The following is a 115,343-nucleotide window of genomic DNA, read 5'->3' on the forward strand; positions in this document are numbered from 1 at the left end:
CTGAAGGTGAACAATTAACATATTTGCTGGAAAACCTTAAAAAAATAACGCATTTTTCAATTCGAAACACGGTAGCTCTAAGACAAGAGATTGCCTTTGCTATTTCCAAAGTGGGAAAATATATTGTCTAAATTGTTAAGAGGCTGCAAGTTTTGCAGCCTTAAATAATTGGAGATTTCATTACTATAAAGATTTTTTACATAATCGTAAAAGATTTTTACACTTTCAACGATGTTACAAGGACTTAAATTCTTAAATGGGGTTTACAAGAGGGTTTACGTAGGAAGCAAGGTTGGCATGCAAGTTGCAATAATAGTTTACAGAATAGTTAAAATATAATAATTAAATTGGAGGAAAGCGTCATGATTAAAAAGGTTGGGGTATTAGGTGCTGGGTCAATGGGGGGTGGAATAGCGCATTTAGCAGCTGCGAGAGGTTTTGAGGTTGTACTATGTGATGTTGAACAAAGATTCGTCGAAGGTGCAGTTAAAAGAATAGCTGGTTTCATGGACAAAAGCATACAAAAACAGAAAATGACCGTCGATGAAAAGGAAACGGCCCTGAAGAGGATTACCATAACAACAAATATGGAGGATCTTTCCTCAGTAGACCTGGTGATTGAGGCAATCTTCGAGGATATGGACGTCAAAAAGAAGGCTTTTGAAAAACTTGATGCAATTTGTGGCCCTGATACAATTTTTGGTTCTAATACTTCATCAATGTCGATTACTACCTTAGCTTCTGCCACCAAACGCCCGGATAAGGTGGTCGGTTTACACTTCTTTAATCCACCCTTGATTATGAGATTGGTAGAAGTGATTAGAGGGTATTACACCAGTGATGAAACTGTCAGATTAGCATCAGAGGTTTCTCAGGGAATGGGCAAGACTCCGGTGGTCGTTCAGAAGGATACTCCCGGCTTTATTGTAAATCGAATAATGATGCCTCAATTTCTTGAAGCAATTCGTATTGTGGAAGAAGGAATAGCAACTCCAGCCGATATTGATACAGCAGTTAAGTTGGGTTTGAATTATCCGATGGGTCCCTTCGAACTGATGGACTTTACTGGTGTAGAAATCTCAGTTCATGTTGCTGATTATTTATTTAATGAATCGAAGGACATGAAATGGAATCCTCCCCAGGCGATAAAGGCTATCGTTCGGGCAGGACGGCTTGGTAAAAAGACGGGGGCTGGCTGGTACGACTATAATAAATAACTTATGAACTCGTTTTGCCGAAATTAAACATATTTTCGAGGCCCACCCACTTATAGAGGTTGGATTCACCGTCAATTAATAGCTAATTTAGGGAGGTTTTAAAAAATGTATACTAAAGTGTTTATTCCTTATGGTGGTTACTACAGCACTCCATTCGTCCGTTGGCAGGGTAGCTTGCAGAATGAACATGCTGTTGAATTGGCAGCTGCGACAACTAAAAAATGGCTTGCATCACGAGAAATAGATCCCAAGATCTTTGAATATTTAGTTTTCGGCAAAACTATCGGCCAACTATATACCTTTTATGATGCTCCTTGGGCGGCCTATCTAATGGGAAATCCTGATATATCTGGAATGCACATTACCCAGGCCTGCTCTACGTCTACAACTGTTCTAAATCAAGCGTCTGCGGCTATCGAAACTGGGCTATACGAAACCTCATTTTGTATGCTCACTGATCGGTGTTCTAACGGACCCTTCACAGTTTGGCCCAATCCAAAGGGCCCCGGTGGTGAAATGATCGCAGAAAGTTGGATGATGGATAACTTTGATGGCGGCCCTTGGAGAGGTGTGCCCATGCTACAGACTGCTGAAAACGTCGTTAATAAAGCAGGAGGAATTACTAAGGAGGATGTAGATAAGGTTACTGCCAGACGATATGAACAATATCAAGATGCCTTAGTCAATGATCGTGCATTTCAAAAACGTTATATGATCCCTGTTGACTTTAAAATCAGTAAAAAGAAAATCGGAATTGTTGAAGCTGATGAAGGGGTAACTCCTACAACCTTGGAAGGGTTAACTGCTTTGAAATCCGTCATACCTGGCGGTGTCCACTCATTTGGAGCTCAAACTCACCCGGCAGATGGCAACTGCGGACTTATCGTTACCACAAGGGAAAAAGCCCGCGCCCTAAGTACGGATAAAAATATCGAAGTGCAGATCTTAGCTTATGGTTTTGCGCGAGCGGAAAAAGCTCACATGGCAATGGCAGTTGTGCCGGCAGCTAGAATGGCCTTAGAGAAAGCGGGAGTTAGTATTACAGACGTGAAAGCGATTAAAACTCACAATCCCTTCACAGCTAATGATTTATACATGGCCAATGAGATGGGTATCGACGTAATGACAATGAATAATTACGGATGCTCCCTGATTTATGGGCATCCTCAAGGACCTACTGCCGGTCGAGCTATTATAGAGATGATCGAGGAGCTGGCAATTTTAGGTGGAGGTTTTGGTTTGTTCACTGGGTGTGCAGCAGGAGATACGGGGGCAGCTTTAGTCATTAAGGTATCTTGATTTAATAGTCTCAAATTCTCTTTCAAGGCTGCAAAGTTTTTGCAGCCTTGAATCTAAATAACTTAGCTAGGGAGGGGAGTCGGATTAGTTTGACCCGCACAGAAATTTTACTTCTTCAGCGAGAGAAAGTTTTGATGAATTTAAGTGAGAACAAAGATAACCGTGCAAAGTGGTTAGCGGCATTAATTGACATTGATGATGAAATTGAAGAAATGAGGTTAGTCCAAGCCGGACATTATGGGCGCAAAACAGGGAAGGGTTTTTACTCGTATTTTTAATAATAAAGGAGGAACTGGGATGTCAGACAGTAAAGTCGTTGAACTTCAAATAATAGAAAGTGTGGGAGTCATTACAATCAATAACCCTCCGGTGAACGCACTTACCCTAGAGGTCAGAGAAGAGTTGAAAAAAATTTTGATGGAAATTAGGCAAGCGAAGGATCTTCGAGTATTAGTGATTACAGGGGCGGGATCAAAATGTTTTGTCGCAGGTGCAGATATCAAAGATTTTCCTAAGCAGATGGAATTTGGACCAAGAGAAAATGCCACAATTTATAAGGAAATGTTTGCTTACTTGGAGGAAGCACCCATACCAGTGATTGCAGCTCTAAATGGGTTAGCTCTTGGTGGGGGATGTGAGTTGGCATTAGCCTGTGATCTTAGAATCGCTGATGAAAAGGTGAAACTTGGTTTACCGGAAGTGACTTTAGGTCTAATTCCTGGACTAGGAGGTACACAAAGACTGGCCAGGTTAATTGGGCAATCTAAAGCCAAAGAGCTATTATTTACAGGCACTGTCATTACGGCAGAAGAAGCCTTGAAGATTGGACTTGTTAATCAGGTAGTACCTTTAGGGACTGCTTTAGAAGAAGCCCTTAAACTGGCTCATAAATTAGCTAAGGGTGCTGGAGTGGCTATGGCTTATGCTAAACAGCTTGTAAACAAGGGAACGGAGCTTCCATTACAGGAAGCCTTAGAAATGGAAATGCAGCATGTTGAAAAGATTTTCAGGACAGAAGATTTACAGGAAGGGCTTGATGCGTTCATCAATAAACGCCCTCCAGTATTTAAGAACCGATGAAATAGTTAATATCTGAAAATAAATCTTGTAGCCTTTTAGGGAAATAAGTTATTGACCTAGAAGGCTGTTTTAATCACACGTAGTGATGATTTAGTCGAAGAATGTATTTAAGGATAGAGAAGGAATCAGCTATAATATACAGAATATTCAATATACATTATTGTAGAGAGGTGGAGATAATAAGTGATTGTTGGTTCTGAACAAGAAAAGTCTCGGGCCAAGCAACAGGAATTTCTCTTAGGAAAACTAGAACCAACTCCAGGACAACAGTTTTTACAACAGATCATTGATAACTCATATGACTCAATCTTTGTTACTGATAAATACGGTAACGTTCTCTTAGCCAATTCAGGGACGGGAGTATTTATGGGTTATACTACGGAAGAATTAATCGGCAAAAACGTAGAGAATCTCGTCAAAAAGGGCGCCTACGATTGGTCACCAACCATGAAGGCCATTAAAACTCGCACCGTAGTTTCGGGCATCGTAAGAAATAAACATGGTATCCAGGAAATGGCGACAAGCAAACCTCTTCTGGATGAAAAAGGAGAGATTGTCATGGTAATCACCAATGCCCGAGATAAAGATTTAGTCGAAGAATATATAGCAGCTCTTGAAAAAGAACGATCAATTGTTCACAGATATAAGACAGCTGTAGAATACTTGAGTGAAGTGGATTCCGGAAACAAGGAAATAGTGGCTGAGAGCCCCCAGATGAAACAAATTATTAAAACAAGCAATGTCATTGCTAAAACTGACAGTACGGTTATGCTAATTGGAGAAACTGGAACCGGTAAGGAAGTTATGGCAAGACATATCCATAGAAATAGTTATCGATCCAAGGAGCCGTTTATTCCGGTTAACTGTGCTGCTATCCCTCATGATTTGCTGGAGTCTGAATTCTTTGGCTATGTAAGAGGTGCCTTTTCCGGAGCAAATCCCCAGGGAAAACCGGGATTGTTTGAGATAGCCGACAAAGGGACTTTGTTTTTAGACGAACTTGCTGAATTGCCTTTATCTATGCAGTCAAAACTCTTGCGAGTCTTAGAATCCAGCGAGATTAAAAGGCTAGGAGATACAAATATTCACAATATTAATGTTCGATTCATTGCAGCAACGAATAGAGATTTAAAAACAATGATTAATCAGAAGCAGTTTAGAAGTGATTTGTACTATAGACTTAATGTTATACCAATTAATTTACCGGCACTTAAAGATCGGCCGGAAGATATCCTGGCCTTTGCTCATAAATTCCTAGAAGAATTAAATAAAAAGTACTCCTTAAAGAAACAATTCTCTACCCAAGCAACGCAGCTATTGTTTAATTATAATTGGCCAGGAAATGTGCGTGAGTTACGAAATGTTATTGAGAGATTGGTCATTACTTCTTCCAGTGACATTCTGAATTTTGATGAGGATTCTCTCGTAAATAGAAAGCCTAGTTTAAAAAACGAGCAAAGATGTCAACAAATTAGTAGGGATTATCAAGGTACTCTAAAAAATGTCATAAAATCTGTTGAAGAAGAGTATATCAATCAAGTGCTCGCTGAATGCGGAGGGCGGATAAGGGAAGCAGCTCAAAGGTTAGGAATCCACCGGACCATGCTATATCGAAAGCTTAAAGACAATAAATAACTAGAATATTTGCAGAAAAATAGTTATTTCAATTAAAAAACGGTCTGCTTTCGCTGTAAAAGTGGAAGAGACCGTTTTCACTTTACGTTCATAGAAATGAAACTGAAGAATTGAGTGAATTTATAGTACGCTTGAAGGTAGATACCTTTTCATATATACTAGAATAGTCTATTAGGGCATTCAAATTAATCGAAAAGTCTAGACATCGCAAGGGTTTACGGGTAGTGTTTTAAATAAATGTGTGCATGGAAAACAGCCTTTGGCGTCACAAACCGTGCCCATGGAGTTAAAATCAAATGATGCACCGGTGCACCATTTGGCCGCGTTGTTCCTTAATAAATGGAATAGTCGTAATATTGTGGTTGCTTAAGAGGAAAATAAGTTAATGGAGGGTATTTATTTGCCTAACAGGGAGGATTTATGGAAAAAGTTATAAACAGACCGATTCCTAAGGATACACTTATGGAGGCTCTAGGAATCCAAATCGTAGAATTAAATGAACAACGAGTTGTTGCGGTAATGCCGATCTCCAGGGCAAATAGGCAGCCTTTCGGAATGCTGCACGGAGGAGCATCAGTTGCCTTAGCTGAAACAGTGGCTAGTGTGGGGACATATAACCTCATAAACCAAGATTCTCAGCAGGCAGTTGGCTTAGAGATTAACGCTAATCATATTCGTGCTAAGCGGGATGGAAGTGTTAAAGCAATTGCAACTCCTTTGCACAAAGGGAGGACGACCATGGTTTGGGATATTAAGATCACGGATGAGGACGAGCAGTTAATCTGTGTTTCAAGGTGTACGATGGCTGTAATTAATATAAAATAGGGGTTGCAATCTCTAATCTCTAACTATAACGCTTCTAGCCTTTAAGGGCCGGAGGCGTTTATTAAATTTGGGATTTCCATTTTTTCGCTTATTTTTGAAGGGATTCGATATATTGCGTAGAATAATTTAAAGACTAAGTATCACTTAGATTGAATATTGCCATAATCTTATTAGATGTTTTTATGAGGAGACGACAATAGGAAATGAACATACAAATATTCGGAGTCAAAAAATGTTTTGATACTAAAAAAGCAGAACGGTATTTTAAAGAACGAAAAATAAACTATCAATTTATTGACTTAGGGATAAAGGGCTTAAGTAAAGGTGAACTCCAAAGTGTAAAAACGGCAGTAGGCTTGAATAAATTGATTGATGTAAGCTCTAAAGATTATAAAAGATTAAATATGAATCAGATTATCTCTCCCAGCGGTAAAGAAGAGATGCTGCTAAATAACCCCAGTCTGTATAATACCCCTATTGTAAGAAATGGCAAGCAGGCTACCGTTGGTTATGAACCAACTATTTGGGAGTCCTGGCAAGAATAAGGAGGGAGAAGCTACGGAGATCAGTAATGGAAATAGGACTGTTTTAAAACAATCCAATAATATTTTTAAAGATATACTGTCTCCTTTGCAGGAAAGGGGTACTAAGTACGATGTATATTTTTATAGAATTATTGGATGCGATGACGAGACAGAGTATCTGACTCGAATTACAAGTTTACACCAAGAATTAAAACTTACGGATAACTATATTCTATTTGACAATTCCATTCCGGTAAGTACTGATTTGAGCGTTATTGAACGATTAAGGCAGTTATTTAAGCCTGTTCCCCTTAAAGACTTTAGCAATGGAGCCCTAGCAAATCTATTGGATTCTCAGGGTTATTTTTCTTTAAGCTCAAACAGCGAGTTGAATCGATGGATAAGAAATGCCTTTGATACAATTTTTAATCTCTACATAGCCAATGAATTTGAGATTAATTTAAGTATGGCTGTAAACTTCGGGACTAAGCTTTTGCTCTGGTTTGGAGATTACGGCAAAAAAATTCTTAAGAAGTCCCCCTATAATCCTAAGGTGATTTACTGGGGTAGCCCAAAGAAACATGAAGTATATTACCTTATTCTAATGTCCCTTATCGGCTGTGATGTACTTGTACTCAATACTACATTCAGAGACGAACTTGAATTCGTAGATAAGAACAATGAGTACTCGATGCTTATCAAATATTCCAAAGACCTACCAATACGTTCATTTCCTGAGAAAGCTAAGAAAGAAGTAAGGGAAAAGGACTTACCAAAGGCTATAAAGAAGGAACCTGAGTTGCCGGTAGACCAACAAAAGCCAAGAGATTTAATTAACCTAAATGATCCAATAGTTATCGTTAAATTGAAGAGAACTGAGACTATATTCCAAGAAATGCTTGTTCCTCTAAAAATGCGAAGTGGTTACATAGGGCATCCCTATCCCATACTGCCAACTTATTTTGTTCGTTACATTGGCATACCGGTCTCTTCCGATGATTGGGAGGCAGAGTATTATAATAGTCTCTATGACTTGGATCGATCTCTACAGTTACTGGGGAATTATCTGAAGTTTATTGATGGTATTCCGGCACCTAGTGCGGATGAGAATTCCTCCATTCCCTCTGGGTTTAGCAGTTATCCTTTTAAAGATAGATCAGAGGTCATTGAACAAATTTTAAGAGCAGAGATACTTCCGCAATTCAATAATGAGCTTTTCGATAACACAATTAAAAAGACGTTTGTTGAGATAGTTGATCTTTTTGCTGAGAAAATCAAAAATGCTAACTTATCGATAGTTTCAAATTTTTCATTGAAAATAGTCACTTGGTTGAACCGGTATGTGGTTCAATTATTTCCAAAAGCCTCCTTAAGCCAGAACCCGGATCATAATCCCAAAATATTGTTCCATGGTCAGATTAAAGCCCACGAAGTTTTTCTCTTATATGCCTTCCATAGGTTAGGGTGTGATGTCCTTTTTGTTCATTCGGAAAAAGAGGGGGACAAAACCTTTCAAATCTTTGATAAGGATAATGAGCTGACCCATCTGATTCAGAATTCCCATAATCTGGCCTTGGAATCCTTTCCGACTGAAGAAAGATACATTCGTAAAAGTACAATTGCTTACAATGCCTCTAAAGAAATTGAGGAAGTAATATATGGAGAAGATGTCGGGCTTTTCAAGCCATGGCAGTTCGAAAATTATGGAACTCAACCCATCACCCTTAAAACTACCTTTGATGAACTTAAGATATTATGGAGAGAACCTGCAAAACTGCGACCGGAGTTCAAAATTCAAAACAAAAAAGTTTATGTACCTAACTTATTTGCTAAAATTAACGGAGTTAGCGAAGACTTAAATTCTTATTGGCAGGACTTAAGAAACCTCTCATCAGCCCCAAATACTAAGCTTGTAAGTGGTCTGCCCTTCACAAACGTAAATTACACTAAACAGGAACTATATCAGGCGAGTTATTTATTAACCGACCAGGGGCTTTTGAATGAAGCAAAAGTAATAATGAGCAAGCATTATAAATTTAACCATCTTAGAGCACCCTTACAGCATTTTTTAATTGGAAAAATTAATGAACTAATTGGCTCTGACCTGTTTGTAACAGCTGTAGATGACAAATTTAAGCTAAAGATGATTATGACTATGTTAACGATGGACGATGAAATTCTAAAGCTGATCGAAGTCTTTGATTTTCCTCAAGAGATTCCCAAAATCGTGATTTATGATCATAAAAAACAATCCTTCAGTGAAAGCGATGGCATTATCCTTGCATATTTTAACCGTATTGGTCTAGATATCCTAGTTTTAACTCCAACGAGCTACAAAACCATTGATCAATACATTAAGCCATGTTTCTTTGATCTTTTTCAGCTTCCACAGGTCAAGTTCGATTTGGATATGCCCTCTTTAGCTGATATCCCAGGGGCTTCTTCCCAAAAACCAGGGCTATTATCACGTTTCTTTCATCTGCGATAGATTCGAGTTTACTGCAAAATTTACTTTAATAAAAAAAATTTGAGGAGGAACTTCGATGGAGATTCAAGGATTTACTACAACTTTGACGGAAGATAAAAGTCTAGTCCCAGCCCCAATTCCGGAGTTTGATATCGAAAAGCAGAAAAATGAAGTTAAGACTAAGGTCATGGAGAGTCAGGAAGTTCGCAGTATCGTACGACAAATTAATCTGGAAGATGTTAACTCGATAATGACATTTGGCAAAAACACAGCTGAAGAAGTTTCTAGGTTTTCTGATGCTATTTTGCATTCCATGCAGTCAACTAAAGTTGAAGATTCAGGCGAATTGCTAATTCAGCTTAATAAGATTATGGACAAGTTTGATATTAAGGATTTTGAGGACAAACCTCCCGGCTTTTTTGAAAAGATTTTTTCTAAAGCTAAAAACACTGTCGATGCTTTGTTTAAAAAATACAACTCCATGGGGGATGAAGTTGACAAGGTCTTTGTGACACTTAAGAAATATGAAGCCGAAATCGGTGCTGCTAACAAACATCTGGAAGACATGTTTAATAAAAACGTCGAGTATTATGAGCAGTTAGGACAATACATTTATGCCGGTCAAGTTGTTCTTGCCGAGCTTAAGAATAATATTGTTCCAGCAGCTCAAGCCAGAGCGAACGAGACAGGAAACCAAGTTGATCAAATGAACGTTAATAACTTGCTGCATGTTCAAGAAATAATGGAACAGAGAATTTATGATCTACAGCTGGCTGAAAACGTTGCCGTCCAGAGTATGCCCACCATCAAAGCTATAGAGTATGGTAACTATAACTTGGTTCGTAAGATTAACTCAGCATTCGTTATTACTATGCCTATCTTCAAACAGTGCTTGGTTCAGGCAATTATGCTAAAACGCCAATCAGTTCAGGCTAAAGCAATGAGCGCCTTAGATGAGAAAACAAATGAGCTGTTACTTAGAAACGCAGAAAACACTGCCCTTCAATCGAAAATGGTTGCCAAACTGGCCACGGGCAGTTCGGTAAATATTGAAACCTTAGAAAAATCATGGCAAACTATTGTAAAGGGTATCGAGGATACGAAGGCAATTCAAGAGGAAATGAGACAAAAACGGATTGATGGTACACGAAGGTTGGAGGTTCTCAAACAAGATTTTGTCAACCGTGGGATTGTCAGATAAGTAAAAGCCAAAAAAGATGATTTCTGCTAAACAGGAATCATCTTTTTTGGCTTTTACTTATTATTGAATAATTTGACCTAAATCTTTTAATTTGACATTTAGATAGTTTAGGAGTAATATCCTTCGTGTGCGAAATATTTCTATACGAAATGATTGTGATACCATTTCAAGTTAATGGAGGAGCTTATGGAAAACGAAAATAAAAGTGCAATGGTCGCAAGTCTTTTTCAGGAAGTAATGATGCTCTTTAGAAGCAGTATGAGTAAAGTGTTTGAAGACGTGGGCATAACTCCACCCCAAGGCATGGTTCTTGGGTTCTTAAGTAAAGAAAAAAAATTAAAAATCAATGAGCTGAGCAGCAAAATGAATCTGTCAAATAGTACCGTGTCAGGTATTGTTGACAGGCTTGAAAAACAGGGCATGGTAGAAAGATTAAGAAGTGAAACCGACCGGCGGGTGGTCTATGTGAGTATAACCCCAAATTTCAAGGACATGCATGAATGCTTTCACGTAAAATTTGAGAGAAAGATGGAAAACGTTTTGAGCAAAGGCAGCTCCAAAGACCTTGAAAAAGTATACGAGGGATTGAGTACCCTGAGAAATCTATTAAGAGAATATGATAAAGATTAATATCAACTGAGGTGAGATTTATGCTTAAGCTATTTAGATTGCTCAAACCTTATACAGCATATATCGCTGCTGTAGTAGTGCTGCTTTTTGTTCAAGTTATATCTGACCTTTATTTGCCAACCTTAATGGCTAACCTAGTTGATATAGGAATTGTGAGTAAAGACATTAATTATATCCTAAAGACCGGTGGTTTTATGCTGCTTATTGCCGCAGGAGGAACTATTTGTGCAATTATTGCTGCTTATCTGTCTGCTAGAACATCCATAGGCTTTGGGAAAATAATTCGCCAAAAGCTCTTTAGCAAAGTTGAAAGCTTTTCCTTGCATGAGTTTGATAAATTTGGCACAGCAACACTTATTACAAGAACAACTAATGATGTTAACCAAATGCAGCAAGTATCAGTTTTAATCCTTACGATGATGGTGACGGCCCCCCTTACAAGTATCGGTGGAGTTGTTATGGCCTTGCAACAAGATATATCCTTATCCTGGGTTTTAGTTGTTGTAATACCGGTATTGTTTGCAATTATTGGAGGAACGTTATTTAGAGCTTTGCCCCTTTTTAAATTAATGCAGGAAAAGCTTGATAAGTTAAATCTTGTTTTAAGAGAAAACCTGACCGGCATTAGGGTCATACGAGCATTTAATCGCATCGAGAAAGAAAAAGTTCGATTCGATGATGCTAATGCGGATTTAATGCAGAACGCCATTAAAATCAATCTAATTATGGCTGCCTTAATGCCTGCCATGATGTTGATTATGAATTTAACGACGGTAGCTCTTGTCTGGTTCGGAGCTATCAGAATTGACTCGGGAGCCATGCAGATCGGATCGCTTTTAGCGTTTATCCAATATGCAACCCAGATCCTATTCTCATTGTTAATGTTAGTGATGTTGTTTATCATGATTCCCCGTGCTCAGGTCTCTGCGGTCAGGATTAATGAAGTGCTCGAGACAGATTTAGATATCAAAGATCCTCATGAGCCGATAACAGTGACTCAAGGAAAAGGACTGGTTGAATTTAAAGATGTTTCCTTTAGGTATCCCGGTGCAGATCAGCCTGCTATTAGCAACCTCAATTTCGTTGCCAAGCCAGGTGAGGTGACGGCAATTATTGGAGGGACAGGATCAGGTAAATCGACCTTAATCAATTTGATCAGTCGTTTCTACGATGTAGAAAAGGGGAGTATTCTTATCGATGGAATCAATGTTAAGGATATGAGCCAGAAAGCATTAAGAGCAAAGATAGGCTTTGTCCCACAAAAGACTGTTCTTTTTTCAGGGACAATTGCCGAAAATATTCAATATGGAAAACAAGATGCTAGTTTAGAAGAAATGAAGCATGCAGCAGATGTGGCCCAAGCTACAGAATTTATTCTAAATATGGAAGCAGGTTTTAATCATGCCATTGCCCAAGGGGGAGCCAATATTTCTGGAGGCCAGAAACAACGGCTTTCTATTGCCCGTGCTCTCGTACGAAAACCGGAGATATACATTTTTGACGATAGCTTTTCAGCCTTGGATTTTAAAACTGATGCCAAACTACGCGCGGCGCTAAGACCAGAGATTGAAAAGGCAACAGTTTTCTTAATCGCTCAGAGCGTACCCACTGTGAGGGAAGCTGATAAAATTATTGTTTTAGATGAAGGAATTATTGCAGGTATTGGCACTCATGCGGAACTGTTGAACAATTGCAGAGTATATCGTGAACTTGTAGCTTCACAATTGTCTGAGGAGGAAGTAGGATGAGTCAAGACCGTAATACAAACAATGAAAAAGGACTTCCTGGGGGAAAACAGGGCGGGCCTATGGGGGCGCTAGGAAAACCCGTAGAAAAAGCCAAGAATTTTAAAGGAACTCTTAGGAGGTTGCTGCAATATTTAAAGCCCCAGAGAACAAAATTTTTGTTTGTTTTTATAACTGCCAGCCTTAGTACAATTTTTAGCATCCTTGGACCTAAGATCATGGGGAAAGGGGTTACGAAAATCGGCGAAGGTCTAGGTGCAAAAATGGTAGCAGCACAGACTGGGAAGTCTGTTCCTTCCTTGGATTTCACCTATATTGGTCAGATAGTGTTAATCCTGATTGGTTTGTATATTATCAGTGCTGCATTTAGCTACCTGCAGCAGTATATCATGGCCGGAGTTGCCCAGAGGACTGTTTACAAGCTGCGCAAGGAAGTAGATGAGAAGCTTTCCCGCCTTCCACTTAAGTTCTTTGATGCCCGGACTCATGGCGAGATTTTAAGTCGTGTTACCAATGATATTGACAATATTTCTACCACTCTGCAACAAAGCCTTACCCAACTGATAACCTCGCTGGTTACTATAATAGGGGTTATCGTAATGATGTTGTCGATAAGTCCATTACTAACTTTAATTGTGATTTTGACCTTGCCTCTTTATATGGTAGTTACGATTAAAATTGCAAAGCGTTCCCAGAAACACTTTTCTGCACAACAGAAGTCATTAGGTGAACTTAACGGACTTGTTGAAGAAGCCTATGCCGGACACAAAATTGTCAAAGCATTCGGGCACGAGGACGAGACCTTTGCAAGGTTTAAGGCAATTAATGAAAGACTCTACCAAGCAGGCTATAAAGCACAGTTTATTTCCGGGATCATAATGCCTCTTATGAGATTTGTAAGTAATCTCGGGTATGTGATGATTTGTGTTGTTGGTGGTGTTTTTGCAACAAGAAACATGATCAGCATCGGAGATATTTTAGCCTTTATTCAATATTCAAGACAGTTTACCCAACCCATTGTTCAGACGGCAAATATTGTGAATATTATTCAATCAACCATTGCATCGGCTGAACGTGTTTTTGAACTGCTTGATGAGACTGAAGAAGTCTCCGATGATATTGAGGCTAAGTTAGTTCCGTTCCCCAAAGGAAATGTGCGCTTTGAAAATGTGGATTTTAGCTATAAAGAAGAAGAAGAGCTCCTGAAAAAAATCAATGTTGATGTTAAACCAGGAAGTACGATTGCAATTGTAGGGCCAACAGGTGCAGGTAAAACAACACTAGTAAATTTGTTAATGCGCTTTTATGAGATCAGCAATGGCAAGATATCCATCGATGGAATTGATATCAGGGATATCAAACGCGGTTCTTTACGCAGTATGTTCGGTATGGTTCTTCAAGACACCTGGTTATTTAATGGCACAATCTATGAGAATATTGCTTACGGGCGTGAAGACGCTAGTGAAGAAGAGGTTATAAATGCGGCAAAAGCTGCTCACGCTCACCATTTTATCAAAACACTTCCGGAAGGTTATAACACAATCTTAAATGAAGAAGCTTCAAATATATCCCAGGGTCAAAAGCAGCTATTGACAATCGCCAGAGCTATCTTAGCCAACCCTGTCATCCTTATCCTGGATGAAGCTACAAGCAGCGTTGATTCACGAACAGAGGTTTATATCCAAAAGGCTATGACTGAACTGATGAAGGGCAGAACTAGCTTTGTCATTGCCCATAGGCTTTCTACAATCAGAGATGCAGAGCTAATTCTGGTTATGAATCAGGGGAGTATCATTGAGATGGGCAGTCATAAAGATCTGCTGGCTAGGAAAAGTTTCTACGCAGATCTTTACAATAGCCAGTTTACAGGAAGAAATATAGAAGTCGTGTAAAACAATCAGCAAGCGTTCTCCCTCCACGGTCTAATAGAGTGGAGGGAGAACGCTTTTTCCGCGGTTAAAGGAGCAGGATAGTTATTGTCAAAAAAGTCAAAATAGGTTATACTCTAGTTATAAAATTGTTGGTATACAAACAATTGGGCTACAATTAATTATTGTACAAACAGATTTTCAGAACCATTCTTAAGGAATGGATAATACTCACCTAAAATGAATGGTTAATGAGGTGAATAACACTTTGACAAATGAGAACAGCAGAAATCCATCAAGATATGTTTGCTACAAACTAAGCAGAGTAATGAGAAAGGTACATAGATATTATGAAGGAAACCTTTCCCAGTATGGAATAACTCCATCTCAATTTTATGTTTTGAGCGCGGTGTGGGAAAAAGACGGCCTTAAATTTAAGGAACTTGCCAAAAGTTTAGAAATGGATGGATCTACCCTTACCTCCATCTTGGATCGCTTGGAACGGCTTGACTTAGTGGAAAGAGGAAATGACCCGGAGGATAGACGATCCCTCCTGGTATTTTTAACGGAACAAGCTAAGGAGAACATCATCGAAATGGCCCATTTAGCTGAAAAGCTTGACCAAGAAATTAAAGAGCGCTTCACGGAAGAGGAGTTTGCCACCTTTGAGAGAGTTCTAGAAAAGCTTTCTTTGGATTAGGCATCAATCTTCAAATTATTATATTTATTGAAGGGGGAATGTTAAAAATTTTCCATAAAAATAACTGAATATTCAAACCTTATTGCCTGAAATGAGCTTGCTTGGGTTACTTAGAGGAAAATATTATGAGGAGGGTTCTTGATGTCAATTTTATTTTCACCAGCTCAAATTGGAAAACTTGAGCTGCGCAATCATTTGGTCATGACTCCAATGCATTTAGGTTATAGTCTAAATGGAGAGGTCAATGATCAACTGATTGAGTTTTATCGCGCACGAGCTAGAGGTGGAGTAGGTCTAATTATTATAGGTGGGTGTGGAATCGATCGGATTGGAAATGCCTTTGGAATGATTCAATTAGATGATGAAAGATATATTCCGGGCCTGCGTCAGTTAGTTGATGCTGTCCACGCGGGAGGGGCAAAGATTGTTCCCCAGCTTTATCAAGCAGGGAGATACGCCCATCCCGCTCTCACCGGTAAGCCTTCAGTAGCTCCTTCTCCAATTGCTTCCAAATTGACAGGGCAAACCCCGGAAGAACTTACCGAGGAAAAAATTCAGGAAATAATTGCTTCATTTGTCAAAGCTGCTATAATTGCGCAAAAAGCCGAATTCGATGGAGTTGAAATTATAGCTAGTGCTGGGTATCTAATATCCCAATTTCTTTCTCCGGTAACCAATCAGCGAAAAGATCGTTATGGTGGAGACCTAGAGGCCCGTATGACCTTTGGACTAGAAGTGGTAGAGGCGGTTCGCAAAGCAGTCGGACCGGACTATCCTATGATTGTACGAGTAGCCGGTAATGATTTCGTACCTGGCAGCAACACCAATTCAGAATCCCGAGCCTTCTGTCAAGCTCTGGAGAAAGCCGGGGTTAATGCCCTTAATGTAACTGGAGGATGGCATGAAACTCAAGTACCTCAGCTCACCATGAATGTGCCTCCCGGAACTTACACTTATCTTGCTTATGGCATTAAACAGGCGGTTTCTATTCCGGTTATTGCCTGTAATCGAATAAACTCTCCTGAACTAGCAGAGAGTATTTTAGAGGAGGGTTTGGCAGATTTTGTCGGTATGGCAAGACCACTGTTAGCTGATCCTGACTTGCCCAATAAAGGGAAAAGTGGACAATCAGATAGAATTCGTCCTTGTATAGGATGTAATCAAGGCTGCTTAGACAATATTTTCCGCCTTAAGCCGGTCAGCTGTTTGGTAAATGCTGAGGCTGGAAGAGAGTTTGAACATGGTTCTATCGGTCAATCTGTTGACAGACAGCAAATCCTTGTGGTTGGAGCCGGCTGTGCAGGAATGGAGTTTGCGAGAGTCGCTTCACTTCGTGGTCATAAGGTAACAATTTGGGAAGAGAGTGGGGAGGCCGGCGGACAATTGGCCTTAGCTGCAGCTCCTCCGGAACGACAAGACTTCCTATACTTTAGAAATTACTTGGTTAACGCCTGTAGGGAGCTTGGGGTAACAATTCACTATAATATAAAGGCTACACCAGAGACGATCTTGTCCGCAGTTCAGAATGGAGAGTTTGAGCGGGTAGTTATTGCCACCGGAGCGCGCCCTATTACACCATCCATAAAAATTACCGAAGGGGTAAAGGTACTGCAGGCCTGGGATGTATTATTAGGTCGTGAAAAGACAGGACGGAATGTAGTTATTGTCGGGGGTGGGGCTGTTGGGGTGGATACGGCTTTGCTTTTAGCGAAAGCAGGTACATTGAATAGCGATACCTTGCGGTTTCTGATGGAACAACAAGCCGAAACAGATCAAGAGCTTCATCAGTTGTTGACACGAGGAACGAAAAAGATTACTGTTTTAGAGATGGCCAAAGGAATTGGGAGAGATATCGGTGCCAGTACCCGTTGGTCAATGTTGGCAGATTTGAAGCGCCATAAAGTAAACTGCTTGGATAAACACACGGTGCTGGAAATTCATCCGGATGGAGTTTTAGTAGAGTGTTCCAATGACAATACTCAAAAGGTTATTCCTGCAGATACTGTTGTATTAGCTATAGGCTCCCGTTCAGAAAATGAACTCTATAACGCATTACAAGATAAGTTAGAGAAAATTAGTATTATTGGAGATGCTGCAAAGCCGCGCAAGGTTCTCGATGCAATTCATGAGGCTTATTCAGAGGGGATTAAATAATCGAAGCAAGAGTGTGAAGTTAGAGGTGCGAAAGACGTAAGGCTGGGGAAGTTCAAGTTGCGTTGTTATTTTCGTGTGTCTGGCTTCGAATCTCGCTTGAGGAGGGTAAATCAGCATGGGTCATATTATTAATTCTAAAGAAGAGATTTATAACGCGCTGGCTGAGCGCCTAAGCAAAACACCGGAAGGAGCGCCTATTAACGAACATCTGATGGCGATTCTTCATCGACTTTATACAGAAAATGAAGCTTTAGTAGGCAGCAAATTTTCTTCAATTCCTATGCCTTTAAAAAAGATTTCAGCTCTGACTGACATTGAAGAGTCAGAATTAAAAATTATATTAGACGGAATGTCAGACAAAGGCTTGGTACTGGATATACCGCGCAAAGATACCTTCTATTATATGTTAACACCCATGTTAGTCGGATTCTTTGAATATACCTTTATGCGCACTGGAAGTCAGCTTGATTTAAAAGAGTTGGCCGAGTTATTTGAAACGTATTTTCACAGCCCAGGTGTAATGAAAGAAATTGCCGGTATGGATACTAAAGTAATGCGGACTCTTATCTATGAAAATGTTATCCCCTTGGCAGTTGAAACTGAAGTATTAGACTATGAGAAGGCAACGGAAGTAATCAGGCAATCAGGCGGAGGTGCGATTACGACTTGCGCGTGTCGTCATGAGGCATCACATTTAGGTACAGCTTGTGATGCTCCGACGGAGGTATGCATCTCTCTAGGTGGGGCAGCGGAATGGATAGTCCGCAAAGGGCTAGGGAAGCCGGCAACGGTGGAGGACTTGTTAAATGTCCTTAAACAAACCCAGGAACTGGGGTTAGTCCATCTATGTGATAATGTCATGAATAAACCAACCTATATTTGTAATTGCTGTGGTTGTTGCTGCAAAGTATTGCGCGGTATCAATGAACAGCAAGTCTTCGCCACTCATCCCAGTAATTTCATCCCATCCCCGGATTTGGAAAGTTGTGTTGGCTGCGGTATTTGTGAGGAAAAATGTCACATTCATGCCATTACTATGACGAATCAAGAAGATGGTACAGTTATCCCAGTCATAAGCAATGAAGTTTGTATTGGTTGTGGAGTATGTTCACAAGCTTGCCCAAGCGAATCCTTAGTCATGTCTCGCCGATCAGAAATAGCTATACCTCCGGAAAACATTAAGGAAAAGTTTAGAAGAATGGCTGCTGAGAAAGGGAGATAATTGGCAAGAGGATAAGAAATAACCAGTCCGTATGATTGATTGGTTTCTGCAATAAACAAGCGACCACTCTCACAGTTTAGGTGAGGGGTCGCTTGTTTGCGATTTTTTACAAACTGACTATCTATTTTGCGAGGATTAAGGTAAATGATCAATTTCCATGGTTAGTGAACAAAGAGAGTGTTCAATTTCCGTGGCATAGTTCTTGTTGACTAAAGCAAAGATATGATCTCCGGCATAAATTCTTGTATCCCCTTGAGGTATGATCTCTTGATCTCCGCGTTTAATATTTACTAATAAGCAATGTTTGGGCCAGACAATAGTTTTGATAGTTTTACCACTAATTTCCGAACCTAAACAAACAATGGTTTCGATTAAGATCATTGTCTCGGCATTTTTAGGGAGAGGTTGTTTTTTGGCTAGGATTCGATCGTAGAGTGCTTCATATATTGGTTTTGTTTTTAAAAGATCACTTGCTAGGTAAGCGACGGTAGAAACTGTGATAAGCGCCCACAGATGACTAAAGGAGCCCGTCATTTCGGTAATAAGAATACTTCCGGTTATAGGCGCTTTAACAACCGCCGTAAAGTAGGCTGCCATTGCGAAAATTATAAAATTATTACTGTAGAGCGGGCTGATATGAAAAGTATTAACAATTAAATCGTGATAAATATTACCCGTAAGAGCGCCAATGACTAAGATCGGTAAGAATATGCCCCCAGGAACACCTGTCCCATAGCTGATTAAAGTAAAGAAAAATTTCACCAATACTAAGAGGATAAGAAAGCTCAATGAGAAATAGTGTTGGTTTAGAGAGTCTATTAATTGATTACCGCCACCGAGTACTTCGGGAAGAAGGTAACCTAAAACACCGGCAATCAGCAGTGGAATAGCAATAATTACTGTGTTCGGGAGACTACCTAATTTATCCTTTAGTTCCATGGTCTTTAATAATGAACGGTTAAAAAGGCCGCCAAAAAGGCCGATTATTAGACCTAATCCAATTAAGTGAATATAATAATTGACTGGCAGAATTGGTAGTTGTGGAAAATTGAAAGCCGAAGATGACCCATAAAATAGCTTAGTTACTAAATCTGCTGAGAGAGAGGCGGCAACTGTAGACATCAAAATAGCTGGAGAAAAGTTTTTGTTTAATTCTTCCACCGCAAAAATAACGCCAGATAGGGGTGCATTAAAGGCTGCTGCTAAACCTGCACTCGCCCCGCTGGTAATTAAGAATTTCTCTTCTATTTTTAAACGGCCTAACAGTCGGCTTACTCCTTGACCAACTGTGGCGCCTATTTGCACGGAAGGCCCTTCTCGCCCTAAGGATAAACCGGCGCCAATGGCCAGGATGCCTCCAAAGAATTTAAGTATGAGAACGGTTAACCACTTGATTTTTAGGTGCCCGGTTAAGATGCCTTTTACTTGTGGAATACCGCTCCCGCTTACTAAGGGCTCTTTTTTAACAATAAGATTCAGTGTGAAGGCTATGAATACAAGTCCAAGGGCTAAACTTATTATTTTATAGCTGGACCAACTTGTTGTATGGTAAATTAATTCCCTTAATGACTCTGCCTGTTCTAAACCATATCGGAAGGCAACAATAATTAAGCCGGAAAAAAGCCCTATGATAATTCCTTCAAAAAATACCTTAAGCTTAAAGTCTCGCCAGTGAATCAATCCATCAAATGTTTTACCAGTCAAAATATTACCTCCGTCAACGATTCTCGAAAGCAAAATATTATTTCACAGCAACTTTGCGTTCTTAAAAATTATAGTCTAATCTTTTCGAGAATGTAAAGTAGATTATTGGTATATTTACTAATAAGTGTGACCCTTTTCACAGCTTCCCTATCCGGATCCGGCTATAATAAGGTATCAATTAGGCTGGGAGTGAGTTGTGAATGCAGGAATTAAGGAAAACGGTAGCCCCTGTAGATTTCTTAAATAAGGGATATTTAGAATGCCTTGGAAAAATGGTTCGATTTTTACAGATAAACTATCTTTCCAAAATGAAAGGTGAAAAGAAAGGGCCTCCACTTCCTTATCCTTCACTGTTGGAATCGATTTTGACTTGGCTGGGCTCTTTTCTGGGAATAATAGCTATAACTCTATTTGCTCACACGCTAGAACTTCCTGTTGTAGCATCCTTTGGCGCTTCAGCAGTCCTGATATACGGTGTTCCGGATGCTCCTTTGTCTCAACCCCGTAATGTTGTTTTGGGACATACATTGTCTGCGGCGGTGGGAGTAGCGACAGTCATGGTGTTTGGGTTAACATGGTGGTCTCCTGCCTTGGGAACTGCTCTGGCATTAGTTGTTATGCTTCTCACTAAGTCAACTCATCCTCCCGGTGGGGCTACGGCCCTATTTGCTGTCTTGAGTCAAGCGGAACCCATCTATATCTTTACTCCAATTCTGGTTGGGGCCATAATCCTTGTGATAATCGGAGTTCTTGTCAATAACTTGTCACCAAAGAGACGTTACCCAAAGCATTGGTACTAAGTAAGCCGGAAGAACGGTGTAGAATTGATAAATTGGTGGTGCTAGTTTTAGCGGTATTTTAGTTATTATCTCATTAAAACCGCTAAAACTCAGCTTCTTGTAACTTCTTTTGTTATTAATAAGACAAGACATCTGGACAAAACGGTTAACTTGATGATATCGTACGTATTGTCTATTTTATTGTTATAAAGTGTTAGGAGTGAACTGTTCTTGTCAGCGAAGCAATATAACGCAGATTCTATTCAGGTCTTAGAAGGACTGGAAGCAGTACGTAAACGTCCTGGCATGTATATCGGCTCTACCGGAAGCAGAGGACTACATCATTTAGCCTATGAAATTATTGATAATGCTATTGATGAGGCAGGAGCTGGATTTTGTGATCAAATCTCAGTGATTATTAATAAAGATGGTTCGATAACTATTGAGGACAATGGACGCGGAATTCCGGTTGATATACACCCTTCCAAAAAAGTTCCCGCTGTGCGCTTGGCCTTTGAGACCTTGCACGCCGGAGGAAAATTTAGTGGAGAGACTTATAAAACTTCGGGCGGACTGCATGGTGTCGGAGCAAGTGTAGTCAATGCCTTGTGCGTTTATTTGACCGTTGATATTAAACGGAACGGCAAATTATATCGTGTTGAATACACAGATGGAGGGCAGCTTAAGTCCGATCTAGCTATTGTCAAGAAAAGCATTAAAGGCACAGGTACAATAGTTACCTTTAAACCCGATCCGCTAATATTTAAAGAAACCACGGTTTTTAAATATGACACTTTGAGAAGTCGACTTATGGAACTTTCTTTTCTGAATAGTGATTTGACAATTATTTTGACAGATACTCGAGGGGAATTAAAATCTGAAACATTTTCTTCAAAAAACGGAATTATTGGTTTTGTAGAGCATTTAATTAATGAATCAGGTTTTTCCCCAGTACATAAGAAAGCGATTTATTTTACAGGGGAAAAAGATGAAGTAGTTCTGGAATGTGCCATCCAGTACAATCATAGTGATGAAGAATCCCTGCATTCTTATGTCAATAATATCCCTACAGACGAGGGGGGAACTCATGAGTCGGGGTTCCGAACAGCTTTAACTAAAGCCTTCAACATCTATGGGAGAAAAAATAATATTTTCAAGAAAGAGGAAAACCTCATCGGGGATGACCTTAAGGATGGGTTAACCTGTGTACTCTCTCTAAAAATCAAGGATCCTCAATTTGAAGGTCAAACAAAAACGAAGCTTTCAAACATGGAAGTTGAAGGTGTCGTTCAATCAATAACCAATGAGGGGATTACCCAATTTTTTGAAAAAAACCCCTCAATAGCGAAGGACGTCATTAATAGAGCATTGACAACCTGCCTGATTAGACTTGCTGCGAAGAAGGCCAAAGAATTAAAAAAGAAAGCTCGAGATGCTGAGATAAAGGCTTTGAGCGGTAAACTTGCAGCTTGTAGCGGAAAAGATAAATCCCGCAATGAGCTTTTTCTTGTAGAGGGTGATAGTGCCGGCGGTTCGGCGAAAATGGGGCGTGATCGACGTTTTCAAGCAATTCTTCCTTTGAGAGGGAAAGTTATTAATACCTACCGCGCTAAGATTGATAAGGTCTTAGAAAATGAAGAAATTAGAAGTATCATTTCTGCCGTTGGTTCGGGAATTGGCAAGGAATTTGACATAGAAAAAGGTAATTATGCAAGGGTTTGTATTATGACTGATGCTGATATTGACGGAGCACATATTAGATGTCTCTTATTAACTTTTTTCTATAGGTACATGAAACCGCTGATTCTGAGTGGAAGAGTTTATATTGCTCAATCTCCTTTATATAAAATTGAGAAGGAGAGGGGTAAAATCATACGCTATGCTTTTGACGATGAAGAGTTAAGAAAAGAGCTCAAAGAACTAGGAAAAACGGCAAAAATATCTCGCTACAAAGGCCTTGGAGAGATGAATCCGGAACAACTTTGGGAAACTACCCTGAATCCGGTTAATAGGCGTATGATTCAGGTAACAATAGATGATACTCTTGAAGCTGAGCGAAAGCTGAGAATCTTAATGAGTGAGCAAGTTGAGCCAAGACGTGAGTTTATGATGGAGAATATCATCTTTACTGACAACGATATGTAGATTTTTTAGGGGGAGTTTATACCCGATGAGCATAACTGAAGACAACATTATCCAGCGTCCGCTGGAGGATGTTTTACCGGAGTCATTTTTAGGCTATTCTAAACATGTTATCTTACAACGAGCCGTTCCTGATGTTAGGGATGGGCTGAAACCAGTTCATCGCCGAATTTTGTTTTCTATGGACGAAATAGGAATGCATACTGATAAGCCCTATAGCAAGTCTGCTCGTTTAGTGGGGGACTGCATGGGTAAGTATCATCCCCATGGAGACTCCTCAATTTATGAATCAGCAGTGCGTATGGCCCAACCTTGGGCTACACGGTATCCAATGGTAGATGGACAGGGGAATTTTGGGTCCATTGACGGAGACAATGCAGCGGCAATGCGTTACACGGAAATGAGAATGACTCCCTTATCCCAGCTGATGACTCAAGATATCGAGAAAAACACCGTGCTATTTAAAGAAAACTATGACCAACGACTCAAAGAGCCGGTTGTTCTGCCGAGTCCTTTTCCTAACCTTTTAGTTAACGGGGGATCAGGAATTGCTGTTGGAATGATGTCTAATATACCTCCTCATAATTTGCGCGAAGTCATAGCTGGTGTAATACTTCAAATAGATCAGCCTCAGGTTTCGGTTGAGCAGCTTATGGAAAAGGTGAGCGGTCCAGACTTTCCCACCGGAGGACTGATCATTGGTAACGAAGGCATTATAAATGCTTACAAAACAGGACGCGGTAAAGTAACGATGCGGGGAAAAGCTTTAATAGAGCAAGGAAAAAACGGTAAAAGTCTCATAGTAATTACCGAAATCCCCTATCAAGTCAATAAATCAACACTGGCTGCCAAGATTGAGACGATGGCTGATTCAGGAAAAATTGAAGGGATTAGTGAAGTCAGAGATGAGTCTGATCGCGAGGGAATTAGGCTCGTTGTTGAATGCCGGAAAGAAGCTGATCCGCTGAATATTTTACGTCTTCTTTATAAACACACTCAATTGGAAGACACCTTTGGAATTATTAACTTAGTTATTACTGCCGAAGGTACTCCTAAGGTACTAGGGCTAAAGGAAATTAATGCAGCTTTTATCCAGCATCGAAAAATCGTCGTCACTAAACGTACAGAGTTCGACTTAGAAAAGGCTCGTTTAAAGGCTCATATTTTGGAAGGTTTAGTTATTGCCATTAATAATCTTGATGAAGTGATCGCTACTATTCGTTCCAGTAAAACCCCTTCAATTGCCAAGGCTTCCCTAATTACCCGTTTCGAATTATCTGAGATTCAAGCTCAAGCTATTTTGGACATGAAACTCCAACATTTAACGAACTTTGAACTTGAGGGTATTAAAAAAGAGCATGCCGATATTTTAAAGCTAATCAATGAGCTGGAAAGTATTTTGGCTGATATTAATAAGGTATATGACATTATAAAAAAAGAGCTTAAGGATATTGCAGATAAGCATGGGGATGACCGTCGTACTACTATTTTACCTGAGGAAATGCGGAATGAGATTGATCTAAGTGCCTTTGGAGAACCTGAGTGTATATTCCAAGTCGCCTTGACAGCAAATGGGTTTATCAAACGTCTTCCGCTTCAAGCAAAAAAGAAGGATAACGCCCTTGTTTGTTCCTTTAAGGATGGGGATACCTTACAGGAAAAGTTAATCTGCAGCAATAAGGATAGACTGTTTTTCTTTACTCGATCGGGAGAGTTTTACTCGATTAACTCTAAAACTATACCTGAAGGAAAAAATAGAGATAAAGGGGGGCCGCTTACTAATCTCTTTACCTTGCCTTCCGGAGAAAGTATAGCTTCTATTCTCGCCGTTAATGATGTGATAGAAGATCATTTCTTTGTTTTTGTTACAAAGAGTGGACAAGTTATGAGGAGCCCGGTAAGCGATTTTATTAATGCTCGTTCCTCAGAAGCGATAGGCCTGAAAAATAATGATAGTGTGGTTAAAGTTTTCCTTAGTGACGGGCAAGGAGAATTATTGCTTGCCACCAGCAGGGGTCAAGTGATTCGATTCCTGGTTATGGAAGTAAACCCTATGGGTCGTAAATCACGCGGTGTTAAAGGAATGACGATAGGTAATGAAGACTGGATTGTCGATGCCTTAATGTGTGTCAATGAAGGTAATCCTCTTTCAGACTTATTAACAATTACGCAACGAGGGTTCTTAAAAAGGACTGCTTTGGATGAATACAAACCTCAAGGCAGAGCTGGAAAAGGGATTGCCATTGGAAAGGTAGATTCTAATACTACCGGTTACCTTGTGGGGGTAATGCTGGTTAGGAATGAGGATGTAGTAAACGTTATACAGGATAGCGGGATTGTGACTAAAGTTGAGATGAAAGATGTTAAAATAGAATCAAGGACAAAAGCTGGAATACAACTAATTCCCGTTTTATTAGATGATTATACAATTAAGTTGATTTAGAAAGGTTAATATATTTTATTATTTATTATAAGTTTCTAATATAATCCCTCTTTTCTAAGCCAACCTGTATAGTGAAGCTAATGAAGCAACATAATAACAAGGTGAGTTTAGTAGGAGGGATTACAAGAATGGAGATTTCAGATATTATTGTTAACGGCTCAGGATTTGATAGGGAATACAATTTTAATAATTACGCCTTGACATTGGTTTTCAAGAATTATGAGACAGAAAAAACCGTGAGAGCAAATCTGCGGTATTATCCTGAAGAAAAGGAATGGGATTTGAATCCAATCTTTTATGAATACTCACAAGCGGAAAAGGAAGAGATGATTGAACAAATAATTAATGATGAAAGGTTTAAAGCTGAGTTTCAAGCAACTGATAATGGGTTGAAATTGTAGATTGACATGAGGGACTTTCCCGTAATAACTATGGTTAATTACCAAAATTACATCAATGAAATTCAGGGAAATTATATTGGGAAAAATTCTTGAAAACAGTTGACAGTAAAGAACGAAAATGGTATTATAACTGAGCGCCACAAAGATGCGCAGAGGTTAACAGGGAGAAGGTTAAGGCTCAAACCTAGTTAATCAAGCTAAATACAAAATTAGTTATTGACAACGAGAGTTGAAAATGCTAAGATGTGATTCCGGCCCAAACGGGTCAAACAAAATTCATGGTCTTTGAAAACTAAACAACAAGGACAGCCAATGAGAGAAACTCTTAGGGGTTTCAAAATAAATCATGAGTCAATCATCTTCTTCTAGAAGAAGTGAAATAACTTTTTTTGGAGAGTTTGATCCTGGCTCAGGACGAACGCTGGCGGCGTGCCTAACACATGCAAGTCGAACGGAGAATTTGATAAGCTTGCTTAGAAAAATTCTTAGTGGCGGACGGGTGAGTAACGCGTGGGTAACCTACCCATAAATCCGGGACAACCCTTGGAAACGAGGGCTAATACCGGATAATCTTAGAGCTTGGCATCAAGCGTTAAGGAAAGATGGCCTCTGAACATGCTATCGATTATGGATGGACCCGCGTCTGATTAGCTAGTTGGTGGGGTAAAGGCCTACCAAGGCGACGATCAGTAGCCGGCCTGAGAGGGTGAACGGCCACACTGGGACTGAGACACGGCCCAGACTCCTACGGGAGGCAGCAGTGGGGAATCTTCCGCAATGGACGAAAGTCTGACGGAGCAACGCCGCGTGTATGATGAAGGTCTTCGGATTGTAAAGTACTGTCTTTGGGGAAGAACGGTGGCTTTGAAAATATTGAGGCCACATGACGGTACCCAAGGAGGAAGCCCCGGCTAACTACGTGCCAGCAGCCGCGGTAATACGTAGGGGGCAAGCGTTGTCCGGAATTATTGGGCGTAAAGGGCGCGTAGGCGGATTGTTAAGTCCGGTGTGAAAGATCAGGGCTCAACCCTGAGAGTGCATCGGAAACTGGGAATCTTGAGGACAGGAGAGGAAAGTGGAATTCCACGTGTAGCGGTGAAATGCGTAGATATGTGGAGGAACACCGGTGGCGAAGGCGACTTTCTGGACTGTAACTGACGCTGAGGCGCGAAAGCGTGGGGAGCAAACAGGATTAGATACCCTGGTAGTCCACGCCGTAAACGATGAGTGCTAGGTGTAGAGGGTATCGACCCCTTCTGTGCCGCAGTTAACACAATAAGCACTCCGCCTGGGGAGTACGGCCGCAAGGTTGAAACTCAAAGGAATTGACGGGGGCCCGCACAAGCGGTGGAGCATGTGGTTTAATTCGACGCAACGCGAAGAACCTTACCAAGGCTTGACATCCTACGAATCTTTAGGAAACTAGAGAGTGCCCTTCGGGGAGCGTAGAGACAGGTGGTGCATGGTTGTCGTCAGCTCGTGTCGTGAGATGTTGGGTTAAGTCCCGCAACGAGCGCAACCCCTGTATTTAGTTGCTAACAAGTAAGGTTGAGCACTCTAGATAGACTGCCGGTGATAAACCGGAGGAAGGTGGGGATGACGTCAAATCATCATGCCCCTTATGTCTTGGGCTACACACGTGCTACAATGGCCGGTACAGACGGAAGCGAAGCCGCGAGGTGAAGCAAATCCGAGAAAGCCGGTCTCAGTTCGGATTGCAGGCTGCAACTCGCCTGCATGAAGTCGGAATCGCTAGTAATCGCAGGTCAGCATACTGCGGTGAATACGTTCCCGGGCCTTGTACACACCGCCCGTCACACCACGAAAGTCTGCAACACCCGAAGCCGGTGAGGTAACCCGAAAGGGAGCTAGCCGTCGAAGGTGGGGCCGATAATTGGGGTGAAGTCGTAACAAGGTAGCCGTATCGGAAGGTGCGGCTGGATCACCTCCTTTCTAAGGAGAACGGTTTAGAGCTTAGGCTTTAAACGAACATCCTAGTGGTCGATTCTCACGAAGAACATCGGTTGAAAAACTAAGTTCGACGAGAGATCAATAACGAGTCGCAAGACTCACGCCGAGGGATCGGCAACTCATTGGAAACAGCTGTTGTTTAGTTTTGAGAGACCATAGTAATGGAATCTCAAAAACGCGAATGCGAATATCGAAAATGGGCCTGTAGCTCAGTTGGTCAGAGCGCACGACTGATAATCGTGAGGTCGATGGTTCAAATCCATCTAGGCCCACCAAAATCGATATACAAATTCGGAATATTGAAATGGGGGTATAGCTCAGCTGGGAGAGCACCTGCCTTGCAAGCAGGGGGTCAGCGGTTCGATCCCGCTTACCTCCACCAAATTCACTGTTCTTTGAAAACTGCATAGAGAAAACTAGTAAAGTCGAACGAATTCACATCAATACGTAAGTATTGAGTAAACCTAAAAGTAGCGACCAATAGGTCAAGCTATTAAGGGCGTACGGTGGATGCCTAGGCGCTAAGAGTCGAAGAAGGGCGCGGTTAACAGCGAAATGCCATGGGGAGTCGTAAGCAGGCTTTGATCCATGGATACCCGAATGGGGCAACCCAACCGGAGTCATGTCCGGTTATCCTCAACTGAATACATAGGTTGAAGAAGACAACCCAGGGAACTGAAACATCTAAGTACCTGGAGGAAAAGAAAGAATCATCGATTCCCTGAGTAGCGGCGAGCGAAACGGGAAGAGCCCAAACCGAATCCTTCGGGGTTCGGGGTTGTAGGACCCTCTTTTAAGAATGGAATTCTAGTCGAACAGATCTGGAAAGGTCGAGCAAAGAAGGTAACACTCCTGTAGACGAAAGAAGGACATTCTGTGAGGGAATCCTGAGTACCGCGGGACACGTGAAACCCCGTGGGAAGCAGGGAGGACCACCTCCCAAGGCTAAATACTACTTAGCGACCGATAGCGAACCAGTACCGTGAGGGAAAGGTGAAAAGCACCTCGGAAGAGGAGTGAAAAAGAACCTGAAACCGTACGCTTACAAGCAGTTACAGTCCAATTATGGATGGTAGCGTGCCTTTTGTAGAATGAACCGGCGAGTTACGGTATGTAGCAAGGTTAAGGTGAGAAGCCGGAGCCGAAGCGAAAGCGAGTCTGAAGAGGGCGCAAGTTACATGCTGTAGACCCGAAACCGTGTGATCTACCCATGGCCAGGGTGAAGGTGGGGTAAAACCCACTGGAGGCCCGAACTCACTGTCGTTGAAAAGGCAGGGGATGAGCTGTGGGTAGGGGTGAAATGCCAATCGAACACGGAGATAGCTGGTTCTCCCCGAAATAGCTTTAGGGCTAGCCTCAATTGATGATCGATGGCGGTAGAGCACTGAATAGGCTAGGGGCCTTACCAGGTTACCGAACCTTATCAAACTCCGAATGCCATCAGATTTAGATTGGGAGTCAGACTGTGGGGGATAAGCTTCATAGTCGAAAGGGAAACAGCCCAGACCATCAGCTAAGGTCCCCAAGTATACACTAAGTGGGAAAGGATGTGGAATTGCACAGACAACCAGGATGTTGGCTCAGAAGCAGCCACCATTTAAAGAGTGCGTAATAGCTCACTGGTCGAGTGGTTCTGCGCCGAAAATGTAACGGGGCTCAAGTGTATCACCGAAGCTATGGCTTGCAGTTTTACTGCAGGGGTAGGGGAGCGTTCTATCAGCCGAGAAGTCAGACTGTAAGGTCTGGTGGAGTGGATAGAAGTGAGAATGCCGGTATGAGTATGCGAAAAGGAAGGTGAGAATCCTTCCCGCCGAAAATCTAAGGATTCCTGGGGAAGGCTCGTCCGCCCAGGGTAAGTCGGGACCTAAGCCGAGGCCGAAAGGCGTAGGTGATGGACAACTGGTTGAGATTCCAGTACCACCTAGAAATGTTTGAGCAATGGGGTGACACAGAAGGATAGGTTAAGCCAACCGTTGGTTGAGTTGGCCCAAGCGAGTAGGAGGTAGGGTAGGCAAATCCGCCCTGCGAGACTCTGAGACGTGACGGGGAGCGAAAATTAGTAGCGAAGTAACCGACTCCAAGCTGTCAAGAAAAACCTCTAGTGAGTGACTAGGTGCCCGTACCGTAAACCGACACAGGTAGATGGGGTGAGAATCCTAAGGCGCGCGAGAAAACCCTCGTTAAGGAACTCGGCAAAATAGCCCCGTAACTTCGGGAGAAGGGGCGCTCTTGGTAACAAGAGCCGCAGAGAAATGGTCCAGGCGACTGTTTAACAAAAACACAGGTCCCTGCTAATCCGAAAGGAGATGTATAGGGGCTGACACCTGCCCGGTGCTGGAAGGTTAAGAGGAGAGGTTAGGGGCAACCCGAAGCTTTGAATTGAAGCCCCAGTAAACGGCGGCCGTAACTATAACGGTCCTAAGGTAGCGAAATTCCTTGTCAGGTAAGTTCTGACCCGCACGAAAGGTGTAACGATCTGGACACTGTCTCAACGAGGGACTCGGCGAAATTGTAATACCCGTGAAGATGCGGGTTACCTGCGACAGGACAGAAAGACCCCATGGAGCTTTACTGTAGCTTGACATTGGATTTTGGTATAAAATGTACAGGATAGGTGGGAGACTAAGAAGCTAGGGCGCCAGCCTTGGTGGAGTCAACGGTGGGATACCACTCTTTTTGTACTGAAATTCTAACTAGGTCCCCTGAATCGGGGATTAGGACAGTATCAGGTGGGCAGTTTGACTGGGGCGGTCGCCTCCTAAAGAGTAACGGAGGCGCCCAAAGGTTCCCTCAGCGCGGTTGGAAATCGCGCGAAGAGTGTAAAGGCAAAAGGGAGCTTGACTGCGAGACCTACAAGTCGAGCAGGGACGAAAGTCGGGCTTAGTGATCCGGTGGTACCGAGTGGAAGGGCCATCGCTCAACGGATAAAAGCTACCCTGGGGATAACAGGCTTATCTCCCCCAAGAGTCCATATCGACGGGGAGGTTTGGCACCTCGATGTCGGCTCATCGCATCCTGGGGCTGTAGTAGGTCCCAAGGGTTGGGCTGTTCGCCCATTAAAGCGGTACGTGAGCTGGGTTCAGAACGTCGTGAGACAGTTCGGTCCCTATCCGTCGCAGGCGCAGGAAATTTGAGAGGATCTGTCCCTAGTACGAGAGGACCGGGATGGACGAATCCCTGGTGTACCAGTTGTCTCGCCAGAGGCATAGCTGGGTAGCTATATTCGGAGCGGATAAGCGCTGAAAGCATCTAAGCGCGAAACCGACCTCAAGATGAGATTTCCCACAGCGAAAGCTGGTAAGACCCCTGAAAGATGATCAGGTTGATAGGCCAGGTGTGGAAGCACGGTGACGTGTGGAGCTGACTGGTACTAATCGGTCGAGGGCTTGACCTAAATCGAGACTCTAAGGTGAGTGGCTCAAATTCTTAGACAATACTAGATAGACTCTGTGCAGTTTTGAGAGAACAGCCTTCGAAAGAAAGCGACTATCTCAGACATCTGGTGATTATGCCGGAGGGGTTCCACCCGTTCCCATACCGAACACGGAAGTTAAGACCTCCAGGGCCGATGATACTTGGGGCATAGCCCCTGGGAAAGTAGGTCATCGCCAGGTAAAACAAGCGAAAGACCATCTCGTTAGAGATGGTCTTTCTTTATGTTCATCCTTCCACCTCATCTGGGGTGTCTTAAATTCGCCCACGTGGGCGAATTTGGGGAGCCGGGGTTCTACCCGTTCCAATTTGCTATTGTACCTTCATCTTTAAGGAATACTTTTCAATTATGATAAAGGCAACTATGCTAGAAAAGTAAAGTATCATTGAGTAGAGGAGATTCCATCCGTCTTTTACAACAAGAATATTTAATTTCATAAGAATATATTGACCAAAAAATGCAATGCAGAATGGTATGAGTTTAAAATACCATTTTTTAAGGATACATACACAGATAACTAAAAATATGACCTCAAATAATTGATAAGTGAATATAAACATCGTACTCGATAAATATAAATTTTCTGCCCAATTAACGTTATAGTATTGTTTTCCTAACAGTAAAAGTACGGGAATGGGGTAATGTAGAAGTACAAACCCAACAAAGTAAAATGTAATATTCCTGATGAGTCTCGACTTAGTGGGATTGAGCATAGCAAAGTACTTTTTAGAAAATACTTGAAAGAAAAAAATCAAGAAACCTGTCATGTAATACTTCCACCAGTGATGTTCGTATATTCCTGATTTCAAACACAAATACTCAATTAGTAAATAGATAATAGTTATAAAAGAAATCCATCCATATCCCAGGCAATTAGCTGCAACTAATATAGCTGTTCCGGGATAGAAAGTGGAATTAAGTATTAGATGACCTAATATGTTTTGTGCCCAAGGATCAGAGAAAATGCCTGTTTTATAGGCGTAAGCATCAAGCAAGCCAAGGACGACAAATTCACCGATCCATGTGATACATGTTGTAAAGAGGTAGAAAACAAGAAAGGTAGAACGTTTGACAGTTTGCTTTTTATAGATGGAAAAAACGGTGGCTCCCAGCCCAATAATAGCGATAAGATAATACCAGTATATGTTGGCCATAATTAGCTCCTTGTAATTTATATCAGAAACATTTAGCCATTATGAAAGTGTATATATTACTGCTCAGTAAAGCCTCAGAAATGAATACACTATAGCTTTCCCGTAATTCATGCAGAAATCCAAGATAATTAGGGCTTTTAGCTATTAATCTTGGATTTCCTATTTGAGCCGAATCATTGCTAATGAGAAGTCCCGTTTATAACCGTAAAACTAATGAGGTTAAGAAGATAATTAAAATATGATATTGCAAAATCTAGCGAAAACCCTCAGTATTGTAAAGGGAAAAGCAAAGTTTTGTCGAATAAAACTAAGTTGAGTGATTTTATTGTGAGGGAATGGTGATTTTGGCTCGTATAGAAGATGAGCTTGTAAAAACAAGCTCAAAATATAGTAATCCTCTTAGTAGTATTCGCTACCTAGTTATGTGCTTAAAAACTCTGATCATATCCTGCCTAGAAGTTAAGGGTTTCGTTCTAGCGTTCACTACAGCAGCCATGCTACACAAGTCCATACTATTTATTGGCTTAATTAACAATGATAATGCAACTAAATATGACCATATAAAAGCTTTTTATAGCTTTAGTTCAGCTCCTCCTTTAGATGTTTACATTGCATTTATTCTGGTAGTCTTGAGTTTCTCCTATTTATTTAAGGGTAAAGCCCGTTTCTGGTGTCTAGTAGCCTGCAATAGTTTATTTTCACTTCTCCTAATTACTAATTTGATGTATTATCGTGGGTACAGTAGCTTTGTATCACCATATTTGCTTAGTCAAACCACAAATCTGGACAATCTTTTTAGTAGTATAATTTCAATGTTGCGTCCGGTTGATTTTTTCTTCGTTGTTGACTTGTTATTTTTGGCGGGACTGGGCTTAGTGTATAAAGCATTTTACAGCAGGGTTCAAAGAAGTGTTTATACATTTCTGATCCTCTCGGTGCTTTCAGTCTCGTATATATATTACCAGCATGTTCAAATGGATTTAAGTGGGAATGAAGATACTATGCTGTTCAGAGTTGCTTGGTCTCCGAATCAGACAATGTCAAACCTATCCCCCCTGGGCTACCATATGTTTGATACTTACAACTATTTTAAAGATCTTAAGGATTCCCAATTAACACCGGAAGAACAGAATGAAATTAAGAATTGGCTCGCTCAAAATCAAGAGAAATTACCGCCAAATGATTATAAGGGGATGTTCAAGGGGCAAAACCTGGTCATGATTCAAGTAGAGTCGCTTGAAAATTTTGTCATCAATCAACAAATTAATGGCCAAGAAATTACTCCAAATCTTAATAAACTTCTGGCTAATAGTTTATACTTTTCGAATTTCTATGAGCAAGTATACAATGGATCAAGCTCTGATGCTGACTTAATGGCGAACACCTCTGTTTATCCGATTCGTACTGGTTCTGCGTTTTTTCGGTTTCCTAACAATACCTATAATTCACTTCCTAAGATTTTGAATGAGGATGGATATAATACCTTAGCCATTCATCCGGATAAGGGCTCATATTGGAATTGGATGCCCGCCTTGACTGCTATTGGATTCGAAAAGACAATGGACGATTCGCGATTTAATACGGAAGAGAAAATTGGCTTAGGTCTTAGTGATGGCAGCTATTTTAAGCAAATAGCCCCGATTATTTCGGAACAAAAACAACCATTTTATGATTTTATGGTTACGTTAACAAGCCATAACCCTTTTGACTTACCTGAACAGTATCGATCCCTAAATCTAAGTGAAGATTTGAATAATTCAAAGTTAGGTGGATACTTTCAAAGTATTCGGTATACGGATGAACAAATTGGCCTGTTTTTGGAAAAGCTGGATCAAAGTGGGGTGTTGGATAATACCGTTGTTGTTATCTATGGAGATCATACCGGAGTTCATAAATACTATAACGATGAAGTGAAAAAGGTTGAGCCCCAGGAAAGCTGGTGGCTGGATGACAGTAAAAAGATACCTCTAATCATTTATCATAAGGGAATGAACGGGAAAGAGATTTTCACCATAGGTGGACAGGTGGATACTATGCCCACGATAGCTTATCTTTTAGGCATCGAAGAAGATCGTTACATTAGTACAGCTTTCGGACGAAACTTGTTAAACACTAATAAGAGTTTTGCGGTATTGGCCACCCGGCAATACATGGGGGAATCTGAAAATAGTGTTGAATATGAGAACCGTCTAAAAGGAATCGATATTTCGGACCTTGTCATACGGAAAAACTACTATAAAGAAGCCGGGTATAAATAAAAAGAAGGACTTTGATATTCTTCAACGAAATAATCAGTCTAACTTTTAGTTTAAGTGTTACAGAAAAGGTGGTGCTCATTTTGACTGAAAAACAGCGAGTGATTCAAGAATATGTACCTGGAAAACAAGTAACTATGGCCCATATTATACCGAACCCTCAAGGAGATATTCATGAAAGATTAGGAATTGTTACATCAGGTGCTATTGGGATTATGACGATTACCCCCAGTGAAGCGGCGATTATTGCTGCCGATGCTGCAAGTAAAGCAGGAGATATAGAACTTGGTTTTTTAGATCGCTTTACCGGATCTCTAGTCATTACAGGGGATGTATCCAGTGTAGAAGCAGCCATAAGAGCAGCTGTCAATACTCTAGTTGACATTTTAGGGTTTACAGCAGCTGAAGTGACAAGAAGTTAATGGGCAGGATTCTACTGATAGGAGGAATAGGTGCCGGCAAAACCTCCTTAAAACAGACCCTAATGAATGAGCAAGTTACCTATCAAAAAACTCAAATGCTTGATTTTTGCAATACCTTTATTGATTGTCCGGGGGAATATCTGGAAATTCCCCGTTTCTATCATGTTTTAATTGATGCAAGCCATCAGGTCTCAGAAATTTGGGCCCTTCAAGATGCAACCAAACAACGATCTTTTTATCCTCCGCAATTTTCTAAAGTTTTTCGCAAACCAATCATCGGAATCATAACGAAGGTCGACTTGCCTAAAGCCAATATCCAACAAGCAACAGCTTACTTAAATTATGCAGGAATTGAAGAACCCTTTTATCCAATATCCGTGATGAACGGGGAAAGTGTTGCTCCATTGCGTTTGCGATTGGAGGAGTTGAATGAACTGCGAAAATGTTAAAGGTTTATGTTTGAGGTATACGAATCTTACTGAAGAAGATATTAAGATTTTAGAATCAATGATTTTACAAATACCCAATACTGCTGAGTTAACAGGCACAGATATCTTTATTGATGCGCCAATTAGGGATGGCGTCGATGCTGTAGTATTAGCATGGGGTCGCCCTAAATGCCGATCCTTGTACAGAAATAGTGTCGTAGGAGAATTAGCCTTAGCAACCAGTGAACCAGCAGTTTATCGAACCTTAATAACTGGGGAAACATGCCGGGATGTTCGAGGAGTTAGCCAAGAGGGGATTCCAATTGCCCAAACTGTAGTAGCCATTCGTAATCCTGGCGATAAAATCATTGGTGTATTAATTATGGAAAGAGATATCTCTGAAGAATTGCGACAAGAAGAGCAATTTGAGTTTTTAACTCAGACAGCAGAGCGCTTAAGTAATACGCTGATGAATTTGTCAATGACCGGTTCTCAGTTTGAAAATTGGGTTGGAAACGGGATATTTGTCTTAAATAAGTATAGTAAGATTACCTATGTCAATAAAAAAGCTGCTAAGATCTATCAGGAGTATCACGGGTTTGAGGCACTTGGGCATGATTTTTTATTTGCTCTGTTCAATTGTTCCTGTTTAGAAGAACTTTTAGATGCTTTGAAAAGCCCTACCGAGTTTTGTATCATGGATAAGAGCTATCTTTTTGAGGCTTATCCTTTAGTCACCTATGGAGATCTAAGCGGTTGCGTAATATCCTTAAGAGATATCACAGATCTGCGTAAAAAAGAACGTGAGTTGAACGCTAAGAGTACAGTTATTCGTGAAATACACCACCGAGTTAAAAATAATCTTCAAAATGTTGCGGCCTTGCTTCGCTTACAAATGAGACGGTCAGATTTGGATACTGTCAAAGCTGAATTCGCAGCAAGCATCAATCGAATTATTTCAATCGCCATGGTGCATGATGTCTTTGCCTGTCAAAACTGTGATTCTGTCGATTTAAAGGATCTTTCTCAGCGTATTTTAAAGGCGCTTTTGGAAAGCTCGACTTCGACTGAGCAGAGCATCGAAGCCCATGTTATAGGACAGAATTTGCATCTGCCAAGTATAAAAGCTGTCCCGTTGGCTCTTGTGATTAATGAAATCCTGACAAACAGTTTTAAACACGGTGTTCGTCATTTAGATAGAGCAGTCATTACTCTTGAGATTATTGAGAAAAATGGAGAAATACTTCTGACGGTAAGAGACAATGGTCCTGAACCGGAAGTGCCTTTTGATAAGGTCAAGCAACGACGGTTAGGTTTGCAAATTGTCGATTCCTTAGTTGAAGATCAATTGGGTGGAGAGTTCGGAATGGAACGTATTAATGGAATGACAGTGGTAACAGTAAGCTTTCCAAAACATAACTCGGAGGGAAAGTTATGAGCGAACTATCCATTTTAATTGCAGATGATGAGGCTTTAATTCGGCTGGATATTAAAGAAATGCTGCAAGGGGCTGGGCATATAGTTTGTGCAGAAGCAAACAATGGCTTAAAGGCAGTTGAGTTAGCAAAATCCTTCGCTCCGGATTTAGCGATACTTGATGTTATGATGCCTAAATTAGATGGGCTGGAAGTAGCAAAGATATTACATACCATGAACATACCCGTTATATTGTTGACCGCCTATAGTCAAACAAAGTTTATTAATCGAGCCGAAAAAGTTAGTGTCTATGGATATCTGGTTAAACCAATAACCGAACGTGATCTCTTGCCGGCAATCCAAATCGCTTATGCCCGCTGGAGAGAGATGCAAGCTGTTCAGTCAAAATTAGAGACTACACAACAAGAGCTGCATAGTCAAAAACAAGTTTCTAGGGCAAAGGCAATTCTTGCTGCTCGTGAGGGAATTAGTGAGTATGAAGCTCATCAATTGTTAATCCATCAGGCCATGGATCAGAGAATTACTGTCGTAAAATTAGCTGATCAGATTATTAAAACTGCGGAATAAATTTAAGTATTTGGTTATAGTTAATAATTATATTGGTATTCAAGAATTTTGAAAAAAAATTCGTCAAAAAAAAGGAATATTGTGATAGATCGCGAATAATGTAGATTATAGATGGAGTCAACCGTTACCAACTAGTGAACTTCTCAACAAAGGAATAGCGGGCAATAATGCCCTTTATTACATCCGGAATTTTCGGGTGCAATAAAGGGCATTAATTTTTGTCCGAGAAAGGCGGGTGAAGACTAAAGTTATAGTTTAGTATGGTATCGGTTACATCTAATAAAAACAAAGGAGGTTTATATAGTGACAACAGAAACTAAAGTTGTGACCGCAGGGGCCGATGCAAATTTATCCAGAGTACTTAAACCTATTCACTTATGGGCTCTTGCTGTAGGATTAGTCATATCAGGAAACTATTTTGGCTGGAGTTATGGATTTGGTGCAGGCGGGCCGATGGGATTAGCCCTAGCCTTAATTCCAGTCACGATCTTTTATGTAACATTTATCTTATCTTATTCTGAGCTGGCAACAGCAATTCCCCATGCAGGTGGACCTTCGGCTTATGCTCGGAGAGCATTGGGGCCTTTTTGGGGATATATGAATGGTATTAGTTGTTTAATCGAGTTCATTTTTGCACCCCCTGCAATCGCTTTGGCTGTTGGTGGATATATTAACTTTCTCATTCCATCCATTCCAACTTTAACAGCATCAGTTGCAGCATTCCTTTTTTTCATTTTTGTTAACTATTTGGGAATGAAAACTTCTGCTACAGTAGAATTAGTAGTCACCATTATTGCCCTTGTCGGTTTGGTTATTTTCTGGGGAGCAGCAGCACCTCACTTTTCCATTCAACGGGTTATGGCTGAGCCTCTCCTTCCCTTCGGTATGAAAGGAGTCATGGCGGCTGTACCTTTCGCTATTTGGTTCTATCTGGCTATTGAAGGCGGAGCCATGGCGGCAGAAGAAATGGTAAATCCCCAGAAAGATATTCCTAAAGGTTTCTTAAGTGGTATGGGTACACTGATGATCATGGGCTTCCTGACCCTCTTTTTAACGGCTGGTATTGCAGACTATAATTTGGTTTCAGCTGTTGACTTCCCATTACCAATTGCCTTAGCTCAAGTCTTTGGCGAAAATGCCTTTATTGTTGTATTGGTCAATATCATTGGTTTATTCGGCTTAATTGCTTCCCTGCATGGAATTATCGTAGGTTACTCACGTCAAACTTACGCCATGGCTCGAACCGGATATTTGCCTAAGTTTTTAGCTTATGTGGACCCAAAACGTCATACTCCGGTATGGGCACTATTAGTTCCTGGACTTATTGGCTTAGGTGTCGTTCTCACTGGTCAGACAGCTGTCGTTATTACAATTGCAGTTATCGGTTCTTTAGCCCTTTACATGCTTAGCCTAATCAGTCTGTTTGTTCTGCGTGCCAAAGAACCCAGTCTCAAAAGACCCTTTAAAGTATCCTATCCAATTATCCCGGCTATTAGCTTTCTGACAGGTATTTTCTTGACTATAAGTGTAATTATTTCAAGTGTACCTGCCTTAAAAATGACAGCTATTGTCTATGCCATTGCAATCGTTTACTATTTTATCTGGGGAAATAAGAATATCAGACCTTTTGAAGAAGAGTTCGGCGTTTTAGACGAACTAGATGCTTAAACCCAAATACCTTTTTGTGGAGAGGAGCCATCGTAATTAGATGGCTTATGGAAACAACATGGCTAAAGAGATGACACTAGTCAGTGTGGGGATCGACATCGGAACAACAACGACTCAGTTGGTCATTTCGCGGCTGACTCTAGTGAACGTAATGCCCGGAAGTCAAGTCCCGAAGGTGGAAATTAGTCATAAAAGTATTGCCTATCTTGGGAAGGTTCACTTCACTCCTTTTGAAGACCGTCAGCATGTTGACGGTGCTGCCCTTCGTAAAATCATCGCAAAGGAATACGAGAAGGCTGGAGTGAGGCCCGAACAGATTGACACAGGGGCTATTATTATTACCGGAGAAACCGCTAAAAAGGAGAATGCCTCGGAGATCATTCATTCCTTGGCTGATTATGCCGGAGATTTTGTCGTAGCGACGGCTGGACCGGATCTCGAAAGTGTGATTGCCGGAAAAGGATCGGGAGCCGAGGCGCTCTCCAAGCGCTTACATGGCTGTATTGCCAATATTGATATCGGTGGAGGAACCACAAATATTGCCTATTTTGATCGAGGCAAGTGTATTGGTACAGCATGTATCAATGTTGGCGGCCGACTTTTTGAAGTTGATCCGATTAGTCACAATTTAACGTTTGTTTCCCCACCTGCCCAGAAGATATTGAGTCATTTTTATCCCGAAACTGTCCAGGCTCAAAGTGAGAAAGAATTAGTTATAATCAAGCACTGTTTGCGCAGTATGGTCGAATGTGTGGAACGGGTCATTTTTCAGGAACCCTTGCTTGCTCAGGACAGTTGTTTGGTAATGACCAATTTATTACCGAATGTTAAGATCGACGGTGTGGTCTTTTCAGGAGGGGTAGCAAGATATATTTATCTTCCTGGAATTAATGAGTGGTGGATACATGGGGATGTTGGCCCACTATTAGCTGAAGCATTTCGTGAAAGCCGGATTTATTCGTCCCTGCCCGTACATGAAGGCACGGAAACCATTCATGCTACTGTCCTGGGGGCGGGGGCTCATACTGTAAATGTATCCGGTTCAACAATTACTGTTAGTGAGCATACCCTTCCGCTGCGCAATGTGCCGGCGGTGTATCCGGAATTGAGTGCGTCGGGTGGCTTTACCTGGCTTAAACCCACTGAGAATTATACCGACGCTCTTTACCGCACAGTTGCCTTAATCGTACCACCTTTGCCTGACACGGACTTTACCACGATTCTTTCCTTAGCAGAAACTCTAGCCAGTGAATTACCTTCAATTAAAGGGGAGCCTAAAGTGGTTATTGCCCAACAAGATATTGCTAAGGTTCTTGGACAAACCCTGCAGAGGCTTCTCCCTAATATGCCAATAGTCTGTTTGGACGGTATTGAACTGGCCTTTGGCGATTTTTTAGATATTGCTAAACCCTTACCCCATCAAGATGCAGTGCCTGTTATTGTAAAAACCCTCGTATTCGCCCGTTAATACTAGCCAACAGAAGGGATGTGAAATCGTGAATCTAAAGACACGACTTTTTGGTCAAACCTTTACCTTCAAAGATGTAAAGGATGTTTTGGCTAAAGCAAACGAAATTAAATCAGGGGATATCCTTGCAGGAATCGCTGCCGCTGATGCAGCGGAACGGATCGCCGCTAAACGGGTCTTATCAGAATTAACTTTGGAAGATTTACGAAAGAATCCAGTCGTGCCCCTTGAGGACGACGAAGTATCCCGTGTTATTGACGCTGATGTCAATGAGCCCATTTACCATACGATTAAGAATTGGAGTGTTGCAGAGTTTCGAGAATACATTCTCCGAACCGAAACCAATGGTTCTGCTCTGAAAAGGATTAGTCGAGGTCTTACCTCAGAGATGGTCGCTGCAGTAGCTAAATTAATGAGCAATCTTGACCTGATCTTAGGGGCAGCTAAAATTCAAAATTTGGCTCATTGTAATACGACAATTGGTAATGCAGGGTGCTTAGCTTCTCGGCTTCAACCAAATCATCCTACGGATGGGGTCGATGGAATTTTAGCCAGCTTGCGTGAAGGTCTATCTTATGGGATAGGGGATGCAGTATTAGGATTGAATCCGGTTGATGATACCGTACCTGCTACCATACGCAGCCTGGAAACCCTCTATAACTTTGCTGAAGAATGGAAGATACCTACTCAGATTTGTGTTTTAGCCCATATTACCACTCAAATGAAGGCCTTAAGAAAAGGTGCCCCTGTGCACTTATTATTCCAATCTATTGCCGGTTCCCAGATTGGGAACGAAGCCTTTGGAGTCACTAAAGAAATTTTAGACGAGGCCTATGCTTTAGGATTGAAAGAAGGCCGTGCCACCGGTCCTAATATTATGTATTTTGAAACCGGGCAAGGCTCCGAGCTTTCTTCCGAGGCTCACCATGGTGCTGACCAAGTAACTATGGAAGCTCGGTGTTACGGTTTAGCTCGTCATTACAATCCCTTTTTAGTTAATACCGTTGTTGGATTTATCGGTCCGGAGTATCTTTATGATACTCGTCAAGTAACAAGAGCAGGTCTGGAAGACCATTTTATGGGTAAACTAACTGGTTTGCCAATGGGTGTGGACGCTTGCTACACCAACCATATGAAGGCAGACCAAAATGATATCGAGAATTTGGCAACTCTTCTCTCTGCGGCAGGGTGTACCTATTTCATGGGGATCCCTATGGGTGATGATGTAATGTTAAATTACCAATGCACGAGCTATCATGACATTGCAACCTTGAGAGAACTGTTTAACTTAAGACCGTTGCCGGAGTTTGAAGCTTGGGCAGAATCCATGGGAATCCTGGCAAAGGGCAAGCTTACAGCTCGTGCCGGTGATGCGACGATATTCACAAGGTAAGGGGGGAAAAGAAATGAGCTTAGAAGATAGTGTTCGTTTAATCGTTGAAGAATTGCTTAAAGGAATGGAACAACAGAAAAGCCAAAATTCGAGTAGTAATCTCCCTTTAGCAGAATCAGCAAAAATTAACGAATGTGAGATAAAAGATTTAGCAGAAATTGACTTACAACGATATCTGCAAGTACCTGATCCTGTCAACAAAGATCTTTATGAAGAGATGAAGCTTTCAACACCAGCCCGGATCGGAGTGTGGCGCAGCGGTCCCCGTCCATTGACAGATACTTTACTGCGTTTTAGAGCTGACCATGCCGTAGCCCAAGACTCTGTACTTGGAGTGGTACCGGAAGAATTTCCGGCAAAATATAATATGGTTTCTATCCAAACCCTCTGCAGCTCAAAAGATGAATATCTAACTAGACCGGACCTGGGCAGAAAACTGGATGATGAAAATTTAGGGATTCTGGCAAAGGGATGCCCTAAAGGCGCTATGGTTCAGATCATTGTATCTGACGGACTTTCCAGCAAAGCCGTTGAAGCAAATATTCCTAATCTTCTCCCTGCCTTGACTCAAGGGCTTGAAGGAATGGGTGTGAAGCTTGGAATTCCAATCTTTGTTCGCAATGGCCGAGTGGCCATTATGGATACCATTGGGGAAGAGTTGAAGCCTGAAGTTGCCGTAATTCTTATTGGAGAACGCCCGGGATTAGGAACGGCTGAGAGTATGAGTGCTTATATAGGATACAATCCGAGACTGGGTATGGTTGAGAGTGAAAGAACCGTAATCAGTAATATTCACAAGGGTGGGACTCCGGCTGCGGAAGCTGGAGCACATTTGGCCAGCTTAATCAAAAGAATACTGGATGCTAAAGCATCAGGTGTCAATCTTGAGTAGTAAGCCTTTAAGTAAGCAGCAATGGACGAACCTAGTATTAACCGATTATTCATAAGAACATTTCAATGTTAGAAAGTTGTATTGGTTTATTATAAGTTGTCCATATATAATGGGTTGTGAGAATTTAACGTTTATTTGATATATAAACGAGAGTGAGAGGAGCAAACACAAATGGCTATAAGAGAAGATCTCGTAGCACTAGGAATGGTAGAAACCCGTGGAATCGTAGGAGCCATAGAAGCGGCTGATGCCATGGTCAAAGCAGCCAATGTCACCCTAATCGGGAAAGTGAAAGTTGGAGGCGCCTTAGTGACGGTCATGGTTCGAGGAGATGTAGGAGCCGTAAAAGCTTCCGTTGATGCGGGAGCAGCCGCCGCTGAGCGAGTCGGAGAGCTTATCAGTTGTCATGTCATCCCCCGCCCACACCCTGAGTTGGAGGCTATCCTGCCTAAATTACCCGTCTTTGAAGAAAAGCCAAAATCCAAAAATGTTGAAAACAAATAAATCGTCGGATCTTAAGAAAAGCGTCCGGCAGGAATAGGGAGGATAACCATGATAGAGCCTCTAAAACCTAAAGTATTAGCCGTCCGATTAATCCCGAATGTAGCCCCGGATCTGGCCCAGCAGCTGGGCCTGACGGACTATCAGCGTTCCATCGGTATGATCACCGCCGACATTGATGATTCCACCTACGTAGCCTTAGATGAAGCCACTAAAAAAGCGGAAGTCGAAGTTGTCTATGCCAAAAGCTTCTATTGCGGAGCAGCCCGAGCCTCCGGCCCGCTATCCGGAGAAATCATTGGCATCTTAGCCGGCCCTAATCCGGCGGAAGTCCGGGCCGGAGTGGATGCCTGCATCGAACACCTGGAAAATGAATGCTGGTTCTACACCTGTGACGGCGGAAAAACAGCGTTCTTTCCTCACACTATCTCACGAACCGGAAGTTATCTTTCTAAAGTTGCCGGAATTGAAGAAGGCCAGGCTCTTTCTTACCTGATCGCCCCTCCGATTGAAGCCATGTTTGGCTTAGACGCCGCCTTAAAAGCCGCCGAAGTCAGCATGAAAGCCTTCTACGGCCCCCCCACGGAAACCAACTTTGGCGGCGGACTCTTAACCGGCTCGCAAAGCGCCTGCAAATCCGCCTGCGAAGCCTTCCAAAGAGCCGTCATCGACGTCTGTGAAAACGGATTAAAATTTTAGGAAAAGGGAGGAGGCAGCTTCGTAATGGAACTTGACCGCGATTTATGTTCCTTACAGGAAACCCGAAATTTAGTGCGAGCTGCGCGCAAAGCCCAAGAAGCCCTGAAAGACTTCACGCAAGAGCAAGTGGACCATATCATCGATATGATGCGGGAAGCCGGGGAAGCTAATGCAGCCAGACTAGCCATGATGGCCGTCTCCGAAACGGGGATGGGCAACTATAACGATAAATGCTTTAAGAACTATTTTGCCTCGCGAACTCTCTACGAGTTCATCAAACCCATGAAGACCGTGGGAATCATCCGAGAAGATCAGGAGCAAAAGCTTTGGGAAATCGCAGAACCCGTGGGTGTCATCGCCGGGATCGTCCCGACCACGAACCCTACCTCAACGGTGATCTACAAAGCCATGATCGCCCTGAAATCCCGGAACGCCATCGTTTTCTCCCCCCACCCCAGTGCCGTGCGCTGCACCCATGAAGCGGCAAAAATTATGCAGCAAGCCGCGGCCGCAGCGGGAGCGCCGGAAGGGGTTATCGGCTGCATCATGAATGTCTCCATGGGAGCCACCAACGAACTCATGAAACACCCCGATGTAGCCATGATCCTAGCCACAGGGGGAAGCGCCCTGGTTAAAGCCGCCTACAGCAGCGGAAAACCAGCCCTCGGTGTGGGCCCCGGAAACGTCCCGGCCTTCGTGGAACGCAGTGCCGACCTGGCTAAAGCCGCCGAGTACATTGTCATGGGTAAAACCTTTGACAACGGAACCATCTGTGCCTCCGAACAAGCCATTGTTGCCGAAGAATGTATCGCCGATGACCTCATTATCCAGCTCAAACAACAAGGTGCCCATTTCCTCGATCCCGAGGAGGTGGCCAAAGTCTCCAAGGTGGTTATGTTAGCGAACGGAGGGGTCAATCCGAAAGTCGTGGGCAAAGAACCTAAATTCATCGCCCAACTGGCCGGGATTTTAATCCCCGAGCAAACCAGATGCTTAGTCGCCCCCTTAGCAGGCGTCGGCCCCCAATGGCCCTTATCCTATGAAAAGCTGACCACCGTCTTAGGCTTTTACCGAGTGGCGGATTGGCATGAAGGGTGCGAGCGCTGCTTCCAGCTCTTAGAAGCCGGCGGAGTAGGACACAGCTTGGCCATGCACTGCAACAACCTAGAAGTGATCCGAGAGTTTGCCCTGAAGAAACCCGTCAACCGTTTACTGATCAACACCCCGGCAGCTATGGGCGGCGTAGGAGCCACCACGGGCTTAGCCCCCTCCTTCACCTTAGGCTGCGGCACCTGGGCCGGATCCAGTGTCTCCGAAAACGTGACCCCCTTACATCTGCTGAACATCAAGCGAGTCGCTTGGCATCTGGGCATCCCGGAGCGCAAACCCGTTGACCCCATGAATACCCAGGAAAGTAGTGGGAGAGCTCAAAGCCAACAACAAACCTCAGCAAATCCGCAAATCGATGCTGAGTTAGTGCAAGAAATTCTTAACAAAGTCATGCAGCATATAAACGGCATGAAATGCGGTAAATAATTCACCTCAACATTAACCAGTTAAACATTGAGGACTCATACAAGAATCCCCAGCCTCGAACCACGAACATCGAACCACGAACATCGAACCACGAATATCGAACCACGAATATCGAACCACGAATATCGAACCACGAAATTAGGGAGGGACTAAAATGGCACAAGATCGAAGTGTAATAGCACTTGGCATGATAGAAACCAAAGGATTAATCCCAGCGATCGAAGCAGCCGACCAAATGTTAAAAGCAGCCAATGTAGTACTCTGCGGCAAAGAACACGTCTCCGGCGGACTAGTCTCCGTCATGGTGCGAGGTGATGTCGGAGCGGTCAAAGCCGCCGTCGATGCAGGAGCCGCCGCCGCCCAGCGCGTGGGAGCACTCCTCAGCGTTCACGTCATTCCACGCCCCCATCACGATGTGGAATACATTCTGCCTGTCGGTGACAACAAAAGCTTTGGAGATAAATAAGTAAACGTCAAATGTTCGAGCCAGAGGTAAGGACAACTAACTATTAACTTCAATCTATCTAACGTAATTAGTATTGAAGCAAATGCACTAAACCCTTAACCGCTGGCTTCCGACCTCTGACTTCTGTAATGAGGTGAGGACTTGATCGTCACAGAATATGAATTGCGAGCCAATTGGCATAAAAACAAAGAAACACTGATCATCTTACCGCCAGGAAGTGTGATCACACCCTCAGCCAGAGACTTTATCCGCTCCAAGGGAATCGATGTCCAGATCGAAGGAAACGGACTGCAAGACCTTCATAAGACAACCTTTTCCTCAGCAGCCCAAAGCTTGAGCAGGGGGTATCAACCTAAGCCTACGGAAGAGTCCAAGAGTCATCAGGGTACCCAAGCCCAGACGACGGCTACGAATATGACCACGGGCACCAATGCATTGGCAAGGACAAAGACCATTGTGTCCACCACGCCGATGGCAGCCCCTCCAACCCCAGCAGGCGTCAAACCGGAACACATGACCCATCTGCGTGCGGGCGAGTTAGTCACCAAGACTCACCCGGTGATCGCCTACCGCGGACAACTCGACCTGTTTCAAGGTGACCTAGTTGAAGCTCAATGTTACTTTCAGCAAGCAGGGGAAGAGACGCTGATTCAGCACCTAGAAGAAATCTCCGCCCTCTGCCGCCAACTTATGGTGAGTGAAGTCAAACAAGAGCCCTTTCAATGGAGCACCTTGCTGGGACTAAGCCCAGAAGAACTGCGGGAAAGGTCCCATCATCCCAAAAAATATTTTGGGATTGATCACACCCCGCTAAGCTATACCCATGGCCCCATCGTGGCTAGACTTCACCGGCTAAGAGCTAAGTCGCGAGAAGTGGAACTCTATGCCAACCGAGCCTTTACTGATGAAAAGGGAGAATGCAGCCGAACCGACTTGATTCAGGCTCTGAATCGACTTTCCAGCGCCTTCTACATTCTAGCCTGCGAAGTAAGAAGCCGCATGACCCAGGAAGGTCAGAACCAAGCTAAGAAGGAAACTCAGAGGGAATCCCAGCAGGACAGCTTAAAGGAAGCCCCGGTAAAACGAGTTGCCGTTGGAATTTCCAATCGGCATATCCATCTCTCCAAAACCGACCTGGAAGCCCTCTTTGGAGCCAGCTATACCTTAACCGTCCAAAAAGAACTCTCTCAACCCGGACAATTTGCAGCCGAAGAAACCGTCAGCCTAATTGGGCCTAAAGGACGGCTGGAGAAGGTACGGGTCTTAGGCCCCGTGCGAAAAAACACCCAAGTAGAAATCAGCGTCACGGACTGCTTTAAACTGGGCGTCAAACCGGTGATCCGAGATTCCGGCCAGCATGAAGGCACCCCCGGACTAAAGATTGAGGGCCCAGCCGGAACCGTCGAACTAACCAGCGGCGTCATAGTGGCCAGCCGACACATCCATCTCCATCCTGAAGATGCCCGGGAATGGTGCTTAAAGGATGGGGACCGAATTTGCGTCAAAGTCGAAAGCCCCCGCCCCATCACCTATGAAGATGTCTTAATCCGTGTCAGTGACCAATACCAAAAAGAACTGCACCTGGATCTGGATGAAGCCAATGCGGCTCTCATAGAAGCCACGAGCCAGGGCATCCTCCTGGGGGTATGACATGAATGAAGAACTAATCCGCCAAATTGTCAGCCGTATCCTGTCGGATCCCAGCTTACAAGGACTCCTACAAGGAACAGGCCATCAAGCCCCTCCATCAAGGGTTAAATCCGAAGCCCTGGTTCTCTTAAACTATGTCTCGGATTTCCCGGGTGTCTTAGCCACCCTCCAAAAACGGTGGGGAGAGACCCATACCCTCCGCATCCTGCCCAGCGACCAAGCCTTTCAGGCGAAACCGGAACTGCCGGCAGGGATGAGCTGGATCAGCGGGGAAGAGGCCTTGGGAAAAGCAGACTGGCCCCAAGTAATCCTACCCACCTGTTCCGCCAATACCTTAGCCAAAGCCGCCTTAGGCATACGGGATAACCCCATCAGTGAACTGATCGGGCGAGGGATCAGCCAGGGCAGCTCCATCGAGCTCAACACCGAATATCTGGGTCTTACCAACCGGACCCCGGCAGCCTATCGGGAACTTTATGAAGGCTATCTGGAGAAACTAAAGTCCTATGGAGTTCAGATCCTTAGGCGTTTAAACCCAAGCTGTGCAGACGTTAAGTTCGGCTCACAGGAGGCAAACCTAATCCTCGATCAGAAATTCCTTAGTCAGCAACCTAACTTACTCGCCGATGAACAAAGGACAGTAAACCAGGCGTCAAAGGCTCAATCCAAGGAATCCCAACCTAATCAATACCCGGTCATCAATCAGCCGGTGCGTACAGTCTTTGCTGACGAACCTGACCACAAGCGCCAAGAAATCTACTACACCAAGAAATTCTTAGGGGATAAACAAGCCTACGGATTTCCGGAAGCCTCGAGAGTCTTGGTCAGCGAAGGAACCGTCATCTCTCCCTTAGCCCGAGACACCTTGAAACAACGGCGAATCGAGCTCTGTCTAGAGAGAGAAAAAGGGAGGGGACAAGGATGATCCTAGCCCGAGTCATCGGAAATGTCTGGTCGACCCGCAAAGAAGAATCCCTGCGCGGTCTAAAATTCCTGGTCGTCCAACCCGTGACCCTCTCTTACCAGGAGGACGGAACCCCTAAGCTCAGGGAGTTCGGGAATTCCCTCATTGCCGCCGACCAAATCGGAGCCGGCGAGGATGAAATCGTCATGATCGCCAGCGGATCCTCCGCCCGCCAAGGCTTAGCCAATAACAACATCCCTATCGATGCCACCATCGTCGGCATCATCGATAAAGAAACCTTTGAAGCGTAACGCTTAAGCAGGTGAAAAAATGAGTAAATTAACCCCTCAAGAAATCAGCGAGAAAGTTCGAGAGGCAGGGGTTGTGGGAGCAGGGGGCGCCGGATTTCCCACCCATGTCAAACTCTCGGCCCAGGCCGAAATAGTGATTGTCAATGCGGCGGAATGTGAGCCCTTACTGAAAACCGACCAACAACTGGCCGCCCGCTATCCCGAAGAACTCATTAAGGGTTTAACCTTAGCTATGGAATCGACGGGAGCCCCAAAAGGGATCATCGCTTTAAAAGCCAAATATAAAGAAGCCATCATCGCTTTAACCCCCTATGTTCAAACCCGAGATAACCTAGAGATCGTGATTATGCCGGATATCTATCCGGCGGGAGACGAAGTCATCACCATCTGGTTAACCACGGGACGGCGAGTACCACCGGGGGGAATCCCCTTAAACATCGGCGTTGTGGTCAACAACGTCCAGACCCTGATCAATGTGGCCAAAGCCGCCGAGGGAACCCCCGTCACCACCCGAACCCTCACCGTTACAGGGGCCGTAAAAAACCCGATTACCGTCACTGTGCCGATTGGAACCTCCATCCGAGACGTCCTGGAACTGGCGGGCGGAGAACAAGGAGACTTAGCCTATATTAATGGAGGGCCGATGATGGGCAGCCTCATCAGCGACCTCTCAGCCCCGGTCACTAAAACCACCGGCGGACTGATAGCCCTACCCAAGGGTCATATGCTCATCGAACGCAAAGGAATGACCGTGGACAGCATCTTGCGCATTGCCAAAACCGTCTGCGAACAGTGCAGCTTCTGTACGGATCTTTGCCCCAGACATCTGATCGGTCACGAACTCCCGCCTCATAAACTGATTCGGGCGGTAAACTACCAAAAGGTGGGAGACCCGAGCCTGGTCACCAGTGCGCTAACCTGCTCGGAATGCGGGGTTTGTGAAGCCTATGCCTGTCCGGTGGGAATCTCCCCCCTCAGAGTCAATATCGCCTTAAAAGCAGAGCTTAGAGCCCAGGGCATCAAGTATCAGGGAGAGCTGGGCAAAGTTGACCCCATGGCTCAACACCGCTTAGTGCCTTCCGCCCGCCTCATGGATCGCTTGAGACTAAGACCTTGGTACAAAGAAGCCCCCTTATCCTTAGATAAGTATGAACCGGCCGAAGTCAGCCTCAAACTGCAGCAGCATATCGGAGCCGCCGCCGTCCCGGTTGTCCAGGTCGGAGACAGAGTTCGAGTGGGACAGCTCATCGGTGACATTCCGGAAGGAGCCCTCGGTGCCAAGCTTCATGCCAGCCTTGAGGGAACCGTGACTCAAGTTACGCCCCAAGCCATAACGATAGGGAAAGGTGGTGCAGCCAAATGATCCATGCCATAGGGCTGGTGGAAACAACCAGTATAGCCCAAGGGATAGAGTGCGCCGATATCATGAGCAAAACAGCGGATGTAACTATTTTGGTCGCCAAAACCATCTGCCCTGGAAAATACATCGTCATGGTCAGCGGGGATGTCTCCGGAGTCCAGCAGTCCGTGAACGCCGGAGTCGACTTAGGAGCAGAGACCGTGGTGGATTCCTTTGTCATTCCCAATGTCCATCCCTCAATCCTGCCCGCCATCGGGAGAGCGAACGCTCTAAAGGATATTAAGGCCTTAGGCATCATAGAAACCTTTACCGTTGCCTCCCTCATCGAAGCGGCGGATGCGGCAGTTAAAGCCGGAGATGTGGAGCCGCTGCTCTTACATCTGGCTTTTGGAATCGGGGGTAAAAGCTACACCCTCCTCACCGGAGAAGTCGCTTCCGTTAAAGCCGCTGTGGAAGAAGGAAGCACCCTGGCCAGTGATAAAGGACTTCTCATCCGCCAAGTTGTGATCCCCAGACCCGCGAAGCAGCTTGTTGAAAGTCTGCTCTAAGGAGTTCGAAGCTGGCAGCACGAGGCACGAAGTCGGGATCACAAACTCGATGCTGGCTAAGTGAACGATTGATCATAGTTAGTACGAAGTACTAAGCGAGAAGACCCAAAAAACCATTGCAAAACCAAGTAGGGAAACGAGGCGCAAAGCTAAGGTTTACCCCTAAACGCTAGTATTGTAATTTTAACTCGAACCACGATAAGGAGGTGTACTATGGGACGATTTATCTCGGCAGCCGTTCTGCGGGATATGGCCAAATTAGGGAAAAATATCGTTTTAGAAGAAGACAGTGTCCTAACCCCATCCGCCAAGGATCTTGCTAAAGAACTGGGAATTACCATTAGCAAAGGCAGAGAAGAAATTATCGGCCACAATGTTGTAGGGCAAGCAGGAGTACAACTGATTAATTCTGAGTCCGGGGTTAAAGCGGTTAGTGTTTCCTCTGGCACAGAAGTAACAAACACCAAGGATACCGACCTAAAAAAAGCCGTCCAGAAGATTCTGGGAGAGGTTCTTAAACCCGCCTGTGCAAACCCGAAAGCGACCCATGTCAAAGGAGAAACGGTTGTGATTCAGCCATTTCCGGAAGCGCCTCCCGGACAAAAAGTAGGTCTGGTAGACGTGATTGATTCTCGGGTGGGCAATCTGGCCTCAGGGTTTATGACCTTTGATCATTCTAGGCTGCCATGGTTCTTAAACTATGATGAAGTTGATTACGTCATCGAAGGGGAGTTTGTCCTGGAAGTTGGAGGGCAAGTCTTCCGTGCTAAGGCTGGAGATGTGTTGTACATTCCTAAGGGAAGTCAGGTCGTCTTTTCCTCGCCAACGTTTTGTAAAGTTTTCTATTGTACCTATCCGGCTAACTGGGCTGAGTTTTGCGATTAAGAGCGTTTCCGAAGCGGGAGAAAGTCACAAAAAGAGGGATGCCATTGACATCCCTCTTTTTGTGCGTTCTTATGAACTTCTAAGTAATTAGATCCTGTTGCCGTTTTTAAGATGTTCCTCTGCAAATTGGATCATACGCTTAGTCATTTGACCGCCGACAGAGCCATTTTCACGGCTTGTTCGATCACCGCCTAATTGAAGACCCATTTCGCTGGCTACCTCATATTTGAATTGATCTAATTGCTGAGAAGCCCCTTGAGCTGCTGGTGTATTTGTACTTCTTTCTCCTGACATAGTAAATTCCTCCTTGTTTCTTTAGTTAAATTTAATTATTTTCCATTTTAGATGGCTGTATTATATTATCCAAATTACCGAGTTCAAACCTGGTAATTTCATTAATATTAAGGTTCATTTACCATGTATGGATCAATTTAGAACTTATGTATCCAAGGATAAACAACCAAAGAATATGAATAGACCACTATAAGAATGTCATCTAATTAGGAAATAAGACTTACATTTCTGAAAAGTCCTCTCAACTGTAAACAACCTAGGCCTAACAAAGAAAAATCTAACCAAATATCGAAAATGGAGGAATATTATCGATTATTGACGAATACAGAAAAACTATAACCCTCGATTTTTAGTATATTTAATTGACTACCTAATTAATAATTAGTATAATAATAAATAATATAAGAGTGAGTGGAGACATATATATAACGTAAATAGGTTAAGTGAAAATGAATACAAAAGGAGGAGAGAGGGAAGGGCCATCTTTAAAGCAGTTACTAGGGAATAATAAATGTGAGGCTGATATTAATTAACTAAGTGGAGGTGTGACGATGACTGAACTTATCTTATCTAGATTACAATTTGCCCTAACGACTTCTTATCATTTCTTGTTTGTTCCTCTGACTTTAGGACTAGGTGTCCTCGTTGCTATGATGGAAACATGGTATGTAAAAACCGGGAATGAAACCTACAAGAAAATGACTAAGTTTTGGGGCAAACTGTTTTTAATCAATTTTGCCATGGGTGTTGTAACCGGATTAACTCAAGAGTTCCAGTTTGGTATGAATTGGTCTGAGTATTCTCGTTTTGTAGGAGATATTTTTGGTGCTCCTTTAGCAGTTGAGGCCTTAGTAGCGTTTTTCTTAGAGTCTACATTTTTAGGATTATGGGTTTTTGGGTGGGATAAATTATCTAAGAAGGTTCATTTGATGGCTATTTGGATTGTAGCAATTGCTTCGAATCTCTCTGCATTCTTTATTTTAGTTGCAAATTCATTTATGCAAGAGCCACTTGGCTATGTTTTACGCAATGGCCGTGCAGAAATGACTGATTTTCTGGCATTAATCACGAATCCTCATGTGCTCTATCAATTCCCTCATACTGTTCTTAGCGGATTTGTAACCGCCGGTTTTTTTGTGATGGGGGTTAGTGCTTATCATTTGCTGAAAAAGAACCATTTGGAGGTCTTTCAGCGCTCATTTCAGATTGCCGTTGTTTTTGGACTAATAAGTACTTTAGGGGTTTCAGGAATTGGACACTTACAAGGAATGCACCTTGTGAAAACTCAACCCATGAAGATGGCTGCAGCTGAGGCACATTGGGAAACAGAAAATCCAGCAGGTTTATCCCTCTATGCCTCCATCGATGAGCAAGGTCAGAAAAACAATTTTGAGGTTAAAATCCCAGCCTTATTAAGTTTTCTTTCTTATAACAGCTTTACAGGTGAGGTCAAAGGGATTCATGAGCTGCAGGAAGCTGCTGTTAATGAATATGGGCCAGGTAACTATGTCCCGCCGGTAGCTTCTCTTTTTTGGAGTTTCCGTATCATGTTGACAGCAGGAATTTGGTTAGTCCTGATAGCTTTACTAGGCTTATACTTCAATAAGACAAAGGCTTATGAACAAAATCCCTGGTTTTTGAAACTAATGTTATGGACCATCCCAATCCCCTATATAGCAAATACAGCAGGCTGGTTCTTAGCAGAAGTTGGACGTCAACCTTGGATTGTTTACGGATTACAAAGAGTAGATCAGGGGGTATCCACCTCAGTATCCTTAGTTTCGATGATGATTGCTTCGATTGGCTTTTTGCTAATATATACAATTTTGGCAGTCGCCGATATTTATCTGATGGTTAAATATGTTAAGAAGGGGCCGGAAACGCCTGTAGTAGAAAGCCAGAAAACTGGAGTTAAGGGGGCGTCATTATGGACTTAAACATCCTTTGGTTCATACTCATAACCGTATTGTTCGTTGGGTTCTTTTTTCTCGAGGGGTTTGACTTTGGAGTGGGAATTTTACTTCCCTTCTTAGGCAAAAATGATCAAGAACGTCGAGTAGTTATTAATACAATCGGACCTCACTGGGATGGAAACGAAGTCTGGCTAATTACCGCCGGTGGAGCTATGTTCGCGGCATTTCCTAATTGGTATGCAACCTTATTTAGTGGATTTTTTCTGGCATTGTTTCTGGTTTTATTTTCCTTGATCATTCGAGGAGTAGCCTTTGAGTTCCGCAGTAGTGATCCAAGTCCACTCTGGCGAAACACCTGGGATTGGGTGATTTTCACGGGAAGTTTATTGTCAGCAATCCTTTGGGGAGTAGCAGTGACAAATCTGCTTAAAGGCGTGCCAATCAATGCAGAAATGCAATATGTTGGAACCTTCTTTGATCTTCTTTCTCCTTACACTATCATCGGTGGGTTAACCACATTATTAGTCTTTATGTTTCACGGTGCTCTATTCCTCAGCCTCAAGACAACGGGGGACATGGCTGAACGGTCATTAAAAATAGCTCAAAGAATTGCTTTAGTGGCTATTCCTGTTGTTTTACTGTTAGCAGGTTTAACCTATTATCAGACGGATCTTTTTGCAAGTCTTGGCGCAGGTATAACCTTAATAGGTTCCGGAGTGACGCTTATCCTGGCTGCTGTCTTCTTAAAGACTCGAAAAAATGGCTGGGCATTCGTAACTAACGGCGTAACAATTCTCCTGTTTACTGTATCCGTGTTCTGGGGACTTTTCCCTCGAGTAATGATTTCCAGCCTAAATGCAAACTGGAGTCTCACTATCTACAATGCATCATCCAGCCCATATACCCTCAAGATAATGACGATTGTAGCAATGATTATGGTGCCTATTGTGCTTATATATCAAGGGTGGACCTATTGGGTATTCCGTAACAGAGTCACCGAAAAGAATCTACACTATTAAGAATTTGATATATAATTAAGGGCAAGATATTTCTTGCCCTTAATTAATTTAGACGAGCGCCTAAGGACATGAATTAAGGGGACAGTGGCGAAGTGAAGCCATATGAGGAAACCCCTAACTTTGACGGCCCCAAAATCAAGACAGAAGAACCGTCTCCCTGTCTTGCCGAAGGAGATGATAATAAAATGTTTGATAAGCGGTTAATCAGAGAGGGGAGGTCTGTTTGGAGATTTCTTTTACTAACTATATGTCTTAGTATAGGGATCGCCTTATTAGCTGTTGCCCAGGCCTGGTTTTTCTCCGGCGTAGTCTCCAGAGTGTTCTTAGAAGGGGCTAACCTAAAGGAGACTTGGAATTTCCTCTTGATGATCCTGGCAATTATCATAACTCGGGCAATATTTCAATGGGGCAGTGAAGTATCTGCCTTTGAGGTGGCTTCCTATATAAAGCTAAATTTACGTGAACGATTGCTAAAGCATATTATGTCCTTGGGCCCCCTATATACGAGAGGGGAACGATCCGGGGAACTAATCTCTACGGTTATCGACGGAATTGAAGCACTGGAGGACTATTTTTCGAAATATCTGCCCCAACTATTATTGGCCGCGGGTATACCCTTGGTAATCCTTTGCTTTGTGTTTCCTCGGGATTGGAAGTCCGGAGTGATTCTTCTCGTGACCGGCCCGCTTATACCGATTTTCATGATGTTAATCGGGAAACTTGCTGAGAAAAAATCACTGCAGCAGTGGAAAGATTTAAGTTGGATGAGTGCCCATTTTTTAGATATTCTCCAGGGCTTGACGACTCTAAAAGTATTTGGGCAAGCCAAAAATCAAACCAGGGTTATAGAAAGAGTTAGCGAGTCTTTTCGAAGATCAACCCTGAGTGTGTTAAGAATTGCTTTTCTATCTGCTCTTATGCTGGAGTTTCTGGCAACAATCAGCACTGCTCTGGTAGCAGTGACTATAGGGTTAAGACTGGTTAATGGAACTCTTTCATATTCTTCCGGTTTGTTTCTTTTACTGCTGGCACCTGAATTTTATACTCCTTTAAGAACCTTAGGTTTAAACTTTCATGCAGGTTTGTCTGGGGTAAATGCCGCTGCCCGAATCTTTGAGATTTTGGATGCTCCTTTGCAGGATGAAGATAATGATGATCAGACAGAATTCAAGACAGATACCCCAGCATTGCCCGGTAATTTCCGGGTTACTTTTCAAGATGTTAGCCTTACCTATCAAGCTGGAGGGGCCCCGGTTCTAAAAGGAATCAATCTATCCATAAATTCAGGAGAACAAATTGCTATAGTCGGTCCAAGCGGAGGGGGTAAAACTTCGGTTGCCCAGCTTCTATTGGGTTTCATTAATCCTACATCGGGAAATATTCAGATCAATGGAGTTTACTTAGACAGGATTTCAAAAGAAAAATTGCTGAATGAGATTGCCTACGTTCCTCAAAACACATATCTATTTGCCGGAAGTGTAGCGGAAAATATTCGTTTAGGAAGACCTTCTGCCGGCTTTGAAGATCTTGTCAGGGCAGCCCAAGAGGCATCTGCTCACGAATTTATTATGAAACTTCCTAATGGATACGAAACTTATCTGGGAGAAGGGGGGGCCCGCTTAAGCGGCGGACAGGCACAACGAATTGCCTTGGCCAGGGCTTTCTTAAAAAATGCCCAGCTCTTAATCTTAGATGAAGCGACTTCCAGCTTAGATTTAGAGAGTGAAAAATATGTACAAGAAGCCTTAACACGTTTGTTGCAAGGCAGGACTGCCTTAATCATCGCTCACCGCCTGGATACTGTTTTCCAAGCAGACCGGATTCTGGTAATGGATCAGGGTCAGATTGTTGAAGCGGGAACCCATATGGAATTGGTGCGAGAACAGGGCCTTTATCATAGCTTCTTGAAGGAATACCGAGGTGAGATAGGATGAAGAAAACAACTTGGTTAATTCACATGTTATTACCCTATTGGAGGCGAATTATTCTTGCCTTGATCTTAAGTTCGCTGACTGTTACAAGTCACATTGGATTAATGGCAACTTCTTCGTATCTCCTAGCCCGTGCGGCTCTTCATCCTCCGGTACTTGACTTGATGGTGACCATTGTTGGGGTTCGTTTCTTTGGTATATCCCGTGCTGTCTTTCGTTACTTAGAGCGTTATGTTGCTCACGATGTGACCTTTCGGGTTTTAAGCCAAATACGGGTTAAGTTTTATCAAGCAATAGAACCCCTTGCCCCGGCTCGCCTATTGAATTTTCGAAGTGCAGACCTGCTTAGACGAATTGTTGCAGATGTGGAAATTCAACAAAATCTCTTTTTAAGAGTTATGTCTCCGCCCATCGTAGCTTTACTGGTTCTTAGCGGATACGGGTTTTTCCTGGCTCGCTATGATCTAAGGTTTACAGCAATTTTAGCAGCTGGTTTTTTAATGGCAGGACTATTTATTCCCTGGATCATCAAAAGTTTGAGTCGAGGGGTAGGGCTGAGTATTGTTGCTTTAAAGACAAAACTCAACACCCAGGTTGCTGACAGCCTTTTAGGAATGACTGAACTTGTCGCTTACGGCCAAGCTCAGTCGCAATTAATGAGTGTTCGACATACCAACGAAAGATTAACTGATCAGCAACGTCGGAATGCCTGGCAAACGGCCTTTTCCTCAGCTTTAACCTGGATGGTTGGAAATCTAAGTATGTGGTTTATCCTTATCTTAGGGATAATGCTTGTTGAACAAGGAAAGTTAAGTGGAGTTAATCTGGGAATGTTGGCCCTGGGGACATTGAGCAGTTTTGAAGCAATAGTTCCTTTAGCCCAGGTTCCTCATCATTTAGAACAAAATCAGGCTGCGGCAGAGCGTTTGCTTGAGCTAATCCAAGCCCAGCCTACGGTTAAAGATCATCAATCAATGGTTTCTCTACCTAAAGATATGAGTCTGGTCTTTAAGGAAGTCAGCTTTAAATATGGGGAGAGGGAGCCTTGGGCTTTACATCGGCTGTCCTTTAAAATCCCTGCAAAGGGTAGGGTAGCCATTGTTGGGGCGAGTGGTGCAGGCAAGACAAGCGTTGTAAATTTACTGCTCCGATTTTGGGAGTTCGATCAGGGCAGTATTGAGCTGGGGGGGCACTCACTCCGTGAATATTCTCAACAAGAGGCCAGAAACTACGTAGGTGTTGTAACGCAAAGAACTCATATTTTCAATGCCACAATTCACGAGAATCTTCTTCTGGCAAAACCTGAGGCCAGTGATGAAGAAGTGAAATCAGCCGCCCAAAAAGCAAAGCTCCATGATTTTATTCAATCATTGCCGAAGGGATATGACAGCTTTGTCGGGGAGGGTGGATTTAAGCTTTCAGGTGGGCAGAGGAAAAGATTGGCAATTGCCAGAGTACTACTAAAGAATGCTCCGATTCTGATCCTGGATGAAGCTATGGAAGGCCTTGATCCAATAACTGAACGTGACGTTTGGGAGGAAGTCTATAAACTTATGGAAGGGCGTACTACTTTAGTGATTACCCATCAATTAACGGGTTTAGAAAAGATGGATGAAATATTGGTACTCGACAAAGGTCAGGTGGTTGAGCGAGGTAAGCATGGTGAGCTTCTTAAGCAGAATGGGGGCTATCGGAGACTTTGGAATAGTAGGGTGGGGTAGCCTCGTTATATTAATCTTGTTCAGACTCCTGCTCCAGCATTACCTCCGCTTCGCCTGCAGGAAGAGTCTGAACATCCTTAAGCTTGCGAGCAATGGTGCGACTCTTTCTGGTTGCAGTATCAATGGTGTTGCTTGCTTCTTGGAGCTTTTTCTGAGTTTTTTCTAAGATGTCGACGAACTTACCGAACTCAGTTTTAACAGCACTGAGTAAATTCCATACTTCACTGGAGCGTTTCTCAATTGCCAAGGTTTTAAAGCCCATCTGAAGGCTGTTGAGGAGGGCTGCTAATGTAGTTGGTCCGGTTATGACGACTTTGTACTCTCTCTGAAGAAGTTCGCAAAGTCCGGGACGGCGAATTACTTCGGCGTACAGTCCCTCTACCGGCAGGAATAAGATTCCGAAATCTGTCGTACAGGGAGGATCAATATATTTATCTCTAATTGTTCTTCCCTCCAGCTTAATTCGATTTTCAAGGGACTTTCCCAATTCTTCTATGCGTGGGAGATTGGCTTGATCCTGTGCTTCAATTAACCGTTCATAATCTTCAATTGGAAATTTGGCATCGATTGGAAGCCAAATGATATTATTCTGCCCGTCTTTGGCAGGAAGTTTAATGGCAAATTCTACACGATCATTGCTTCCTGCCTTAGTTGCAACATTACAGGCATATTGTTCCGGGGTGAGGATTTGTTCTAACAGGTTTCCGAGCTGTATTTCGCCCCAGATTCCTCGGGTTTTAACATTAGTCAGGACTTTTTTTAAGTCTCCGACCCCTGAGGCTAAGGTTTGCATTTCTCCAAGCCCTTTGTGAACAGCCTCTAATCTGTCACTTACTAATTTAAAAGATTCACCTAAGCGCTGCTCAAGAGTAGCGCTTAGTTTTTCGTCGACAGTTGCCCGCATGAGGTCTAATTTCTGACTGTTATCCTGCTGAATCAGTAGCAGACGTTCTTCCATGGTTTTGCGCATTTGTTCTAGTTTTAGATCATTTGTTTTTGTAAGGGAATTCATCTGGTTAGAAAAAATGTCTAATTGATTACCTTGAAGGTTGGCTATTTCCGACATTCGAGATAGTACTGAATCATTAAAAGAGCGAACAGATTGATTTAATTCCTCGCGAATTTGCTTGGCGTTCAGGCTGGTTTCTTCACGATTTTTAGCGATTTCGCCATTCACGAGACGTTCGTTGCGCTCAAGGCTTTTTTCCATAAGGTTAAATTGATTCTCTAATTTTGCATAAGGATTGCGTGAACGAGTTAAAAGTATAATGATTAAGATAATGGCAATGCCGACCATAGCGATAAGAATAAGTTCGATCCAGAGAATATGTTCTGTCATTTGTAATTCCTCCTGATGCTGAGTTCGTTTATCCGATGACTACCAGCCGTAAACTCCTATCTTCTATGTGAGATAACGGCTGCTACGTCCCTGGATAAGTGATTCTTAGCTTCAGATGGAGTAAGTATTCCTCTTAGACAAACTCCATCTGAAGCTAAGAATCACTTGATATTACTTTATCACATTCGCAAGACAAACTAATGTTTCTTTTGAATATTTAATGCTATTTTTCTATTAATGAACAAAAAATACTTTTTTCTAGCAGAACAATGATTACATTTGTCGAAATATAGAATAAAAGATAATTATCGTAAAATATTATCGTCAAGTGACTTGGTTTTAGAGGGATTTTAGAACCTAAAGAGAATTCTATATAATTTAGGAGTAATATTGCTTTTTAAGGTGAAGATGGGAATCTTCATGGGAGGAAGAATGAAGAAGAAGAAGTTTAAGATACCTGTAACAGTTTTGATGATCATGGCCTTGACCTTCGGCTTGGGCGGATTATCCTTTTTAGCCATTTATAAGACAAGATCTGTCTTAATGAATAATTTGGAAGCTCATACTACATCCCTTACTCATTCTTTAAGTTCTAAAGTAAGTCTGTGGTTAAATGCCCATGAATCTAAACTGGAGATCATGGCTAATATCCCCCTAATGAAGAGTGGAGATAAGGACTTGATCTTATCCTATTTAAATGAAGAAGTTCAACGCAATCAAGGTTATGAAGAACTCTTCTACGCCGATAGGGAAGGTAACTATTTGCAGAATACCGGGCTCCAAGGAAGTCTAACAGAACGTGACTATTTTAATAAAGTAATGGCAACAGGGGATACAATCATATCTGATCCCTTGTATTCTAAGGGGAATGGCAGACACATTATTGTTGTCGCAGCTCCTATCAAGAATGGCAGTAAGGTCGTTGGTTTAATTGGTGGTTGTATTAACTTATCTGAATTAACTGAACTTATTTCAGCGAAGGATGGAGAAGTAAGTAAGGCATTTATTGTCCAAAAAGATGGACTGATGATAACTCATCCTAATGAGGAGTTCATTATGACCTACAATGGACGAATGTATAACCGGTCTTCTTTAGGTTATAAAGATACCATTAATAAAATGATTCAAGGAGAAAGTGGAATTACTAGGAATACCTTTGAAGATGGTGATAAATACTTGGCCTATGCTCCGGTAGTTGGCGTTAACTGGTCGTTAGGAGTTACAGTACCGGCCAGCTATGTCTTGAATCAGTTATATTATTTACCTGTCTATTTTGTAGTGGTAACAGTCTGTTTAGGTCTGGTTTTAGCTGTCCTAATGAGACGTTGGTTTGTTCGTCCTCTTACTAAGTTAGCTCGTTTTACTTCAGAACTCAACGAGAATATTTATGGACTAGAGAATAATTATTTGGTAGATAGCCCAGTTATCGAAGTAGAATCCCTTGCTACTAATTTTCGCCGGATGGCCGTGGAGCTGCAAGATAACTTTCGCAAGTTGGCAAATTCAGAAATAAGTCTAAAGGAAGAAATCTATAACAAGATGACAGTTCAGAAGGATCTGGAGAGTAGTTATGAAGAGCTTGAAGCAGTTGAAGAAGAACTAAGGTATAATTACGAAAAACTCCAGTCTAAGGAAAAAATGCTTCGAGAATCTGAACGTCGTCTACGCTCAATGCTGGAGAATGTTAAGCTCATTACCGGGATTATTGATATGGACGGGAACATTATCTTCTGTAATGACTTTATTCTGGGATTAACCGGGTACGAGAAAGACGAGGTTGTTGGGCATAATTTCTTTGATGTTTTCATTTCCCATGATTTTAGACGAAAAGCAAAGAGATGGTTAAAAGGGGTATTAGCCAGTAAGGATATTGTTGTACATAATATCTACCCTATCCGGACTAAAGCCGGAAATAACCGTTTTGTTCACTGGAATCATACCCTTTTGTTTGATGCAGATGGTAATGTATCGGGAATTGCCAGTATTGGAGAAGATATTACGGAACGAAAACAATTTCAAGAAAAGTTAGAGCATATTAGTTTTCATGATGCTATAACTGACCTCTATAATCGTACGTATTTTGAAGAGAAAATGCGTTCCTTACAAGGAAACGATAGCAATTCTCCTGTCGGAATAATTGTCTGTGATGTGGATGGCTTAAAACTCGTTAATGACACACTTGGTCACAGCACAGGGGATAAATTACTTTGGTTAACCGGGACCATCATTAAAAAGTGTTTTCGGGAAGAAGATCTAATCTTTAGGATCGGTGGGGACGAGTTTGCTGTTATTCTGCCCAAGAGCGACTTAACCGTCGTAGAAAAAGCCTGCTATAGAATTCGTAAGGGCGTTGAAAAGTATAATTTAGAAAACAAGGAGTTTCCCCTCAGCCTCTCGATGGGTTTTGCAGTAAGTGGAACCACTAATGTCAATCTTGATGAGGTGTTTAAGGAAGCTGATGACGGAATGTATCGAGAAAAACTTCATCGCAGTAAAAGTACTCGCAGCGCTATTGTCCAAGCTATGATGAAAGCACTTGAGGCTAGAGATTTTATTACAGAAGGGCATGCGGATCGTTTACAGGATTTGGTGATAATGCTTGGTGAAGCTATTACCTTATCGGAGCGGACTCTCTCAGACTTACGACTCTTGGCCCAATTCCATGATATCGGTAAAGTAGGTATACCGGATCGCATTCTCTTTAAAACAGGACGGCTGACTGAAGATGAGTTCAAAGAGATGCAGCGACATAGTGAAATCGGCCATCGGATTGCCCAATCAGCTCCGGATTTATTGCCAATATCTGACTTTATATTGAGACATCATGAGTGGTGGAATGGTAAGGGTTATCCGCTGGGACTCAAGGAAGAGGAAATTCCCCTGGAGTGTCGTATTTTAGCAATAGCTGATGCTTATGATGCTATGACAAGCAATCGTCCCTATCGGAAAGGTATGAGTCAAGAACAAGCCTTAAATGAATTAACTAAGAATCAAGGAATTCAGTTTGATCCCATCTTAGTGCCAATTTTTAATAGAATGATCAGGTCTGGTGCTTCAATGCGCCAAGTACGCTATATTAACTAAGAAATAGGTTATGTCCATTGACTTTATATCTTTTCCGTGTTAGTTTTATAACAAATAATACTATGGGCAGGGGTGCTGGAATTGGCCGGCTGAGATTTAGACCCAAAAGTCTAAGACCCTATTAACCTGATCTGGATAATGCCAGCGTAGGTAAGCAGTTCACTCTTTTATGACAATGAAAGAGCACAAATCTTATTCTGGAGATTTGTGCTCTTTTTAATCGTGGAGAATAATTAACAGGAGGTGCGGTATGAAAAAAGTACTGACTATAGCTGGCTCAGACAGCAGTGGAGGAGCGGGGATTCAGGCGGATCTTAAGACATTTTCTGCCCATGGGGTTTTTGGTATGAGCGTAATAACCGCGGTCACTGCTCAGAATACCCAAGGGGTCTTTGCCGTCCAAGATATCTCGAGAGAGGTAATCGCTAAACAAATCGAGGCAATTTTTGACGATATTGAAGTCGACGGAGTAAAAATCGGTATGGTGTCGCAAGTCGAGACAATCGAGGTAATTGCCGAAGAGTTGAGAAACTATGCTCCTCGGGTTATTGTTTTAGACCCGGTTATGGTCTCAAAAAGCGGCTACCATTTGTTGAATCCTGTGGCGGAAGCAACCCTAATTAAGGAGTTATTGCCCTTGGCGATGGTGGTTACACCGAATATTCCTGAGGCAGAGGTTATGACCAATAAGTCCATTCAAAATCTTAAGCAAATGGAAGAAGCCGCTAAGGAGATACATCAGATGGGGGCAAAAAATGTCTTGCTCAAAGGGGGACACTTAGAAGATGACTCTATCGATGTACTTTTCGACGGTGGAGAATTCAGTTACTTTTCCACAGCTAGAATTGCCACCAAGAACACTCATGGTACCGGATGCACACTTTCGTCGGCAATTACGGCAAACCTTTCTTTAGGGTATAGCTTAAATAAGGCCATATCCTTAGCTAAGGAGTATATAACCATAGCTATCCAAAATTCATTGTCCATTGGTAAGGGTGTAGGGCCTACCCATCACTTTTATACACTTTACAAAAAGGCGGGATTAATTGAGTGAGTTCATCAGTAAAAAATAATTTGAGTATGCTTAATTTTACCACTCTCTGGTTTGGTGCTTCTATATCCGTCGCGGAAATTATAACCGGAGGTCTGCTTGCCCCTTTGGGGTTTAAAATGGGACTTGTAGCAATTCTTCTCGGACACCTGGTAGGAACAACTATTTTGGTATTGGGAGGTATCATCGGAACCGAAGAGAGAATACCTGCCTTAGCATCTACCCGAATCTCCTTTGGAGAGTATGGTTCCTATATCTTCTCTATCCTGAACGTATTACAGTTACTGGGTTGGACGGCAGTCATGATCATCGTAGGGGCTCGGTCAGTAAATCAGATCACTAACACACTCTGGGGATTTGATCATCTGACAGTTTGGAGCTTAATTATCGGCGGCTTAATAATGCTTTGGCTCTGGCTTGGTAAGGATAGCGGCTGGAAAAAGGCCAACCACTTTGCTGTAATTTTACTATTTATTTTAACCTTAGTCTTAAGTGCCATCATTTTTCGCAATCACGAGCTTTTCACTAAACAGGGCATTGGTGAAATGTCCTTTGGCTCGGCTATGGAACTAGCTGTAATCATGCCTTTATCTTGGTTGCCGCTAATTTCTGACTATACTCGATTTGCCAAAACCAAGCGAGATGGTGCAGTGGGGAGCTGGCTCGGATACTTTATTGGGAGCAGCTGGATGTATATTATTGGTCTGGGTGCTGCTATTATCGCCAATGACCCTGATCCGGCTGCTATGTTGCTGGCTGCTAATCTGGGCATAGTCGCCCTCGGAATTATCGTCCTGGCAACTGTAACCACAACCTTCCTGGATGCATATTCCGCAGGGGTTTCCTGTCTTAATATCTTTCCACAGCTTAATGAGAAAACCGTAGCCCTAGTCATAACTGCGATAGGCACAGGCTTGGCCATAATTATTAATATCGAACAATACGAAAATTTCCTTTATGCAATAGGCTCCGTATTCGCCCCATTATTTTCAATCTTGTTGACGGATTACTTCCTCCTGAAGAATAAGCGAATTCAATCAGATCTATTAGTTAATTGGGGTACCTTAGCTTTATGTGCACTGGGTACTTGGTTATATCACCTGTTTATTGAGTTCGATTTCTTTTTGGGGGCTACAGTACCGGTTATGATCATAATTAGCATATTTCATATTATTACATGGAGGTTGACAGCAAAATGCAAATTCGTGAAAAACTGAGCGCGAATCTAAGTCTTGTTAAAGAAAAAAGTCCTTTGATCCACCATATTACTAACTATGTAACCGTTAATGATTGTGCGAATATTGTATTGGCTATCGGAGGTTCGCCCGTAATGGCGGATGATCTCGAAGAAGTAGAAGAAATGGTTGGTTTTGCCTCTGCTTTAGTTATAAATATCGGCACATTGAATTCCCGGACGATAGAAAGCATGCTTAGTGCGGGATTAAAAGCCAAAGAGCTGGGGGTTCCCGTTATTCTTGATCCTGTGGGAGTTGGGGCAACAAAACTTAGAACAAATACCGCCGCCAGGTTAATTCAGGCCCTTAAACCCGAGGTGATTCGAGGGAATATGTCTGAAATTAAAGTCTTAGCGGGTTTAGAAGTGGCAATTAAGGGAGTGGATTCCCTGGCCGATGAACAAGATGGCTCTGTTGTCGCTAAAACACTGGCTTCTGAATTAGATTCAATCATTGCTATAACTGGAAAAACGGATGTTGTTTCTGACGGAAAACAAGTTTGCCTGCTGGACAATGGTCATCAAATTTTAGCAGATGTCACAGGCACAGGATGTATGACCACTTCTTTGGTGGGTACTTATTGCGGGGTGACCAAAGATTATTTCAGTGCTGCTGTGGCAGGAATAACAAGCATGGGTTTAGCAGGGGAGATTGCTCACGCTGCCTTGCGTCATGGTGAAGGTATAGGAACCTTCAGAACAAGGCTATTTGACAGTATCTATAACTTAACCCCTGAATTATTAGCTAGAGAAGGTAAGATAAGGTATGAGTAAAAAACCCAAGATTGATTACAGTCTTTATTTAGTAACAGACCGAAAAACTCTTGGAACCAGAGATCTGGCTGTCTGTGTGGAGAAAGCTATACAAGGCGGAGTTACTTTGGTTCAGTTGAGAGAAAAATCTGTTTCCAGCAAAGAATTTCTAGAGTTAGCTCAGAGAGTAAAGGAAATAACTACACACTATGAGATTCCTCTGATTATCAATGACCGTTTGGACATTGCTTTAGCAGTTGATGCCGAAGGACTGCATATCGGTCAAGATGATTTGCCAATGATAAAAGCGAGAGAATTGTTTGGAAAGGACAAAATCATTGGGGTCTCGGCAAGTACGCTCGAAGAAGCTCTTCTTGCCCAACAACAAGGAGCGGACTATTTAGGAGTAGGGGCAATTTTTAACACCCCTACTAAAGCGGATGCCCCTGAAGTCAGTCTTGAGCAATTAAGTCAGATTAAGAATTCGGTTTCAATACCTATTGTAGCTATCGGTGGAATTAATTTAAGTAACTTAAAGCAAGTTATTGGAACCGGGATTGATGGAGTTTCAGTTGTCTCGGCAATTTTAGCTCAAGAGGATATCTTACTGGCCGCGAAACAGTTTAGAGAATTTATATAGACCTACAACTAACCCCCATTTATCGGAAATGGGGGTTAGTTCTGGTTCACAGAGTAGACCCCCATGCCGTTGCCCCCTCTTCGAAAATGAGTTAAGTTTTGCTGATAATTGACAGGATTGATTTATAAAATTTGGTAAAAATTTATATTAAGATTCTGTTAAATAATAATTTTTGCTCTTATTACCCGCTGATTTTTAGTATATAATGTTAAATTGGTGGTCAATTATCAACAAAATGGAGGAAAAAAGTGTCTCATACGATTAATGACCTTATAAAGCAAATCGAAAAATTGCGGGTAGATTTGATCAAGGTTAAAGAGGGGAGAGCTTACACTGATCCTGAAGTAATTGCGGTAAGTCAGGCATTAGATGAGGTGTTGGACGAATATCAGAAATTGATGCTTAAGAATAAAACTAAATAGATAGAATTGAATCCAGGTTATTGAGTAAGGTAATTTGACTGTTAAAGCAAGGGTTAATGTCTTATGTAGGACTGGTGAGTTACACTAGATGGCATTAGACTATACATAAAAACTAATTAGGGAGGATTGAGAAAATGAAAAATAAAACAGCTTTGATTACCGGAGGCGGAACTGGGATCGGCAGGGCTATTGCATTGTTATTAGCTAAGGAGGGAGTTAATATTGCTATTAATTACTCCCGTTCGGAAGAAGATGCCATAAAGACGTGTCAAGAGATAGAGAAGCTTGGGGTTCGCAGTTTGTACTATAAGGCTGACGTATCTAAGGATGAAGAAGTTCGGGCAATGGTTGATAAAGTAGTGACTGAATTCGGAACACTGGATATTCTGGTTAATAATGCCGGAATGACTCATTTTGTTGAACACTCTGACCTAGAAGGAATGAAGGACGAGTATTGGGATGATATTTTCGGAGTTAATGTTAAAGGGATGTTTTTTTGCTGTAGAGCAGCAGCCGCAGAGTTAAAGAAAAGTAAAGGGTGTGTTATTAATATAACTTCAATAGCTGGTCTGACCGGGTTAGGAAGTTCCATCGCCTATTCCGCTTCTAAGGCCGCAGCTACCAGTGTTACTAAATCCCTGGCCCGAGTTTTAGCACCTGAGGTAAGAGTTAATGCTGTAGCTCCAGGAATTGTTCAAACTCGTTGGGTTGAAGGTAAGGATGAGCACATCACTCGTCTTGCTGCGGGAACACCCCTGGGAAGAGTTGCCGAGCCGGAGGATATTGCAGAGGTAGTGTATGCATTAATCGCCCAGGCAGGGTTTGTGACTGGACAAACAATTGTGGTTGACGGAGGAAATTTCATCTAATAATTACCTTTGCAAGCTGACTCGATTTAAGCTGGCAGAGATCTCAAGTCCTGAAAGCATTATAATGTAGGGCGGCGATAGTGTTCTTAGACATTATCGCCTTAGAAAAATACAATCATTTTGATGATGTAATTTTCTTTTCGTTTACTCTTGACAACACATTAATTATGGGTATAATAAAGTCATAAGAACACAATAACAGTAATTCAGTTCCAAAAAGTTGTTGGTCGCGTGCTAGGCAAAAGTTTTCGATTCATCGAAAGTTGGCATTGCAATCAGTCTGAAAATGCTGAATTTCGAGAATTGAAACCACCTAGACAGGTGGTTTTCCTGTTTCTCAATAAAGAAAGCTTTCCCGCAAAGTTCCTCCTATCGATCAGTCAGTCAATCGATCAATAAAGAAACATTCAGCTAGGTAGTTAGTCGTTCAGTAGTAAGGTCGTTCAGTAGATAGTCGTTTAGTTGTAAGGTCGTTCAGTAGATAGTCGTTTAGTTAGTAGGTCGTTCAGTAGATAGTCGTTTAGTTGTAAGGTCGTTCTGTAGATAGTCGTTTAGTTAGTAAGGTCGTTCGGTAGATAGTCGTTTAGTTAGTAGGTCGTTCAGTAGATAGTCGTTTAGTTAGTAAGGTCGTTCGGTAGATAGTCGTTTAGTTAGTAGGTCGTTCGGTAGATAGTCGTTTAGTTAGTAGGTCGTTCAGTAGATAGTCGTTTAGTTAGTAGGTCGTTCAGTAGATAGTCGTTTAGTTAGTAAGGTCGTTCAGTAGATAATCGTTTAGTTAGTAGGTCGTTCAGTAGATAGTCGTTTAGTTAGTAAGGTCGTTCAGTAGATAATCGTTTAGTTAGTTAGTAGTTTAGTAGTTAGTAGTTTAGTAGTTAGTAGTTAAGGTAAATTGTCAGTGATCAATAAGAGTTAGATTTTTTCGGTGATCAGTAAAGAGAATTGGAAACGGAAACTGTATAGAATTCAGGTGATTTAAGACTTACCTTATCAATGGTGAATTATAAGATTGACCGCAGTAAGTAGATCAAAGTTAACAGATAGTGGAGGATTTGTCCAGATTAGTTTCCCATACGTTACCAAGAAATGTTTAGGTGGTTTGCTTTTTAGTAGGCAGTTTCTATCCTTAAAATGTTTGAGCCTTCAGAAATATGTTTGTAAAGAGTTTTGATTAAACCAACTGGTATTTGGTTTTGGTAAAGTTTAGTTGAAGATTAATCTTGAGCCGTGTATCCATTAGTTGTGAGGAACTTTGCGGGATTATTTTAAATTGGCCACTCAATGAGTGGCCTTTTATTTTTATTTATAGTTTTAGATATGGGTACCATGTTACCTGTAGAAATAATGAGAACCGGACAGCCCCTTTATACCTTGGGGGTAACGTGGTATTATGTAGTATAATAGAACATAAAGCAAAAAATTAAGAGTTCTCAGGAGGCAAAAAACTCATAATGAAATTTCAAAATTTTTTGGAAAGTAATTTGTTTAAAAAGGGGTTGTCCTTACTTCTTTTATTTGCAATCATCATAGGGGTTCGACCTATGATGAATTTACTTCTTCTGACCTTCATGTTTTCTTTCATTTTATACGGGATTCAGAACTACATCTTTTCAAAGATTGTTAAACTAATCCCTATAAATAGAACTTGGGTAACTGTCGTAGTCTTTTCTTTTGTAGCGTCATCAATTATCTTTGGAATATACAGATATATACCCATTCTAACTAAGCAGTTAATGTTCATTGGAGTTCAGCTAAGTAATTTTGATATCAATAATTATGAGGATGCGATCAATCCGCAGTTGCGAGAAGCTATTAGCACAAGCATCCAGTCCTATGTGGTCGAAGGAGGAACATTTTTAATCCATTCAGTAACAAATATCTGGAATTTTAGTTTGAATATTTTTATTGCCTTAATTTTGAGCCTGTTTCTGATACTTGAAAAAGATAAAACTATTAGGTTCTTAAATAAGTTTGAATCCAGTAAAGCAAGCTTCGTTTACATGTATTATAAAAAATTAGGCCAAAATTTTGTGAACTCCTTTGCCAAAGTAATGGAAACACAAATTTTGATTTCCTTTATAAATTCGATTTTATCGGCGATCTTTTTGAGTTTGTTAGGGTTTCATCAGGTTATAGGATTAGGATTTATGATTTTTATCTTAGGATTAATCCCTGTGGCTGGTGTAATAATTTCACTTATTCCCTTATCAATTATCGCATTTAAATTGGGTGGATTTTTAAAAATACTTTATGTAATTGGTATGATAGTATTATTGCATGCCATTGAAGCCTATTTTTTAAATCCAAAATTAATGTCCATAAAAACCAAGCTGCCAGTATTTTTCACCTTCGTAGTTTTATTGCTCTCTGAGCATTTTATGGGTGTATGGGGGCTATTGTTTGGAATTCCGCTATTTCTATTTATGCTTGATTTACTTGACGTAGAAGAATCAGATAATAGCTAATTATAAACAGTGTCTGAATTTAATAAGAAGATGTCTCAGCAGCTTGAGGCATCTTCTTATTAGTGTACTTAGTTTATAATATTAATTTTCCGGCTGAATGGAAGATAGTTTATGTGAGTCCAATTACCCTCCAGGACTATGGTCGCTATATTATCCTTAGAATCTACACTCTCAACTTCCTTTGTTTCAGGCAATTCAGCTAGTTCTTGGAAATCATTTGGTTTATCCAATTCATCAATTTCTGGGAATTCAACTAGCCTTACATCATCATTAACGTCATCATCGTTAAGAGCAGCATTTTCGGAGAGTTGGGGGATTATATCTTCTTCTCCTTCTTCGGCTTCGCTGTCAATTTCAAAAGTCTCCCCATTAGTGTATAGGATTATAACCTTTTCAATTTCAAGCTCATTTTGTAATGCATCATTAAGTACTTCTAAGATTTTAATTTTATTCATCTAAAGCATCCTTTCTAATCGAAAATAATCTGAAATGAATCTGAACAAAGTTCAGTTGCCAATTATATAAGTTATTATATGATCACTTCTTAAAATGTGTATTTGAATGTTAATAATATAAGCTCGGCGTGAAGAGAGTGGCCGTCTTAACTAACAAGCATATATTTGTATAATATTGAAAGGTGTTGCTGCATGGAAAGAATCAGTAAAACCATAACTGCCTATGACAACAACTGTGTTGCCTTCAATGACAAATTTATCGACTATCTACCTTACCAAAAAATGATTAGAGAGTTTATTAATTTACTTGAGCCAGGAATAAAAGTTTTGGATCTGGGGTGTGGACCAGGTAATGTCGCGAGACAGTTAATGTTAGCCGGTAAAAATTTTACGCTTAAAGGAATTGATCTTTCCGAGGAAATGATCAAACTAGCCCAAAAGAATGCTCCGGCAGGAGATTTTAGTTGTCAAGATATACGAGACATTAGTTTTAATGCCGAATCATTTGATGCGGTATTCTTATCATTTTGTATAGTTCATTTAAATCAAACAGAAGTGCTTTCCCTTCTGCAAAAGGTTTCGAACTATTTAAAGGGGGAAGGTAAACTATATTTAAGCTTTATGGAAGGGAAAAAGGATGGTTTTGAGAAAACCAGTTTTTCTAAGGAGGAAATATACTATTTTTATCATTCCGCCAAAAGTGTCAAGAAAATATTAGAAGATAATCACTTGTCTATCATTGAGATCAAAGAGCAAGACTATCCGGAGAACGATGGGTCAATCACTACAGACGTATTTATTTTTGCGAAAAAGCAATTTACTTCCAATGGTACTTGTACCTGAAATCTCGCGAAGAGACCTCTTACCCGTCTTTTAAAAATTGATTGGTTCTTCCCATTTTATAGGCAAGTTGAATCATCTCTTTTTCTTCTGTGGTTATTTTGCGGGCATACATTTTTTCAAATTGCTGAAGAAGTTTATCCGTGTCTATCACTCTTGATGGGCGTTTTGCTCTAATTGTCCTGTAGGATGGGTCATAGGGCTTGGGTTGAATTGAAGAATTGTATACTATTTTGAATATTTCAGCCGTATAAAAGGCATCATGAAGGGCATTGTGAAATGCATTTGTTATTGGAATATGGAGCAACTCTACTGCATGTTGAAGACGTAATAAGTTTTTTTGAGAAAGATTGAAATGCGTGGAGACATAGGGTTGTATGTTAATAACCCTTTGGGGTAAAAACCTGGGGCTTAATTGCTGGGCTTCGACATTTCTGAATAGTTCTGTTATATCAGACATGCCCCAAGTACAGAATATTGAATCCCTCTCCTTGGTAAACGCTGTATAAGCCTTATAAATCTCCGAAAAGGGTTCTTCAGTTAAAAGCTGCTCAGTGGTAATACCGGTTAAATCTGTGACAAATGGGTTAATTCTGGTGTAGAAGGTTGGCTTGACGTAACGGTTAAAAGTGCCTACAGTGTTAAGTTCCAAGTCTAATTTGATGGCACCAATTTGAATGATTTCAAAGGGATAGGGAGATCCTTTACCATCAAAGTTCTGTAAAGAAGCAACGTCTTGATTAAATTCTAAATCAAATATAATGAAATACATATTATAACTCCTCGTAATTCACCTGATTTCTTTATTTTTGGCTGGATATAAGGATGCTATCCGCACCTAAATAAAGGTTTTTTCGGTAAGTAATTTAATAAGAAAAAAACCAGTAGTAACCGGATTTTTATCCCGTAACTGCTGGTTATCTTTATTTGGTTCAGTACTTATCTAGCTAATTTAAGCGCGTTTTTAGTAATTGGTTGCATACCAATTAGTAAGCACTAAAGAGTAATCAGTATAATATAAGTTAATAGTTCATCCCGATCATTCTGCCGGCATTTGTGGTTAGTACTTCATCATTGGCAAGAACGATATGCCCATTAATTATTGTATAGTTGATACCGGTGGGATGCTGAGCAGGGTTGGTGTAGTCTTCCTGGGCTGCAATATTATGGGAATCAAAAATTACCAGATCGGCCATATAGCCTTTTTTGATAAATCCTCTGTCTCGCAAATTCAAACGTAGTGCCGGGTCTCCGGTAATTCTCTTAACCCCTTCAGCCCAGGTCATTGTGTTTTTATCCCGGACATACTCCCCTAAGAATTTAGGGTATGTGCCAAATAAACGAGGGTGGGGCTTACCGGTAGGAATACCGTCGGAGCCAATTTGACATAATGGATGCTTGAGTAGAGCAATAATATCCTCTTCAGAGAATAGGTTCTTCATGACCATAGAACAACGACATTCCTCGCTGATTAATAGGTCAGCAATAGAGTCAATGATTTGGCTGTTTAGTTGAGAATCCGGCAAGCTTTTTTGGGGGGCTAATTGATCTGCAGTTAAGCCCTCTGCCCATTTATTTTGGGGCTTACTGACAGAGCTGATCATAATATTTGACCAGCCAACCATACCGACAAAGTTATCCCAGCCGGAATAGTCGGGGCCTTGACCCTGGAGGTCATTCTTTAGTTTAGCCCTTAGTTGGGGGTCTTTTAAGCGACGAATGATTTCCGTGCTGCCGCCTTCTTTAGCCCAGGGAGGTAAGGTCTGAGATAAGAGGGTACTGCCGGCAGTATAAGGGTGTTCATCAAAGGTTACATCCACACCATCCATCCTGGCTTTTTCTACCATCTCAATCAATTCTTCGGCGGTTATGCCAAAATCTCGATTGGCATAGGAACGCATATGAGAAATCTGCAACTTAACTCCGGATTCCTTGGCGACAGAAATTGCTTCTGACATTCCTTCTCGAACCTGTCGAGAGTGACTGCGGATATGAATCATCATAATCCCCTGATAAGCTGCAACCACCGAACTCAGAGCAATTAGTTCTTCTTTAGGAGCAAACATCCCGGGGAGATATGCTAAGCCATAGGATATCCCTAAAGCTCCATGAGCCATTGCATCCTCAACAATCCCGCTCATGGCTTCGATTTCTTTTGTGGAAGGCTTCACATTATTTAAGCCAAGAATTTGAGCTCGAACTGCTCCGTGACCAATTAAGGCTGCGAAGTTGTTAAGTTTTTCTGCTTGATCAAGTTGCCTATAAAACATAGAAAAGTCTTGCCAATCCCAGGTTAGCGGTCCGGGGCCTAAGATTGGGATAAGATAATTGCGCCAATCCTCCATTCTTTGGAGGTGGGGGGCCGAGCCCAAGCCACATTGGCCGATAATCTCAGTGGTTACTCCTTGTCTGATTCTGCTCTCCCGAATTGAATCAGACATAAAGGGTACTAAGTCGCAATGACTATGAACGTCTATGAACCCCGGAGTTACTATTTTATTCGTCGCGTCAATAATCCTTGAGGCCTCTGCAGACAGGTCAGGGGCTATTTCTACAATCAGGCCATCCTGTATCCCCACATCACTTCGATAGGGGGGAGTACCTGTACCATCTACTATTAAACCACCGGTAATTACTGTATCAAACATTTTAAACAGACCTTTCTTAGTTTCAGGATTTACTTATTGTGATCATTTTACCAACAAATTAATTCTTTGCTAAAAACTATTTAGAAAAAGCGGCTTAGAAATAAATTTCCATGCACCCCTTTCTCTTGAATGTGAAAGCGGTACATGGATTAATCAATACTTATCCATCTTTGTTAGCTTAACAAATCTAGTTGAACAGGTAAAGTTTTTAAGGATTAAGCGTTAAACTTTTTTTCTCTTCTAGAGAGCTTAGATCATTAGCTTTTATTTTTCCTTTTGAGACGGTGTACAATGTATCTCCGATATAAAGAACTCGTTCAATTTCCTTAGTTCCATAATAATGCTGACCGGCTTTCAGTAAATCTGGCTTATCAAGATGAGTTGTTTTACCCCTTAGGGTGAAACCGCTATGCAAATCAAAATTATAGACATAGGCCCCCTGGAAGGCAAATGAGCCATATTGGGGAACCCCGGAAGGACTTTTGACAGGGTTTTTAACCTCCATCACCGTGACGGGGAAGGATAGTAGCTTTTTCTCTTGGTCGAAAAGCAAAGCTTTATGATTATGGAGTACTTCTGAATCAGTCCCACGGTCGCCGATTGTGGTTTTATACATTTCCACAGGCTTGGTTACATCGGTAACATCAAAGACAGCTAGTTTCATCCCTTGGTAGTAAGCATTGGAACCCACGGGGGAACCGGGAAGAATCCCTTGATTATTATTGGTGGGACTTAGCTCTATGGTTTCTTTACCAAAGCCTATAATATGATTCTCATCATAAGGATGGAGGTAATCACTGTAGCCCGGAATTTTTAAAGCACCTAAGATTTGGGGAGCGGAGGGATCCTTAAGATCCAGGACAAAAAAGGGATCAACATTCTTAAAGGTCACCATATAGCCGCGATCCCCCATAAAACGAACCGAGTAAATCCTTTCACCGGGAGCTATATCCTCAAGCTTACCCATTAATTGGAGGTCTGGGCCTAAGATATAAACATTGTTCTTTGAAGTGTTTTCATCGGAGCGCCAGGTCTCTCCTGTGGTAGTAGCAATCCTAAAGCAGTTATTGTATTCGTCCAGGGAAAATTGATTGAGAATGTTTCCGGGCACGGTTCCTTTAGCTTGCAAATCAATTCCGCCTTGATCGAGACTGAACCTGTACACAGCTGTAGCCATGCTATAGGGACTAGGGATTATTTGCTTCTTCGGAGTGGTTCCGGGGGTATCCTGTTCAGCCCGCTCATATTGAGTGACAGCGATATAGAGATTAGTGGGGGATGCATAGACATTCTGCCCGGAACCCAGGAAGGTTTGCACCTGCATTTCTTGCTGGGCTTGATCAAGATTAAGACTGGCGATCATAAGGTAGTTGGGTTCTATACAGTCTGGAAAGTAACGGATTTTGGCGTAATCCAGATTGATAAATTCATTTTTTAGAGCTGTATCACGATAACTGGGTAAAGTAGGTTCCATTTCTGAGTTCATGATTCGATATAAGTCTAGATACTTGTTAGCTATTAAGTATAAATTTGAACCGATCTTTCGAGAAGAGACATAATCACCGTCAAGCTCGACCTCCCGAAGTTTGGTTATATTAGCTTTATCGGCTAGGTTATAGATAATCACCTTAGTCGTAGATTTGTGGATTACCGGCGGATAGATCATAGCCTTGGATTGATCTTTTTCTGTAGCTGAGGGCTGGGTTTCCGGATAGATGGCATTGCCTAACACAACCAGATACTGATTGTCAACATATAATTCCTGGGGTGAAAATTCGTTTTCATCAAAACTGATTCGTTTTACAATGTGCATTTGATCGGAGGGGTCTGCCTGAATGACGAGAAGTTCCTGGTTGTTCACTTGGTAGAGATAGGTACCATCACTTTTGACAATATCAGCTTCATCAACCTCTGCTACTTGAAGGTTGGTCGAGGAGTAGTTTTTGCTTTCCTTAGATGTAATTCCTGAATTAGTCGGAGAAGCCTGATCTACTGGTGGAGCAGCAGCTGACTTCGTCATTCCATCAAGGGCAATTGCCCCCATCAGCACACCTTGTCCCCTTAATCCTCTGGAATTCTCGGCATCTTTCAGGATACTGCGTAGATTATCCAGGGAGCCAAGCACAGGTAGACTAAGGTGCTCGGGTTGGGCTTGCTCTGGTTCCTGGGCAATACTTTGCTTGGGCGGTTCATTTAGGCCAGTCATGATAATCATACCTGTGAAAACTGCCAGTACAGCAAGAGAGTACCATAGTTTTCTTTTCACGAATAAATCCCCCCAGTTATAGATTTGATATGTAGCCTTAATTAAATAGACGAATGAAGGACTATATATCTGACGAATAGTTGTTTAAGAACAAGTTGAATCTTATAAAACTATTTGTCATCCATGCTGGTGCGTTGTTTAACTTAAGACAGACAAGCCGGCGTTAGTCTCCTCCGCCACAACCTCCTGAATCGCACCCTCCGGAGTCACACCCATCTGAAGAATCACATCCGCCGTGGTCGCAGGAAGAATAATCAGAGTCATTGTAATCATGGCCATCAGAGAACGTGTGATAATTTGAATGAGAAATAGAGTTTGATCTGTGCTGAGAGGAGGAGGAGTGAGGAGCTCGAAATAGGGCAACAGCGATAAAGACAATAAAAATGGTCAGGAAAATTCCCAAAATACTTCACCTTCCTTATATAAAAAGAGACCGTCTAAACTTGACGGGCTCTTTTAAATCCTTCACTAGAAGGAATGGCTATTCAACCTTTTTAAAGATTGACCAAGGAGTATCAACTGCCAGGCCATCTTCTAACATCTTTTGTACGGTTCCCGGAATATAGAAACCAGCGGTTTCTGTTTTAAATAAGCACTCTTCTAAGGAGATTTCTTCCCATGTGTCTTCACCTTTTAGTTGTGTTACAAATTTCATATGACTAATCCTCCATCATCGAATTTTAAAGTCAAACTTATTATAGCAGGAAATAGAGCTCAAATAAATAATAAATCCTCATTTCTAACCTTTTTAAAAGGACAACTAGATAGAGAAGGATAAATGGCTTTACTCCAGGAATATTCAAGTATTAATTTTGTAAAATTACGGAAATAGTATTAGGTTTTGCAGGATATGAGTAATACATAGGGAACTCATTTATAGGTTTTTCTTTTGAGTATTGCATGGATATGCGATTGGATTTAAAGGAGAGTGTAAAATGACTAAGTTAAAAGTGACAATCTTAGTTGAAAACACTGTTGGGGTCCCCTTAGGGCTGTTAGGGGAATGGGGGTTGTCCATGCTCTTAGATTTTGGAGATGAGAAGATCCTGTTTGATGCGGGAGAGCAAGGGAACCTTGTTAACAATGCCCAAATTCTGGGCCATGATCTGCGCCAAGTTGATAAGGTAGTCTTAAGTCATGGACACTATGATCACACGGGAGGACTCTATAAGTTATTACAATATAAAGGGGCAACATCTGTCTACGCGCATCCGAATTTATTTGCAAGCCACTTAGCTAAAGTTTCCGATATTCAACCAAACCGCTATATCGGTGTTCCTTATTGTCAGCAGCAATTAGAAAGCTTAGGTGCCAGGTTTCACTGGCATAATGAACCCTTTGAATTGAGGCCGGGGCTGTGGTTAAGTGGGGAAATTCTGCGAGAATCATCCTTTGAGCACATAGATGAGCATTTGGTTGAATTGGCAGGGGAGCAGGTTGTTCAAGACAGCCTTAAAGATGATTTAAGCATGTTTTATATGACGGATCAAGGTTTAATCATCCTGCTGGGCTGTGCTCATTCCGGACTGGTTAACATTGTAGAGCAGGCCAGGCAGGTTACTAAAGAAAGTAAAGTGAGAGGGATTATTGGCGGAACTCATCTTGGACCAGCTTCCTCGGATCAACGGCAGCAAACCATTGACTATCTTAAAAGCCTTGATCTTGAGTGCCTGGCACCCAATCATTGTACAGGGTCTGCTATGTTGACTATGTTGGCTGCGGAGTTTCCAAAAGCCTTTAGATGGGCCATGGCTGGGTCTGCTTTAGAATTTTGATAACGGGGAGGATACCTGCGTGTCTATACCTACTTCGCGGACTAAAGAGTCAGCCGTTATTTTGATTGATGAACAACTGTGTATAGGCTGTGGTTTATGTGTTGAAGTATGCAAGGGATTTAATCTCTCTCTGCAAAAGGGTAAGGTTATCAGTATAAATTCAGTTTATGGATGTATTGCCTGCGGACATTGTATGGCAATTTGTCCTAAAGAAGCTATTAAAATTGATGGCCGCTGTTTGTCTTCCGAGGACTTATTCAGCCTGCCCCAAAAAACAAACTCCTCAGCCTATGAGGAAGTGTTAAACCTATTTCAGCGGCGACGAAGTATTCGTGAGTTTAAAGCTGTACCTGTAGAAAAAGAGATCCTGGAAAAAGTCATAGAAGCAGCTCAAACATGCCCGATGGGTCTACCTCCTTCGGATGTAAACCTAATAGTCTTCAATAGTCCGGCAAAGGTGCGTAAATTTGCTGAGGACTTTTGTGATTATTTAAAAGGAATAAAATGGCTGGTATCTGAATGGTTTTTAAGGCTGATGCGTCCGTTTTGGGGAAAGGCCAACGACGAATTATTCAAAGGATTTGTTCGACCTACCATTGACTTGTACTTAGACAATATGGAAAAGGGCATCAACCTGGTTAATTATGATGCCCCTGCTGCCCTCTACTTTTATGGCTCTCCTTATTCTGACCCCGCCGATCCCATAGTTGCAGCTACCTATGCTATGATTGCCGCTGAATCCCTAGGATTGGGGACATGTATGTTAGGAGCTGTTCATCCCTTAATTCAAAACGGTAAGGCTGCCCGAAAATTTAGAGAAAGCTATGGTATTCGCTATAAAAGCCGTGAAGGATTATTTGTCATCATAGGCTATCCGAAAGTTGAGTACCACAATGGAATTCGCCGGACCTTTGCTTCAATAGATGTCAGGTGATGAAGATTATCTTCAATCAACAAAAATTCCTTGTTCCGGGACGGCGATTTCCTCAAAGTGATGAGTCAGCATATCTAAATGCCGAGTCAACTCTGCACCCTTCATTGGCTGACCGTGGCTGGGAATAACTAAGGACGGCTTTAGGTCTCTTAATTTATCGACGGATGATTCCGCTGCTTTCCAGTCAGTGGTTAGATAAGCCGGTGGACCACTTATTTGTTCGCTTTGTGTCATTACAGACAACAGGGATTCTTGTTTTACTGTCGTAAGGGCATCTCCCGGTATAAGTATGCCATCTGTTTCGCGGAATAAAGCAATATGACCGTCAGTGTGGCCGGGGGTTAGTATCCATTTCCAACCGGGCATACCCGGGACGCTGTGGTCTGAGGGTAGGGGATTAGCTCGAAAGCCAATGTCTATACTGGTGTGTGGAAAGGTGGGAGACATTGCTGCCACCAGGCCGCCGCCTACGCTTGGATCGGCCAGGGGATAATCTTTTTCTCCGGTAATGTAAGGAAGTTCGAACTCATGGGCATAAACCGGAATATCCCAATGCTGAGAAAGCTTGCTTAGCGAGCCTACGTGGTCAAAATGTCCGTGAGTAAGAATAATGGCTTGAGGACGAGCCTCTTTCCCAAAACGTTCCTCTGCTGCTTGAATAATAAAGTCTGCTGAGTTTTCCAGACCTGCATCAACTAGAGTCCAGTCACTTTGGGTTGGTTTTCCCACCAGATAAGCATTGACTATCGTGAATTGTAGGATAAGAATATCAGAGGTTGCTTCCTTTGAAGAGGTTGTTAGCTTAGATAAGAACTCAACCAGCTTATTACCCAATTATAATCCCTCCAGATTCTGTTATTAAATAAAGTTAGCTCATTCATCTAAGTTCTTTTATATATTTTAGTATTCTCTGTCCTTGGTCGAGTATATATGCATAAACAATCAGGGGATGGGTCGCATGTAAAAATGTGTGATCTATCCTCTGACTGTTTTAATGAGATGAAAGTCATTCTTTTAGCTTACAAGCCACAAAGGCTAATGAACTTAGTAATGACATTCTAACTTTGAGAACTGCCATATGCTCAAGATCGGTATTTTAAAATAGAACCCTTAAAATTGCCATTTATATCCTGTGAATTTCATTGGAATTTAGGTTAATATGAAGATTATGAGATAACTAAGGAAAAGACTGACCTAGTGCGTCGAAGTAAGAATTTGTAAGGAGGGTTAGAAAATGCCCCTCGTAGCTCTAAATCAAAAGTCGTCCCAAAAACAAGAGCTAAAGGGACCTTTGGCCTTAAGATATTCACTGTTTGCGCTGCTTCTGGCAATTGTTCTTTTCGTGGTTACAATTACTAATCTCGGTGCGGGATTAAAGCTGTTCGCTGAAAGGTTTATTCTTAAACCGGGTGTTGTCGAGGCTATGGGGGTTAATCCTAATTTCGACACATTTCAAGGAAGCATCTTGCAGCAGGAAGCGGTTGATACCCCGGGAGTGATTCCCATGTATGGATCCTCTGAAATGTCCATGATCAACAATTATCACCCGGCTAAAGTGCTAACCCCTGAGACGGGAGTGACACCTTTTTTGATTGGTAGAGGCGGAACCCAAACGATTATTAATGTACTGAACTTAGCTTCCCTTGAGGACTTAAGAGGAAAGAAAATTGCTATCTTTATAACCCCCCAGTGGTTTGGTCCGGGAGGAATCTCGCAATCGACTTTTGAAGGGAATTTTTCAGCCCTTCATGCCTATAACATGTTTTTTAGCTCTGACATTTCTCCGAGTTTAAAGCGTCAAATTGCTGAACGGATTCTCAATTTTCCGGAAGCTTATAAAGAATATCCCTATCTTAAGAATATGTTAGAAAATGAAATCAACTCAAGTATTATGGCTAAAGTAAACAAAACTTTGGATTGGCTCCCTGCTCGCATGGAATATTCGGCCTTAGAGGTTCGAGATTTTTTCAAAGTGATATGGCAGGTTAAAGACCTGGCAGATAAGCAAGTGGCAAGGTATTCGGCTAAAGCAGCAAATCCGCCGGAAATGGAATGGAGTAGGCTGCGTGAAGAAGCGAAGGTCGATGCCATTAAATCCACGGACAATAATCCATTTAAGATGGATAATAAATTTTATCAAGAGTACCTGCTCCCAAAATTGAAAGAAAGTAAAGATAGCGATAAACACGATTTGAATTTATCTTCACCAGAATATAATGACTTAAAGCTACTAATGCAAGTGTTAAAGGAGAAAGGTGCCAAACCTCTATTTGTAATTATTCCCATGAACGGTCGCTGGTACGATTATGCCGGCTTGGACCGTTTGCAGAGAGAACAGTGTTATCAAAAGCTGGCAGCCCTTGTCCAAGCAGAAGGGTATCCTCTGGCTGATTTTTCCTCTCATGAATATGAGGATTATTATCTCAAGGATCTTTGGCACTTGGCCTGGATAGGCTGGGTCGATGTCGATCAGAAGCTCTATGAATTCTATAGGCAGTACTAGGAGACAGTTCTCCGATCTTCGCTAAACACAGCAATCGCAAAGTTGAATGGGTTACCGGAAACCGGGTACCTATACAGTTAAAATAATTCCTTCATAATCAGGAAGGCCCCTGGGTTATTATCCAGGGGCTTTCTGATCTGTCAGTTAGTTAAAAATAAAGCATGGTTATTCAGGGTTTCCGGAAAATACCTGAAATTAAGGCCTCCATAAGGAAAACTTAAGAAATTTATAAGTACTTATTTACTAAAGCCTATCCCGTTTTGGTAGAATGAAGTCAGTGAAATAGATTTTACTTCTCATCAATTTGAAATGTAATACAAAAAGTAAGGAGTTTTAGATGAAATGACAACCTGCAGTCAATCAACTGAAGACAATTCTAAAAAAAGAGCTAGAAGCGACTATATAGTAAAAATATTATCTAGAGGATTGCTAGCCGTATATTTAGTAATACTAATTTGGTTAGTGTTATTCAAATTACAATACAATATTTTGTCAGTATTTAATTATAACCATAGAAGTCTTAACTTGAATCCATTTGCTGCTCCTTTAAAGCTAAATGGAAGAATTAATTTCGGAGAAATGATAAATAATTTTATAATCTTTATTCCTTTTGGCATACTTTTGAATGTCAATTACAAAAGGTTTAGATTTTTGCCTAAGTTTACTTTGATTCTGGTTTTTAGCCTTACTGCTGAATTAATTCAATTTATCTTCGCTATTGGAGCGACAGACATAATTGATGTAATTACAAATACTGTTGGAGGCATTTTAGGACTGATATTATATCGTCTAAGCAATAAGTATATTAGTAGTAAAAAATTAGACTGGGTTATAATTGCTTTTGGTACACTTTTGCTTATGTTTTTGCTCTATTACCGTATCTTTATACTGAGACTAATTTATTAATTAATAAAACCTTAAGGTTTTCATAAGAAACTTATTATGATTTAAATTTTTTTTGCAGTACAATAAAAAATGAGTGCTTATCCAGGAAGAAGGGACAGAACTTATGAGCATCAATATTTTAATTGTAGACGATGAGAAGTCCATAGCGGACCTCATTGAAGTTTATTTAGGAAATGAAGGGTTTAGAATATATAAATTTTATACCGGTCAAGAGGCCTTACGGTGTGTTGAGTCGGAACCGTTAGAGCTGGCAATACTTGATGTTATGCTGCCGGATATTGATGGCTTTACTCTCTGCCAGAAAATTAGAGAAAAACATAACTTTCCGGTTATCATGCTGACAGCAAAAGAAGAAGAAATCGATAAGATCACGGGGCTGACATTAGGTGCAGACGACTATATCACTAAACCCTTTCGCCCCTTGGAACTCGTTGCCCGCGTGAAGGCACAACTCCGAAGATTTACCAAATATAATTCTGCGGTGCGAAACCAGGAAGAACACTTGATTGCCTTTTCCGGCTTGGTAATGGACATGAAGACCCATGAATGTACCCTAAATGAAAAAAGGCTACCTCTCACTCCTACAGAATTTTCTATTCTTTGGGTCCTTTGTTCCAATCGCGGACGAGTGGTCAGTTCGGAAGAATTGTATCATGAGGTATGGGGAGACAAGTATTTTACCAATAGCAATAATACGGTAATGGTTCATATCAGACATTTAAGGGAAAAGATGCATGACAGCGCGGAACATCCTAAATATATCAAAACGGTATGGGGGATTGGCTATAAAATTGAAAAGTAAGAGAGATAACAGAAGGAATGATTATACAAAATTAAAAAGAAAAGTATTTTTTCAAATGCTTCTGATTACAGTTGCCGCCGCTGTGACTGTTTCTCTATTGCGCTATATCCTGCGTGGACAGATCGGAAATCGTATCGTTCGATTTTTAATCAACACTTTTAATTTTGATAATTCGGAGGCACAGACAATCTATCAGTTGGTGATACGTAACAATATGGGCATGATCCTTTTTGTTGTAATCCTAGTATTTTTAGTTATATTTTTTCGATTTTTTATTTCTTGGTTCACAAAATATTTTGATGAAATCAGCGCTGGAATGAATAAACTTGCTGAGGAGTCAAATGATGAAATTACTTTATCATCGGAATTGGATTTCATGGAAAATAAGCTTAATCAGCTGAAAAACAACTTGGAAAAACAAAAGAAAGCTGCTCTTGATGCCGAACAGCGCAAAAATGATTTAGTAGTTTATTTAGCTCACGATATAAAGACACCTCTGACCTCCGTTATAGGATACTTAAGTCTTCTGGATGAAGCTCCTGATATGCCTCCTGAACAGAAGGCAAAATATGTCGGTATTACCTTGGAAAAAGCTTATCGATTAGAGCAGCTTATTAATGAGTTTTTCGAGATCACAAGATTTAATCTTCAAGCTATTGTTTTGAATAAAGAAAAAATCAATTTACTGTTCATGCTTCAGCAGATGACCGATGAATTCTATCCAATGCTCACGCCACAGGATAAGCAGGTGTCCATCAATGTGCCTGAGGGCTTCACTCTGTGGGGAGATGCAGACAAACTGGCTCGTGTGTTCAATAACATTCTGAAAAATGCCATAGCCTATAGCTATGAAAACAAGGTCATTGACATTTCTGCTAAACAGCAGGACAAAAATATGGTTATAACATTTACGAATCAGGGAAATCCAATCCCGCGGGAAAAGCTGGAAACTATTTTTGAAAAGTTTTACCGATTAGATTCTGCACGTTCCACAAACACCGGTGGAGCAGGACTGGGTTTGGCAATCGCTCAAGAAATTGTTAAGGCTCACGAGGGTACAATCTCAGTGGAAAGTAGTTTGAAAAATACAATATTTACGGTAAAGCTTCCGTTATAAGAAAATCTTAAGAAGTTCATAAGGTGAAATTCTAACATAGCTCCTTGCTTTGTGGTTGAATAATATCAGCACAGAATAAGGAGCTGTTTTAATTATGGTACGAAAAGTAAAAAACAAAAAGCCAGGAATAAGCCTATTTGTAACAATTCTGATGATAGGTGTTATTACTGCTTTTGTTTATCATTCCATTATTACTCTAGGAAACCAACAGACGTTTAAGGATGAATATGACAATAGAACAACATCGGTTCCTCCGGCTAAGATAGAATCCGCTTCCTCTGTTCCTATATCTCCCGATAAGCTGAACAGTCCTAATGCGATTCTGATTCGGTTAAAAGATCATACCATCCTGATGCAAAAAAACAGCGCAGAAAAAATCTATCCAGCTTCTTTGACTAAGATTATGACAGCTATTGTTGCGATAGAAAATTTACCTGACCTGAAGGAGAAAATCGTACTTACCAATTCTACGTTTCAGGGACTGTACGAAGCAGATGCCTCAATGGCCGGTTTCCAGCCGGGTGAGCAGGTCAGGGCAATCGATTTGTTATACGGAGTAATGCTGCCGAGCGGAGCGGAGTGCTGTGGCGGACTTGCTGATCAGATTGCAGGATCAGAGCAGAATTTCGTAAAATTAATGAATCAAAAGGCGGCAGGTCTGGGCATGAAAAATACGCATTTTGAAAATTCGACTGGACTTCATAATGCAAACCACTATACAACAGCCAAAGATCTGGCTATTCTTCTAAGCTATGCTTTGCAAAATAATACTTTCCGAGAGATTTTTAGTTCATCCCGTCATTCCACACAACCTAGTAATAAGCACCCTGGAGGGATAACCTTTTACAGTACCATGTTCGAAGACCTCAACAATCAAAATATTATTGGTGGGGAAATCTTAGGAGGGAAAACTGGATATACCGATGAGGCCGGTCTATGTCTTGCGAGTCTAGCCAGAGTGGGTAAGCAAGAATATATTCTGATTTCAGCTGGTGCAAAAGGAGATCATCAGTCGGAACAGTATAATATTACCGATGCATTAGCTGTATACAATGGTATTGGAAAACGATAAGCTTTTTGTTTTTGGAAAAGAGGGATTGCCGCTTATGTAAATGCCATTGCCATGGAAAACAAAAAAACAAAGGCACCATGATAGTAAACATGATGCCTTTGTTTTCGTGTTTTTGGAAAGTGATATCACAAGCAACTTCACTTGATTATTCCAACCGCAAGAGTTCCAAGTTTACCCAAGGTCAAATTTCTTTGAGGTTGAGTTAATGGACGGCCTGCTTTAATCAAGCTCGTCAAAACGCCGCATTGGGATATGTCCCCAACCAGGATAAATCCCTTTAACAGGTCCTCTTGCCAAATTAGTTTGCGATAGTTGGGCTTGTCTCCTACTATTTTCAGGTTTTCCTCTTCAGTCCAATTATCCGGCTTTTGGCTGTCAGAGAGCTTTGTAATTCCAACAGATACAGCTGAAAGACCAAAGAAATCGACAGAGTTCAGACCAAGAGACCCTGGGTAAACCTCTTCTTTCCCGCACATATTTGCCCCGGCGATTCTGCCTTGGGTCGCTGCATTGGGCCAAGTTGCATTCAATGTAAAGGTTTGTCGGACCAGGTCCCAAGTTTCTGCAAGATCCCCGGCAGCATAGATATTGGGAAGGTTGGTTTCTAATGAGGAATTTACCTGAAGTCCATACCCGATATTAAAGCCGAGATCACCTAAGTCCTGGATGTTTGGACGAACGCCCTTGCCTACAATCACTAAATCAGCAGCAAGTTCTGTTTCGGGTGAAACCAGTACACCTTGGACATGGTCTTTTCCCAGGATAGACAAGGCCTCGGTTCCTAATAGAACTTTAAGTCCATTAATTCTCAAGTGCTCTTGAATTAAGCCAGCTGCTTTCGTATCAAGCATTTGGGAAAGGATCTGCCCTGAGGAGACCGCAACAGTGACGTCAAGTCCCCTTTTTCTTAAGGCATAAGCACTTTTTAAACTAACTAACCCACCGCCGATGATGACAGCTCTTTGCACTCCTTGCTCTAAGAGCTTATTAATTGCCAAGGCATCATCCATAGTACGCAGGGTAAATACCTCTGGAAGCTTGGCCCCTGGAATCGCGAGTTTTTTCGCAGAAGATCCCATGGCCAGCAAAAGTTTGTCATAATGCCACTCTTGTCCATCAGCACTGCGTACAATTTGCTGTTGGGGATCGATCCCGCTAACCTTTACTCCGTAAAGGATTGTTAGATTCAGCCGTTCGGCAAAATCAGGCGTTCGCAAGTAAAGTTGGGAAACGGGAATATCTCCTGTTAAGAAATACGTAGTCAGGCAACGTGAATAACTAGGTTCCTGTTCCGCCGTGAGGACGATGAGTTCTGACTGAGAGTCATGCTTGCGGATTTCTTCAGCCGCAAACAACCCGGCCGCGCTATTGCCAACAACGATATATGTCATAAGTTTTCCCTTCCCTTAACACGGAAGTCCGAGCTTTTGGCGTTTAGAACGGATATCCTCCAGAAGTCCTTGAGCGGCTTTTAAGGGATCTGTTTCAACGTAGAATTTTCCCCCGATCACGTCACTGAGGCCGTTGGTAAGTAATTCAGTCACTGCTTTGCTCCCTAATACGGGTGGAACTACGCCAAGGTGCGTTGTTAGTCCCATAGTTACAGCCCAGGTTCCGATACTCAAGGCTTTTTCATGCTGAGGTTCGGGAGCACTGGCTGCCACAGGAAGGGAGGCGGAATCTACATTCAGATAGCCGGCCAGAGCTGTTACTAAATCTCCAATTCTTGAATTATCCACACAACTTCCCATGTGTAAGACAGGGGGGAGGGGAGTACCTAAACCGGCAGCTTGACCGATTGCAGTTAAAACGGCTTTCAGACCTTCTCCAGCGTAAGTTTCAGTCCCTTCAGAATTCATGAAACCAGCCTTGGCCAGGGCATGAGCTGAACATCCTGTAGCCACCACTAATACATTATTTCTCACAAGCTCTTTTACTAATTCTACATGAACGATATCCTGAGTTGCTTTGACATTGTTGCACCCAACGGTAGCTACGACTCCGAAAATATTGCCATTAACAATATTGTCAACCAAAGGTTTAAGGGGTTGGTTAGGATTCACAGCCGAGAGGGCACTGACAATTGCTTCTACACTAAATCCAGCTACGATTTTCTGTTTGTAATTAGGTATGTGTATCTTCTTACTGTTCCTGCGACCATAGGCAGTGATGGCTTTGCGAACAATTACCTGAGCCGTATCATCAGCACCTTCTAAAGTAAAGGGAACATGAGTGGCTCCAGGTATTTTGACAATGGGCATGGTTGTGATAAGCTCTGTATGATAACAAGAGGCTACTTTTGCTAAGGAAGGCATAATACACTGTACATCAACGACCATTGCGTCAATTGCACCCGTTATTATGGCCAGTTCTTGAGCTAAATAGTTAGCAGCGAGAGGGATCCTGTTGCGCATTAAGACTTCATTGCCTGAACAGCATACCCCTGAGACTTGAATACCTTTCGCTCCGGCAAGGATTGCTTCTTCTTGTAGTTTTCCAGCCCAAAAGACGATTTTTTCCGAAAGCAAGGGGACATGGCCATGGACGATGAGATTGACGCAGTCTTCCTTGAGAACCCCTAAATTGGCTTCTGTCACGACAGGAGTCGGTGTTCCGAATAGGATATCTTGCATATCTGTGGCCAGTTTTAGACCGGAATAGCCGTCCACCAACCCTTGTTTGGCGGTTGATAGGACAAGATTTACGGGGTCGGCATCCATACCCATGGTTGTTTGATGCATTGCTTCGCGAATTTCCCGATCCGGATTGCGGGGAAGAATCCCTAAACTCTGCCAGACGGCAATTCTTTCTTTGGGTGCATTGACCATCAGCCATTGCACGGGTTTACTGCCATGATTAGCTAAATCGGCATAAGCGGCTTCTACAACCTCCAAGGCTAGATCTGCTTTGTTTTTATCAGAGACCTCCAAACCTAATCCACGGGCAATTTGCTGCAATTTGGTCTCATCAGCTATGCTATAATTGATATTCCCCTTAGCCGCCAGCTCTAAAGCCTCAACGGCCTCATAGGCATGATCAACATGGGCTGCGGCTCCGCCGGCTACTTGTCTTAGTAAATTACGAGTTACGATGACATCGGCACTTGCTCCGCAGATACCCGCTTTCGGGCCATTGCCAAAGGGATCAATTCGACAAGGTCCCTGAACACAATGCCGGCAGCAAACTCCTAAGCTGCCAAACCCGCATTGAGGTTGTTGAGCTTCATAGCGATCCCAAACGGTCTCTACTCCATCTAAGGCGGCCTTAGGCAGCAATTCTAAGGCAGCAGGATCAATTGATTTTTGAGATTTCATTGATTAATTGACTCCCTTCATTTGGTCTAAGAAGGTTTTACGTCCCCTCTGGGCAAACGTTTCAACCTCCACAAATTCCAAAGCCTTGGTTGGACAGGCTGAGACACAAGCCGGATCGTAATATAATTCCCGGCAGCGGTCGCACTTGGTGACTCTACGGGTAGCAGTAATTTCGGTAATAGCTCCAAAGGGGCAGACCATTACACACATCATGCACCCTACACACCGTTGGTCATCGACTTGAATTAATCCGGTTGTTAAATCAAACTGCATAGCCCCGCTCATACAGGCGTCAACACAAGGAGCATCGATACACTGCCGACATTGCAATGGGAGATTTATTTCTCCATTGCACTCTACGAAGATTCTCTTTTGTGGGGGGGGAAGCTCACTAATTGCCTGGAACAAGGTCTTACTGGCGGAGTGGGCAACGGCACAAGCTAGTTCACAGCTTTTGCAACCGAGGCAATGTTCACTTTTGGCCAGAATCTGTCTCACATTTTATCCCTCCTTAATGCTATTTTTTAAATCCCTAAGATTTAGACATATGGTTTTAACCCTTATATTTTATCAGGTTATTCATTCATTTTATGTCGTTTTTTGGTAATACCGGTATTAGGTAATTAGGAGTGATGCAAAATTTAAACCACCGAGATCAAGCTTAAATTGATTCGGTGGTGTTATTTTGCATGTTTTCAACTAACTATTGAGTTTTTGCCATAGATAGGAGTTCTTCTCCGACATGTTTTAGGGATGCGATTCCTTCGGCAATTGCCATGTTCGCCGGCTCTGGCAGTATTAAAAAATTCCTTCTTATTATATAGGGCAAACCTTTCACAAGAAAACTGTGAAACTTGAATACAATAAAATCTTACCCGAAAATTCCGAACAGCCCCACATAGCCGTAGATGAAACTTCCATTAATACACTTATTGCTTTATCTTTTTCCGGGTGGGCAACGGGGAGGCTCATTTTTGGACATGGGAAGACAATTTAAAGGAAGCGGACATACCCAGAATTAGATTCTAGCTATAGTTTTACCCGTAAGAACCGGTCTTGTACAAATCCCGGAAAACGGCGCGCCTCACTTTGGCAATCAATGATGGAAGATTCGAAGAGATTTTGTACAAACTAAGAAAAGATTGATGAGGGGGGTTAATAGTTGAGAAAACTTCCATGGTTCATTGCTGTTCTGGTTATCTTAGTAATACTCACATCCTGTACGACAGAAAAATCCGTAAAAGAACTTAAACTTGATAAACATAGCTTTAGTTTGGAAGTAGGCATGAGTAATACTTTAAACCTTTTAATAAGTCCTGAGAACGCGAAGAAACCTGAAATTGAGTGGTTAACAAGTGACGAAAAAATAGCATCTGTTGATGAGACAGGGCTTGTGAAAGCAAATTCAATTGGAAAGGCTATAATTACAGCTAAAACAAAGAACGGGAAATTATCTGTATCTAGTGACATAATAGTCACTCCTAAGTCTGTTAAAGGTATATCTTTGAACAAAGACTCAGTTACCATTGACATCGGTTCTAATGAAAAAATTGAAATATCTATTGAGCCAGTCGATGCTGGAAATCAAAAGGTTGTCTGGGAGTCGAGTAATACAAAATTTGCTACCATAGATGAAAATGGAACTATTAAGGGGGTGGCAGCTGGTACTACTGATATAATAGTGAGAACCGAGGATGGAAGTTTTACTGATAAGTGCTCGGTGACAATTAAGAAAAAGGTAGAAGCCTCTGCGGGTTCAAACACAAATAAAAGCAACTCTACAAATTCGAATGTTAACTCTATCCCAGAAAAGATTTTTAAGGTTACACTACTTTCTCCTAAAGCAAGCAGTATCGTTAAGCTTGAACCACTTGTTATCAGTTGGAAGGTGGAAAAAAATCCAAATGATGTTGATTTATACTCTATTGCAATTTTTGATATGATACCTTGGGTCCCAGGCTATACAGGCGCAAATGAACCGTCAGGCCCTTATAAGAGGGACCTGCATGGAAAAGTTAATCCTATTTCTCCAAGACCAAATGAAGCAAATGGCATTTCAAGTTGGACTGTTCCAGTCTCCATTGGTAATTTTGGCTTAAAAAAGGGTCATAAATATAAATTGCAAATTAATGCACATTTACTACCTCCTAAGGATTATGTGCCAAGCGGCCCTTATAAGTACCAACAATTCTTAACTACGGAGTTTACCGTTGAGGGTGTATTAGACTATCCTACCGAATAATTAGTGCTTTAGCCCTGGTCACCGAAGTTGGGGGATTGATGCCCCATGGAACAGAAGGGTATGTAGAAATCCAGTAAAGGGAGGAAAATATTTTGGAAGACCCTATAAGTCACGGCAAAAAGAGCTTTTGCTCAGATAGCAAGAAGATTATTTCCAAATATACGTTGAAACAAAAACAAATGTTTGGTACCATTTGGTATGCTTAAATCATAGAAGGGGGGATTAATAAGATTGGATGGCCAAGTAAGAAGTAATATTCATTCTGGAATCACAGTAAATATTGTTTTAAAAGAAGACCAAAGAACGGGAAAAAGGACGCGTGGTATTGTCAAAGATATCCTAACAAACTCCCAGAAACATCCGAGGGGAATTAAAGTAAGACTTGAGGATGGGCAAATTGGAAGAGTTCAAGAAATTATAAAGAAAGTTTAAAATCGTTAGGGCATCTGCTTAATGAAGGCAGATGCTTTTTAACGATCAATATTCGATACATGTACTTTATTTGACAAAGGAAATATTTAAAACATAAATATAAAAGATGAGTCGCTCAGCTTATAATGTCTAATCGGCACGAAGAGGTAATGATTCATCTATGCAGAGAATTTCCTTTTTATTGCGAATGCTAATGAGAAAGCAGGGTCACATAATTTAGTGGGGACGGGCACTTCCTGTAATGCGAAGCTCAGTTATGCTTTTATCTCTGATTTCCTGGTTACCTTTTCATTAAACTTAGCGGCATTAATGATGAATCTCTCATGAGTACCTTCAGAAATTTGGTCTACCCCATCATGGGCTTCTACATGAAACAGTAATTTTTTGCCCTCGATCTTTTCTAAACGTAGTTTAACTGTAACAGTAAAACCTGGCGGTGTAGCGGCAATGTGGCTTAATTTAACATCGGTGCCAACGGTTTGTTCGTTAGGCCAATCCAAATGAGGATTGATAGCTTTAATACATGCCCATTCAAATAAGCCCACCATAAATCCCGTTCCAAAAACTTTAGGCATTGCTTGGAATTCTTCCGATTCAGGGTAAAGATAAGGAACAGTTTTGTCTTCTGGAACAGTAAACTTAAACTCATAAGACAAACCAGATTGTAAAGTGCTTTTCATTTGAAACCCCTCCTATATATCGAAGTATTCTTTGATTAAAGCAAATCAATAAAGTTTTCTAGTGGTCAAGAGCTCCCTAATAGAGTTGAACATTCTATATTTTCTGTCTATTTCCTGCAATGTGAAATAAATAATTAATTAAGAATATTATGAATAAAAAACACAAAATATAACAACATCCTTTTTGGGAGAAACCTTCCTGTGCTTTAGGGACCGGGCAGGTTTTTTTTATTGTCCACCTTTGATTATGACTAATTTGACACTGGAATTCGACCCTAGCGCATCGGAGGACAGTTCCGTATGTAGCAAGATACTTCCTAACAAGTATTTTGCTAGCAAAGTAATCTTTTGAAAAAATAGGCTTCATCAGCCATTCTTTTATAATTTTCGTTTAAATTCGCTCTAAAAATTTCTTTAATTGATTTTGTTCTTCTAAACTAAATTGTTTTAATACTTCTTTATTTACTTCTTCAATAATTTTACCTATTGGATCACGCAATTTGAGTCCCTCTTCAGTAAAATCAACATTGATAGTTCGCCGATCTCCTTTACAAGTATTCCTCATAATCAATGCTTTGTTTTCCAATCTATCCAAGATTCCAGTGATAGTTGAACTATCTAAACCCAAAACACTCCCAATTTGCTTGGGGGTTTGACTTCCCTTATCCCAAAGACATTGTAACACTCCATATTGCACAGGCGTTACGTTAAACGGTTCAAGTTCCGACTTTAAACATTTAAAAACTTTTTGTTGTGCCTGAGTTAGTAAGAAATTAATACATTCAGTCATTTCCATTATTACAGCACCTCTATTTATTAATTATATTACCACTATATTTCAAACTTATTAATCTTGTCAATTAAGGCTACAAAGCATCGAGTGAAGTATGTTTTTCTAGACGAGCATAGTGTAGTTAGTAGCAGCATAATTAGTAATTTGACTTGGGATTTTTTGAGAGGAACCTTAAGTATAAAATACTATATTTATACATATTTATTTGTTGACAAAATACTTGCTAGCAAGTAATATTCAATTATCAAAAGCTTTTGAATATTTAACTAAATCAAAAATTTAAGGAGGTGGTGTGGAATTTAGTATGCGCTATGGAAAGGTCAAGTGAACCTATATTTAAGTAGAGGACAGTCATCATGGGCAACAGTACAGATCCCGACGGAATAATGCACGCAGAGAAGTAGAAGAACGGAATCTGATACGTTCGTGAGAAATTAGTATAGGTTTCAAAGCGACACCCAAAAATTTAATAGAATAGTTCCCTTGCCAATCAAAATTATGAGGACGTTTTGTATTGATTTCACGTGAATTTCCAGTTTAGCTCGATAATAAAACATCCTCCCACTAAAAGTGGGAGGACTGCAATAAAAAGTTGGTTCAAGGAAATCCTTGTCCCGACTGCCTCAGCGAATGCCGAAGGGCTGTTTGAAAATTAAGAAGGAGGCAATAATATGGATTTTCGTTTAACAGAAGAGCAAGAGGCTATTCAGAAAGTAGCCAGAGATTTTGCCCAAAAGGAACTTTTACCTATCGTACTTGAGAGTGACGAAACTAGTACATTTCCTGTAGATCTTTATAAGAAGATGGGTGAGATGGGTTTATTGGGCTTACCGTTCCCATCAGAATATGGTGGTTCCGACGGAGATTATTTATCCTACATCTTAGCCGTAGAAGAAATTTCCAAGGTGCATAGTGCCGTTGGTATCTCATATTCTGTAAATACCTCTCTCTGTGCAGGAGGAATATATCAAAACGCTTCAGAGGAACAAAAGAAAAAATATCTTCCAGATGTATGTTCCGGAAAGAAATTTGGCTCTTTCGGATTAACTGAGCCAAATGCGGGTTCAGATGCAGCAGGTGTTAGAACAAGAGCTGTAAAAGACGGAGATCACTATATATTAAATGGTTCTAAATGCTTCATTACAAATGGCCCTCTATCAGAGACCTTCTTAGTATTTGCTTCAACGGATTTAAGTCAAGGAACAAAGGGATTATCAGCGTTTATTCTTGAAAAAGGTTTCCCCGGATTTTCAATAGGCACTATTGAAAACAAATGTGGGATAAGAGCAACAAAAGTTTCAGAACTGCTTTTTGAAGACTGTATTGTCCCAGCTGAAAACTTAGTAAAACAAGAGGGAAAAGGTTTTGGGATAGCAATGAAAACTCTTGATGGTGGGAGATTCGGAGTCGCCGCACAAGGACTTGGTCTTGCAGAAGGAGCATATGATTGTGCGGTAAAATATCTGAAAGAAAGAATACAGTTTGGCAAGCCTTTATTTAAAAATCAGTATTTAGCATTTAAAATGGCTGAATTAGCGATTGAAATTGAACAAGCTAAGTATCTATTGTATAAAGGAGTTCTTGATAAACAAGAAGGAAGACCTTATTCAGTTTCAGCAGCTAAGGCAAAAATGGCTTGTACAGATGCAGCAATGCATGTAACCGTAGAATGCGTTCAGATGCTTGGTGGAAATGGCTTCATGAAGGATTATCATGTTGAAAGAATGATGAGAGATGCTAAGATAACTCAGATCTATGAAGGAACAAATCAAATAATGAGAATGATTATTGCTGGAGAAATTTTTAAAGATTAATCCCCAAATATAACAGATTTGCGTTTATGGCAGAGGGGCGAAATACGCTTAGATATTTTCGTATTAAAAAACCACAGTTTTATCGTGATTGCTCTTTTAATCACTTTCCATTTTGAGTTATGAGATTTCCATAAATTTGAGGTTGAAAGATGAAGAAGGAAATATAAAGATCAACCGACGGTTTATGGAGTGATATCGTTATGTAGAAAGGAGAAATATGAAAGAGTGTATTGCTTGTCATTCAGGACAAATAAAACAGGTGGATATCAAGACAAGAGATGATGCATTTATCTTAATTGAGAATAGTGAAGTAGTTGTTAATCCACAAAGTCAAAACATCATAAAATTTGTTTGTTTAAATTGTGGATTTATAAACCTTTATGCAGAGGACTATTTTTAAGAAAATATTCCCATCATATAGTTTGCAACATAAATCTAAGGCAACAAGTAGAATTAAGACAGGGACGATATTATCATATCGTGTTCATGTTTGCTTTAAAACAGAAAAATTGATCCTTGAGAGTACTTATAGGCGCATACTCAAGCCAAATATTTTTTGAATATTAAATTAAATTGAAAATATCCTTCTAAGTGATTTTTCGGTACTCAGATCCCTCCGGCCGGCCCGATGCATTTAATCCTGACTTGATGAAGTCTAAATAACAGAGAAAAGCCGGAAGTTCTGAGTTAGCTTTTATTGATGAGCACTTCAATACCCTTTTTATTTGTACTGTTTAAAATGCCCCGCATTTTGCGGGGCAGGTTATATCACTGAGGATAACATTGGAGGAGGACAAATATGAAGAAGGTTAATATTCTCACAGCAGAAGAGGCTGTTGATTTAGTCAAAGATGGGGACACTCTTTGTACCAGTGGATTTGTTGGCAATAGTCTTCCGGAAGCACTTTTTAAAGCTATAGAAAAGAAATTTTTAGAGACTGGCTATCCTCAAAATATAACTTTGTTTTATCCAGCATCACAAGGCAGCAGAAACGGCACGGGCGGTGATCATTTTGCTCACGAAGGTTTGGTTAAAAGGGTCATAGCAGGTCATTTAAATACTGCTCCGAAGTTAGGCGAACTGTGTCTAGCTAATAAATGCGAAGGTTATAACTTACCACAAGGTGCTTTGGAATATGTTATTAGAGATGCTGCGGGTCATAGGCCCGGTACAATTACCCATGTTGGATTAGGTACTTTTGTTGATCCAAGAAATGGCGGAGGTAAAATAAACGCTAGGACGACAGAAGATTTAGTAGAAGTTATAAAAATCGGCAATGAAGAAAAGCTTTTCTACAAAGCTTTTCCTATAGATATCGCCTTCCTTAGAGGTACTTATGCGGATGAGTATGGTAATGTAACCCTAGAAAAAGAAGTAGCTACTATTGAGGTTACATCTATAGCACAGGCAGTTATAAATAATGGTGGAAAAGTAATTGTTCAAGTGGAAAAGGTTGTAAAAGGTGGTACTTTAGACCCCAGACTGGTACAAATACCAGGCATTTATGTTCATGGTGTTGTAGAAGTAGTTGATATGAAAGATCATGAACAAAGTGTTGGACATGAATATAATCCAGCACTTTGCGGGGCAGTAAGAGCACCTGAAGGTAATGTTGAAAAAACCCCATTGAGTATTAAAAAAGTTATTGGCAGAAGAGCAGCTATGGAATTGGTAAAGGATACAGTTGTTAATTTAGGTGTTGGAACACCTGAGTATGTTGCTCAAGTTGCAAGTGAAGAAGAGATAGCTAGTTATATGACTTTAACTGTTGAATCAGGAGCAATAGGAGGCAGTCCTCAAGGTGGAGCCAGATTTGGTGCTACTTTAAATCCTGACGCTATTATTGACCAAAATAGTCAGTTTGATTTTTATGATGGCGGCGGTCTGGATATGGCATTTTTAGGTTTAGCTGAATGTGATGAACAGGGCAACATTAATGTCAGCAGATTCGGTCCCAAAATACCGGGATGTGGTGGTTTCATCAATATCACCCAAAATGCAAAAAAAGTATTCTTCTGCGGTACATTTACAGCAAGAGGCTTAAAACAAAAAATTGAAGATGGCAAGTTAATAATTGAACAAGAAGGAACGCAAAGGAAATTTATTAAACAAGTTGAACAGGTAACATTTAGTGGAAAATATGCAATTAAAACTAAACAACCTGTTTTATATATAACAGAAAGAGCTGTATTTGAATTAAAAGAAGAGGGACTTAACTTAATTGAAGTTGCTCCCGGAATTGATATTCAAACACAAATTATAGATTTAATGGATTTTGTCCCTACAGTTGACAAAAATATTAAAATTATGGACTCAAGACTTTTTAGTGAAGAACTAATGAACTTGAAGAAATAATCAAAAAGGGAGATTAATCTATGTTTACAATGGGGATTGATATTGGGTCCTCATCCTCAAAGGTTGTAATACTTGAAGATGGAGTTAATATTATCGCTGGAGAAGTCATTCAGATTGGAACAGGTTCGACAGGACCTAAACGTGTACTGAATGAAGCTCTTTCCAAAGCAGGTCTTAAATTGGAAGACATGGCTAAAATTATTGCTACAGGCTACGGAAGATCTTCTGTGGAAGAAGCACACAAACAAATTAGCGAAATCAGTTGTCAGGCTAAGGGAGTTTTCTTTTTAGTTCCTTCAGCAAAATTAATTATTGATATCGGCGGTCAAGATGTTAAGGCAATTAGACTTGACAGTAAAGGCGGCGTTAAGCAGTTTTTTATGAATGATAAATGTGCCGCCGGAACAGGACGTTTTCTCGATGTTATGTCACGAGTACTTGAAGTTAATCTTGATGAAATGGCAGAATACGATGCTCGTGCAACAGAACCTGCCACGGTCAGCAGCACTTGCACAGTTTTTGCAGAATCTGAGGTAATATCTCAGCTTTCCAACGGAGTTGCTAAAGAGAATATTATTGCAGGGGTTCACCAGTCAGTTGCTAGCAAAGCCTGTGGACTTGCCTATAGATGTGGGGTGGAAGAGGACATTGTTATGTGCGGAGGTGTTGCTAAGGACTTAGGGGTTGTCCGGGCAATAAGCAAAGAACTAAAAAAACCTGTCATTGTAGCTCCTAATCCACAAATTACAGCTGCCCTTGGAGCTGCTATCTTTGCCTTCGAAGAAGTCAGGGGAGCTAATAAATAAAGGAAAGAGGTATGAGAGATGACTGATACAACAGCTATGAGCGCCAAAGAATTGTTAGGTTTCTATCAGGAAGAATTGTATGAAGAAGCGAGACGGGCAAAAAAAGAAGGAAAACTTGTTTGTTGGTCTGCATCCGTTGCTCCTTCGGAGTTTTGTGTGGCTATGGATGTAGCTATGATATATCCTGAAACCCATGCTGCGGGTATTGGGGCCAGAAAAGGTGCCTTAGATGTGCTTGAAGTTGCGGATGAAAAAGGCTATAACGTGGATACTTGCTCCTATGCAAGAGTAAATCTTGGTTATATGGAACTTTTAAAACAGGAGGCTTTAACAGGAATAACACCGGAAAAGCTTGAAAAATCCCCAGCGGCCAGAATACCCCTTCCCGATTTTGTCATAACCTGTAACAACATTTGTAACACCTTGCTTAAGTGGTATGAGAATCTTGCCGTTGAATTAAATATTCCTTGCATCATCATTGATGTTCCCTTTAATCATACAATGCCCATTCCACAGTATGCCAAGGATTATATTGCGGAACAGTTTAAGGAAGCTATTACTCAGCTTGAGGAAATTTGCGGCAAGAAATTCGACTATGACAAATTTTTAAAAGTACAGGAACAAACCCAACGTTCTGTTGCCCAATGGAATAGAATCGCTGCTTTGTCATCACATAAACCATCCCCTTTAAATGGTTTTGATCTTTTCAACTATATGGCCCTGATCGTTTGTGCAAGGAGTAAAGACTACGCAGAAATTACCTTTAAAAAGTTTGCTGATGAACTTGAAGAAAATCTTAATAAGGGTATCTTCGCCTTTAAAGGAAATGAACAAAAGCGGGTAACTTGGGAAGGCATAGCTGTTTGGCCGCACCTGGGACATACATTTAAAGGCTTAAAGAATCTTGGCAATATAATGACAGGTTCAGCCTATCCGGGTCTGTGGAATGTTAGTTATACACCAGGTGATATGAGTTCAATGGCGGAAGCTTATACTAGAATTTATATCAATACTTGTCTTGATAATAAAGTTAAGGTTCTTAGTGACGTAATTAGTGGCGGAAAGTGTGACGGTGTTATTTATCATCAGAACAGAAGCTGTAAGCTCATGAGTTTTCTGAATGTAGAAACTGCTGATATCCTCCAAAAAGAAAATGGTTTACCCTATGTAAGCTTTGATGGAGACCAAACTGATCCTCGTAACTTTTCTCCTGCCCAGTTTGACACACGTATCCAGGCCTTAGATGAAATGATGAAGCAGAATAAGGAGGGAGTTTCCAATGAGTAGAATTGAAACTATTATTAGTGAATTATCTTCAATTTCAAATAATCCCCGCAAGGCTATGGAAGATTATAAAAAAGAAACCGGTAAAGGGTCGGTAGGGGTTATGCCTTATTATGCCCCTGAAGAAATAATTCATGCTGCTGGTTTTCTTCCCGTAGGTATTTGGGGAGGACAAAAGAGTATTTCAAAAGCCCGTGCCTATTTACCTCCCTTTGCTTGTTCAATTATGCAATCAGTTATGGAAATGCAGCTTGAAGGGGTATATGACGATTTAGAAGCAGTACTTTTCCCCGTTCCTTGTGACACTTTAAAATGTCTCAGCCAAAAATGGAAAGGAACATCACCTGTCATCGTATTTACTCATCCTCAAAACAGAAAACTCGAAGCAGCCAATAAGTTTCTTGCTGAGGAATATCGACTTGTTCGTGAAAAGCTGGAAACAATATTGAATGTAAAGATTACTGATGAAGCACTCAACCAAAGTATTGAAACTTATAACGAAAATCGTAAAGTAATGCGTGAATTTACGGACCTAGCTGCTAATTATCCTCAGATTATTGATCCCAGAATACGTCATGCAATTATAAAAGCTAGATTTTTTATGGAAAAATCTAAACATACCGCTATGGTAAAAGAATTGAATTCAGAGCTTAAATCGTTACCTGTTGAAGCCTTTACAGGTAAAAAGGTTGTTTTAACAGGAATTATGGCTGAACCCAATGAAGTATTAGACATTTTAAAAGATAACGGTTTTGCTGTTGTGGCAGACGACCTGGCCCAGGAATCCAGACTGTTCAGAAATGATGTTCCGTCAGGTACAGACCCACTATATCGATTGGCTAAATGGTGGCAAGAATTCGATGGTTGTTCTCTTGCTACAGATGCGAAAAAATCAAGAGGCCCCATGCTGATGGAGATGGTTAAAGGGTCTAAGGCCGATGCAGTTGTGGTTTGCATGATGAAGTTCTGTGACCCTGAAGAATTTGACTATCCAATCTACTATAGACAGTTTGAAGAAGCTGGAATTAAGAGCCTATTTATAGAAATTGACCTGGAAACAACATCCTTTGAACAGACTAAAACCAGAGTTCAAAGTTTTAGTGAAATGCTGTGATTTCTAAGTTAGTGTTATGTAATATCTCTTGTTGCTTATTTGTAGCATGACTTGGTGGGAAGAGGTAGTATAGTATTTGCGCCCCTTCCCACTTTGTTTGTTCAGCAGAGAATTATAGTAACTTTATTGAAGTTTCGCGTAAATTGATTATTTTAAATCAAGTGGTCTGACAGGCGTGCCATATTCGAAGCGTTATAAAGGAGGTATAAGGATGTTAGCTCGTGAAGTCTTGGAAGAACTTGTTCGAGTGCTCGGTCGTGAAAATGTCCTCACAGAGCAGGAAGACTTATTGACCTATGCTTATGACGCAACTGCGGCGATGAAACATCATAAGCCGGATGTTGTGGTTGCACCTCTATCGACAGAACAGGTGGCAGATGTCGTGAAAATCGCCCTGCGTTACCATGTCCCTATTTATACACGTGGTTCCGGAACGAACCTTAGTGGGGGAACTATTCCCGTTGAAGGGGGTATGGTTCTCTCCATGCTCCACCTCAACAAAATTCTGGAAGTAGACCAGGATAATTTAACGGCAACCGTTCAACCTGGGGTGATCATTCAGGCTCTCAATGATGAAGCGGCTAAACACGGCTTGTTGTATCCGCCGGATCCCGGTACAGTTACCACAGCAACTATGGGTGGCTCCGTTTCGGAGTGTTCGGGTGGATTGCGTGGTCTGAAATACGGTGTAACCAAACATTATATTATGGGCTTGCAAATGGTCTTGGCGAATGGAGAAGTCACTCGTTGGGGAGGAAAAACAGTAAAGAACGTGACAGGGTATGATTTAGTGGCTCTCTTTACCGGGGCTGAAGGAACCTTGGGGATTATCACTGAAATAATCGTCAAACTCATTCCGGCACCGGAAGCACGTAAGAGCATGTTAGCCGTCTTTGACGACGTTGATAAAGCTGGGAGGGCCATCGCAGCCATTATTCGCAATAAAGTTATTCCGGCCACACTGGAGATCTTGGATAATGTGACGATTCAGACCGTGGAAAACTTTGTGCATGCGGGACTCCCCATGGACGCGGAAGCAGTTCTCTTATGTGAAGTGGACGGCTACAAGGAAGTTGTCCAACGGGAAGCTGTATTGGTGGAACGAATTATGAACGAGGAAGGAGCTGTTCAATTAAAAATAGCTAAAGATGATAAAGAGCGCGACCTTTTGTGGTTGGCTCGTCGCAGCGCCTTGCCAGCCCTTGCTCAAAAACGACCGACCACCGTACTTGAAGATGCCACCGTTCCCCGGAGTAAAATTCCGGATATGCTTAAAGCAATCCGCAGAATTGCAACCAAACATAATCTGCAAATTGCTACCTTCGGGCATGCAGGAGACGGAAATCTGCATCCCACAATTATTACAGATGAACGCGACGCTGAAGAAATGAAAAGAGTCCACCTAGCAGTGGACGAGATTTTCGAAACGGCGCTAGCCCTGGGAGGAACTCTTTCCGGTGAACATGGGATTGGTATCGCCAAAATGAAATATCTTAACAGGGAATTTGGAGAAGCAGGTGTGGCGGCCTTGAAGCGCATTAAAGAAGCCCTGGACCCCAACTATTTGTTGAACCCTGGGAAGATTGTAAGGAGGGACTGATCGTGTCCGTATATGATTCACTGGATTCGATTACCGAAGAACTCCATAAATGTATGAAATGCGGAAATTGCATGGCAGTATGCCCCATTTACAAGGAAACACGCCAGGAAGTGGGAGTTGCCAGGGGAAAGATTAGTTTAGCAGAATACATTCTCTCGGGCGAAACAGAGATGACTAAGGGAATGGGGAACCGTTTTTCCCTTTGTACGACCTGTATGGCTTGTAATACCAACTGTCCCTGTGGGGTTCGGTTTGACAAAATTATTCTGGCAGCAAGAGCGGAAGCCGTCCGTAAAAAAGGGCTGCAGTCGGCCAAAAAAATTGCCTTCACTGCCTTGAAGATGCAGCGAGTGTTTGATTTCGGGATGAAGGCGGGAAGTATCTTCCAGGGTGTTGCCTTAAAAAACATACCGAATCGACACAGCAAATTAGCACGTATGCGCGTGGATGTGGGGATAGGTAAGGAGAAAGTCTTCCCCATGTTGGCCAAGAAGACTTTGCGTTCCGAGTTCCCTGAAGTGATTAAGGTTAAAAACCCCAAGATGAGAGTTGGGTTCTTCACGGGTTGTATGATCAACTATTTTTACACGGACATCGGCAGAGCGGTGATCGCGGTGCTTAAGGAAAATGACATCGAAGTAGTCATTCCTAAGTCCCAGGCTTGTTGTGGTATCCCAGCCTCGGTCAATGGGGATGTGGCTTCAGCACGTACCTTAGCCAAACGCAATTTGCGGGCCTTTGAGAGAATGGGGGCAGATGCCTTAGTTGTCGCCTGTTCTTCTGGTGGTACTGCTTGGAAGCATGTTTTTGGAGAGCTGCTGGAAAATGATCAAGAACTTAAAGCCTTGGCGGATAAATGGGCCAAAAAATCCTACGATATTTCTGAGTTCCTGATTCATCAAGTTCCCTTTAAGAAAGAAGGTTTGGGTCGAGTAGCGCGAAAAGTGACATATCACGAACCTTGTCACTTAAACCGTGGACAGGGAATTAGTAAAGAACCGCGGGAAATTTTAAAGAGCATTCCCGGTGTAGAATTGATTGAAATGAAAGAGCCGGGTCGTTGTTGTGGTATGGCTGGATCATTCAGCCTGGTACACCCGGATCTCTCCGGACAAATTTCTGATCGTAAAACAGCAGATATCCAGACCACCAAAACTGATACAGTAGCAACGGGTTGTCCGGCTTGTCGGTTGCAGCTGCAAAGCGGGGTCGAAAATGCTGGATTTGACGAAGAAGTATTGCATACAGTTCAAATTTTGGCTGAGTCTTATCGAGTCGGAAGGAAGAACTAAAACGTTCTAAATAGTTGGAATGATGGAAACGCTTTAAATAAGTGTTTCCATGTTTTTTGGTGCGCCTTCAAGGAACTGAGTATTGAAGCCGATGCCGCCAATAAGCGACGGGACGACGGTCTGTCAGCACAAATGTCGATGGTAAACAAAACATCACCTCTAACTAAAAGCTTGACAGGGAAAGCAACAAGAGATAGTATATGAAAAAATTAAATAATTTTGCGGGGGGACTCTTAGGAGTTGAGAAGGTAGAACCTGACCCTTAGAACCTGTCAGTTAACACTGGCGTAGGGAAGCAAGCCACTATCAATTATGAAAAAGTGCTTTTCTTACTAAAGGAGAGCACTTTTTATTATTAAAACTGAATAAAATGCGGGGGGACTCTTAGGAGTTGAGAAGGTAAAACCTGACCCTTAGAACCTGTCAGTTAACACTGGCGTAGGGAAGCAATCTATTATCGATAATGAAAAAGTGCTTTTCTTGCTAAAGGGAAGCATTTTTTATTATAAAAACTGAGAAAGGAAGATATAAATGGATAATAAAGGGGAGATTCAAAACCAAATAATTCAGGCCGTAGAAACTGTAAGACGGACAAATCCTCTGGCAGGGTCGATCACCAACACAGTAACGATGAATTTTGTGGCTAATGCCCAGCTTGCCGTCGGAGGATCGGCGGCTATGGTTTATCTGCCTGATGAGGGTGAGTTTTTGGCAAAAGTCGGCGGAGCTGCCTACATAAACATGGGTACGCTTCTGCCCATATATGAGGAGACTTTACCACATACAGCCAAAGTCTTGTACGAAACGGGGAAGCCTTGGGTCCTGGATCCGGTGGCTATCGGTATCGGTGCCCTTAGAACTCAGCTGCTGCAGCAGTTTAAAGCTTATAAACCATCTGTGGTCAGAGGGAATGCCTCGGAAATTATCGCTTTGGCTGGTTTGTGGGGTTTGGACGGCGGTACGGAGGTATCCAATGTTCGCGGCGTTGACTCTAGGGATTCGGTCAATGCCGCCAAAGCTGGGGCTGTCGCGCTGGCTAAGTGGACTGGCGGGGCTGTTGCCGTGTCGGGCGAAACGGATTTAATAACCGACGGTGACCTCATAGTCTTCTCCCAGGGAGGGTCTCACTTTATGGAGAAAATTACTGGGTTTGGCTGTTCCTTAGGAGGAGTGACCGCAGTCTACGCAACGGTTGCCTCCCCTTTTATTGCTGCGCTTACTGCCGCTGGGGTTTACAATTTAGCGGGAAAACGGGCTGCAAATAAGGTGGACGCTCCCGGAAGTTTTCAAGTCCGGTTCCTGGATGAACTATATAAGGCAACGGCAGAGGATATTGCTAACAATCCATTGGAGATTGAGGCGGTTTAATCCATGAATACGGAAGTGCATTAAACTTAGTGCACTTATCCCACTGCTTAAAGTAGTGGGATAAGTGACAGTTAGAAGCGTACCTCTTAACCACATGTGAAATATCTATATGAAGGAGAAATAGCCATGAGAGAATATGCAACCCAGATGGAAGCGGCAAGAAAAGGAATTATCACCGCGGAACTGAAAATCGTAGCTAAAAAGGAGCTGATGACGGCAGAAGAGCTGATGCCATTAGTTGCAGCCGGGAAAGTAGTAATCTGTGCGAACAAAAAACATATATGTATCGACCCCCAGGGCGTGGGCTCAATGCTGAAAACAAAGATCAATGTAAACCTTGGTGTTTCGAGAGACTGCAAGGATTATGACATAGAAATGAAAAAAGTGCTGGAAGCCGTTAATATGGGTGCACATGCAATCATGGATTTGTCCTCACACGGAAATACCATTCCTTTTCGCAGAGAGCTTACCTCGAAATGCCCGGCTATGATCGGAACGGTGCCGGTCTATGATTCAGTTATCCACTATCAGAGAGACTTAAACACCCTGACAGCAAAAGATTTCATTGATGTAGTAAGACTTCATGCCGAGGATGGGGTTGATTTTGTCACCCTGCACTGCGGCATTACCAGAAAAACCATAGAACAGATAAAACAGCATCAAAGAAAAATGAACATTGTATCTAGGGGCGGCTCTCTGGTATTTGCCTGGATGTCTATGACAGGTGAAGAGAACCCTTTTTATGAATATTACGATGAAATTCTGGATATCTGCCGAGAATATGATGTGACTATCTCATTGGGAGATGCCTGCAGACCGGGATGCCTGGCAGATGCTTCGGATGTGTGTCAGATTGAGGAGCTTGTACGGCTGGGTGAGCTTACCAAAAGAGCCTGGGAAAAGGATGTCCAGGTAATGGTGGAGGGACCTGGACATATGCCGATTGATCAGATTGCTGCCAATATGAAGATCCAGCAGACCATCTGCGATGGAGCACCATTTTATGTCTTAGGACCGCTAGTAACGGATATTGCACCAGGCTATGACCATATCACCTCGGCAATCGGAGGTGCCATTGCCGCTTCAGCCGGTGCTGCTTTTTTATGCTATGTGACCCCGGCAGAACACCTGGCGCTGCCGAATTTAGAGGATGTAAAACAAGGCATTATGGCCTCAAAGATTGCTGCCCATGCAGCAGATATTGCCAAAGGTGTAAGAGGGGCAAGGGAGATTGACGACAGGATGGCGGAGGCCAGAAGGGTGTTTGACTGGGAAGCACAGTGGGAGTGCGCCATAGATCCGGAAACGGCAAAAAAGATCCGTGCCGACAGGAAGCCTGAGCATGAAGACTCCTGTTCCATGTGCGGAAAGTTTTGCGCAATACGAAGTATGAACAAAGCCCTGGCCGGAGAGCATATTGATATTTTGTAATTGAATACACAGTGATGGAAGTTCCATCTGCACCGACAAATAGACGAACCTCTGAAAACCTATGAGGAATGCTGGAAATACCATAATGGGGGTTATGCCGAGTGTTTGACAGAAAGTCGATTTGATGAAAATACATAATATGGGCTATTTGTGATATAATTGATTGTACAACTCTGTATTTCAGTTCGCTTACAATATGACGAAAAAGTAGCCCACCCTGAAAAGTAGCTACTTTTTCGTTCCCCATATGGCCACCTCTTGCGGTTTGTGTTGTAGAGCTAGGATGTTTGCAGCATCCTAGCATTATTTTATGCAGGTTCTTATGAAATAATATAACCTTTTGAAAAATTGAGCAAGTACGGATGAGAGTCGCTTTCTGAGTATCTTTTTCTTTGATTGAGAAAGGGGGCCATACAATGGTAAAGAATAAGACGAAATTGTCGTTGGTATTAATTGGTATAGCACTGGTTATTGGGTATTACGGCTTTTCCACTTACGCTAAGAACAAAGATTTATCGTACAATGAACTGACAAACTATATTGACCAACACTATTTTGAAGGTCAACCAAAGAATCTTACTATTGTGTTAGAAAAAGATGTTGAAGACTTGCATTTAATGCTTTTCTCATACCAACTAGCCCCTAATTTTGGACAACAGACTGTACTAGCGGCATTCAAACGTCTTCAAAATGGTAAATATAAATATTTTGGTTTACTGCAAAGCTCCAGCTCGGTATTGCCGAAAGAGTTGACTGGTTTTGAGAGAAATTACGGAGTATTTTACGGTATCATTACTGATAACCAACCTACTAAGTATTTAATTGATGGAGAGTTAATGGATACTTTTGAAAAGAACACGTATTTTATTAGGGTATATGATTTGAACTCAAAATCAGGGTTCTCGATGCAAGCAATATATGATTAATCATGGTCGTAATCGCAGCTGAGGGATAGCAAAGGAGGTAGTACTGGATGGAGATGCTTCTGTTTTAGAACTGCTCTACGATAGGGTATAGTTTTTTGTCTTCCTTATTCAAGCGATTCCTTAGCTCTAAAATAATTGAACGTGTGTCTGCTGTAAATTGTGTACATGCTTCCTTGATCCGAGTGCTTGACATATATTTGGTTTTATAGTCTGAAAAGGATTGGGAGATATGACCCATTTCCTGATTAAATGAAAGTGATATTTTCTTTAGATCTTCGTCTTTAGAAATAATGAGAGATGGGTAAAGAAAATCATCTTCTGACTTGAGATGGAAAGATAATTTTCCGGCTAGTGTAGCGATTTTTAAGGATATATCAAAAGCCTTAGCCATCACATCCTGATTTAACAAGGATTCGATGTCATCAACTAATTGACGTATTTCTTGGTGTTGTCTTTTTAGATTGTTGATGTTCATATGAGCACTTCCTTTAGAAAGATATTAGACAAGCCAGCAATATTTAGTCCATCCTGTTCGCCTCTCTATTTACATAATAACTCTTGGAAGAAAAAGAGGTGTGATCCAGGTCTAGTAATTATGTGATAAGTATCACAATTTGTTAAACAAAAATAAAGGGGGGACCGTCGGGCTTGTACCAAGAATCTTACGCGCGTAAGATTCTTGGTACAAGCCAAGAGAAGGCTATCATTCGTGACCTTCATATATTTCAAACACTATTCCCTTTCATCTTAACAGATAACGGAAGTGAGTTCTCTAATCCAAAAGCCATTGAGTATGACCTTAAGAAGGATAATGGTTTACGTACAAGTATTTATTATTGCAATGCCGGATGCCTGTAAGTGGATTACAAAAGTTGCATTTCATTTTCAAAGAAGGCATTTCGGATACAAAAACTGCGTTTCGTTTACAAATATTCAGTTGTCGGTTACAAAAAATGCTTCTTGGTTTACAAAGTGGCCTCTCGCCTTTCAATTAAGCTTTTAATTTGTCAAATCAAAGAGATACAATAATAATATAATTAATATCAATATTTATTTATTGATAAACGATAAAACGTGTGTTAAAATCATTTTGTCATGAACGTCATTAAATCAATAAATTAGTGAGGTGTTTAAATGAATGTTAAACAAGGTTCAACCACTTTCTTAAAAGTAATCATTTTTCTGCTCGGGATTGCGGTGCTTGCTTTGTGTTTCTTTTGGTTACCTTTGATAGCCATTAGAGAACCAAAAGCACATCCAGGGGTCTACTCGCTTTATCCCTTATTGGCATATGTGTATGGATGCTGTATTGCGTTTTCTATTGCATTGTATCAAGCATTTAAACTATTAACCTATATCGAAAGGAACAATGCTTTCTCTGAGTTATCACTTAAATCTTTGAAGGTTATAAAGAAATGTGGTTTAACAACCATTTTCTTCATCCTGTTAGGGATAGTAACCTTAAAAGTAATTGCTAAAGTCACAGGAGATGATCCAGCAGGTCCTATATCATTAAGTCTAATGAGTATTTTAGTAACAAGTATCATCACCGCTATTGTGGATGTGCTTCAAAAACTATTAAAAAATCTTCTGGATACATAACCAGAGAATGAATAAAAATAAAAAATGATGTGATGCTGCATTTTTATTTCGCGCAGGGGGTTATGTACGAAAGATATTTATAGCTGCACAAAAATATTGTCCTAACCACTACTTTCACTAATTCTTATTTTGGAGTATAAGTAAGACTGCGAAGAGTATCCCGTATCTCAAATCGCTCGCGACATGAAGATCTACTCTATCTGGGAAGGCACTAACTTCATCCAGTCCATGGATCTGGTTGGCCGTAAAATGAACATGTAGAGCGGCTCGGTATTTGGCGCTTGGGTACAGGAAATAGTCGATTTCTATGAAATTAACAAGGACAATGAAGCCTTAAGCAAGGAATTTGCAAACTTGGGCAAGGCTCTTAATGCTTACCAAGATATGCTCAAGGCTTTGGCTGGATATTCCAAGACCAATATGAGTATGATTCCCTTGTATTCCCGCCGTATCCTGACAGCGACTGCCCAGCTATTTTGTGGCCGGCAGATTCTTGATCAGGCAATATTGGCTGATAAAAAAAGCCAAAGAAGTGGGATCTGATCACTTTGATTACAAGTTCTATACTGGTAAAGTAGCCACCGCCATATACTACCTGCGCAATGTTGTACCTAATGTATGGGCAGTTGCGGAGATAGTAATCGATGGTGATACATCAGCTATTGATGTTCCAGTTGATGTTTTCGAATACTAAAACATAATAGCGCAATGTGCGTGGGTGTTCTGTCACGCCCCCAGGAAGGGGGCGTTTTTTGCCCTAAACCATGAGTCGAATGAAGATACTTTTCAGGCTCCAAAACTTTCCTCTACTAATTTTCCGTCATTCAGCTTATAATTAGAACAGATGTTCTAATTGGGGGCGAATGTATGTATGCAAAACAGAATTATTATGCATATTGATGCTAACTCAGCTTATCTCTCCTGGGAAGCTGTTTACCGTCTTCAACATGGTGATTCCCTTGATCTCCGTACTGTCCCCTCAGTAGTTGGCGGCAACGAACAGACCCGCCACGGTATTGTACTTACCAAATCCATCCCTGCTAAAGCTTTCAGCATCCAAACCGGCGAATCCTTACACACTGCCAGGATGAAATGCCCGGGCTTACTTGTTGTTCCCCCCAACTATTCCCTCTATATGCAGTGCAGCACCGCTATGGGCGATATCTTAAGGGAATACTCTCCCTTTGTAGAACAGTATTCAGTGGATGAATACTTTCTTGACTTTACGGAGAGCAAAAAGCTCTTTGGCGATCCCGTTCAGGCAGCTTACAGCATCAAGAATCGTATTCGTGATGAACTGGGATTTACGGTTAACATTGGTGTTTCCTCAAACAAGATCCTGGCTAAGATGGGTTCTGAGCTTAAAAAGCCCGACAGAGTACATACCCTGTTTCCGGAAGAAGTCGAGGAGAAAATGTGGCCGCTGCCGGTGGAAGAGCTCTTTATGGTAGGCCGGGCTACTGCAAAAAAGCTCCGGGATCGCTGCGTTAAAACCATAGGGGATTTGGCCGGCTCTGATCCCAAGTGGTTGGAGCTCTTTCTCAAATCCCACGGCCGCTTGGTCTGGAATTATGCTAATGGCCGGGACATTTCTCTGGTTCGTGTAAATCGGCACCCCGTCATCAAAAGCATGGGCAATTCCACCACCACGGCTTTTGATCTTATTGACCGGCAGTCTGCTCACCTTTTGCTCCTGTCCCTCGTGGAAACCGTTAGCGCCAGACTCCGTGCTGCCGCTTATTGTACCAAACTTGTTTCCATCTCTTTCCGAACCCGCGAATTTTATGACTGCTCCCATCAGAGCAAGTTTTATACGGCCACGGACAGTACTAAGGCCATTCATCAGCTGGCCTGTGAGCTCTTTGATGAACTGTGGGAGGGCCATCCTCTCCGGCACATGGGGGTCAGTGTATCGGAATTATGCGGGAGCGATTTCATTCAAACGGCTTTCTTCCAAGAATATAATGAAAAGCAACAGCGTCTTGACCGGGCTGTCGATCTCATTCGCCAGCGTTACGGTTCGGATTCGATTTTCAGATCCTCTTTTATTCAAACCGGATTAAAGCCTATGGCTGGCGGAACGGGGGAAGAGATAGATTACCCTGTCATGTCAAGTTTATTATAATAAATATGTACAATTAATCATAAGATTCCCAATGCTTTTCAAAAGTTAAACTTGTTCTTCGGGTAGATAATTTATTTCTTCTAAACTGTGGACAACTTCCTTCAATTTTAGAAGAGAAAAATTCCGTTTTTGGGGACTCTTTGATTCCTTATTTAAGAGAACCTGCAAATAATCCCAAAAGGCAGCCGTAATATTGCTTTCGTTAATAGCAAAAACAACTAAAGGCGCTAAAGTCTTGACTACAAATAAGCCCACATCTTCCCTGACATAAATAGTAACTCCCTCTAAGTGTTTATCCTTCGTTAAATAGACAGAAAAGTTTTCATTGGTCTCAAGGAGATGAATAACACCGTACAAATGTTGAAGGTATTCATCCGGAGTATAGAAAAGCTGGGTTTCGCTGAGGGCATCAGAAAAGTTTACGGCTACCTCTCCAGCTAAAATCTGCTCAGGATCTGGCAGAGAGCAGATTACCGTAAAACGGTATTTCTGAATATCTTCTAAAAACCTTCCCAATCGTTTTTGATGAAGAGCTAACAATTGTTCTCTTCTGGACTTTTCTATTCGGGTCAAGATGCTGATTGCAACAGAAGGGGGCATGGTAATACTCGTGAGGCCATCTGCCTTTATAAGGGTATTGCTTTTTTCATCCTCAAACTCAGCCAGCAGTGAAAGATACTTACGGTTATCACTATTACTGGACGGAGTGGATATGTGCATCAAAGGACGACAAAGCTGCAGAAAATCCAGAAATTCTTCGGACAGCGCCTGAACCGTTTTGTGATTAGTGAAAAGGAAATTTGCTGCGTTTTTGGTCTTGCTTTCCACAGAGGAGGAGGTAACTGCTGCAGGGGTATCCGGAGCTACGAAGAAGGTCTGGCGGAATAAGCCGTCTTTGCTTTTGGCATAGTAATAGGGTTCTATGGCACCGGTCATATAAAGGGGCACCCAATGTTGAATGCCCATCATCATTTCATCAAAATTGCGGTTTGTGGAATGGATCATTTTTATCCGGTTGCCCTTTTTTAAAATCTGCACAATCATGGATACCCATTGAGTAGTGAACTCTCGGTCATGAGCCAGCCAGTCCATGTCCTCATCGCTGTAAAGAAACAGTGTTTGAGGGCTTTTGCTTTTTAAAACCAGGGACAAAAAAATAAATGCAGCGGTTTGTTTACCCTTAGCCCCATAGAACACTTCATTTTCTGAAGTGATAATTGGTATATTGGCATTTTCAGTAGCAGAGCTAGGTTCCGCTTTTTTGAATTTAAAATTAATTACTGTATCGAGAAAGGAATTAATTGAGTCAGTAGACGATGACTCTTTTTCATTAAGCCATTCATAAATGATTATTTCTAAGGGTTGTGATAATTCCGTTTCTCTTGCTTGGATTTGTGAACTGTGAACAATAGCTTCCCGCAGGCTGACTTTTTGACAGTCGTTTCGGCAATTCCTGGCAAAGTATTCAGCCATAGCTTGTAGGTAGGTAACATTTTTGGCTGGAGTTCGGTTGCCTCGGCGTAAACGGCTGATAAAAGACGCATCCAGGGCAATATTGCGAGCCAAAAGAATGTTGGAAGTTTTGGTAATTTGCATGAGTAGATCGAGCTTTTCTGCAAAGGTCAATATAAGCACCCCTAAAGAAGATTGTACCATATTTTTATACAAAATTGACAATTATCTGTCATTAATTGTGCCAACAATTGTCAATGCCAATTTCTGCATGGTAATTATTTTATGAGCATTATTCTGATAAAATCATAATTGGTGTATCACAGTTGAGATTGTAAGTCCCTTATGTAAGGAAAGAGAGGTGAAAGTCGAGCCGTGTTCACTCGACATTTCTTTGACTTTTAAAATTAAACTTAAAACAGGTTTCTTTAAAACTCAGCCTTATGATCTTACCCTTGGTAAGGGAGAGATAATCCTGACTCCCCTGGAGGATAATGATGGCAGCTGCTTGGTAATCAAGGGGGAAGATTTACAGGCTATTTGGATTAACATCAGAAATGTATCAGCTGAACTGGAAATAATGACGGTAACTAATAGTTATATCGCTAGTTTTACTGATCATACTTGCCTGGAAGAAGTATCGATTGTCTTAGCTAAAGAATTTGGCGGAAAAGTAACTCTTCAGGACGAATTTTAGTTTTTGCAGTTAAGGTAACCTATGGTCTGGATAACCCTAATTTAAGAAGCAGCGGCTATGCTCAAAGCGATCACATCCAGGCTATTAGGAATTTTCAACAAGCAGAATCGGAGTGGTCTGATGATAACTAATTCAGTTGAACAAGAAAATGAGCTATTGGATAAAGCATTTCGGGCAAGTCCTTGTTTAATGGCTATCAGTGCTATTTCGGACGGTCGTTATATCAAAGTGAATAAATGTTTTGAGGAAACAACAGGTTTTTCGGCAGAAGAGGTAGTTGGTCGGACTTCAATTGAACTTAACATTTTCGATACTCCCACTCGAATTAAAGTAACAGAATTACTTATTAACCAAGGAACCATAAAGAACATAGAAGCTAGTTTTCGAAGAAAAGATGGGAGTAATCGAGTAGGTCTGTTTTCTGCTGAAATAATAGAGTTCAATGGTCAAAAATGTATTTTAAGTGTAGCCAATGATGTAACCGAATTAAGGAATTACGAAAAGGAAGTTTCGAAGCTTGAAAGAATGAACTTGATAGGACAAATTGCCGCCAGCATAGGACACGAGATTAGAAATCCCATGACGACGGTACGTGGATATCTCCAGCTATTGGGCGCGAAAGCGGATTACATGGCGGAGAAAGCAACCTTCGACCTGATGATCTCGGAGCTGGACCGGGCTAATGAGATTATCGCGGAGTTTCTCTCAGTGGCTCAAATGAAAAAAGATGAACTAAAATCGAAAAATCTTAACGAAATCATTAGTAATTTATACCCGCTCATTGAGGCGGACGCCTTCACCCAAAATAAACAAATTTGTTTCATTCCAGGGGTGATTCCTGACCTGAAATTTAATGTAAAGGAAATTTCCCAACTAGTTCTTAATTTAACCCGCAATGGATTCGAGGCGATGGAAGAAAGAGGATACCTTAGTATTAGAACGTTTACAGAGGGTAAGAAGGTGGTTCTTCAAATTGAGGATGAGGGGAGCGGCATTTCCCCAGAATGCCTAAACAAGTTAGGAACGCCTTTCTTTACCACTAAAGATTATGGGACTGGATTAGGTTTGGCAACTTGCTACAAAATTGCAGAAAATCATAATGCTAAGATTCTCATCAATTCAAGTTCTTGTGGAACAAACATCTGTGTTCTTTTCCCTATTTAAGATAAGCCTATGACAGTGACAATTGAATCGAAATCAAGCAGAAACCGAATTAGTGGGAAGGGCATGACCAAACCCCGTGTTATCGATGACACGGGGCTTGGTGTTTTGATGATGAATGAAGGTTGTAAGCCTCTGTGGCCTTTTTTTACTTGGGATATATTCTAAGTTATAATTGGTTGTAAGCGGAGGATATTATCATGGACTTATTAACCATTGTCTTCTTATTAGTGCTGGGACTCCTGATATCAAATATTGTCGGTCATTATATTCCCTTTATTCCTATGGCATTGACTCAAATTGTACTGGGAATCATTGTAGCACTTGTCACAGGGAATTATACTTTTGAAATCGGTGCAGAATGGTTTTTGTTATTGTTTGTGGCCCCCCTTTTGTATAATGATGGTCGGCATTTCTCAAGGGACGAATTATGGGGGATGAGGTTTCAGATTTTTGGCAACGCATTCATCCTTGTCATACTGACTACTATACTTTGCGGCTATTTAATTAATCTGCTCATACCCGGTATTCAAATCCCTGCCGCCTTGGCGCTGGCAGCGATTCTGTCGCCGACGGACCCTGTCGCTGTCAATGGCATTGCCAAAAGGATAAGGGTACCCGAAAAGGTGATGGTTCTTGTCAGGGGAGAATCACTGATCAATGATGCTTCCGGTCTTGTAGCCTTTAACTATGCTATAGCAGCGGCTGTCACCGGGTATTTTTCTCTCAGGGAGGCGATCCTGGACTTTTCTTATACCTTCCTGATTGGGGCTGCCGCGGGGATATTCCTCGGTCTGCTGATTATCTTCATTCGCTTCAG

General features: G+C 41.7%; 98 protein-coding genes, 2 tRNA genes, 3 rRNA genes and 3 riboswitches (2 of these 106 only partly in view). Of the genes, 85 read left to right on the top strand and 18 right to left on the bottom strand.

The genetic code is table 11. The features are described from left to right. From DESMER_RS08305 to DESMER_RS08380, 16 genes are all read left to right on the top strand, one after another. Positions 1-131, top strand: partial view of an acyl-CoA dehydrogenase family protein gene (locus DESMER_RS08305; RefSeq protein ID WP_014902607.1) — the 3' portion only. 1,624 nt of this gene lie to the left of the window's left edge; only the last 131 of its 1,755 coding nucleotides appear in the window; the start codon falls outside the window, past its left edge; it ends in the stop codon at positions 129-131. Between the two features lie 231 nt (positions 132-362). Beyond that, positions 363-1,217, top strand: coding sequence for a 3-hydroxyacyl-CoA dehydrogenase family protein (locus DESMER_RS08310; RefSeq protein WP_014902608.1), 855 nt, complete (start codon positions 363-365; stop codon positions 1,215-1,217). A gap of 105 nt (positions 1,218-1,322) precedes the next feature. Beyond that, a complete protein-coding gene (locus DESMER_RS08315) occupies positions 1,323-2,516 on the top strand; it encodes a thiolase family protein (RefSeq protein WP_014902609.1) in 1,194 nt (397 codons plus the stop codon). Positions 2,517-2,605: 89 nt separating this feature from the next. Beyond that, positions 2,606-2,794, top strand: coding sequence for a hypothetical protein (locus tag DESMER_RS08320; RefSeq protein ID WP_042333549.1), 189 nt, complete (start codon positions 2,606-2,608; stop codon positions 2,792-2,794). A gap of 19 nt (positions 2,795-2,813) precedes the next feature. Continuing rightward, the gene (locus DESMER_RS08325) at positions 2,814-3,596 is read left to right on the top strand and encodes an enoyl-CoA hydratase/isomerase family protein (RefSeq protein WP_014902610.1); all 783 of its coding nucleotides are present in this window, start codon (positions 2,814-2,816) and stop codon (positions 3,594-3,596) included. Between the two features lie 183 nt (positions 3,597-3,779). After that, on the top strand, positions 3,780-5,231 hold the full coding sequence (locus DESMER_RS08330; protein WP_014902611.1) for a sigma-54 interaction domain-containing protein: 1,452 nt from the start codon (positions 3,780-3,782) through the stop codon (positions 5,229-5,231). 420 nt (positions 5,232-5,651) lie between these two features. Further along, on the top strand, positions 5,652-6,056 hold the full coding sequence (locus DESMER_RS08335; protein WP_014902612.1) for a PaaI family thioesterase: 405 nt from the start codon (positions 5,652-5,654) through the stop codon (positions 6,054-6,056). Positions 6,057-6,259: 203 nt separating this feature from the next. Next, entirely contained in the window at positions 6,260-6,601 is a 342-nt protein-coding gene (locus DESMER_RS08340; RefSeq protein WP_014902613.1) for an arsenate reductase family protein, read from the top strand. Then, on the top strand, positions 6,567-9,068 hold the full coding sequence (locus tag DESMER_RS08345) for a YceG family protein (RefSeq protein ID WP_014902614.1): 2,502 nt from the start codon (positions 6,567-6,569) through the stop codon (positions 9,066-9,068). The genes DESMER_RS08340 and DESMER_RS08345 overlap by 35 nt, the downstream gene beginning before the upstream one ends. A 55-nt stretch (positions 9,069-9,123) precedes the next feature. Next, positions 9,124-10,248: a toxic anion resistance protein gene (locus DESMER_RS08350; protein WP_014902615.1), complete on the top strand. Its 1,125-nt coding sequence runs from the start codon at positions 9,124-9,126 to the stop codon at positions 10,246-10,248. A 186-nt stretch (positions 10,249-10,434) separates the two neighbouring features. Further along, positions 10,435-10,878: a MarR family winged helix-turn-helix transcriptional regulator gene (locus tag DESMER_RS08355; RefSeq protein WP_014902616.1), complete on the top strand. Its 444-nt coding sequence runs from the start codon at positions 10,435-10,437 to the stop codon at positions 10,876-10,878. A 20-nt stretch (positions 10,879-10,898) separates the two neighbouring features. After that, positions 10,899-12,626, top strand: a complete 1,728-nt coding sequence (locus DESMER_RS08360; RefSeq protein WP_014902617.1) for an ABC transporter ATP-binding protein — start codon at positions 10,899-10,901, stop codon at positions 12,624-12,626. Then, positions 12,623-14,515, top strand: a complete 1,893-nt coding sequence (locus tag DESMER_RS08365; protein WP_014902618.1) for an ABC transporter ATP-binding protein — start codon at positions 12,623-12,625, stop codon at positions 14,513-14,515. The genes DESMER_RS08360 and DESMER_RS08365 overlap by 4 nt, the downstream gene beginning before the upstream one ends. Positions 14,516-14,759: 244 nt before the next feature. Then, positions 14,760-15,191, top strand: coding sequence for a MarR family winged helix-turn-helix transcriptional regulator (locus DESMER_RS08370; protein WP_242831069.1), 432 nt, complete (start codon positions 14,760-14,762; stop codon positions 15,189-15,191). Between the two features lie 141 nt (positions 15,192-15,332). Next, entirely contained in the window at positions 15,333-17,345 is a 2,013-nt protein-coding gene (locus tag DESMER_RS08375) for an oxidoreductase (protein ID WP_014902620.1), read from the top strand. A 115-nt stretch (positions 17,346-17,460) separates the two neighbouring features. Continuing rightward, positions 17,461-18,567 carry a 4Fe-4S dicluster domain-containing protein gene (locus tag DESMER_RS08380; protein WP_014902621.1) on the top strand — a complete coding sequence of 369 codons (1,107 nt, stop codon included), beginning with the start codon at positions 17,461-17,463 and terminating at the stop codon, positions 18,565-18,567. 135 nt (positions 18,568-18,702) lie between these two features. Here the strand turns inward: DESMER_RS08380 and DESMER_RS08385 are convergent, their stop codons facing one another. Next, positions 18,703-20,271: a ClC family H(+)/Cl(-) exchange transporter gene (locus DESMER_RS08385; protein WP_014902622.1), complete on the bottom strand. Its 1,569-nt coding sequence runs from the start codon at positions 20,269-20,271 to the stop codon at positions 18,703-18,705. A 200-nt stretch (positions 20,272-20,471) separates the two neighbouring features. Between DESMER_RS08385 and DESMER_RS08390 the strand changes: the two genes are divergently transcribed. The 9 genes from DESMER_RS08390 (at position 20,472) to rrf (ending at position 31,621) form a co-directional block, all read left to right on the top strand. Further along, positions 20,472-21,071 carry an HPP family protein gene (locus tag DESMER_RS08390; protein ID WP_014902623.1) on the top strand — a complete coding sequence of 200 codons (600 nt, stop codon included), beginning with the start codon at positions 20,472-20,474 and terminating at the stop codon, positions 21,069-21,071. A 210-nt stretch (positions 21,072-21,281) separates the two neighbouring features. After that, the gene (locus tag DESMER_RS08395) at positions 21,282-23,195 is read left to right on the top strand and encodes a DNA gyrase/topoisomerase IV subunit B (RefSeq protein ID WP_014902624.1); all 1,914 of its coding nucleotides are present in this window, start codon (positions 21,282-21,284) and stop codon (positions 23,193-23,195) included. 25 nt (positions 23,196-23,220) lie between these two features. Further along, positions 23,221-25,635, top strand: a complete 2,415-nt coding sequence (gene gyrA, locus DESMER_RS08400; RefSeq protein ID WP_014902625.1) for a DNA gyrase subunit A — start codon at positions 23,221-23,223, stop codon at positions 25,633-25,635. Between the two features lie 128 nt (positions 25,636-25,763). Then, positions 25,764-26,036 carry a hypothetical protein gene (locus DESMER_RS08405; protein ID WP_014902626.1) on the top strand — a complete coding sequence of 91 codons (273 nt, stop codon included), beginning with the start codon at positions 25,764-25,766 and terminating at the stop codon, positions 26,034-26,036. Between the two features lie 386 nt (positions 26,037-26,422). Further along, positions 26,423-27,989, top strand: a 16S ribosomal RNA gene (locus tag DESMER_RS08410). Between the two features lie 216 nt (positions 27,990-28,205). Beyond that, positions 28,206-28,282 (top strand) — tRNA-Ile (locus DESMER_RS08415). A gap of 31 nt (positions 28,283-28,313) precedes the next feature. Next, a tRNA-Ala gene (locus DESMER_RS08420) sits at positions 28,314-28,389 on the top strand. Between the two features lie 101 nt (positions 28,390-28,490). Beyond that, a 23S ribosomal RNA gene (locus DESMER_RS08425) occupies positions 28,491-31,401 on the top strand. Positions 31,402-31,505: 104 nt separating this feature from the next. Continuing rightward, a 5S ribosomal RNA gene (rrf, locus tag DESMER_RS08430) occupies positions 31,506-31,621 on the top strand. The 16S, 23S and 5S rRNA genes sit together here with 2 tRNA genes alongside, the layout of an rRNA operon. A gap of 130 nt (positions 31,622-31,751) precedes the next feature. Here the strand turns inward: rrf and DESMER_RS08435 are convergent. After that, complete coding sequence (locus tag DESMER_RS08435) at positions 31,752-32,594, bottom strand: hypothetical protein (protein ID WP_014902627.1); 843 nt, start codon at positions 32,592-32,594, stop codon at positions 31,752-31,754. Between the two features lie 335 nt (positions 32,595-32,929). Here DESMER_RS08435 and DESMER_RS08440 point away from each other — a divergent pair, with 335 nt between their 5' ends. From DESMER_RS08440 to DESMER_RS08535, 19 genes are all read left to right on the top strand, one after another. After that, positions 32,930-34,852: an LTA synthase family protein gene (locus DESMER_RS08440; protein WP_427854272.1), complete on the top strand. Its 1,923-nt coding sequence runs from the start codon at positions 32,930-32,932 to the stop codon at positions 34,850-34,852. 80 nt (positions 34,853-34,932) lie between these two features. Then, complete coding sequence (gene eutS, locus DESMER_RS08445; protein ID WP_014902629.1) at positions 34,933-35,271, top strand: ethanolamine utilization microcompartment protein EutS; 339 nt, start codon at positions 34,933-34,935, stop codon at positions 35,269-35,271. Further along, positions 35,271-35,720, top strand: coding sequence for a EutP/PduV family microcompartment system protein (locus DESMER_RS08450; RefSeq protein ID WP_014902630.1), 450 nt, complete (start codon positions 35,271-35,273; stop codon positions 35,718-35,720). Before eutS ends, DESMER_RS08450 begins: the two co-directional genes overlap by 1 nt. Next, complete coding sequence (locus DESMER_RS08455; protein WP_014902631.1) at positions 35,701-37,137, top strand: sensor histidine kinase; 1,437 nt, start codon at positions 35,701-35,703, stop codon at positions 37,135-37,137. The genes DESMER_RS08450 and DESMER_RS08455 overlap by 20 nt, the downstream gene beginning before the upstream one ends. Beyond that, positions 37,134-37,703, top strand: coding sequence for an ANTAR domain-containing response regulator (locus DESMER_RS08460; protein WP_014902632.1), 570 nt, complete (start codon positions 37,134-37,136; stop codon positions 37,701-37,703). The genes DESMER_RS08455 and DESMER_RS08460 overlap by 4 nt, the downstream gene beginning before the upstream one ends. Before the next feature lie 303 nt (positions 37,704-38,006). Continuing rightward, complete coding sequence (eat, locus tag DESMER_RS08465) at positions 38,007-39,371, top strand: ethanolamine permease (RefSeq protein ID WP_014902633.1); 1,365 nt, start codon at positions 38,007-38,009, stop codon at positions 39,369-39,371. Between the two features lie 40 nt (positions 39,372-39,411). Continuing rightward, on the top strand, positions 39,412-40,839 hold the full coding sequence (locus DESMER_RS08470) for an ethanolamine ammonia-lyase reactivating factor EutA (RefSeq protein ID WP_014902634.1): 1,428 nt from the start codon (positions 39,412-39,414) through the stop codon (positions 40,837-40,839). A gap of 28 nt (positions 40,840-40,867) precedes the next feature. Beyond that, on the top strand, positions 40,868-42,232 hold the full coding sequence (locus DESMER_RS08475) for an ethanolamine ammonia-lyase subunit EutB (RefSeq protein ID WP_014902635.1): 1,365 nt from the start codon (positions 40,868-40,870) through the stop codon (positions 42,230-42,232). Positions 42,233-42,245: 13 nt separating this feature from the next. Next, positions 42,246-43,124: an ethanolamine ammonia-lyase subunit EutC gene (gene eutC, locus DESMER_RS08480; protein ID WP_014902636.1), complete on the top strand. Its 879-nt coding sequence runs from the start codon at positions 42,246-42,248 to the stop codon at positions 43,122-43,124. 171 nt (positions 43,125-43,295) lie between these two features. Beyond that, positions 43,296-43,628, top strand: coding sequence for a BMC domain-containing protein (locus DESMER_RS08485; protein ID WP_014902637.1), 333 nt, complete (start codon positions 43,296-43,298; stop codon positions 43,626-43,628). 48 nt (positions 43,629-43,676) lie between these two features. Continuing rightward, positions 43,677-44,324 carry an ethanolamine utilization microcompartment protein EutL gene (eutL, locus tag DESMER_RS08490; protein ID WP_014902500.1) on the top strand — a complete coding sequence of 216 codons (648 nt, stop codon included), beginning with the start codon at positions 43,677-43,679 and terminating at the stop codon, positions 44,322-44,324. Positions 44,325-44,348: 24 nt separating this feature from the next. After that, a complete protein-coding gene (locus DESMER_RS08495) occupies positions 44,349-45,860 on the top strand; it encodes an acetaldehyde dehydrogenase (acetylating) (protein WP_014902638.1) in 1,512 nt (503 codons plus the stop codon). 154 nt (positions 45,861-46,014) lie between these two features. Next, positions 46,015-46,326: a BMC domain-containing protein gene (locus tag DESMER_RS08500; protein WP_014902502.1), complete on the top strand. Its 312-nt coding sequence runs from the start codon at positions 46,015-46,017 to the stop codon at positions 46,324-46,326. 141 nt (positions 46,327-46,467) lie between these two features. Beyond that, entirely contained in the window at positions 46,468-47,976 is a 1,509-nt protein-coding gene (gene pduL, locus DESMER_RS22970) for a phosphate propanoyltransferase (protein ID WP_014902639.1), read from the top strand. Between the two features lies 1 nt (position 47,977). Continuing rightward, the gene (locus DESMER_RS08515) at positions 47,978-48,901 is read left to right on the top strand and encodes an HFCD family protein (protein WP_014902503.1); all 924 of its coding nucleotides are present in this window, start codon (positions 47,978-47,980) and stop codon (positions 48,899-48,901) included. Continuing rightward, positions 48,898-49,191: a EutN/CcmL family microcompartment protein gene (locus DESMER_RS08520; RefSeq protein WP_014902504.1), complete on the top strand. Its 294-nt coding sequence runs from the start codon at positions 48,898-48,900 to the stop codon at positions 49,189-49,191. The genes DESMER_RS08515 and DESMER_RS08520 overlap by 4 nt, the downstream gene beginning before the upstream one ends. A gap of 19 nt (positions 49,192-49,210) precedes the next feature. Next, positions 49,211-50,554, top strand: coding sequence for a 4Fe-4S dicluster domain-containing protein (locus DESMER_RS08525; RefSeq protein ID WP_014902640.1), 1,344 nt, complete (start codon positions 49,211-49,213; stop codon positions 50,552-50,554). Then, on the top strand, positions 50,551-51,099 hold the full coding sequence (locus DESMER_RS08530; RefSeq protein ID WP_014902641.1) for a BMC domain-containing protein: 549 nt from the start codon (positions 50,551-50,553) through the stop codon (positions 51,097-51,099). Before DESMER_RS08525 ends, DESMER_RS08530 begins: the two co-directional genes overlap by 4 nt. A gap of 213 nt (positions 51,100-51,312) precedes the next feature. Further along, positions 51,313-51,984 carry a cupin domain-containing protein gene (locus DESMER_RS08535; RefSeq protein ID WP_014902642.1) on the top strand — a complete coding sequence of 224 codons (672 nt, stop codon included), beginning with the start codon at positions 51,313-51,315 and terminating at the stop codon, positions 51,982-51,984. Positions 51,985-52,071: 87 nt separating this feature from the next. On the opposite strand, the gene DESMER_RS08540 is transcribed toward DESMER_RS08535, so the two are convergent. Continuing rightward, entirely contained in the window at positions 52,072-52,278 is a 207-nt protein-coding gene (locus DESMER_RS08540) for an alpha/beta-type small acid-soluble spore protein (protein WP_014902643.1), read from the bottom strand. Between the two features lie 551 nt (positions 52,279-52,829). Between DESMER_RS08540 and DESMER_RS08545 the strand changes: the two genes are divergently transcribed. From DESMER_RS08545 to cydC, 4 genes are all read left to right on the top strand, one after another. Further along, entirely contained in the window at positions 52,830-54,215 is a 1,386-nt protein-coding gene (locus DESMER_RS08545; RefSeq protein WP_014902644.1) for a cytochrome ubiquinol oxidase subunit I, read from the top strand. Beyond that, positions 54,206-55,210 carry a cytochrome d ubiquinol oxidase subunit II gene (gene cydB / locus DESMER_RS08550; RefSeq protein WP_014902645.1) on the top strand — a complete coding sequence of 335 codons (1,005 nt, stop codon included), beginning with the start codon at positions 54,206-54,208 and terminating at the stop codon, positions 55,208-55,210. Before DESMER_RS08545 ends, cydB begins: the two co-directional genes overlap by 10 nt. Positions 55,211-55,395: 185 nt before the next feature. Further along, on the top strand, positions 55,396-57,144 hold the full coding sequence (cydD, locus tag DESMER_RS08555; protein WP_042334397.1) for a thiol reductant ABC exporter subunit CydD: 1,749 nt from the start codon (positions 55,396-55,398) through the stop codon (positions 57,142-57,144). After that, positions 57,141-58,862, top strand: coding sequence for a thiol reductant ABC exporter subunit CydC (gene cydC / locus DESMER_RS08560; protein ID WP_014902647.1), 1,722 nt, complete (start codon positions 57,141-57,143; stop codon positions 58,860-58,862). Before cydD ends, cydC begins: the two co-directional genes overlap by 4 nt. A 10-nt stretch (positions 58,863-58,872) precedes the next feature. Here cydC and DESMER_RS08565 read toward each other — a convergent pair whose 3' ends face one another. Then, positions 58,873-60,201, bottom strand: coding sequence for a DNA recombination protein RmuC (locus DESMER_RS08565; RefSeq protein WP_014902648.1), 1,329 nt, complete (start codon positions 60,199-60,201; stop codon positions 58,873-58,875). A gap of 432 nt (positions 60,202-60,633) precedes the next feature. Between DESMER_RS08565 and DESMER_RS08570 the strand changes: the two genes are divergently transcribed. From DESMER_RS08570 to DESMER_RS08605, 8 genes are all read left to right on the top strand, one after another. Beyond that, on the top strand, positions 60,634-63,285 hold the full coding sequence (locus DESMER_RS08570; RefSeq protein WP_148275267.1) for a diguanylate cyclase domain-containing protein: 2,652 nt from the start codon (positions 60,634-60,636) through the stop codon (positions 63,283-63,285). A gap of 58 nt (positions 63,286-63,343) precedes the next feature. Then, positions 63,344-63,455: riboswitch (TPP riboswitch) on the top strand. Positions 63,456-63,535: 80 nt separating this feature from the next. Continuing rightward, positions 63,536-64,339 (top strand): bifunctional hydroxymethylpyrimidine kinase/phosphomethylpyrimidine kinase, encoded by an 804-nt coding sequence (thiD, locus tag DESMER_RS08575; RefSeq protein WP_014902650.1) that lies wholly within the window; start codon positions 63,536-63,538, stop codon positions 64,337-64,339. Further along, on the top strand, positions 64,336-65,553 hold the full coding sequence (cytX, locus tag DESMER_RS08580) for a putative hydroxymethylpyrimidine transporter CytX (protein ID WP_014902651.1): 1,218 nt from the start codon (positions 64,336-64,338) through the stop codon (positions 65,551-65,553). Before thiD ends, cytX begins: the two co-directional genes overlap by 4 nt. Continuing rightward, the gene (thiM, locus tag DESMER_RS08585) at positions 65,532-66,344 is read left to right on the top strand and encodes a hydroxyethylthiazole kinase (protein ID WP_014902652.1); all 813 of its coding nucleotides are present in this window, start codon (positions 65,532-65,534) and stop codon (positions 66,342-66,344) included. The genes cytX and thiM (DESMER_RS08585) overlap by 22 nt, the downstream gene beginning before the upstream one ends. After that, positions 66,337-66,963, top strand: coding sequence for a thiamine phosphate synthase (thiE, locus tag DESMER_RS08590; RefSeq protein WP_014902653.1), 627 nt, complete (start codon positions 66,337-66,339; stop codon positions 66,961-66,963). The genes thiM (DESMER_RS08585) and thiE overlap by 8 nt, the downstream gene beginning before the upstream one ends. Positions 66,964-67,211: 248 nt before the next feature. Further along, on the top strand, positions 67,212-67,385 hold the full coding sequence (locus DESMER_RS08595) for an aspartyl-phosphate phosphatase Spo0E family protein (protein ID WP_014902654.1): 174 nt from the start codon (positions 67,212-67,214) through the stop codon (positions 67,383-67,385). Positions 67,386-67,519: 134 nt separating this feature from the next. After that, entirely contained in the window at positions 67,520-68,254 is a 735-nt protein-coding gene (locus DESMER_RS08600; RefSeq protein WP_014902655.1) for an SDR family NAD(P)-dependent oxidoreductase, read from the top strand. Between the two features lie 1,448 nt (positions 68,255-69,702). Continuing rightward, entirely contained in the window at positions 69,703-70,716 is a 1,014-nt protein-coding gene (locus DESMER_RS08605; RefSeq protein WP_014902656.1) for an AI-2E family transporter, read from the top strand. A 68-nt stretch (positions 70,717-70,784) separates the two neighbouring features. Here the strand turns inward: DESMER_RS08605 and DESMER_RS08610 are convergent, their stop codons facing one another. Next, the gene (locus DESMER_RS08610; protein WP_014902657.1) at positions 70,785-71,171 is read right to left on the bottom strand and encodes a hypothetical protein; all 387 of its coding nucleotides are present in this window, start codon (positions 71,169-71,171) and stop codon (positions 70,785-70,787) included. Between the two features lie 192 nt (positions 71,172-71,363). On the opposite strand from DESMER_RS08610, the gene DESMER_RS08615 reads away from it, so the two are divergent. After that, positions 71,364-72,014 carry a class I SAM-dependent methyltransferase gene (locus DESMER_RS08615; RefSeq protein ID WP_014902658.1) on the top strand — a complete coding sequence of 217 codons (651 nt, stop codon included), beginning with the start codon at positions 71,364-71,366 and terminating at the stop codon, positions 72,012-72,014. Positions 72,015-72,033: 19 nt separating this feature from the next. On the opposite strand, the gene DESMER_RS08620 is transcribed toward DESMER_RS08615, so the two are convergent. The 5 genes from DESMER_RS08620 to DESMER_RS23945 form a co-directional block, all read right to left on the bottom strand. After that, a complete protein-coding gene (locus tag DESMER_RS08620) occupies positions 72,034-72,783 on the bottom strand; it encodes a 3'-5' exonuclease (protein ID WP_014902659.1) in 750 nt (249 codons plus the stop codon). 250 nt (positions 72,784-73,033) lie between these two features. Beyond that, positions 73,034-74,659 (bottom strand): N-acyl-D-amino-acid deacylase family protein, encoded by a 1,626-nt coding sequence (locus DESMER_RS08625; protein ID WP_014902660.1) that lies wholly within the window; start codon positions 74,657-74,659, stop codon positions 73,034-73,036. Between the two features lie 208 nt (positions 74,660-74,867). Further along, positions 74,868-76,925: a beta-propeller domain-containing protein gene (locus tag DESMER_RS08630; RefSeq protein WP_014902661.1), complete on the bottom strand. Its 2,058-nt coding sequence runs from the start codon at positions 76,923-76,925 to the stop codon at positions 74,868-74,870. A gap of 138 nt (positions 76,926-77,063) precedes the next feature. After that, positions 77,064-77,198 (bottom strand): hypothetical protein, encoded by a 135-nt coding sequence (locus DESMER_RS24670; RefSeq protein ID WP_282433069.1) that lies wholly within the window; start codon positions 77,196-77,198, stop codon positions 77,064-77,066. Between the two features lie 208 nt (positions 77,199-77,406). Beyond that, positions 77,407-77,580: a hypothetical protein gene (locus tag DESMER_RS23945; protein ID WP_014902662.1), complete on the bottom strand. Its 174-nt coding sequence runs from the start codon at positions 77,578-77,580 to the stop codon at positions 77,407-77,409. Between the two features lie 280 nt (positions 77,581-77,860). On the opposite strand from DESMER_RS23945, the gene DESMER_RS08640 reads away from it, so the two are divergent. Both DESMER_RS08640 and DESMER_RS08645 read left to right on the top strand, forming a co-directional pair. Then, positions 77,861-78,700, top strand: a complete 840-nt coding sequence (locus DESMER_RS08640; protein ID WP_014902663.1) for an MBL fold metallo-hydrolase — start codon at positions 77,861-77,863, stop codon at positions 78,698-78,700. A 19-nt stretch (positions 78,701-78,719) separates the two neighbouring features. Further along, entirely contained in the window at positions 78,720-79,634 is a 915-nt protein-coding gene (locus DESMER_RS08645) for a nitroreductase family protein (protein WP_014902664.1), read from the top strand. A 12-nt stretch (positions 79,635-79,646) separates the two neighbouring features. Here the strand turns inward: DESMER_RS08645 and DESMER_RS08650 are convergent, their stop codons facing one another. Continuing rightward, positions 79,647-80,468 (bottom strand): MBL fold metallo-hydrolase, encoded by an 822-nt coding sequence (locus tag DESMER_RS08650; protein ID WP_014902665.1) that lies wholly within the window; start codon positions 80,466-80,468, stop codon positions 79,647-79,649. Positions 80,469-80,868: 400 nt separating this feature from the next. Here DESMER_RS08650 and dltD point away from each other — a divergent pair, with 400 nt between their 5' ends. From dltD to DESMER_RS08675, 5 genes are all read left to right on the top strand, one after another. Continuing rightward, on the top strand, positions 80,869-82,137 hold the full coding sequence (dltD, locus tag DESMER_RS08655; RefSeq protein ID WP_014902666.1) for a D-alanyl-lipoteichoic acid biosynthesis protein DltD: 1,269 nt from the start codon (positions 80,869-80,871) through the stop codon (positions 82,135-82,137). Between the two features lie 402 nt (positions 82,138-82,539). Then, positions 82,540-83,043: a glycopeptide resistance protein VanZ-A gene (vanZ-A, locus tag DESMER_RS08660; RefSeq protein WP_042334405.1), complete on the top strand. Its 504-nt coding sequence runs from the start codon at positions 82,540-82,542 to the stop codon at positions 83,041-83,043. A gap of 103 nt (positions 83,044-83,146) precedes the next feature. Further along, positions 83,147-83,845 carry a VanR-ABDEGLN family response regulator transcription factor gene (gene vanR, locus DESMER_RS08665; protein ID WP_014902668.1) on the top strand — a complete coding sequence of 233 codons (699 nt, stop codon included), beginning with the start codon at positions 83,147-83,149 and terminating at the stop codon, positions 83,843-83,845. Then, the gene (vanS, locus tag DESMER_RS08670; RefSeq protein ID WP_427854273.1) at positions 83,823-84,962 is read left to right on the top strand and encodes a vancomycin resistance histidine kinase VanS; all 1,140 of its coding nucleotides are present in this window, start codon (positions 83,823-83,825) and stop codon (positions 84,960-84,962) included. The genes vanR and vanS overlap by 23 nt, the downstream gene beginning before the upstream one ends. A 94-nt stretch (positions 84,963-85,056) precedes the next feature. Continuing rightward, a complete protein-coding gene (locus DESMER_RS08675; RefSeq protein WP_014902670.1) occupies positions 85,057-86,034 on the top strand; it encodes a D-alanyl-D-alanine carboxypeptidase family protein in 978 nt (325 codons plus the stop codon). A 137-nt stretch (positions 86,035-86,171) separates the two neighbouring features. Here the strand turns inward: DESMER_RS08675 and DESMER_RS08680 are convergent, their stop codons facing one another. From DESMER_RS08680 to DESMER_RS08690, 3 genes are read right to left on the bottom strand one after another with little or no spacing between them, the layout of a single operon-like run. Continuing rightward, entirely contained in the window at positions 86,172-87,425 is a 1,254-nt protein-coding gene (locus DESMER_RS08680) for an NAD(P)/FAD-dependent oxidoreductase (protein ID WP_014902671.1), read from the bottom strand. 15 nt (positions 87,426-87,440) lie between these two features. Beyond that, entirely contained in the window at positions 87,441-89,348 is a 1,908-nt protein-coding gene (gene cooS / locus DESMER_RS08685; RefSeq protein ID WP_014902672.1) for an anaerobic carbon-monoxide dehydrogenase catalytic subunit, read from the bottom strand. Between the two features lie 3 nt (positions 89,349-89,351). Next, the gene (locus tag DESMER_RS08690; protein WP_014902673.1) at positions 89,352-89,846 is read right to left on the bottom strand and encodes a 4Fe-4S dicluster domain-containing protein; all 495 of its coding nucleotides are present in this window, start codon (positions 89,844-89,846) and stop codon (positions 89,352-89,354) included. Positions 89,847-90,510: 664 nt separating this feature from the next. Here DESMER_RS08690 and DESMER_RS22570 point away from each other — a divergent pair. Then, positions 90,511-91,590: an Ig-like domain-containing protein gene (locus tag DESMER_RS22570; RefSeq protein WP_014902674.1), complete on the top strand. Its 1,080-nt coding sequence runs from the start codon at positions 90,511-90,513 to the stop codon at positions 91,588-91,590. A gap of 231 nt (positions 91,591-91,821) precedes the next feature. Beyond that, entirely contained in the window at positions 91,822-92,022 is a 201-nt protein-coding gene (locus DESMER_RS08700) for a YwbE family protein (RefSeq protein ID WP_014902675.1), read from the top strand. Positions 92,023-92,276: 254 nt separating this feature from the next. Here DESMER_RS08700 and DESMER_RS08705 read toward each other — a convergent pair whose 3' ends face one another. Beyond that, on the bottom strand, positions 92,277-92,702 hold the full coding sequence (locus DESMER_RS08705) for a thioesterase family protein (protein WP_014902676.1): 426 nt from the start codon (positions 92,700-92,702) through the stop codon (positions 92,277-92,279). A gap of 391 nt (positions 92,703-93,093) precedes the next feature. Beyond that, a complete protein-coding gene (locus tag DESMER_RS08710; protein ID WP_014902677.1) occupies positions 93,094-93,498 on the bottom strand; it encodes a MarR family winged helix-turn-helix transcriptional regulator in 405 nt (134 codons plus the stop codon). Positions 93,499-94,166: 668 nt separating this feature from the next. Here DESMER_RS08710 and DESMER_RS08715 point away from each other — a divergent pair. The 10 genes from DESMER_RS08715 to DESMER_RS08765 all read left to right on the top strand — a co-directional run bounded on the left by DESMER_RS08715 (position 94,167) and on the right by DESMER_RS08765 (position 107,486). Next, positions 94,167-95,309, top strand: coding sequence for an acyl-CoA dehydrogenase family protein (locus DESMER_RS08715; protein ID WP_014902678.1), 1,143 nt, complete (start codon positions 94,167-94,169; stop codon positions 95,307-95,309). 799 nt (positions 95,310-96,108) lie between these two features. Continuing rightward, complete coding sequence (locus DESMER_RS08725; protein ID WP_014902680.1) at positions 96,109-97,665, top strand: acyl CoA:acetate/3-ketoacid CoA transferase; 1,557 nt, start codon at positions 96,109-96,111, stop codon at positions 97,663-97,665. Between the two features lie 20 nt (positions 97,666-97,685). Continuing rightward, positions 97,686-98,471: an acyl-CoA dehydratase activase gene (locus DESMER_RS08730; protein ID WP_014902681.1), complete on the top strand. Its 786-nt coding sequence runs from the start codon at positions 97,686-97,688 to the stop codon at positions 98,469-98,471. Between the two features lie 18 nt (positions 98,472-98,489). Next, a complete protein-coding gene (locus DESMER_RS08735) occupies positions 98,490-99,758 on the top strand; it encodes a 2-hydroxyacyl-CoA dehydratase subunit D (RefSeq protein WP_014902682.1) in 1,269 nt (422 codons plus the stop codon). Beyond that, positions 99,751-100,869: a 2-hydroxyacyl-CoA dehydratase subunit D gene (locus DESMER_RS08740; RefSeq protein WP_014902683.1), complete on the top strand. Its 1,119-nt coding sequence runs from the start codon at positions 99,751-99,753 to the stop codon at positions 100,867-100,869. The genes DESMER_RS08735 and DESMER_RS08740 overlap by 8 nt, the downstream gene beginning before the upstream one ends. 211 nt (positions 100,870-101,080) lie before the next feature. After that, positions 101,081-102,469, top strand: a complete 1,389-nt coding sequence (locus tag DESMER_RS08745; protein ID WP_014902684.1) for an FAD-binding oxidoreductase — start codon at positions 101,081-101,083, stop codon at positions 102,467-102,469. A gap of 2 nt (positions 102,470-102,471) precedes the next feature. After that, positions 102,472-103,761, top strand: a complete 1,290-nt coding sequence (locus tag DESMER_RS08750; RefSeq protein WP_014902685.1) for a (Fe-S)-binding protein — start codon at positions 102,472-102,474, stop codon at positions 103,759-103,761. Positions 103,762-103,974: 213 nt separating this feature from the next. Next, positions 103,975-104,073: riboswitch (TPP riboswitch) on the top strand. A gap of 52 nt (positions 104,074-104,125) precedes the next feature. Next, positions 104,126-104,224, top strand: a riboswitch (TPP riboswitch). 68 nt (positions 104,225-104,292) lie between these two features. Then, on the top strand, positions 104,293-105,129 hold the full coding sequence (gene thiM, locus DESMER_RS08755) for a hydroxyethylthiazole kinase (protein WP_014902686.1): 837 nt from the start codon (positions 104,293-104,295) through the stop codon (positions 105,127-105,129). 126 nt (positions 105,130-105,255) lie between these two features. After that, positions 105,256-106,560, top strand: coding sequence for a phosphomethylpyrimidine synthase ThiC (gene thiC / locus DESMER_RS08760; RefSeq protein ID WP_014902687.1), 1,305 nt, complete (start codon positions 105,256-105,258; stop codon positions 106,558-106,560). A 416-nt stretch (positions 106,561-106,976) separates the two neighbouring features. Next, positions 106,977-107,486, top strand: a complete 510-nt coding sequence (locus DESMER_RS08765) for a hypothetical protein (protein WP_014902688.1) — start codon at positions 106,977-106,979, stop codon at positions 107,484-107,486. A gap of 64 nt (positions 107,487-107,550) precedes the next feature. Here the strand turns inward: DESMER_RS08765 and DESMER_RS08770 are convergent, their stop codons facing one another. Continuing rightward, positions 107,551-107,961 carry a hemerythrin domain-containing protein gene (locus DESMER_RS08770; RefSeq protein WP_014902689.1) on the bottom strand — a complete coding sequence of 137 codons (411 nt, stop codon included), beginning with the start codon at positions 107,959-107,961 and terminating at the stop codon, positions 107,551-107,553. 173 nt (positions 107,962-108,134) lie between these two features. Here DESMER_RS08770 and DESMER_RS24840 point away from each other — a divergent pair, with 173 nt between their 5' ends. The 6 genes from DESMER_RS24840 to DESMER_RS08790 all read left to right on the top strand — a co-directional run bounded on the left by DESMER_RS24840 (position 108,135) and on the right by DESMER_RS08790 (position 111,213). Beyond that, the gene (locus tag DESMER_RS24840) at positions 108,135-108,344 is read left to right on the top strand and encodes a hypothetical protein (protein ID WP_042333563.1); all 210 of its coding nucleotides are present in this window, start codon (positions 108,135-108,137) and stop codon (positions 108,342-108,344) included. A gap of 276 nt (positions 108,345-108,620) precedes the next feature. After that, positions 108,621-109,088 carry a DUF2975 domain-containing protein gene (locus DESMER_RS08780; RefSeq protein WP_014902690.1) on the top strand — a complete coding sequence of 156 codons (468 nt, stop codon included), beginning with the start codon at positions 108,621-108,623 and terminating at the stop codon, positions 109,086-109,088. Positions 109,089-109,271: 183 nt separating this feature from the next. Beyond that, complete coding sequence (locus DESMER_RS24385) at positions 109,272-109,349, top strand: hypothetical protein (protein WP_242831103.1); 78 nt, start codon at positions 109,272-109,274, stop codon at positions 109,347-109,349. A 51-nt stretch (positions 109,350-109,400) separates the two neighbouring features. Next, positions 109,401-109,631: an acyl-CoA dehydrogenase C-terminal domain-containing protein gene (locus DESMER_RS24675; protein WP_282433077.1), complete on the top strand. Its 231-nt coding sequence runs from the start codon at positions 109,401-109,403 to the stop codon at positions 109,629-109,631. Then, complete coding sequence (locus DESMER_RS24680; protein ID WP_345787938.1) at positions 109,567-109,782, top strand: acyl-CoA dehydrogenase C-terminal domain-containing protein; 216 nt, start codon at positions 109,567-109,569, stop codon at positions 109,780-109,782. Before DESMER_RS24675 ends, DESMER_RS24680 begins: the two co-directional genes overlap by 65 nt. A 177-nt stretch (positions 109,783-109,959) precedes the next feature. Then, positions 109,960-111,213 carry a DNA polymerase Y family protein gene (locus tag DESMER_RS08790; protein ID WP_014902691.1) on the top strand — a complete coding sequence of 418 codons (1,254 nt, stop codon included), beginning with the start codon at positions 109,960-109,962 and terminating at the stop codon, positions 111,211-111,213. Positions 111,214-111,258: 45 nt separating this feature from the next. Here DESMER_RS08790 and DESMER_RS08795 read toward each other — a convergent pair whose 3' ends face one another. Further along, a complete protein-coding gene (locus DESMER_RS08795) occupies positions 111,259-112,839 on the bottom strand; it encodes a hypothetical protein (protein WP_042333567.1) in 1,581 nt (526 codons plus the stop codon). A 187-nt stretch (positions 112,840-113,026) separates the two neighbouring features. Between DESMER_RS08795 and DESMER_RS08800 the strand changes: the two genes are divergently transcribed. From DESMER_RS08800 to DESMER_RS08810, 3 genes are all read left to right on the top strand, one after another. Then, positions 113,027-113,362, top strand: coding sequence for a hypothetical protein (locus tag DESMER_RS08800; protein ID WP_014902693.1), 336 nt, complete (start codon positions 113,027-113,029; stop codon positions 113,360-113,362). Between the two features lie 57 nt (positions 113,363-113,419). Continuing rightward, positions 113,420-114,526, top strand: coding sequence for a two-component system sensor histidine kinase NtrB (locus DESMER_RS08805; RefSeq protein WP_242831071.1), 1,107 nt, complete (start codon positions 113,420-113,422; stop codon positions 114,524-114,526). Positions 114,527-114,723: 197 nt separating this feature from the next. Further along, positions 114,724-115,343, top strand: the start of a protein-coding gene (locus tag DESMER_RS08810) for a Na+/H+ antiporter (protein WP_014902695.1). 1,411 nt of this gene lie beyond the right edge of the window; the window shows 620 of its 2,031 coding nt (coding positions 1-620); its start codon is at positions 114,724-114,726; the stop codon falls past the right edge of the window.

Source organism: Desulfosporosinus meridiei DSM 13257, assembly GCF_000231385.2.
Classification (GTDB): domain Bacteria; phylum Bacillota; class Desulfitobacteriia; order Desulfitobacteriales; family Desulfitobacteriaceae; genus Desulfosporosinus; species Desulfosporosinus meridiei.

Bases quoted from the DNA above. Each gene is read 5' to 3' on its own strand.
- DESMER_RS08310 (WP_014902608.1), top strand. From the start codon at position 363: ATGATTAAAAAGGTTGGGGTATTAGGTGCTGGGTCAATGGGGGGTGGA.
- DESMER_RS08315 (WP_014902609.1), top strand. From the start codon at position 1,323: ATGTATACTAAAGTGTTTATTCCTTATGGTGGTTACTACAGCACTCCA.
- DESMER_RS08325 (WP_014902610.1), top strand. From the start codon at position 2,814: ATGTCAGACAGTAAAGTCGTTGAACTTCAAATAATAGAAAGTGTGGGA.
- DESMER_RS08335 (WP_014902612.1), top strand. From the start codon at position 5,652: ATGGAAAAAGTTATAAACAGACCGATTCCTAAGGATACACTTATGGAG.
- DESMER_RS08340 (WP_014902613.1), top strand. From the start codon at position 6,260: ATGAACATACAAATATTCGGAGTCAAAAAATGTTTTGATACTAAAAAA.
- DESMER_RS08345 (WP_014902614.1), top strand. From the start codon at position 6,567: ATGAACCAACTATTTGGGAGTCCTGGCAAGAATAAGGAGGGAGAAGCT.
- DESMER_RS08350 (WP_014902615.1), top strand. From the start codon at position 9,124: ATGGAGATTCAAGGATTTACTACAACTTTGACGGAAGATAAAAGTCTA.
- DESMER_RS08355 (WP_014902616.1), top strand. From the start codon at position 10,435: ATGGAAAACGAAAATAAAAGTGCAATGGTCGCAAGTCTTTTTCAGGAA.
- DESMER_RS08360 (WP_014902617.1), top strand. From the start codon at position 10,899: ATGCTTAAGCTATTTAGATTGCTCAAACCTTATACAGCATATATCGCT.
- DESMER_RS08365 (WP_014902618.1), top strand. From the start codon at position 12,623: ATGAGTCAAGACCGTAATACAAACAATGAAAAAGGACTTCCTGGGGGA.
- DESMER_RS08375 (WP_014902620.1), top strand. From the start codon at position 15,333: ATGTCAATTTTATTTTCACCAGCTCAAATTGGAAAACTTGAGCTGCGC.
- DESMER_RS08380 (WP_014902621.1), top strand. From the start codon at position 17,461: ATGGGTCATATTATTAATTCTAAAGAAGAGATTTATAACGCGCTGGCT.
- DESMER_RS08390 (WP_014902623.1), top strand. From the start codon at position 20,472: ATGCAGGAATTAAGGAAAACGGTAGCCCCTGTAGATTTCTTAAATAAG.
- gyrA (WP_014902625.1), top strand. From the start codon at position 23,221: ATGAGCATAACTGAAGACAACATTATCCAGCGTCCGCTGGAGGATGTT.
- DESMER_RS08405 (WP_014902626.1), top strand. From the start codon at position 25,764: ATGGAGATTTCAGATATTATTGTTAACGGCTCAGGATTTGATAGGGAA.
- DESMER_RS08435 (WP_014902627.1), bottom strand. From the start codon at position 32,594: ATGGCCAACATATACTGGTATTATCTTATCGCTATTATTGGGCTGGGA.
- DESMER_RS08440 (WP_427854272.1), top strand. From the start codon at position 32,930: ATGGTGATTTTGGCTCGTATAGAAGATGAGCTTGTAAAAACAAGCTCA.
- DESMER_RS08450 (WP_014902630.1), top strand. From the start codon at position 35,271: ATGGGCAGGATTCTACTGATAGGAGGAATAGGTGCCGGCAAAACCTCC.
- DESMER_RS08455 (WP_014902631.1), top strand. From the start codon at position 35,701: ATGAACTGCGAAAATGTTAAAGGTTTATGTTTGAGGTATACGAATCTT.
- DESMER_RS08460 (WP_014902632.1), top strand. From the start codon at position 37,134: ATGAGCGAACTATCCATTTTAATTGCAGATGATGAGGCTTTAATTCGG.
- DESMER_RS08470 (WP_014902634.1), top strand. From the start codon at position 39,412: ATGGCTTATGGAAACAACATGGCTAAAGAGATGACACTAGTCAGTGTG.
- eutC (WP_014902636.1), top strand. From the start codon at position 42,246: ATGAGCTTAGAAGATAGTGTTCGTTTAATCGTTGAAGAATTGCTTAAA.
- DESMER_RS08485 (WP_014902637.1), top strand. From the start codon at position 43,296: ATGGCTATAAGAGAAGATCTCGTAGCACTAGGAATGGTAGAAACCCGT.
- eutL (WP_014902500.1), top strand. From the start codon at position 43,677: ATGATAGAGCCTCTAAAACCTAAAGTATTAGCCGTCCGATTAATCCCG.
- DESMER_RS08495 (WP_014902638.1), top strand. From the start codon at position 44,349: ATGGAACTTGACCGCGATTTATGTTCCTTACAGGAAACCCGAAATTTA.
- DESMER_RS08500 (WP_014902502.1), top strand. From the start codon at position 46,015: ATGGCACAAGATCGAAGTGTAATAGCACTTGGCATGATAGAAACCAAA.
- DESMER_RS08515 (WP_014902503.1), top strand. From the start codon at position 47,978: ATGAATGAAGAACTAATCCGCCAAATTGTCAGCCGTATCCTGTCGGAT.
- DESMER_RS08520 (WP_014902504.1), top strand. From the start codon at position 48,898: ATGATCCTAGCCCGAGTCATCGGAAATGTCTGGTCGACCCGCAAAGAA.
- DESMER_RS08525 (WP_014902640.1), top strand. From the start codon at position 49,211: ATGAGTAAATTAACCCCTCAAGAAATCAGCGAGAAAGTTCGAGAGGCA.
- DESMER_RS08530 (WP_014902641.1), top strand. From the start codon at position 50,551: ATGATCCATGCCATAGGGCTGGTGGAAACAACCAGTATAGCCCAAGGG.
- DESMER_RS08535 (WP_014902642.1), top strand. From the start codon at position 51,313: ATGGGACGATTTATCTCGGCAGCCGTTCTGCGGGATATGGCCAAATTA.
- DESMER_RS08540 (WP_014902643.1), bottom strand. From the start codon at position 52,278: ATGTCAGGAGAAAGAAGTACAAATACACCAGCAGCTCAAGGGGCTTCT.
- DESMER_RS08545 (WP_014902644.1), top strand. From the start codon at position 52,830: ATGACTGAACTTATCTTATCTAGATTACAATTTGCCCTAACGACTTCT.
- cydB (WP_014902645.1), top strand. From the start codon at position 54,206: ATGGACTTAAACATCCTTTGGTTCATACTCATAACCGTATTGTTCGTT.
- cydD (WP_042334397.1), top strand. From the start codon at position 55,396: ATGTTTGATAAGCGGTTAATCAGAGAGGGGAGGTCTGTTTGGAGATTT.
- cydC (WP_014902647.1), top strand. From the start codon at position 57,141: ATGAAGAAAACAACTTGGTTAATTCACATGTTATTACCCTATTGGAGG.
- DESMER_RS08565 (WP_014902648.1), bottom strand. From the start codon at position 60,201: ATGACAGAACATATTCTCTGGATCGAACTTATTCTTATCGCTATGGTC.
- DESMER_RS08570 (WP_148275267.1), top strand. From the start codon at position 60,634: ATGAAGAAGAAGAAGTTTAAGATACCTGTAACAGTTTTGATGATCATG.
- thiD (WP_014902650.1), top strand. From the start codon at position 63,536: ATGAAAAAAGTACTGACTATAGCTGGCTCAGACAGCAGTGGAGGAGCG.
- thiM (WP_014902652.1), top strand. From the start codon at position 65,532: ATGCAAATTCGTGAAAAACTGAGCGCGAATCTAAGTCTTGTTAAAGAA.
- thiE (WP_014902653.1), top strand. From the start codon at position 66,337: ATGAGTAAAAAACCCAAGATTGATTACAGTCTTTATTTAGTAACAGAC.
- DESMER_RS08600 (WP_014902655.1), top strand. From the start codon at position 67,520: ATGAAAAATAAAACAGCTTTGATTACCGGAGGCGGAACTGGGATCGGC.
- DESMER_RS08605 (WP_014902656.1), top strand. From the start codon at position 69,703: ATGAAATTTCAAAATTTTTTGGAAAGTAATTTGTTTAAAAAGGGGTTG.
- DESMER_RS08610 (WP_014902657.1), bottom strand. From the start codon at position 71,171: ATGAATAAAATTAAAATCTTAGAAGTACTTAATGATGCATTACAAAAT.
- DESMER_RS08615 (WP_014902658.1), top strand. From the start codon at position 71,364: ATGGAAAGAATCAGTAAAACCATAACTGCCTATGACAACAACTGTGTT.
- DESMER_RS08620 (WP_014902659.1), bottom strand. From the start codon at position 72,783: ATGTATTTCATTATATTTGATTTAGAATTTAATCAAGACGTTGCTTCT.
- DESMER_RS08625 (WP_014902660.1), bottom strand. From the start codon at position 74,659: ATGTTTGATACAGTAATTACCGGTGGTTTAATAGTAGATGGTACAGGT.
- DESMER_RS24670 (WP_282433069.1), bottom strand. From the start codon at position 77,198: ATGATTACAATGACTCTGATTATTCTTCCTGCGACCACGGCGGATGTG.
- DESMER_RS23945 (WP_014902662.1), bottom strand. From the start codon at position 77,580: ATGAAATTTGTAACACAACTAAAAGGTGAAGACACATGGGAAGAAATC.
- DESMER_RS08640 (WP_014902663.1), top strand. From the start codon at position 77,861: ATGACTAAGTTAAAAGTGACAATCTTAGTTGAAAACACTGTTGGGGTC.
- dltD (WP_014902666.1), top strand. From the start codon at position 80,869: ATGCCCCTCGTAGCTCTAAATCAAAAGTCGTCCCAAAAACAAGAGCTA.
- vanR (WP_014902668.1), top strand. From the start codon at position 83,147: ATGAGCATCAATATTTTAATTGTAGACGATGAGAAGTCCATAGCGGAC.
- DESMER_RS08675 (WP_014902670.1), top strand. From the start codon at position 85,057: ATGGTACGAAAAGTAAAAAACAAAAAGCCAGGAATAAGCCTATTTGTA.
- DESMER_RS08680 (WP_014902671.1), bottom strand. From the start codon at position 87,425: ATGACATATATCGTTGTTGGCAATAGCGCGGCCGGGTTGTTTGCGGCT.
- cooS (WP_014902672.1), bottom strand. From the start codon at position 89,348: ATGAAATCTCAAAAATCAATTGATCCTGCTGCCTTAGAATTGCTGCCT.
- DESMER_RS08705 (WP_014902676.1), bottom strand. From the start codon at position 92,702: ATGAAAAGCACTTTACAATCTGGTTTGTCTTATGAGTTTAAGTTTACT.
- DESMER_RS08710 (WP_014902677.1), bottom strand. From the start codon at position 93,498: ATGGAAATGACTGAATGTATTAATTTCTTACTAACTCAGGCACAACAA.
- DESMER_RS08715 (WP_014902678.1), top strand. From the start codon at position 94,167: ATGGATTTTCGTTTAACAGAAGAGCAAGAGGCTATTCAGAAAGTAGCC.
- DESMER_RS08725 (WP_014902680.1), top strand. From the start codon at position 96,109: ATGAAGAAGGTTAATATTCTCACAGCAGAAGAGGCTGTTGATTTAGTC.
- DESMER_RS08730 (WP_014902681.1), top strand. From the start codon at position 97,686: ATGTTTACAATGGGGATTGATATTGGGTCCTCATCCTCAAAGGTTGTA.
- DESMER_RS08735 (WP_014902682.1), top strand. From the start codon at position 98,490: ATGACTGATACAACAGCTATGAGCGCCAAAGAATTGTTAGGTTTCTAT.
- DESMER_RS08740 (WP_014902683.1), top strand. From the start codon at position 99,751: ATGAGTAGAATTGAAACTATTATTAGTGAATTATCTTCAATTTCAAAT.
- DESMER_RS08745 (WP_014902684.1), top strand. From the start codon at position 101,081: ATGTTAGCTCGTGAAGTCTTGGAAGAACTTGTTCGAGTGCTCGGTCGT.
- thiM (WP_014902686.1), top strand. From the start codon at position 104,293: ATGGATAATAAAGGGGAGATTCAAAACCAAATAATTCAGGCCGTAGAA.
- thiC (WP_014902687.1), top strand. From the start codon at position 105,256: ATGAGAGAATATGCAACCCAGATGGAAGCGGCAAGAAAAGGAATTATC.
- DESMER_RS08765 (WP_014902688.1), top strand. From the start codon at position 106,977: ATGGTAAAGAATAAGACGAAATTGTCGTTGGTATTAATTGGTATAGCA.
- DESMER_RS08770 (WP_014902689.1), bottom strand. From the start codon at position 107,961: ATGAACATCAACAATCTAAAAAGACAACACCAAGAAATACGTCAATTA.
- DESMER_RS08780 (WP_014902690.1), top strand. From the start codon at position 108,621: ATGAATGTTAAACAAGGTTCAACCACTTTCTTAAAAGTAATCATTTTT.
- DESMER_RS24385 (WP_242831103.1), top strand. From the start codon at position 109,272: ATGAAGATCTACTCTATCTGGGAAGGCACTAACTTCATCCAGTCCATG.
- DESMER_RS08790 (WP_014902691.1), top strand. From the start codon at position 109,960: ATGCAAAACAGAATTATTATGCATATTGATGCTAACTCAGCTTATCTC.
- DESMER_RS08805 (WP_242831071.1), top strand. From the start codon at position 113,420: ATGCTCAAAGCGATCACATCCAGGCTATTAGGAATTTTCAACAAGCAG.